At 70.5% G+C, this 114,435-nt stretch carries 103 protein-coding genes and 2 riboswitches (2 of these 105 cut by a window edge); of the genes, 33 read left to right on the top strand and 70 right to left on the bottom strand.

All coding sequences use genetic code 11. The annotated features are described in order from the left end of the window. The 4 genes from ACGFWE_RS09730 to ACGFWE_RS09745 all read right to left on the bottom strand — a co-directional run. Positions 1–377, bottom strand: the 5' portion of a protein-coding gene (locus ACGFWE_RS09730) for an AAA family ATPase (RefSeq protein WP_393599147.1). It extends 301 nt beyond the left edge of the window; only the first 377 of its 678 coding nucleotides appear in the window; its start codon is at positions 375–377; its stop codon lies beyond the left edge, outside the window. A 34-nt stretch (positions 378–411) separates the two neighbouring features. After that, positions 412–1,236: an ABC transporter permease gene (locus tag ACGFWE_RS09735; protein WP_352382838.1), complete on the bottom strand. Its 825-nt coding sequence runs from the start codon at positions 1,234–1,236 to the stop codon at positions 412–414. A gap of 73 nt (positions 1,237–1,309) precedes the next feature. Beyond that, the gene (locus ACGFWE_RS09740; protein ID WP_393599149.1) at positions 1,310–2,284 is read right to left on the bottom strand and encodes an ABC transporter ATP-binding protein; all 975 of its coding nucleotides are present in this window, start codon (positions 2,282–2,284) and stop codon (positions 1,310–1,312) included. A 106-nt stretch (positions 2,285–2,390) separates the two neighbouring features. Further along, positions 2,391–3,608 carry an NYN domain-containing protein gene (locus ACGFWE_RS09745; RefSeq protein ID WP_393599151.1) on the bottom strand — a complete coding sequence of 406 codons (1,218 nt, stop codon included), beginning with the start codon at positions 3,606–3,608 and terminating at the stop codon, positions 2,391–2,393. 221 nt (positions 3,609–3,829) lie between these two features. On the opposite strand from ACGFWE_RS09745, the gene ACGFWE_RS09750 reads away from it, so the two are divergent. Then, the gene (locus tag ACGFWE_RS09750) at positions 3,830–3,994 is read left to right on the top strand and encodes a hypothetical protein (protein ID WP_393599153.1); all 165 of its coding nucleotides are present in this window, start codon (positions 3,830–3,832) and stop codon (positions 3,992–3,994) included. A gap of 91 nt (positions 3,995–4,085) precedes the next feature. Here ACGFWE_RS09750 and dnaE read toward each other — a convergent pair whose 3' ends face one another. Next, positions 4,086–7,625, bottom strand: coding sequence for a DNA polymerase III subunit alpha (gene dnaE, locus ACGFWE_RS09755; protein WP_393599155.1), 3,540 nt, complete (start codon positions 7,623–7,625; stop codon positions 4,086–4,088). Between the two features lie 204 nt (positions 7,626–7,829). Between dnaE and ACGFWE_RS09760 the strand changes: the two genes are divergently transcribed. The 4 genes from ACGFWE_RS09760 to ACGFWE_RS09775 all read left to right on the top strand — a co-directional run bounded on the left by ACGFWE_RS09760 (position 7,830) and on the right by ACGFWE_RS09775 (position 12,581). After that, positions 7,830–9,155, top strand: a complete 1,326-nt coding sequence (locus tag ACGFWE_RS09760) for a DUF2252 domain-containing protein (RefSeq protein WP_352382846.1) — start codon at positions 7,830–7,832, stop codon at positions 9,153–9,155. Positions 9,156–9,245: 90 nt separating this feature from the next. Beyond that, positions 9,246–9,938: a hypothetical protein gene (locus ACGFWE_RS09765; protein WP_352382848.1), complete on the top strand. Its 693-nt coding sequence runs from the start codon at positions 9,246–9,248 to the stop codon at positions 9,936–9,938. A gap of 87 nt (positions 9,939–10,025) precedes the next feature. After that, on the top strand, positions 10,026–10,838 hold the full coding sequence (locus ACGFWE_RS09770) for a thioredoxin domain-containing protein (protein WP_352382850.1): 813 nt from the start codon (positions 10,026–10,028) through the stop codon (positions 10,836–10,838). An 81-nt stretch (positions 10,839–10,919) separates the two neighbouring features. Then, positions 10,920–12,581, top strand: coding sequence for an alkaline phosphatase D family protein (locus tag ACGFWE_RS09775; protein WP_352382852.1), 1,662 nt, complete (start codon positions 10,920–10,922; stop codon positions 12,579–12,581). Between the two features lie 37 nt (positions 12,582–12,618). On the opposite strand, the gene ACGFWE_RS09780 is transcribed toward ACGFWE_RS09775, so the two are convergent. Continuing rightward, positions 12,619–13,188, bottom strand: coding sequence for a dienelactone hydrolase family protein (locus ACGFWE_RS09780; protein WP_393599158.1), 570 nt, complete (start codon positions 13,186–13,188; stop codon positions 12,619–12,621). 117 nt (positions 13,189–13,305) lie between these two features. Between ACGFWE_RS09780 and ACGFWE_RS09785 the strand changes: the two genes are divergently transcribed. After that, positions 13,306–14,427, top strand: a complete 1,122-nt coding sequence (locus tag ACGFWE_RS09785; RefSeq protein ID WP_352382856.1) for a mechanosensitive ion channel domain-containing protein — start codon at positions 13,306–13,308, stop codon at positions 14,425–14,427. A 30-nt stretch (positions 14,428–14,457) separates the two neighbouring features. Here the strand turns inward: ACGFWE_RS09785 and ACGFWE_RS09790 are convergent, their stop codons facing one another. From ACGFWE_RS09790 to ACGFWE_RS09815, 6 genes are all read right to left on the bottom strand, one after another. Further along, positions 14,458–15,198, bottom strand: coding sequence for an SDR family oxidoreductase (locus tag ACGFWE_RS09790; protein ID WP_352382858.1), 741 nt, complete (start codon positions 15,196–15,198; stop codon positions 14,458–14,460). A 53-nt stretch (positions 15,199–15,251) separates the two neighbouring features. Continuing rightward, positions 15,252–16,826, bottom strand: coding sequence for a Na+/H+ antiporter (locus tag ACGFWE_RS09795; RefSeq protein WP_352382860.1), 1,575 nt, complete (start codon positions 16,824–16,826; stop codon positions 15,252–15,254). Positions 16,827–16,918: 92 nt separating this feature from the next. Continuing rightward, positions 16,919–17,389 (bottom strand): GNAT family N-acetyltransferase, encoded by a 471-nt coding sequence (locus ACGFWE_RS09800; RefSeq protein WP_352382861.1) that lies wholly within the window; start codon positions 17,387–17,389, stop codon positions 16,919–16,921. Then, positions 17,386–18,330, bottom strand: a complete 945-nt coding sequence (locus ACGFWE_RS09805) for an RluA family pseudouridine synthase (RefSeq protein WP_352382863.1) — start codon at positions 18,328–18,330, stop codon at positions 17,386–17,388. Before ACGFWE_RS09805 ends, ACGFWE_RS09800 begins: the two co-directional genes overlap by 4 nt. 43 nt (positions 18,331–18,373) lie before the next feature. Continuing rightward, entirely contained in the window at positions 18,374–18,949 is a 576-nt protein-coding gene (gene lspA, locus ACGFWE_RS09810; protein ID WP_352382865.1) for a signal peptidase II, read from the bottom strand. Between the two features lie 61 nt (positions 18,950–19,010). Beyond that, on the bottom strand, positions 19,011–21,050 hold the full coding sequence (locus ACGFWE_RS09815; protein ID WP_393599162.1) for a TraR/DksA C4-type zinc finger protein: 2,040 nt from the start codon (positions 21,048–21,050) through the stop codon (positions 19,011–19,013). 588 nt (positions 21,051–21,638) lie between these two features. Here ACGFWE_RS09815 and ileS point away from each other — a divergent pair. Beyond that, positions 21,639–24,776: an isoleucine--tRNA ligase gene (ileS, locus tag ACGFWE_RS09820; RefSeq protein ID WP_393599164.1), complete on the top strand. Its 3,138-nt coding sequence runs from the start codon at positions 21,639–21,641 to the stop codon at positions 24,774–24,776. A 152-nt stretch (positions 24,777–24,928) separates the two neighbouring features. Here the strand turns inward: ileS and ACGFWE_RS09825 are convergent, their stop codons facing one another. From ACGFWE_RS09825 to rsmH, 16 genes are all read right to left on the bottom strand, one after another. Further along, positions 24,929–26,158 carry a DivIVA domain-containing protein gene (locus ACGFWE_RS09825; protein ID WP_352382871.1) on the bottom strand — a complete coding sequence of 410 codons (1,230 nt, stop codon included), beginning with the start codon at positions 26,156–26,158 and terminating at the stop codon, positions 24,929–24,931. 52 nt (positions 26,159–26,210) lie between these two features. Continuing rightward, positions 26,211–26,501, bottom strand: coding sequence for a YggT family protein (locus tag ACGFWE_RS09830; protein WP_057618503.1), 291 nt, complete (start codon positions 26,499–26,501; stop codon positions 26,211–26,213). A 50-nt stretch (positions 26,502–26,551) separates the two neighbouring features. Next, positions 26,552–27,193: a cell division protein SepF gene (locus ACGFWE_RS09835; RefSeq protein ID WP_280852025.1), complete on the bottom strand. Its 642-nt coding sequence runs from the start codon at positions 27,191–27,193 to the stop codon at positions 26,552–26,554. A gap of 128 nt (positions 27,194–27,321) precedes the next feature. Continuing rightward, a complete protein-coding gene (locus ACGFWE_RS09840; RefSeq protein ID WP_393599167.1) occupies positions 27,322–28,041 on the bottom strand; it encodes a YggS family pyridoxal phosphate-dependent enzyme in 720 nt (239 codons plus the stop codon). Positions 28,042–28,047: 6 nt separating this feature from the next. Then, positions 28,048–28,776, bottom strand: coding sequence for a peptidoglycan editing factor PgeF (gene pgeF, locus ACGFWE_RS09845; protein WP_393599169.1), 729 nt, complete (start codon positions 28,774–28,776; stop codon positions 28,048–28,050). Further along, a complete protein-coding gene (ftsZ, locus tag ACGFWE_RS09850) occupies positions 28,773–29,969 on the bottom strand; it encodes a cell division protein FtsZ (protein WP_352382878.1) in 1,197 nt (398 codons plus the stop codon). Before ftsZ ends, pgeF begins: the two co-directional genes overlap by 4 nt. Positions 29,970–30,256: 287 nt before the next feature. Further along, positions 30,257–31,051, bottom strand: a complete 795-nt coding sequence (locus tag ACGFWE_RS09855) for a cell division protein FtsQ/DivIB (protein ID WP_393599171.1) — start codon at positions 31,049–31,051, stop codon at positions 30,257–30,259. Between the two features lie 19 nt (positions 31,052–31,070). Continuing rightward, positions 31,071–32,165 carry an undecaprenyldiphospho-muramoylpentapeptide beta-N-acetylglucosaminyltransferase gene (gene murG, locus ACGFWE_RS09860; protein WP_352382882.1) on the bottom strand — a complete coding sequence of 365 codons (1,095 nt, stop codon included), beginning with the start codon at positions 32,163–32,165 and terminating at the stop codon, positions 31,071–31,073. A gap of 6 nt (positions 32,166–32,171) precedes the next feature. Then, positions 32,172–33,533 carry a putative lipid II flippase FtsW gene (gene ftsW / locus ACGFWE_RS09865; RefSeq protein WP_352382884.1) on the bottom strand — a complete coding sequence of 454 codons (1,362 nt, stop codon included), beginning with the start codon at positions 33,531–33,533 and terminating at the stop codon, positions 32,172–32,174. A 20-nt stretch (positions 33,534–33,553) separates the two neighbouring features. Next, the gene (murD, locus tag ACGFWE_RS09870) at positions 33,554–34,987 is read right to left on the bottom strand and encodes a UDP-N-acetylmuramoyl-L-alanine--D-glutamate ligase (RefSeq protein ID WP_393599174.1); all 1,434 of its coding nucleotides are present in this window, start codon (positions 34,985–34,987) and stop codon (positions 33,554–33,556) included. Continuing rightward, a complete protein-coding gene (mraY, locus tag ACGFWE_RS09875) occupies positions 34,969–36,042 on the bottom strand; it encodes a phospho-N-acetylmuramoyl-pentapeptide-transferase (RefSeq protein ID WP_352382888.1) in 1,074 nt (357 codons plus the stop codon). The genes murD and mraY overlap by 19 nt, the downstream gene beginning before the upstream one ends. Next, positions 36,039–37,448 carry a UDP-N-acetylmuramoyl-tripeptide--D-alanyl-D-alanine ligase gene (murF, locus tag ACGFWE_RS09880; protein WP_352382890.1) on the bottom strand — a complete coding sequence of 470 codons (1,410 nt, stop codon included), beginning with the start codon at positions 37,446–37,448 and terminating at the stop codon, positions 36,039–36,041. The genes mraY and murF overlap by 4 nt, the downstream gene beginning before the upstream one ends. Positions 37,449–37,452: 4 nt before the next feature. Continuing rightward, a complete protein-coding gene (locus ACGFWE_RS09885; protein WP_393600185.1) occupies positions 37,453–38,973 on the bottom strand; it encodes a UDP-N-acetylmuramoyl-L-alanyl-D-glutamate--2,6-diaminopimelate ligase in 1,521 nt (506 codons plus the stop codon). Between the two features lie 190 nt (positions 38,974–39,163). Beyond that, a complete protein-coding gene (locus ACGFWE_RS09890) occupies positions 39,164–41,140 on the bottom strand; it encodes a penicillin-binding transpeptidase domain-containing protein (protein WP_393599175.1) in 1,977 nt (658 codons plus the stop codon). A gap of 5 nt (positions 41,141–41,145) precedes the next feature. Beyond that, positions 41,146–41,709: a hypothetical protein gene (locus ACGFWE_RS09895; RefSeq protein WP_352382893.1), complete on the bottom strand. Its 564-nt coding sequence runs from the start codon at positions 41,707–41,709 to the stop codon at positions 41,146–41,148. A 58-nt stretch (positions 41,710–41,767) separates the two neighbouring features. Beyond that, positions 41,768–42,724, bottom strand: coding sequence for a 16S rRNA (cytosine(1402)-N(4))-methyltransferase RsmH (gene rsmH / locus ACGFWE_RS09900; RefSeq protein WP_352382894.1), 957 nt, complete (start codon positions 42,722–42,724; stop codon positions 41,768–41,770). 353 nt (positions 42,725–43,077) lie between these two features. On the opposite strand from rsmH, the gene ACGFWE_RS09905 reads away from it, so the two are divergent. The 4 genes from ACGFWE_RS09905 (at position 43,078) to ACGFWE_RS09920 (ending at position 48,742) form a co-directional block, all read left to right on the top strand. Next, complete coding sequence (locus ACGFWE_RS09905; RefSeq protein WP_393599178.1) at positions 43,078–43,683, top strand: beta-class carbonic anhydrase; 606 nt, start codon at positions 43,078–43,080, stop codon at positions 43,681–43,683. Positions 43,684–43,932: 249 nt separating this feature from the next. Further along, positions 43,933–44,967 (top strand): AAA family ATPase, encoded by a 1,035-nt coding sequence (locus tag ACGFWE_RS09910; protein ID WP_393599180.1) that lies wholly within the window; start codon positions 43,933–43,935, stop codon positions 44,965–44,967. Further along, the gene (locus ACGFWE_RS09915) at positions 44,967–46,334 is read left to right on the top strand and encodes a DUF58 domain-containing protein (RefSeq protein ID WP_393599182.1); all 1,368 of its coding nucleotides are present in this window, start codon (positions 44,967–44,969) and stop codon (positions 46,332–46,334) included. Before ACGFWE_RS09910 ends, ACGFWE_RS09915 begins: the two co-directional genes overlap by 1 nt. After that, positions 46,334–48,742, top strand: coding sequence for a DUF3488 and DUF4129 domain-containing transglutaminase family protein (locus tag ACGFWE_RS09920; protein ID WP_393599184.1), 2,409 nt, complete (start codon positions 46,334–46,336; stop codon positions 48,740–48,742). The genes ACGFWE_RS09915 and ACGFWE_RS09920 overlap by 1 nt, the downstream gene beginning before the upstream one ends. A gap of 224 nt (positions 48,743–48,966) precedes the next feature. Here the strand turns inward: ACGFWE_RS09920 and ACGFWE_RS09925 are convergent, their stop codons facing one another. The 3 genes from ACGFWE_RS09925 to ACGFWE_RS09935 all read right to left on the bottom strand — a co-directional run bounded on the left by ACGFWE_RS09925 (position 48,967) and on the right by ACGFWE_RS09935 (position 51,135). Continuing rightward, positions 48,967–49,362, bottom strand: coding sequence for a DUF3040 domain-containing protein (locus ACGFWE_RS09925; protein WP_057618523.1), 396 nt, complete (start codon positions 49,360–49,362; stop codon positions 48,967–48,969). A 277-nt stretch (positions 49,363–49,639) separates the two neighbouring features. Next, a complete protein-coding gene (locus ACGFWE_RS09930) occupies positions 49,640–50,410 on the bottom strand; it encodes a methyltransferase (RefSeq protein WP_393599186.1) in 771 nt (256 codons plus the stop codon). Positions 50,411–50,565: 155 nt separating this feature from the next. Beyond that, positions 50,566–51,135, bottom strand: a complete 570-nt coding sequence (locus tag ACGFWE_RS09935) for an SAV_6107 family HEPN domain-containing protein (RefSeq protein ID WP_352382905.1) — start codon at positions 51,133–51,135, stop codon at positions 50,566–50,568. Between the two features lie 180 nt (positions 51,136–51,315). On the opposite strand from ACGFWE_RS09935, the gene ACGFWE_RS09940 reads away from it, so the two are divergent. From ACGFWE_RS09940 to ACGFWE_RS09960, 5 genes are all read left to right on the top strand, one after another. Then, positions 51,316–52,071 carry an ATP-binding cassette domain-containing protein gene (locus ACGFWE_RS09940; protein WP_352382907.1) on the top strand — a complete coding sequence of 252 codons (756 nt, stop codon included), beginning with the start codon at positions 51,316–51,318 and terminating at the stop codon, positions 52,069–52,071. Continuing rightward, a complete protein-coding gene (locus ACGFWE_RS09945) occupies positions 52,043–54,127 on the top strand; it encodes a YhgE/Pip family protein (RefSeq protein ID WP_393599189.1) in 2,085 nt (694 codons plus the stop codon). Before ACGFWE_RS09940 ends, ACGFWE_RS09945 begins: the two co-directional genes overlap by 29 nt. A 47-nt stretch (positions 54,128–54,174) precedes the next feature. Continuing rightward, entirely contained in the window at positions 54,175–54,807 is a 633-nt protein-coding gene (locus tag ACGFWE_RS09950; RefSeq protein ID WP_352382911.1) for a helix-turn-helix domain-containing protein, read from the top strand. 391 nt (positions 54,808–55,198) lie between these two features. Continuing rightward, the gene (locus ACGFWE_RS09955) at positions 55,199–55,813 is read left to right on the top strand and encodes a DUF4126 domain-containing protein (protein ID WP_393599191.1); all 615 of its coding nucleotides are present in this window, start codon (positions 55,199–55,201) and stop codon (positions 55,811–55,813) included. Positions 55,814–56,221: 408 nt separating this feature from the next. Further along, a complete protein-coding gene (locus ACGFWE_RS09960) occupies positions 56,222–57,724 on the top strand; it encodes a phytoene desaturase family protein (protein ID WP_393599193.1) in 1,503 nt (500 codons plus the stop codon). Between the two features lie 16 nt (positions 57,725–57,740). Here ACGFWE_RS09960 and ACGFWE_RS09965 read toward each other — a convergent pair whose 3' ends face one another. The 7 genes from ACGFWE_RS09965 to ACGFWE_RS09995 all read right to left on the bottom strand — a co-directional run bounded on the left by ACGFWE_RS09965 (position 57,741) and on the right by ACGFWE_RS09995 (position 63,200). Further along, on the bottom strand, positions 57,741–58,721 hold the full coding sequence (locus ACGFWE_RS09965) for a hypothetical protein (RefSeq protein ID WP_352382917.1): 981 nt from the start codon (positions 58,719–58,721) through the stop codon (positions 57,741–57,743). Positions 58,722–58,777: 56 nt separating this feature from the next. Further along, positions 58,778–59,701, bottom strand: coding sequence for a methylenetetrahydrofolate reductase [NAD(P)H] (gene metF, locus ACGFWE_RS09970; RefSeq protein WP_352382919.1), 924 nt, complete (start codon positions 59,699–59,701; stop codon positions 58,778–58,780). 132 nt (positions 59,702–59,833) lie between these two features. Beyond that, on the bottom strand, positions 59,834–60,484 hold the full coding sequence (gene thiE, locus ACGFWE_RS09975; protein ID WP_393599195.1) for a thiamine phosphate synthase: 651 nt from the start codon (positions 60,482–60,484) through the stop codon (positions 59,834–59,836). A gap of 94 nt (positions 60,485–60,578) precedes the next feature. Continuing rightward, positions 60,579–60,950, bottom strand: coding sequence for an Rv2175c family DNA-binding protein (locus ACGFWE_RS09980; RefSeq protein ID WP_352382923.1), 372 nt, complete (start codon positions 60,948–60,950; stop codon positions 60,579–60,581). Between the two features lie 386 nt (positions 60,951–61,336). After that, positions 61,337–61,504, bottom strand: coding sequence for a hypothetical protein (locus tag ACGFWE_RS09985; protein WP_352382925.1), 168 nt, complete (start codon positions 61,502–61,504; stop codon positions 61,337–61,339). Between the two features lie 92 nt (positions 61,505–61,596). Beyond that, positions 61,597–62,817 carry an FAD-dependent oxidoreductase gene (locus tag ACGFWE_RS09990; protein WP_352382927.1) on the bottom strand — a complete coding sequence of 407 codons (1,221 nt, stop codon included), beginning with the start codon at positions 62,815–62,817 and terminating at the stop codon, positions 61,597–61,599. 32 nt (positions 62,818–62,849) lie between these two features. Next, positions 62,850–63,200, bottom strand: coding sequence for a hypothetical protein (locus ACGFWE_RS09995; protein WP_352382929.1), 351 nt, complete (start codon positions 63,198–63,200; stop codon positions 62,850–62,852). A gap of 52 nt (positions 63,201–63,252) precedes the next feature. After that, positions 63,253–63,364: riboswitch (TPP riboswitch) on the top strand. On the opposite strand from ACGFWE_RS09995, the gene thiO reads away from it, so the two are divergent. The 6 genes from thiO (at position 63,362) to ACGFWE_RS10025 (ending at position 69,198) form a co-directional block, all read left to right on the top strand. Further along, on the top strand, positions 63,362–64,525 hold the full coding sequence (thiO, locus tag ACGFWE_RS10000; protein ID WP_352382930.1) for a glycine oxidase ThiO: 1,164 nt from the start codon (positions 63,362–63,364) through the stop codon (positions 64,523–64,525). Its footprint overlaps the riboswitch before it by 3 nt. Continuing rightward, the gene (thiS, locus tag ACGFWE_RS10005) at positions 64,522–64,722 is read left to right on the top strand and encodes a sulfur carrier protein ThiS (RefSeq protein ID WP_352382932.1); all 201 of its coding nucleotides are present in this window, start codon (positions 64,522–64,524) and stop codon (positions 64,720–64,722) included. The genes thiO and thiS overlap by 4 nt, the downstream gene beginning before the upstream one ends. A gap of 3 nt (positions 64,723–64,725) precedes the next feature. Next, entirely contained in the window at positions 64,726–65,523 is a 798-nt protein-coding gene (locus ACGFWE_RS10010; RefSeq protein WP_352382934.1) for a thiazole synthase, read from the top strand. A 148-nt stretch (positions 65,524–65,671) separates the two neighbouring features. Next, positions 65,672–67,609 carry a Stk1 family PASTA domain-containing Ser/Thr kinase gene (gene pknB / locus ACGFWE_RS10015; RefSeq protein ID WP_393599199.1) on the top strand — a complete coding sequence of 646 codons (1,938 nt, stop codon included), beginning with the start codon at positions 65,672–65,674 and terminating at the stop codon, positions 67,607–67,609. Positions 67,610–67,796: 187 nt separating this feature from the next. Beyond that, positions 67,797–68,732 carry a deoxyribonuclease IV gene (locus ACGFWE_RS10020; protein ID WP_352382937.1) on the top strand — a complete coding sequence of 312 codons (936 nt, stop codon included), beginning with the start codon at positions 67,797–67,799 and terminating at the stop codon, positions 68,730–68,732. A gap of 13 nt (positions 68,733–68,745) precedes the next feature. Beyond that, positions 68,746–69,198: a DUF4396 domain-containing protein gene (locus ACGFWE_RS10025; RefSeq protein ID WP_352382939.1), complete on the top strand. Its 453-nt coding sequence runs from the start codon at positions 68,746–68,748 to the stop codon at positions 69,196–69,198. 28 nt (positions 69,199–69,226) lie between these two features. Here the strand turns inward: ACGFWE_RS10025 and ACGFWE_RS10030 are convergent, their stop codons facing one another. Next, entirely contained in the window at positions 69,227–69,859 is a 633-nt protein-coding gene (locus tag ACGFWE_RS10030) for a sulfite oxidase-like oxidoreductase (RefSeq protein WP_393599202.1), read from the bottom strand. Between the two features lie 177 nt (positions 69,860–70,036). On the opposite strand from ACGFWE_RS10030, the gene bfr reads away from it, so the two are divergent. Continuing rightward, complete coding sequence (bfr, locus tag ACGFWE_RS10035) at positions 70,037–70,516, top strand: bacterioferritin (RefSeq protein ID WP_007381448.1); 480 nt, start codon at positions 70,037–70,039, stop codon at positions 70,514–70,516. Between the two features lie 35 nt (positions 70,517–70,551). Here the strand turns inward: bfr and ACGFWE_RS10040 are convergent, their stop codons facing one another. Together ACGFWE_RS10040 and ACGFWE_RS10045 are read right to left on the bottom strand one after the other, a co-directional pair. Next, positions 70,552–70,785: a (2Fe-2S)-binding protein gene (locus ACGFWE_RS10040; RefSeq protein ID WP_352382943.1), complete on the bottom strand. Its 234-nt coding sequence runs from the start codon at positions 70,783–70,785 to the stop codon at positions 70,552–70,554. Positions 70,786–70,919: 134 nt separating this feature from the next. Continuing rightward, the gene (locus ACGFWE_RS10045) at positions 70,920–72,272 is read right to left on the bottom strand and encodes a class II 3-deoxy-7-phosphoheptulonate synthase (protein ID WP_352382945.1); all 1,353 of its coding nucleotides are present in this window, start codon (positions 72,270–72,272) and stop codon (positions 70,920–70,922) included. A 96-nt stretch (positions 72,273–72,368) separates the two neighbouring features. Here ACGFWE_RS10045 and ACGFWE_RS10050 point away from each other — a divergent pair, with 96 nt between their 5' ends. Continuing rightward, positions 72,369–72,425 carry a trp operon leader peptide gene (locus ACGFWE_RS10050; protein WP_071528813.1) on the top strand — a complete coding sequence of 19 codons (57 nt, stop codon included), beginning with the start codon at positions 72,369–72,371 and terminating at the stop codon, positions 72,423–72,425. Positions 72,426–72,526: 101 nt separating this feature from the next. Beyond that, positions 72,527–74,395, top strand: a complete 1,869-nt coding sequence (locus ACGFWE_RS10055; protein WP_352382947.1) for an anthranilate synthase family protein — start codon at positions 72,527–72,529, stop codon at positions 74,393–74,395. A gap of 11 nt (positions 74,396–74,406) precedes the next feature. On the opposite strand, the gene ACGFWE_RS10060 is transcribed toward ACGFWE_RS10055, so the two are convergent. The 4 genes from ACGFWE_RS10060 to ACGFWE_RS10075 are packed head-to-tail and all read right to left on the bottom strand — an operon-like array spanning position 74,407 to position 78,162. After that, the gene (locus ACGFWE_RS10060) at positions 74,407–75,435 is read right to left on the bottom strand and encodes a 6-phosphofructokinase (RefSeq protein WP_352382948.1); all 1,029 of its coding nucleotides are present in this window, start codon (positions 75,433–75,435) and stop codon (positions 74,407–74,409) included. 53 nt (positions 75,436–75,488) lie between these two features. Then, complete coding sequence (locus ACGFWE_RS10065) at positions 75,489–76,163, bottom strand: response regulator transcription factor (RefSeq protein ID WP_352382949.1); 675 nt, start codon at positions 76,161–76,163, stop codon at positions 75,489–75,491. Continuing rightward, positions 76,160–77,389 (bottom strand): MacS family sensor histidine kinase, encoded by a 1,230-nt coding sequence (macS, locus tag ACGFWE_RS10070; protein ID WP_352382951.1) that lies wholly within the window; start codon positions 77,387–77,389, stop codon positions 76,160–76,162. Before macS ends, ACGFWE_RS10065 begins: the two co-directional genes overlap by 4 nt. Positions 77,390–77,427: 38 nt before the next feature. After that, complete coding sequence (locus tag ACGFWE_RS10075; protein ID WP_352382953.1) at positions 77,428–78,162, bottom strand: lysophospholipid acyltransferase family protein; 735 nt, start codon at positions 78,160–78,162, stop codon at positions 77,428–77,430. Positions 78,163–78,306: 144 nt separating this feature from the next. Between ACGFWE_RS10075 and ACGFWE_RS10080 the strand changes: the two genes are divergently transcribed. Then, complete coding sequence (locus tag ACGFWE_RS10080; protein WP_352382955.1) at positions 78,307–79,086, top strand: alpha/beta fold hydrolase; 780 nt, start codon at positions 78,307–78,309, stop codon at positions 79,084–79,086. Further along, entirely contained in the window at positions 79,079–79,708 is a 630-nt protein-coding gene (locus tag ACGFWE_RS10085; protein WP_352382956.1) for a hypothetical protein, read from the top strand. The genes ACGFWE_RS10080 and ACGFWE_RS10085 overlap by 8 nt, the downstream gene beginning before the upstream one ends. 15 nt (positions 79,709–79,723) lie before the next feature. Here ACGFWE_RS10085 and ACGFWE_RS10090 read toward each other — a convergent pair whose 3' ends face one another. The 6 genes from ACGFWE_RS10090 to ACGFWE_RS10115 form a co-directional block, all read right to left on the bottom strand. Continuing rightward, on the bottom strand, positions 79,724–80,431 hold the full coding sequence (locus ACGFWE_RS10090; protein WP_352382958.1) for an endonuclease/exonuclease/phosphatase family protein: 708 nt from the start codon (positions 80,429–80,431) through the stop codon (positions 79,724–79,726). Positions 80,432–80,518: 87 nt separating this feature from the next. Further along, positions 80,519–81,472 (bottom strand): ROK family glucokinase, encoded by a 954-nt coding sequence (locus ACGFWE_RS10095; RefSeq protein WP_352382960.1) that lies wholly within the window; start codon positions 81,470–81,472, stop codon positions 80,519–80,521. Between the two features lie 67 nt (positions 81,473–81,539). Then, the gene (locus ACGFWE_RS10100) at positions 81,540–82,016 is read right to left on the bottom strand and encodes a DUF5304 domain-containing protein (RefSeq protein WP_352382962.1); all 477 of its coding nucleotides are present in this window, start codon (positions 82,014–82,016) and stop codon (positions 81,540–81,542) included. Between the two features lie 57 nt (positions 82,017–82,073). Next, positions 82,074–83,231, bottom strand: coding sequence for an ArsA family ATPase (locus ACGFWE_RS10105; protein ID WP_393599207.1), 1,158 nt, complete (start codon positions 83,229–83,231; stop codon positions 82,074–82,076). 192 nt (positions 83,232–83,423) lie between these two features. After that, entirely contained in the window at positions 83,424–83,864 is a 441-nt protein-coding gene (locus ACGFWE_RS10110) for an SRPBCC family protein (protein ID WP_352382966.1), read from the bottom strand. Positions 83,865–83,947: 83 nt separating this feature from the next. Beyond that, positions 83,948–84,745, bottom strand: a complete 798-nt coding sequence (locus tag ACGFWE_RS10115) for a metallophosphoesterase (RefSeq protein WP_393599209.1) — start codon at positions 84,743–84,745, stop codon at positions 83,948–83,950. 295 nt (positions 84,746–85,040) lie between these two features. Between ACGFWE_RS10115 and ACGFWE_RS10120 the strand changes: the two genes are divergently transcribed. After that, positions 85,041–86,837, top strand: coding sequence for an AMP-dependent synthetase/ligase (locus ACGFWE_RS10120; RefSeq protein WP_352382970.1), 1,797 nt, complete (start codon positions 85,041–85,043; stop codon positions 86,835–86,837). A gap of 19 nt (positions 86,838–86,856) precedes the next feature. On the opposite strand, the gene ACGFWE_RS10125 is transcribed toward ACGFWE_RS10120, so the two are convergent. Continuing rightward, positions 86,857–88,437, bottom strand: a complete 1,581-nt coding sequence (locus ACGFWE_RS10125) for a GMC oxidoreductase (protein WP_393599211.1) — start codon at positions 88,435–88,437, stop codon at positions 86,857–86,859. Between the two features lie 83 nt (positions 88,438–88,520). Continuing rightward, the gene (locus ACGFWE_RS10130; protein ID WP_393599213.1) at positions 88,521–89,663 is read right to left on the bottom strand and encodes a glycosyltransferase family 4 protein; all 1,143 of its coding nucleotides are present in this window, start codon (positions 89,661–89,663) and stop codon (positions 88,521–88,523) included. A gap of 120 nt (positions 89,664–89,783) precedes the next feature. Here ACGFWE_RS10130 and ACGFWE_RS10135 point away from each other — a divergent pair, with 120 nt between their 5' ends. Further along, positions 89,784–91,025: a glycosyltransferase 87 family protein gene (locus ACGFWE_RS10135; protein ID WP_393599215.1), complete on the top strand. Its 1,242-nt coding sequence runs from the start codon at positions 89,784–89,786 to the stop codon at positions 91,023–91,025. A gap of 29 nt (positions 91,026–91,054) precedes the next feature. Here ACGFWE_RS10135 and ACGFWE_RS10140 read toward each other — a convergent pair whose 3' ends face one another. The 5 genes from ACGFWE_RS10140 to ACGFWE_RS10160 all read right to left on the bottom strand — a co-directional run bounded on the left by ACGFWE_RS10140 (position 91,055) and on the right by ACGFWE_RS10160 (position 96,388). Then, entirely contained in the window at positions 91,055–92,248 is a 1,194-nt protein-coding gene (locus tag ACGFWE_RS10140) for a hypothetical protein (RefSeq protein ID WP_352382976.1), read from the bottom strand. Positions 92,249–92,281: 33 nt separating this feature from the next. Beyond that, positions 92,282–93,298: an NlpC/P60 family protein gene (locus ACGFWE_RS10145; protein WP_352382978.1), complete on the bottom strand. Its 1,017-nt coding sequence runs from the start codon at positions 93,296–93,298 to the stop codon at positions 92,282–92,284. A gap of 224 nt (positions 93,299–93,522) precedes the next feature. Next, positions 93,523–94,557 carry an NlpC/P60 family protein gene (locus tag ACGFWE_RS10150; protein WP_352382980.1) on the bottom strand — a complete coding sequence of 345 codons (1,035 nt, stop codon included), beginning with the start codon at positions 94,555–94,557 and terminating at the stop codon, positions 93,523–93,525. A 209-nt stretch (positions 94,558–94,766) separates the two neighbouring features. After that, positions 94,767–96,113: an NYN domain-containing protein gene (locus ACGFWE_RS10155; protein ID WP_393599218.1), complete on the bottom strand. Its 1,347-nt coding sequence runs from the start codon at positions 96,111–96,113 to the stop codon at positions 94,767–94,769. Positions 96,114–96,148: 35 nt separating this feature from the next. Then, entirely contained in the window at positions 96,149–96,388 is a 240-nt protein-coding gene (locus ACGFWE_RS10160) for a hypothetical protein (protein WP_037719539.1), read from the bottom strand. Between the two features lie 171 nt (positions 96,389–96,559). Between ACGFWE_RS10160 and ACGFWE_RS10165 the strand changes: the two genes are divergently transcribed. Continuing rightward, positions 96,560–97,318: a rhomboid family intramembrane serine protease gene (locus ACGFWE_RS10165; protein ID WP_393599220.1), complete on the top strand. Its 759-nt coding sequence runs from the start codon at positions 96,560–96,562 to the stop codon at positions 97,316–97,318. Between the two features lie 42 nt (positions 97,319–97,360). Continuing rightward, the gene (locus ACGFWE_RS10170) at positions 97,361–97,642 is read left to right on the top strand and encodes an Lrp/AsnC family transcriptional regulator (protein ID WP_007381475.1); all 282 of its coding nucleotides are present in this window, start codon (positions 97,361–97,363) and stop codon (positions 97,640–97,642) included. Between the two features lie 13 nt (positions 97,643–97,655). On the opposite strand, the gene ACGFWE_RS10175 is transcribed toward ACGFWE_RS10170, so the two are convergent. From ACGFWE_RS10175 to ACGFWE_RS10205, 7 genes are all read right to left on the bottom strand, one after another. Beyond that, on the bottom strand, positions 97,656–99,788 hold the full coding sequence (locus tag ACGFWE_RS10175) for a PQQ-binding-like beta-propeller repeat protein (protein WP_393599222.1): 2,133 nt from the start codon (positions 99,786–99,788) through the stop codon (positions 97,656–97,658). Between the two features lie 67 nt (positions 99,789–99,855). Further along, positions 99,856–101,217, bottom strand: a complete 1,362-nt coding sequence (locus ACGFWE_RS10180; protein ID WP_393599224.1) for an aminotransferase class V-fold PLP-dependent enzyme — start codon at positions 101,215–101,217, stop codon at positions 99,856–99,858. A gap of 119 nt (positions 101,218–101,336) precedes the next feature. Then, positions 101,337–101,453: riboswitch (SAM riboswitch) on the bottom strand. A gap of 75 nt (positions 101,454–101,528) precedes the next feature. Next, positions 101,529–102,593 carry an anthranilate phosphoribosyltransferase gene (gene trpD / locus ACGFWE_RS10185; RefSeq protein ID WP_352382989.1) on the bottom strand — a complete coding sequence of 355 codons (1,065 nt, stop codon included), beginning with the start codon at positions 102,591–102,593 and terminating at the stop codon, positions 101,529–101,531. A gap of 281 nt (positions 102,594–102,874) precedes the next feature. Continuing rightward, positions 102,875–104,512 carry a cytochrome bc complex cytochrome b subunit gene (locus ACGFWE_RS10190; protein ID WP_352382991.1) on the bottom strand — a complete coding sequence of 546 codons (1,638 nt, stop codon included), beginning with the start codon at positions 104,510–104,512 and terminating at the stop codon, positions 102,875–102,877. Beyond that, positions 104,509–105,564 (bottom strand): Rieske 2Fe-2S domain-containing protein, encoded by a 1,056-nt coding sequence (locus tag ACGFWE_RS10195; RefSeq protein ID WP_352382993.1) that lies wholly within the window; start codon positions 105,562–105,564, stop codon positions 104,509–104,511. The genes ACGFWE_RS10190 and ACGFWE_RS10195 overlap by 4 nt, the downstream gene beginning before the upstream one ends. Beyond that, complete coding sequence (locus ACGFWE_RS10200) at positions 105,561–106,370, bottom strand: c-type cytochrome (protein ID WP_352382995.1); 810 nt, start codon at positions 106,368–106,370, stop codon at positions 105,561–105,563. Before ACGFWE_RS10200 ends, ACGFWE_RS10195 begins: the two co-directional genes overlap by 4 nt. 60 nt (positions 106,371–106,430) lie before the next feature. Beyond that, positions 106,431–107,051: a heme-copper oxidase subunit III gene (locus ACGFWE_RS10205; RefSeq protein ID WP_393599227.1), complete on the bottom strand. Its 621-nt coding sequence runs from the start codon at positions 107,049–107,051 to the stop codon at positions 106,431–106,433. A 145-nt stretch (positions 107,052–107,196) separates the two neighbouring features. Here ACGFWE_RS10205 and ACGFWE_RS10210 point away from each other — a divergent pair, with 145 nt between their 5' ends. After that, positions 107,197–107,598, top strand: coding sequence for a hypothetical protein (locus ACGFWE_RS10210; protein WP_393599229.1), 402 nt, complete (start codon positions 107,197–107,199; stop codon positions 107,596–107,598). Positions 107,599–107,647: 49 nt separating this feature from the next. On the opposite strand, the gene ACGFWE_RS10215 is transcribed toward ACGFWE_RS10210, so the two are convergent. From ACGFWE_RS10215 to coxB, 4 genes are all read right to left on the bottom strand, one after another. After that, a complete protein-coding gene (locus ACGFWE_RS10215; RefSeq protein ID WP_393599231.1) occupies positions 107,648–108,910 on the bottom strand; it encodes an Ig-like domain-containing protein in 1,263 nt (420 codons plus the stop codon). Positions 108,911–109,040: 130 nt separating this feature from the next. Then, positions 109,041–109,439 carry a cytochrome c oxidase subunit 4 gene (locus ACGFWE_RS10220; RefSeq protein WP_007381486.1) on the bottom strand — a complete coding sequence of 133 codons (399 nt, stop codon included), beginning with the start codon at positions 109,437–109,439 and terminating at the stop codon, positions 109,041–109,043. After that, complete coding sequence (gene ctaD / locus ACGFWE_RS10225) at positions 109,436–111,178, bottom strand: cytochrome c oxidase subunit I (RefSeq protein ID WP_352383001.1); 1,743 nt, start codon at positions 111,176–111,178, stop codon at positions 109,436–109,438. Before ctaD ends, ACGFWE_RS10220 begins: the two co-directional genes overlap by 4 nt. Further along, on the bottom strand, positions 111,175–112,134 hold the full coding sequence (coxB, locus tag ACGFWE_RS10230; RefSeq protein WP_352383003.1) for a cytochrome c oxidase subunit II: 960 nt from the start codon (positions 112,132–112,134) through the stop codon (positions 111,175–111,177). The genes ctaD and coxB overlap by 4 nt, the downstream gene beginning before the upstream one ends. Before the next feature lie 270 nt (positions 112,135–112,404). Between coxB and ACGFWE_RS10235 the strand changes: the two genes are divergently transcribed. Then, the gene (locus ACGFWE_RS10235; RefSeq protein ID WP_352383005.1) at positions 112,405–113,766 is read left to right on the top strand and encodes an aminotransferase class V-fold PLP-dependent enzyme; all 1,362 of its coding nucleotides are present in this window, start codon (positions 112,405–112,407) and stop codon (positions 113,764–113,766) included. Positions 113,767–113,798: 32 nt separating this feature from the next. On the opposite strand, the gene ACGFWE_RS10240 is transcribed toward ACGFWE_RS10235, so the two are convergent. Then, positions 113,799–114,435, bottom strand: the 3' portion of a protein-coding gene (locus ACGFWE_RS10240; RefSeq protein WP_352383007.1) for a carbohydrate kinase family protein. The gene runs 338 nt beyond the window's last position; the window shows 637 of its 975 coding nt (coding positions 339–975); the start codon falls outside the window, past its right edge — the gene reads right to left on this strand; the stop codon is at positions 113,799–113,801.

Consider the following 114,435-nt stretch of genomic DNA (forward strand, 5'->3'; position numbering starts at 1 on the left):
CGGCGCCGCCACAGGAACACCACGAGCGCGCTGACGAAACCGAAGGCCAGGGCCAGCAGAGTGAGCGTCCCGTCCACGCCCACCGCCTGCTCGCCCTCGGTGTCCTTGAGATAGACGACCCAGTTCCCCTGTCCGTCCACATCCCCGACCAGCGGCACATGCGGCGCCAGCCACCACCACAGGACCCCGAGCAGCGCCCCGCCGAGCGTGACGGCGACCATGATCACCAAGCCCTCCAGCAGCTCGGTCTTCATCCCGGGCCCGCCCTGCCCGTACCGGACTTCGGCAGGGGCCGCGTAGGCGGCATCAGGGGTCTGCCACGCATCGTGCGGGGACGGTTCGTGCGGCGGCGGGGGAGGCGTCAACGGAGCGGTCACCCTGACATCGTGCCAGGCCCGCCTGTGCGGCGCGTCACCGGACGGCCGCCCGGCGATAGGCCCAGGTGGCGACGGCCAGCGAGACCACTCCCACGCACGCGCACACGGCGAGGTCACCGAGCACGAAGGCCCAGTCGGGATGCGGCCCGAAGGTCCGGGCGAACGCCTCGACGCCGTAGGTGGAGGGCAGCAGATCCCGGGCGAACCGCACCGCCTCGGGCATCCGGTCGGCGGGCAGCACCCCCAGCAGCAGCGCGGCCGACATGCCGAGCTGTCCCAGCAGGGTGGCCAGTTCCGGCCGGGGCGCGAGCAGCCCGAGGGCCGCGCCGAGCCCCGCCAGAGCGGCTCCCGCCAGCGGAATCACCGCCACCAGCACCCACAGGTGCGCCAGCGGCAGCCCGAACAGCACGCACCCGAAGACCGCGGTCACCACGGTCCCGGGCACGGTGAAGGAGGCGTACGCCCCCGCGGCGCCCAGCACCACGGCGGCCGGCGGCACGGGCAGGGTGGCGTAGTGGTCGAGTCCGCCGCTCGCCCGCAGCTGCCCGAAGTACTGCGCGAGCAGGTTGAGCGCGACGAAGGCCACGACCAGCACGGACGCCCCGGCGACCACGGACTGCGCCTCGTCCCCGCCGTCCACGACCCCCCGCATCAGGACCATGATCCCGATCGACTGGAAGGTGGCGACGAACAGCAGCGGGATGCGCGCGACCCGCGCGCGGGACAGCTGCGCCCGGTAGACGGCCGCCAGCGACGGCCACAGCCGCGCGCGCGGCCCGAGCTCGGCGGCCGCGTCCCGGTCCGTCTCCTCGACGGCCAGGGCACCGCCCGGCAGAGCCCCGGCGGGTACGACACTCACGTGGCTCTGCTCCTCTTCGCTCCGGCGGTCGCCCTGTGACGTACGGACAGGGCCGCCCGGGTACTCAACGTGCTCACGCCTTCACCAGCCCCTGCTGCGCGGCCCCGCCCAGCGCGAGGTACACGTCCTCCAGGCTGGGGGTGGCGAGCGTGAAGTCGTCCAGCGCGGCGAACGCGGCCCCGCCGGTGACGGTGGCGACGACCGCGCGGGCCTCCTCGGGGGCGAGCCGCAGCGTCCAGCGGCGCCCGGCGGCCACGGCCCGGTCCTGGAGCGCGGCGACCTCTGGGACGTGCAGCGGGGCCGCCTCGCGCCACACGAGGTCGACGCGGACCTCGCCCGCCACCTGTTCCTTGAGGCCGGACGGCGTGTCGCAGGCGATCACCCGGCCCCGGTCGAGGACGGCGACCCGGTCCAGAACCGTCTCCGCCTCGATGACGTTGTGGGTGACGAGCAGCACGGTCGTACCGCGTTCGGCCCGCCGCCGGTCCACGGCGGACCACACCGCGCGCCGCGCCACGGGGTCCATCGCGGTGGTCGGTTCGTCGAGCACCAGCAGCGGCCGCTCCCCCACGAGCGCCGACGCCAGGCACGCGAGCCGCCGCTGCCCGCCGGACAGTTTCTTCAGCGGCCGCCCGGCGATCGGCGTGAGCCCCAGCTCGTCGAGTACGGCGTCCCGCTCGGCCCGCGCCTTCCTGGCCTCCAGGCCGCGCAGCCGGCCGGTGGTCTCGGCGGCGAGGGAGACGGTGAGGTCGTCGAGGGCGGTGGACTCCTGGCCGAGGTAGGCGAGGATCCGCGAGGCCCGGTCCGGGTGGCGCACGATGTCGTGCCCGAGGATCTCGACGCTGCCGCGGTCGGGCCGCATCAGCCCGGTGAGCTGCCGTACGAGTGTGGTCTTCCCGGCGCCGTTCGGCCCGAGCAGCCCGAAGATCTCACCGCGCCGGATGTCCAGCCGCACGTCGTCGGTGGCCCGCACCTCGGGCGTGGCCGGAGTCCCGCGCCGCCCACGCACCGCGGGGTAGGTCTTGGTCAGCCCGCGCACCGCACACACGACATCCCCACGGTGTCGAAGTGCCGGTGCAGCGCGCGTACTCACAAGGTACGAGCCTACGGGGTCGGGGAGCTCTGCTCGCCCCTGGGGCGGCGTATGCGCCCTCTCACTCCCCGGCGGGGGCGGGCTCCGCCGCCGTCCGCACATCGATCTCCCGCCAGAACCCGGCCCGGATCGCATAACGGTCGTGCTCGTCGATCTGGTCGTCCTTGTGCGCGAGCAGCCCGAACCGGGCCGCGTACCTGAGCAGTTCCCCGTCGATCCGGTGCGGCACCCGCGGGTACATCCCGGCCAGCCGCTGCAGATGCGCCTGGTCCCCCAGCCGCTCCATCCACCGCCGCGCGAAGACCTGCCCCACCTCGAAGGGGTCCCCGCCGACGGTGGTGATGTCCTCCTCCCGGTCGGCCCACCGCTGCTCGGCGGTGGTCAGCTGGGCGAGCGTCGGCATGGAGGCGACCTCGGGCGGCTCGGTGGCACCACTGGGCCGGTCGACCCAGCCCTTGTCGGAGGACCACCGCAGGGTCGCGCTCGCGGGGGGCTGGGCAGCCTGCGCACCGGGGGCCCGCAGTGCGGCGAGGTCCTTGGGCGTGGGCACTCCCTTCGGCGCCGGCACCCGCTCCTGCGTGCCGTTCTCCGAGGCGGCCGCCGGGGCGTGCTCGCTGTCCTCGGCGCTCCGCTCGGGGGCCTGGGAGGGCGCGGACTCGGGCAGCGGCGCCGAGAGGATCGCGGCGATCTCGGGCCGCGGTACGGGCGGCGGCGCGCAGACCCCGCCGAGCTCCTTCGCGCGGACGGCCTTGGTGATCCACGCGCGGTCCAGCACCCGCCGCTCGTCCGCCTCGGCGACCAGGTCCTCGGACTGGTTGTAGTCCCCGTCGGCGGCCTGCACGGCCCACAGGTGTACGGCGACCCCGTGCTCCTTGGCGGCCATCATGCCCGGCAGCAGATCCCCGTCGCCGGTGACGAGCACGACGTCGGAGCAGGCGCGGTTGCGGGCCAGTTCGGTGAGCTCGGCGTGCATGGCGGCGTCCACGCCCTTCTGGGCCCAGCGTCCGTCGCTGCGGGTCAGGGCGCCGAGCCGGACGGTGACCCGGGGCATCACCCGCAGTCTGCGGTGCTCGGGCTGCGGGACGCGATCGGGGGCGCCGTCGAACCAGTAGATGCGCAGCAGGGGCCGTTCGGTGTCGGACTCGGCCCGGTCGCGCAATCCCTGGACGAGGGCGGCGTGGTCGACGGTGATACGGGAACGGGAGGGCTCCCCGGCAAGGAGACTGGCGGCGGCCCCCAGCAGATACCCGGCGTCCACCAGGACGATGCAGCGGTCCACGCGATCCACCCTCTTTCCGGGAGGTTTGCTTCGGGCTTCCTTCGAGTCTGCCCGACCACGAGAGGGTTAACGGCCCGAACTCGATCTTCGGCGTGGCGTTTCGGGGCATTGCCCGGCGACATTCCCTGTCACACACGGTAATTATCCGAAATGCGCCTGCTGTCAGCCTATGTGAATCTGGTCCCGGCCCTGGCCCCTAGATCCCCACAGGAGGCACCACCATGGCCAAGAACAAGAAGCAGAACCGTAAGCCGTCGCAGACCGAGCGTGCCGGGCAGGAGCCCCAGCCCTCCTCGATGGAGCCGCAGACCGAGCAGCATGCTCCGCAGGTGACACCCGGCGACGTCGCCCGCAAGGGGCGGCAGAAAACCTTCGGCCACAACTGACATAGCCACCAAGGGTTGTTGAGACCCAGGCACACAGAGGGGCGCACCCCGTCCGGAGTGCGCCCCTCTGCATGGTCAGAACCCTGGTGGGTCAGCCCGCCAGGCAGGACGGTCCGAGCAGCACCTTCAGGTCCCCGAAGAGCGCCGGGTCCGGCTTCACGCGGTGCCGGTCCAGCCGCAGGACGGTGGTCTTGCTGGGGCCCTGGAGCCTGATGCGGACCTCGCTCTCCCCCTTGTGGTGACTGAGGATCTCGCCGAGCCTGCTGACCATCGGCGGGGTGACCTTCAGCGCCGGGATGGTGAGGATCACGGGCGCGTTGGTGCCCGCGTTGGACAGGTCGGGGACCTGGAGCTCCATCGCGACCAGCCGGGGCACGTCCTCGCGCTTGTCGAGGCGGCCCTTGACGAACACCACGGCGTCCTCGACGAGTTGGGTCGACACCAGCTGGTAGGTCGCCGGAAAGAACATGCACTCGATGGAACCGGCGAGGTCCTCGACGGTGGCGATCGCCCAGGCGTTGCCCTGCTTGGTCATCTTGCGCTGCAGGCCCGAGATGATGCCGCCGATGGTCACGACCGCGCCGTCGGAGTGCTCGCCGCCGGTGAGCTGGGCGATGCCAGCGTCGGCCTTGTCGGACAGCACGTGCTCCAGGCCGAAGAGCGGGTGGTCGGAGACGTACAGACCGAGCATCTCCCGCTCCTGGGCGAGCAGATAGGTCTTGTCCCACTCCTCGGTGGTGAACTCCACGTCCAGGCCGAAGCCGGGCTCGCTGGTGTCCTCATCGCCCATCCCGCCGAAGAGGTCGAACTGGCCCTCGGCCTCCTTGCGCTTGACCGCGACCACGTTGTCGATCATCGTGTCGAAGTGCGCGGTGAGGCCCTTGCGGGTGTGCCCCATCGTGTCGAACGCGCCCGCCTTGATCAGCGACTCCGTGGTGCGCTTGTTGCAGGCGACGGCCTCGACCTTGTCGAGGTAGTCGGGGAAGGAGGCGTACTTCCCCTTGGCCTTGCGGCTGCGGATGATCGACTCGACCACGTTGGTACCGACGTTGCGCACGGCTTCGAGCCCGAAGAGGATGACGTCGTCGCCCTGGGCGGCGAAGTTGTGCTCCGACTCGTTGACGTTCGGCGGGAGCACCTTGATGCGCATGCGACGGCACTCGTTGAGGTAGACCGCCGACTTGTCCTTGTCGTCCTTCACCGAGGTGAGCAGCGCGGCCATGTACTCGGCCGGGTAGTTGGCCTTGAGGTACGCGGTCCAGTAGGAGACCAGTCCGTAGGCGGCGGAGTGCGCCTTGTTGAACGCGTAGCCGGCGAAGGGGACCAGGACGTCCCACAGGGCCTGGATCGCCTCGTCGCTGTAGCCGTTCTTCTTGGCGCCGGCCTGGAAGATGGTGAAGTTCTTCGCCAGTTCGTCGGGCTTCTTCTTGCCCATCACGCGGCGCAGGATGTCGGCCTCACCGAGCGAGTAGCCGGCGATGATCTGGGCGGCCTTCTGCACCTGCTCCTGGTAGACGATCAGGCCGTAGGTGACCGCGAGGACCTCCTGGAGCGGCTCCTCCAGCTCCTTGTGGATCGGCGTGATCTCCTGGCGGCCGTTCTTGCGCTCGGCGTAGTTGATGTGGGAGTTCATGCCCATCGGGCCCGGCCGGTAGAGGGCCGAGACGGCGGAGATGTCCTCGAAGTTGTCGGGCTGCATCTGGCGGAGCAGCGAACGCATCGGGCCGCCGTCGAACTGGAAGACACCGAGGGTGTCACCGCGGCAGAGCAGTTCGAAGGTCTTGGGGTCGTCCAGCGGCAGGGCGAGCATCTCCAGGTCGATGCCCTTGTTGGCCTTCACCATCTTGATGGCGTCGTCCATGATCGTGAGGTTGCGCAGGCCCAGGAAGTCCATCTTCAGCAGGCCGAGCGACTCGCACTGCGGGTAGTCCCACTGGGTGATGGTCACGCCGTCGGTGTGGCGCACCCAGATCGGGGCGTGGTCGACGATGGGCTCGCTGGACATGATCACGCCGGCCGCGTGCACACCCATCTGCCGGACCAGGCCCTCGACACCCTTGGCGGTGTCGATGACCTTCTTCACGTCCGGTTCGTTCTCGTACATCGACCTGATCTCGCCGGCCTCGCTGTAGCGCGGGTGGGAGGGGTCGGTGATGCCGTTGAGGTCGATGCCCTTGCCGAGGACGTCGGCGGGCATCGCCTTGGTGAGCCGGTCGCCCATCGCGTACGGGTAGCCCAGCACGCGCGCGGAGTCCTTGATGGCGTTCTTCGCCTTGATCTTGCCGTACGTGCCGATCATGGCGACCTTGTCGGCGCCGTACTTCTCGGTCACGTACCGGATCACCTCGACGCGCCTGCGCTCGTCGAAGTCGATGTCGACATCGGGCATGGAGACGCGCTCGGGGTTGAGGAACCGCTCGAAGATCAGACCGTGCGGGATCGGGTCGAGGTCGGTGATGCCCATGGCGTAGGCGACGATCGAGCCGGCCGCGGAGCCTCGGCCGGGGCCGACCGCGATGCCGTTGTTCTTGGCCCACATGATGAAGTCGGCGACCACGAGGAAGTAGCCCGGGAACCCCATCTGGATGATGACGTCCATCTCGTACTCGGCCTGCCTCTGGCGGTCCTCGGGGATGCCGCCCGGGAAGCGGCGCTCCATGCCGCGGCGGACCTCCTCCTTGAACCAGGTGACCTCGGTGTAGCCCTCGGGGATGTCGAACTTCGGCATGAGGTTCTTGGCCTCGAACATGCCCTCGGTGTCGACCTGTTCGGCCACCAGGAGGGTGTTGCGGCAGCCTTCCTGCCAGGCGTCCGAGGAGTCGATGGCGTACATCTCGTCCGTGGACTTCAGGTAGTAGCCGGTGCCGTCGAACTTGAAGCGGTCCGGGTCGGAGAGGTTCTTGCCGGTCTGGATGCACAGCAGGGCGTCGTGGGCGGTCGCCTCGTGCGCGTACGTGTAGTGCGAGTCGTTGGTGACCAGCGGGGGGATGCCGAGCTTCTTGCCGATCTCCAGGAGGCCGTCGCGGACCCGGTGCTCGATCTCGATGCCGTGGTCCATCAGCTCCAGGAAGTAGCGGTCCTTGCCGAAGATGTCCTGGTAGTCGGCGGCCGCCTTCAGTGCCTCGTCGTACTGGCCGAGGCGCAGCCGGGTCTGGAGTTCACCGGAGGGGCAGCCGGTGGAGGCGACGATCCCCTCGGACCACCGGGAGATCGTCTCCTTGTCCATCCGGGGCCACTTCTGGAGCCAGCCCTCGGCGTAGGCGTCCGAGGAGAGCCGGAAGAGGTTGTGCAGGCCGGTCGAGTTCACGGCCCACATCGTCTTGTGGGTGTAACCACCCGAACCGGAGACGTCGTCCCGCTTCTGGTGCGGCTGGCCCCACTGGATCTTGCGTTTGTTGCGCCGGGACTCGGGCGCGACATACGCCTCGATCCCGATGATCGGGGTGACCCCGGCCTTCTTCGCCGAGTGGAAGAAGTCGTACGCCCCGTGCAGGTTGCCGTGGTCCGACATGGCGATATGGGTCATGCCCATCTCGTTGCACGCGTCGAACATGTCCTTGAGCCGCGCGGCACCGTCCAGCAGGGAGTACTGGGTGTGGACGTGCAGGTGCGTGAACGGCGGCTTTGACACGGCGTGGCCTCCATGGAAAACACTCGACGACAGGCGGACGGACGGTGTGGGGGTCAGCGCCGAAGTCTATGCCTCGGCACTGACACTCAGGGGGCCGCCCCGCGTACCTTCACAACGAGGGCCGCGGGCACTTTCACCGGGGCCCGCCCGTTGGAGATGACGACAGAAACGCTGTCGTACAGATGTACCAGGAGGCACCCCGCGATGTCGGTTCCGCAGCTCAACGACGAGCACCGCGGCGAGGAGATTCTCGCTGTCTTCGACACCGCCTTCGGCGAGCTCCTGGCCGCCGATCCGGCAGCGTTCCGCGTGAAGTTCCGGAAGATGGCGGCGTCCGCGTTCGCGTTCTACCGGGGTACGGCGTGCCTCTTCTACCACGACCTCGACGCGGAGAAGCGGGGCGGCCCGTACCTGGACGAGCGCACCTCGCGCGTGTGGATCCACGGCGACCTGCACGCGGAGAACTTCGGCACGTACCTGGACGCCAACGGCCGGCTGATCTTCAACGTCAACGACTTCGACGAGGCCTACGTCGGCCCCTTCACCTGGGACCTCAAGCGCTTCGCCGCCTCCGTCGCGCTGATCGGGTACGCCAAGGCGCTCGGCGACGAGCAGATCACCGAGCTGGTGGAGGTCTACGCGGGCGCGTACCGGGAGCGGATCCACGCCCTGGCCACCGGCGCCAAGAGCGACGAGGTGCCCCCCTTCACCCTGGACACCGCCCAGGGCCCCCTCCTGGACGCGCTGCGCGACGCCCGCTCCCTGACCCGCTTCGGCCTCCTGGAGTCGATGACGGAGATCCGCGACTTCGAGCGCCGCTTCGCGCCGGGCGGCGGCTCCATCGAGCTGGACGCGGCCACCCGCTACAAGGTGCTCGCGGCCTTCGACGGCTATCTGGAGACCCTCCCGGAGGCCTCCCTGGACCGCCCGGACTCCTACCGCGTCAAGGACGTCGTCGGCCGCCGCGGCATCGGCATCGGCTCGGCCGGGCTGCCGTCGTACAACATCCTGCTCGAGGGGCACACCGACGCCCTGGAGAACGACGTCGTGATCTACATCAAGCAGGCCCAGACCCCGGCCGTCTCCCGCCACATCACCGACCCGGCGATCCGCGACTACTTCCAGCACGAGGGCCACCGCACGGTCATCTCCCAACGCGCCCTCCAGCAGCACGCCGACCCGTGGCTGGGCTGGACCGAGCTGGGCGGCGCGGGTCAGCTGGTCGCCGAGATCTCGCCGTACGCCGTCGACCTGGACTGGGGTGACATCGACGACCCGGAGGAGATCGCGGGGGTCGTCGCCGACCTCGGCCGGGCCACGGCCACCATGCACGCGGCGGCGGACGACACCTCGGGCGAGTCCCTGGTGCCCTTCTCCACCGAGCGGGCCATCGACGCGGCGATCGCGGCCGACGAGGACGGTTTCGCGGGGCTCCTGGTCGACTTCGCGCACAGCTACGGCGCACGCGCCCGTGCCGACCACCAGACCTTCGTGGACCTGTTCCGCAACGGCCGGATCCCGGGTCTGTGACCGGCCCCTGCCACCCCTCATAACGATAGGGCCGCTCACAGGAATCCTTTAGGGGTCCCTTACCGGCCCACGTGACACACTCTCCACGCTATGGACATATCCGGGACCCAGCTACGAGCGCTCCGCGCGGCGCTGTTCACGGCACTCGTCGTGACGCTCAGCACCGCGTCGCACGTGCTGCTGTCCCGGGCTCCCCTGCCGCTCAACACGGTGGCGGTGGTCGCCGTCGCCGTGTTCGCGCTCACCTTCGCGCTGGCCGGCCGGGAGCGCGGCTTCGGACGGATCGCCGCCGTGCTGATCCCGCTGGAGCTCGCCGCCGACACCGTCTTCACCACCGGACAGCACGTCTGCTACGGCGCCGCGGGCGGCCCGGTGGCGGGCCCGCTGCGCTCGGTCGGCTGGGACGTGTTCTGCGGTGACGGCACCAGCGTCGGCTCGCCGCTGGCCCGGATGACGGGCACCGACCCCGGCCGGCTCGGCGGCCTGCTCGCCCACGCCGACCCGCGGACCGCCTGGCTGCTGCTGGGCGCCCATGTCTGCGTGGGCCTGCTCGCGGCCGCCTGGCTGCGCCGCGGCGAGCGGGCCCTTGCCCAGCTGCTGCGGGCCGTGGCCGCCACGACCTTCCGGCCGCTGCTCGTCGCGGCCGCCGCGCTGACCGTACGGTCGGCGCCGGAACCGGCCCCTCCGGCGCGCCCCGGCCGCCGTACGGCCGCCGTGTTCGACGAGATCCTCGTGCACTCCCTGGGACGGCGTGGACCGCCGTGCTCGACCGCTGTCGCCTGAGCCCGGACAGCACCTGAGCACCACCAGTCCCGACCTACGTATCCCCGCACACCACGTGTGCGCGTCCCCGTGATGGAGAACACCACCATGAGCAAGCGGAACAGCCAGGCCTCGAAGAACGCCGCCCGTGAGCGGCTGCGGCAGGAGCGCGAGCGCCAGGCCAAGCGTGACAAGGTCAAGCGGCAGGTCATCGTGGCCTGCTCCGTCGTCGGCGTCCTGGCGATAGCCGGCGGCATCGGCTACGCGGTCGTCCAGAGCAACAAGCCCAGCTACTGGGAAGAGGCCAAGAACGACAAGCTCGTCAAGCCGGCCAACAGCACGGGCACCAACGGCACGACGGTCGTCATCGGCAAGAGCACCGCCAAGAAGACCCTGGTCATGTACGAGGACCCGCGCTGCCCCGTCTGCGCCCAGTTCGAGCAGACCGTCGGCTCGACCGTCGACAAGGACGTCGAGGACGGCAAGTTCAAGCTCCAGTACGTCGGCGCCACCTTCCTCGACGGCAACCTCGGCGGCGAGGGCTCCAAGAACGGCCTCAGCGCCCTCGGCGCGGCACTGAACGTCAGCCCCGAGGCGTTCCTGAAGTACAAGACCGCGATGTACACCACGAAGTGGCACCCCGCCGAGGACACCGACAAGTTCAAGGACGACTCCTACCTCATCAAGATCGCGCAGACCGTCCCGGAGCTGAAGGACAACAAGACCTTCCAGAACGCCGTGAAGAACGGCACCTACGACAAGTGGGCTCTGGACATGTCCGACAAGTTCAACAAGGACGGCGTGACCGGCACCCCGACCCTGAAGATGGACGGCAAGACGCTGACGGGTTCCGACGGCAAGAGCGCGCCGATGACGGTCGCCGACTTCAACACGGCGCTGGAGGCGGCCCTGAAGGGCTGATCCCGACCTTCGGGCAAAGAGCGGGCGAACTTTTGCGAGTTCGCCCGCTCACGTTCATACCGATCAGTAACCTGATCGGCCGTGACCAGTCGATACAGAGCATCCGAGCACTCCAACTCCCTGTCACCGCGCCGCCGTACGGTCGTCAAGGCCGCGGCGGCCGGCGCCGTCCTGGCCGGACCGCTCGCCGCCGCCCTGCCGGCGCGGGCCGCCGACGAGACCCCCGCGTTCCTGCACGGCGTGGCCTCCGGCGACCCGCTCCCGGACGGCATCCTGCTGTGGACCCGGGTGACCCCGACCGCCGAGGCCGTACCCGGTTCCGGGCTCGGTCCGGACACCGAGGTCGGCTGGGTCGTCGCCCGCGACAAGGCCTTCACGACCGTCGTCGCCAAGGGTTCCGTGACCGCGACCGCCGCCTCCGACCACACCGTCAAGGCGGACGTGCGCGGTCTCGCGCCGGCGACCGACTACTGGTTCCGCTTCTCGGCCGGCGGCACCGACTCCCCGGCGGCGCGCACCCGCACCGCGCCGGCGGCGGACGCGGCCGTCACCAACCTCCGCTTCGGCGTGGTCTCCTGCGCCAACTGGGAGGCCGGCTACTTCTCGTCGTACCGCCACCTCGCGGCGCGCGGCGACCTGGACGCCTGGCTGCACCTGGGCGACTACATCTACGAGTACGGCACCGGCGACTACGGCACGCGCGACACCGTCGTACGGCAGCACGCGCCGACCCACGAGATAGTCACCCTCGCCGACTACCGGATCCGGCACGGCAAGTACAAGACGGACCCGGACCTCCAGGCCCTGCACGCGGTCGCCCCGGTCGTCGCGATCTGGGACGACCACGAGTTCGCCAACGACGCCTGGTCGGGCGGTGCCGAGAACCACACCGAGGGCGCGGAGGGCGCCTGGTCGGCCCGTCAGTCCGCCGCCAAGCGGGCCTACTTCGAGTGGATGCCGGTCCGCCCGGCGATCGCGGGCACCACCTACCGCCGACTGCGCTTCGGCAAGCTCGCCGACCTCTCGCTGCTCGACCTGCGGTCCTTCCGCTCGCAGCAGGTCGCCGTGGGCAACGGCTCGGTCGACGACCCGGACCGCACGATCACCGGCCGCGCCCAGCTGGACTGGCTCAAGGCGGGGCTGAAGTCCTCCGACACGACCTGGCGGCTGGTCGGCAACTCCGTGATGATCTCGCCGTTCGCGATCGGCTCGCTCTCCGCCGACCTGCTGAGGCCGCTCGCGGAGCTGCTGGGCCTGCCGAAGGAGGGCCTCGCCCTCAACCCCGACCAGTGGGACGGCTACACGGACGACCGCCGCGAACTCCTCGCCCACCTGCGCGCGAACGCGATCCGCAACACCGTCTTCCTGACCGGCGACATCCACATGGCGTGGGCCAACGACGTGCCGGTGGACGCCGGTACCTACCCGCTGTCGGCCTCCGCCGCCACGGAGTTCGTCGTCACCTCGGTGACCTCCGACAACCTCGACGACCTCCTGAAGGTCCCCGAAGGCACGGTCACCGCGCTCGCGGCACCGGTCATCCAGGTCGCCAACCGGCACGTCCACTGGGTCGACACCGACCGCCACGGCTACGGCGTCCTGGACATCACCGCCGACCGGGCGCAGATGGACTACTACGTGCTGTCCGACAAGACGAAGCAGAACGCGACCTCCAAGTGGGCGCGTTCGTACCGCACGCGGACCGGCACGCAGAAGGTCGAGCGGACGTACACGCCGGTATAGAGCCGCTCTGGAGGCTGCCGTTCTAGAGGCTGTCGTTCTAGAGGCTGTCGAGGAAGCCGAGGGCCACCCGCCAGGTGGCCTCGGCGGCCTCCTCGTCGTGGTCCGGCAGGCCGGGGTCGGTGTAGAGGTGACCGGCCCCGGCGTACCGGTAGATCTCGACGTCGGCGCCGGTGCGGCCCATCTGGAGATACCAGGCGCTCAGCCAGTCGTCGGTCTCGAAGGGGTCGGGCTCGGCCACGTGCAGCTGGACCGGCAGTTCGTCCGCGGCGACGTTCGGCGCGATGTCCGACGTGCCGTGCAGGAGCAGCAGTCCGCGGGCCTTCTCGTCGCCGAGGGCGAGGGTCTGCGCGACCGAGGCGCCCAGCGAGAAGCCGGCGTAGACGAGGCCGCGCTCGGAGTAGGGGGCGGCGGCCAGGACGGCCCGCTTGAGCAACTCGTCCTTGCCGATCTCCTCGTTGAAGGCCATGCCCTCCTCGACCGTCTCGAACGTGCGCCCCTCGAAGAGGTCCGGCGTCCACACCTCGTGCCCGGCCCCCCGCAGCCGGTCGGCGGCCTGACGGACTGCGGGCCTCAGGCCGTAGGTCGAGTGAAAGAGCATGATGTTCATGAGGCCATGGTGCCAGCCCGCTCCGACAGTGCCGTTCCACACATGGCGGCGGCCGTACCCAGTTCGCGGCAGAAGTCACATGTTCATGCCCCACCCGGGCCGGTTAGGTTCGGGGTCATGGAAGACGTACTCCGCCCACTGATCGTGGTCGGCGGCTCGGTGCTGCTCACCCTGCTCATCGGGTGGGCCACCGACCGTCTGCTGCGCAAGGCCGACGACCGCCACAGCGAGACCCCGCTGTGGGGTCTGCTGCGCCGTGGCCGCATCCCCTACATGCTCGTGCTGTGCGCGGCCATGCTGAGAGGGGCCTACGACGAGGCGCGGCTGGCGCAGCGGCACAGCGCCTCCATCGGGCAGATGCTGACGCTGATCCTCATCGGGGCGACCGCCTGGCTGGTGATCCGGATCGCCGCCGCCATCGTGGAGACGACGTACACCCGCTATGCGCGCGCCCACCACGACGCCGCCCGGGTCCGCCGAGTGCGCACCCAGGTGACGCTGATCACACGGGTGGTCGCCGCGGTTGTCGGCGTGATGGCGGTGGCCGCGATGCTGCTGACGTTCCCGGCGATGCGCGCGGCCGGTGCCTCGCTGCTGGCCTCGGCCGGAATCCTCGGCATCGTCGCCGGTGTGGCCGCCCAGTCGACGCTCAGCAACATGTTCGCCGGGCTGCAGATCGCCTTCGGCGACATGGTGCGCATAGGCGACACCGTGGTGGTGGACGGCGAGTGGGGCACCATCGAGGAGATCACCCTGACCTTCCTGACGGTACGGACCTGGGACGAACGCCGGATCACCATGCCGGTGTCGTACTTCACCTCGAAGCCGTTCGAGAACTGGTCGCGCGGCACCCCGCAGATGACCGGCATCGTCTACTGGCACGTCGATCACACGGCCCCGGTGGACCTGATGCGCGAGCGGCTGCGGGACATCCTGCGCGAGTGCCCCGCCTGGGACGGCCGCGACTACGGCCTCGCCGTCACCGACACCACCCCGAACACCATGCAGGTGCGTGCCCTGGTGACCGCCAAGGACGCCGACGACATCTGGACAGTACGGGTCACGGTCCGCGAACAGATGCTCCGCTGGCTCACCGACAACCACCCGTACGCCCTGCCCCGGGTCAACACGGCGGACGCGACACTGGCCCCGGGATTCCGGTCGAGGAACGGCCACCGGCCCGAGAGCAGCAACTCCGACGGCGCGGAAGCCCCGCGCATCGGCACCGGCCGAGGGTAGGTCCGTCGCGGCCGCCACCAGGGCTTCCCGTCACCTGCCGCGCTCGGCCCCACCGTTGACCTGCACGATCTGCGACGTCACGTGTCCGGCGCCCGGGGAGGCCAGCCAGTGCAAGGTGGCCGCGACGTCCCCGGGCGTCCCCGCCCGCCCCGTCGACGTGTCATTGATGAGCCGCTCCCGCCGCGCGGCGTCCATCGCGGCGCCGAAGAACTCCGTGTCCTCGACATACCCCGGCGCGACCACGTTCGCGGTGATCCCGCGCGGTCCCAACTCCCGCGCCAGATCATGGGCGTAGGGATGCAGCCCCGCCTTCGCCGCCCCGTACGCCCCGCTGCCGGACCCCCGGTAGGCGGCGATGGAGCTGACGAACAGTACTCGCCCGCCCGGTGAGGCGAGCCGGTCCTTCAGGCCCTCGGTGAGGAGCGCGGCGGTCAGCAGGTTGAGCCGGAAGTTCACGGTCCAGTCGTGCGCGACGGCGTCGAGCCGATCGGCGCCGGCGGCGGGCGGTTCGAGCTGCCCGGTGCCCCCGGCGCTGTGGATCAGCACGTCCACGGTCCCCAGTTCACGCTCCACGAAAGCGACGACCCCGCGCACCTGGTCGACGTCACCGAGATCGGCGGCATACGTCAGCGCCCCGGGCACCCCGGCCTTCTCCAGCACCTCGGCGCGCCGCCCCAGCAGCAGCACCCGGTCCCCTTCCGCGGCGAACACCTGTGCCGCCGCGCGTCCGATTCCCGTACCGCCACCGCTGATCACTACGTTGCGAGCCATAACAGCAGCCTACAAAGGCGCACTTGGGGAGGTCATCCCCGTTTCCGTGAACTTCACCGCAGACTGCGGACGTCCAGATGCCGCAGCACCCGGTCCACGACCTCGGGGTCGGCCCCCGGTTCACTCCGCGCCGCCAGCACCTCGTGCCGCGCCGCGCTCAGCAGCTCGCCCTGGATCCGCCGCATCCGCTTGAGCCGCCGCCGGGCCTCGCGTCGCTCCTCGTCCCCCATCTCGGGATGGATCCGCACGCCGATCTCGAACGCCCGCCGCAGCATCTGCTCGGACAGGTCCTCCGGCAGCTCCTCCACGGTCTCGATCTCCCGCAGCCGCCGCTTGGCCGCCTTGGCCGCCCGGACGGCGAGGGCCTTCTCGAACTCCTTCTCCCGCTCGGTGTCGGCCCGCACCCCCAGCCGCTTCACCAGCCACGGCAGGGTCAGCCCCTGGAGCACCAGCGTGGCCATGATCACCCCGAACGCGATGAAGACGATCTCGTCCCGGTCGGGAAAGCCCGCCCCCGAGTCGGTCTCCAGCGGGATGGCCAGCGCCAGCGCCACCGACGCCACGCCCCGCATCCCGGACCACCACATGATGACGGTCTCCCGCCAACTGGTCGGGATCTCCTCGTCGTAGTCGCGCTTCGCGTGCATCCGCTTGGTGAGCCAGGTGGCCGGCATCAGCCAGGCCAGCCGTACGAGGACGACCACGGCCACGATCGCCGCGGCCCAGCCGAGCATCTCGCCCCAGCGCCCGGACGCGGTCCGGATCGCGTTGTGCAGTTCGAGCCCGATCAGCCCGAACGCCACACCGGTGACGAGCGTGTCGACGATGTCCCAGAAGGTGTGCCCGGCCAGCCGGGTCATCACGTCGTCGGCGTCGGAGCCGTACTCGGCGAGGAACAGGGCGGTGGTCAGCACGGCGAGCACACCGGAGCCGTGGAGCTCCTCGGCGAGCACATAGGAGGCGTACGGCACCAGCACCGTCAGCCCGATCTGGAGGGTGGCGTCACCCAGCAGATCCATCAGCTTGTTGGCGCCCCAGCCCAGCACGAGCCCCACGGCGACGGCGACCACGGCGGAGAGCACCAGCTCGAAGACGGCCTCGCCGGCCTTGAACGACCCGCTCACAGCGGCGGCGACGGCCACGTGGTAGAGCACGATCGCGGTCACGTCGTTGAAGAGTCCCTCGCCCTCCAGGATGGACACCAGCCTGCGGGGCAGACCCAACTGGCCCGCGACGGCGGTCGCGGCGACCGGGTCGGGCGGGGCGACCAGCGCGCCGAGCGCGACGGCGGCGGCGATCGGCAGCCCCGGCACGATCGCGTGGGCGACGACGGCGACGCACAGGGTCGTCACGAACACGAGCGCGACGGCGAGCAGGAAGATCGGCCGCTTGTTGGCCGCGAACTGGCGCCAGGACGTGCGCCGCACCGCCGCGTAGAGCAGGGGCGGCAACAGGATGGGCAGGATCAGCTCGGGCGGGATCTCGACATTCGGTACGAAGTCCAGCACCGCGAGCACTATGCCGAGCAGGGTCATCAGCACCGGCGCCGGCAACCCGAACCGGTCCCCCACCGGGACACTGATCAGAGCCCCCAGCAACAACACGAACAACAGGGCCAACTGATCCACGGTCAGAGCTCCGGGCAGATCGACGAACCAACGTTCACTTCAGTCTGCCCGCAAAACGCCCGAACCCTCCCGACCGCCGCTCCCGCCGAGCGTCAGAGAACGCGCCGCATGGCCCGGTGCGGTATCCCCGCGTCCGGGAACTCCGGCCCGTACGCCACGTACCCGAGCCGCTCGTAGAACCCCAGCGCATGCGTCTGGGCATGCAGGTCCACGGCCGCCAGCCCACGCGCACGTGCCGCCTCCTCGACGGCCCGTACGAGCGCGGCCCCCACCCCGAGCCCGCGCGCCTCCCGGGTCACGGCGAGTCGCCCCAGCGACCCCACCGACGCGTCACCGCCGGTCTTCCCGGCCGCCGCCTCGCCGAACAGCAGCCGCCCGGTCCCGAGCGGCACACCGTCCTCGCGCACGGCCAGCACGTGCACCGCTACGGCGTCGTAGGCGTCGTACTCGATGTCCTCGGGCACGCCCTGCTCGCCGACGAAGACCTCCTTGCGCACCGCGAAGCAGGCCTCCCGGTCCGCGGGGTCCTCGGCGACCCGCACCGCGTACGCGTGCGTGCTCACCCGTAGGTCTCCTCGCGCACCAGGTCCAGGGCCTGCTGGAGGTCCTCCGGATACTCGCTGGCGAACTCCACCCACTCGCCGTCCCCGGGGTGCTCGAAGCCGAGCCGCACCGCGTGCAGCCACTGCCGGGTCAGCCGCAGCCGCTTGGCGAGCGTCGGGTCGGCGCCGTACGTCAGGTCGCCGACGCAGGGGTGGCGGTGGGCCGCCATGTGGACGCGGATCTGGTGGGTGCGCCCGGTCTCCAGCTTCACATCCAGCAGGGAGGCCGCGCGGAACGCCTCGATGAGGTCGTAGTGCGTGACGGACGGCTTGCCCTCGGCGGTGACGGCCCACTTGTAGTCGTGCTGGGGGTGGCGGCCGATGGGCGCGTCGATGGTGCCGCTGGTCGGGTCCGGGTGGCCCTGGACGAGCGTGTGGTACCGCTTGTCGACCGTGCGCTCCTTGAACTGCCGCTTGAGGGAGGTGTAGGCCCGCTCCGACTTGGCCACGACCATCAGCCCCGAGGTGCCCACGTCGAGCCGGTGCACGATGCCCTGGCGCTCGGCGGCACCGGAGGTCGAGATGCGGTATCCGGCGGCGGCGAGCCCACCGATCACGGTCGTCCCGGTCCAGCCCGGCGACGGGTGGGCGGCCACTCCGACCGGCTTGACGATCACGACGATGTCGTCGTCGTCATGGACGATCTCCATGCCCTCGACCGGTTCGGCGACGAGCTGCACCGGCGCGGGCGCCTGCGGCATCTCGACCTCCATCCAGGCCCCGCCGTGCACCCGCTCGGACTTCCCGACCACCGACCCGTCGACCGTGACCTTCCCCGAGGCGGCGAGCTCGGCCGCCTTGGTACGGGAGAAGCCGAACATGCGGGAGATGGCGGCGTCGACGCGCTCGCCCTCCAGGCCGTCGGGCACGGGCAGGGTGCGGATCTCGGGAATGGTGCTCACCCGTCGAGTATGCCGGACGGGTGAGACAGCCCCGACCGCGCGCTCAGTCCTTGTGGACGGTCCCGTCCGGGTCGAGGCCCTTGAAGGACAGCAGCACGATCAGGATGCCGCCGCACACGATCGCCGAGTCGGCGAGGTTGAAGACCGCGAAGTGCTTGGGCGCGATGAAGTCGACGACCGCGCCCTCGAAGACGCCGGGCGAGCGGAAGAGGCGGTCGGTGAGGTTGCCGAGCGCGCCGCCGAGCAGCAGCCCGAGCGCGATCGCCCAGGGCAGGCTGTAGAGCTTGCGGGCGAGCCGGGCGATGACCACGATCACGGCCGCCGCGATCACCGTGAAGATCACGGTGAACGCCTCGCCGAAGCCGAAGGCCGCGCCCGCGTTGCGGATCGCCTCGAACTTCAGCCAGTCACCGATGATCTCGACCGGCTCGTGGTGCTCCAGCCTGGCGACCACGAGCATCTTGCTGACCAGGTCGAGGGCGTACGCGAAGGCGGCCACCGTGAACAGCACGGCGATACGGCGCCTGCCCCCGGGCCGCGCCGTCTGGTGCTGCTCCGGCTCGGCCCCCGCCGCCTCCGGGGTGTCCGGCGTACCGATGATGCGCTCCGCCTCTGCCACGTGAGTCCCTCGACCTAGATACCTGACTGAGGACGAGGGTACGACACGCCTCCAAGGACCCTCAGTACCGGCGTTCCTGCTTCTGCTTGCACTCCACGCACAGGGTTGCCCGTGGGAAGGCCTGCATGCGTGCCTTGCCGATGGGATTGCCGCAGTTCTCGCACAGGCCGTAGGTGCCGGCGTCGAGGCGTCCCAGGGCGCGCTCGGTCTGGAGGAGCATCTCGCGCGCGTTGGCCGCGAGGGCCATCTCGCTCTCGCGCGTGATGTTCTTCGTCCCGGTGTCGGCCTGGTCGTCGCCGGCGCCGTCCCCGGAGTCCCGCATGAGCCCCACCAGGGACTCCTCGGACGCGGAGATCTCGGTGCGCAGCCGGTGAGCCTCGGCCGTCAGCTCCGCGCGGGCCTCCTCGACCTCTTGGGGCGTCCACGGATCCTCACCGGGGCGCACCGCCAGTTCGCCGGGCTCCACCGCGGCGACACGCGCGTTGGGTAGGGCTGTCTTCGCCGCTGTGGCCGTGCCAGGGGTCTTCTTCGCAACCACTGTCGTGGCTCCCGTCTGCTTCGCGGCCTCCGCCGCGCCCGCCTTGTGGGCCGTGCTCTTCCCGGCCGCCCTCTTCGTGGGGGTCTTCTTCCCGGAGGTGCCCTGCCCGGCGTCCCCCTGCGGGACACCGGCCTCCGTAGCGACCCCCTCCTCGACCGCGGCGTCCTTCCCGACGGTCTTCTTCCCCACGGCCTCGCCCACAGCCGTGTCCTCGGACGCGCTCTTCGTCACGCCCGCGCTCTTGGCCGCACCCGCGCTTTTCACCGTGCCCTTCGCCCCGCCCGCGCTCTCGGAGCCGACCTCGGTCACAGCCGCGCCTTCCATGCCACCCGCACTCTTGCCCGCGGCCGTGCTCTTGGCCGCAGCCTTCGTCCCGCCCGCGCTCTTGCCGACGGCCGTGCTTTTGACCCCGCTCTTCGTCACGCCCGTGTCCTTGGCCGCACCCGCGCTTTTCACCGTGCCCTTCGCCCCGCCCGCGCTCTCGAAGCCGACCTCGGTCACAGCCGCGCTCTTCGTCACGCTCGTGTTCTCGGAGGCGGTCGCAGCCGCGCTCTTCTTGGCACCCGCGCTCTTGGCCGCGGCCCTGTTCTCAGCGGCGGTCTTCGCCGCTCCCGTGCCCTTGACCGCGCCCTTCGTCACAGCCGTGTTCTTGGCCGCGGCCGTGCTCTTGACCCTGCCCTTCGTCGCGGCCGAGCGCTCGGAACCGGCCTTGGTCACAGCCGTGCCCTTCGTGACACCCGCGCTCTTGGCCGCGGCCCTGTTCTCGGCGGCGGCCTTCGCCACGCCCATGCCTTTGACCGCGCCCTTCGTCGCGGCCGTGCTCTTGACCGCGCTCTTCTTCGCGACCGCCTTCTTCTTCGTGGCCGAGGCCTTCTTGGCGACCGCGGACTTCTCCGCGACCGCCCCTTCGGCAACCGCGGCGTCCTTGTCGACAGCTTCCTCGTCGACCGCCTTCTCCGCGACCGCAGCCGTGCGACCGACCGCCTTCTTGCCGACCCCCTTTCCGGTGACCGCAGCCTTTCGACCAACCGCCTTCTCCGCGACCCCAGCCTTCTCGCCGACCGCCTTCTTCGAGGCCGCAGGCTTTTTCGTAGCCGCAGCCCTCTTCGTAGCCGCAGCCTTCTTCGTCACCCCGGTCTTCTTCCTGACCGCAGCCTTCTTCGTGACCGAAGCCTTGCCGACGCCCCTGGTGGTCTCCGTCGTCCCGCCGACGGGCGGCTCGGTCGCCGGTCTCCCGGCCGACGCCTCCTCCTGCGCGTCCCCCCGCCCGCCGGCGGCAGCCGTGGCCTTCCTGGCGCCGCTCGCCTTCCGGGGCGGCGTCTTCTTCGCCACAGCCACGGCCTTCTCCGCACCCGCGCGCGTGCTCTTGACGGCGGCGTTCTCAGCGACTTTCTTCGCCGCCGCTCCGACCGCCTTCACGGCCTTCGCCGCCGCTCCCCTGCCGGACGGCACTCCGCGCGCACTCTTCTTCCCGCCCGCGTCCTTGGCCTCGCCGCCGGAGGCACGCGCATGGGTGGACCGGCCCGACGCCGACTGCTGTACGGCGGTCTTTTTCGCCACCATGCCGCGGCCCCTTCACATATTGTGATCTTGCTCGCGAATCGTGCTGGGACGATAAATCGACTCGAGTCCCGCGGCAACGGGGCACGCCGCCCGATTCGCCCGCCCCACGGGCGCGGGGCGGGAAGCATGCATGCGTTGTGCCCAGCTCCCCGCCGGGTAATCCGCCGGACCGTCCGTCCCGGATTCCGAACAGTCGTGCCGCTCCATTCGGGTCACCCCACGCCCTGCGGCGACCCCCGCGCCCGGCCCGGGAAAAGCGGTCGGCCGCTGTCCCCGGGGCGCCGTACACTGGGCGCAGCGAAAAGCGTGGATGGGGACGAGTAGCGGCGTACGCAGCCCAGAGCGACCCGGGGACGGTGGAAGCCCGGGGGCGAGCGCGACGCGAAGATCACCCCGGAGCCGCCGGAAGAAAGCCCAGCAGTTCCTGCCAGGGCCAGTAGACCCGGCATCGCGACCCCAATGAGGGGGCTCACCGACGCACACGTGTCGGCGGGCCAAGGAGGGTGGTACCGCGGGAGCGCGTCGAAACCGGCGCACGGACTCTCGTCCCTCCGGACGGAAGGCAGCACATCCGCCGGAGGAAGACTGATGACGCAGTACCGCCAGGTGCCCGCCCAGGTCGACCTGCCCGCGCTCGAGCACGCTGTGCTCGACTTCTGGCGCGAGCAGAAGATCTTCGCCAAGACCCTGGAGCAGTCCGAGGGCCGCCCCGAGTGGGTGTTCTACGAGGGCCCGCCCACCGCCAACGGCATGCCGGGCGCCCACCACATCGAGGCGCGCGTCTTCAAGGACGTCTTCCCCCGCTTCCGCACCATGCGCGGCTACCACGTGGCCCGCAAGGCCGGCTGGGACTGTCACGGCCTCCCGGTGGAGCTGGCGGTCGAGAAGGAGCTCGGCTTCACCGGCAAGAAGGACATCGAGGCGTACGGCATCGCCGAGTTCAACGCCAAGTGCCGCGAGTCCGTGACCCGCCACACCGACGCCTTCGAGGCGCTCACGACCCGCATGGGCTACTGGACCGACCTCCAGGACCCCTACCGCACGATGGACCCGGAGTACATCGAGTCCGTCTGGTGGTCGCTGAAGGAGATCTTCAACAAGGGCCTGCTGGTCCAGGACTACCGCGTGGCCCCCTGGTGCCCCCGCGACGAGACCGGCCTGTCGGACCACGAGCTGGCACAGGGCTACGAGACGATCGTCGACCCTTCCGTGTACGTCCGTTTCCCGCTCGCCTCCGGTCCGCTCGCCGGCCGGGCCGCGCTCCTGGTCTGGACGACGACTCCCTGGACGCTGGTCTCCAACACGGCGGTCGCCGCGCACCCGGAGGTCACCTACGTCGTCGCGACCGACGGCGAGGAGCAGCTCGTCGTCGCCGAGCCGCTGCTCGCCAAGGCGCTCGGCGAGGGCTGGGAGACCACCGGCCAGTCCTTCACCGGCGCCGAGATGGAGCGCTGGACCTATCAACGACCGTTCGAGCTCGTGGAGTTCCCGGAGCCGGCCCACTACGTGGTCAACGCCGAGTACGTCACAACCGAGGACGGTACGGGCCTGGTCCACCAGTCCCCCGCCTTCGGTGAGGACGACCTCAAGGTCTGCCGCGCCTACGGCCTGCCCGTCGTGAACCCGATCCGCCGGGACGGCACGTTCGAGGAGGACGTCCCCCTGGTCGGCGGCGTCTTCTTCAAGAAGGCGGACGAGAAGCTCACCGAGGACCTCCAGCAGCGCGGCCTCCTCTTCAAGCACATCCCGTACGAGCACAGCTACCCGCACTGCTGGCGCTGCCACACCGCGCTCCTCTACTACGCGCAGCCGTCCTGGTACATCCGCACCACCGCCGTCAAGGACCGCCTCCTCCAGGAGAACGAGAACACCAACTGGTTCCCGGAGACGGTGAAGCACGGCCGCTTCGGCGACTGGCTCCAGAACAACATCGACTGGGCGCTGTCCCGCAACCGTTACTGGGGCACTCCGCTGCCGATCTGGCGCTGCGAGGACGACCACCTCACCGTCGTGGGCTCCCGCGCGGAGCTCACCGAGCTGACCGGCACGGACCAGTCGGGCCTGGACCCGCACCGCCCGTACATCGACGAGGTCACCTTCGCCTGCCGCCACGACGGCTGCCAGAAGACGGCCACGCGCGTGCCGGAGGTCATCGACGCCTGGTACGACTCGGGTTCGATGCCGTTCGCGCAGTGGGGCTACCCGTACAAGAACAAGGAACTGTTCGAGTCCCGCTACCCGGCGCAGTTCATCTCCGAGGCCATCGACCAGACGCGCGGCTGGTTCTACACGCTGATGGCCGTCGGCACCCTGGTCTTCGACAAGTCGTCGTACGAGAACGTCGTCTGCCTCGGTCACATCCTCGCCGAGGACGGCCGCAAGATGTCCAAGCACCTGGGCAACACCCTGGAGCCGATCCCGCTGATGGACCGGCACGGCGCGGACGCGGTGCGCTGGTTCATGGCGGCCGGCGGCTCCCCGTGGGCGGCCCGCCGTGTCGGCCACGGCACGATCCAGGAGGTGGTGAGGAAGACCCTCCTCACCTACTGGAACACGGTCGCCTTCCAGGCCCTGTACGCCCGCACGTCCGGCTGGGCGCCCAGCGAGGCGGACCCGGCCCCGGCCGACCGCCCCGTCCTGGACCGCTGGCTGCTGTCCGAACTGCACGCGCTGACCGACCAGGTGACCCAGTCCCTGGAGTCGTACGACACCCAGCGCGCCGGCAAGCTCCTGTCGGCGTTCGTCGACGACCTGTCCAACTGGTACGTACGCCGGTCCCGGCGCCGCTTCTGGCAGGGCGACAAGGCCGCGCTGCGCACGCTGCACGAGGTCGTCGAGACGGTCACCCAGCTGATGGCCCCGCTGACCCCGTTCATCACCGAGCGGGTCTGGCAGGACCTGGTCGTGCCGGTCTCCCCGGGCGCCCCGGAGTCGGTGCACCTGGCCTCCTGGCCGGAGGCGGACCTCTCCGCCATCGACCCGGAGCTGTCGAAGCAGATGGTCCTGGTGCGCCGGCTCGTCGAGCTGGGCCGTGCCACGCGCGCGGAGTCGGGCGTGAAGACCCGTCAGCCGCTGTCCCGGGCGCTCATCGCCGCGACCGGCTTCGACTCCCTCGACCGCGAACTGCACGCGCAGATCACCGACGAGCTGAACGTGAGCGCGCTGGCCTCCCTCAGCGACGTCGGCGGCAGCCTGGTCGACACCACGGCGAAGGCCAACTTCCGCGCTCTGGGCAAGCGTTTCGGCAAGCGCGTCCAGGACGTGGCCAAGGCCGTCGCGAACGCCGACGCGGCCGCGCTCTCCCTGGCCCTGCGCGAGGGCACGGCCTCGGTGGAGGTCGACGGTGAGACGATCACGCTCGCCCCCGACGAGGTGATCATCACGGAGACCCCGCGCGAGGGCTGGTCGGTGGCGTCCGACTCCGGGGCGACGGTGGCCCTGGACCTGGAGATCACGGAGGAGCTCCGTCGAGCGGGCCTCGCCCGTGACGCGATCCGCCTGATCCAGGAGGCCCGCAAGAACAGCGGCCTCGATGTGGCCGACCGCATCGCGCTGCGCTGGACGGCCACGGACCCGGCCGTGATCGCGGCTCTGTCCGAGCACACGCCCCTGATCGCCGACGAGGTCCTGGCCACGGACTTCGCCCAGGCCGAGGCGGACGACACCTACGGCACCCCGTTCACCGACGAGGGCCTGTCGCTGACGTTCCGCCTGCGCAAGGCGTAGGACCGAGAAAAGAAGGCCCGGCCCCCACGAGGGGGCCGGGCCTTCTTCGTGCCAACACAACGTGGTCAACCCGCGTAAAAGGGCGGGGCCCCGGATCGAAATCCGGGGCCCCGCCCTGAACGCTGCCGACGCCTAAGGCGTACTAGAGGCCGTCAGTTGTCGTCCTCGTCGATGAGGAAGCCACGCATGGGCGAGGGAGCCTGTCCCATCGGACCGGGACCCTGCGGCCGCACGGGCGCCATCGGCTGGGTCATCGCGGGCGACATCTGCTGCTGGCCGCCGTACGACGGGCCGGCCGGCGAAGGACCGCCGCCCATGCCCTGGTTGCCACCGTACGACGGCGCGCTCGCACCGGCCGGAGCCATGGAAGGCGCCGGGGACGGCGGCAGCGACGCGGCGGCCGGGGTACGCGGCGGAGCCAGCGAGTCGTCGGCCTGGGTCTCCAGCTGGCGCAGCTGCGACTCGAGGTACGACTTCAGACGCGTGCGGTACTCGCGCTCGAAGCCGCGCAGGTCCTCGACCTTGCGCTCCAGCGTGGCGCGGGCGGACTCCAGGGAGCCCATCGCGACGCGGTGCTTCTCCTGCGCGTCCCGCTCCAGGGCGTCCGCCTTGGCACGGGCGTCACGCTCGAGACCCTCGGCACGTGAACGCGCCTCGCCCACGATCTTGTTGGCCTCGGAACGCGCCTCGGCGATCGCCTGGTCGGCGGTCTGCTGGGCCAGCGAGAGGACACGGGCGGCGCTGTCGCCACCGGGGCCCTGACCGGGGCCGCCCATCGGACCGCCCATGGGGCCGCCCATCGGGCCACCCATCTGCTGCTGCATGGGCGGCTGGCCGCCCATGGTGCCCTGGCCCATCTGGCCCTGGCCCATCTGGCCTTGACCCAACTGGCCCTGGCCCATCTGGCCCTGACCCATCGGACCCTGGCCCATCTGGCCCTGACCCATCGGACCCTGGCCCATCTGGCCCTGACCCTGCGGGCCGCCCTGGCCGGCGGGCAGCTGCGGCGCACCGCTCGGCAGCTGGGGCGGGCCACCCATGGGGCCGCCCATCTGCTGCTGCGGCGGACCGGATATGCCGGCCGGTACGGGGGCGCCGGGACCGGGCCCACGCATACCCTGCTGCGGCATTCCCTGTCCGGGCATGCCACCTTGCTGCTGGTCCTGCTGCTCCGGGGGCTTGCGCATGTTCTGCTGGTTCTGGGCAGCAGCACGCGTCGCCGCGGCCAGCTTGGCGCGCAGGTCCTCGTTCTCGCGCAGCAGGCGGGTCAGTTCGGCTTCGACCTCGTCGAGGAAGGCATCGACCTCGTCCTCGTCATAGCCTTCTCGGAGGCGGACGGTCGTGAACTGCTTGTTCCGCACGTCCTCGGGGGTCAACGGCATCTCTTCACCTCAACGTAGTCATCGGCAGTCGGCAAGACCGTATCGTCCACAGTCACCTCGCCAGGTTTCCCGTGATGGAGATGAGGATGTAGACGATGATCATCAGCACGAAGAAGGACAGGTCGAGCGCCACGCCCCCGAGACGCAGCGGCGGGATGAACCGCCGCAGAAGCTTCAACGGTGGATCGGTGACAGTGTAGGTGGCCTCCAGAACGACCACCATCGCCTTGCCGGGTTGCCACGAGCGGGCGAACTGGAAGACGTAGTCCATGACCAACCGGAAGATGAGCACGATGAGGAACACCATCAGCGCGATGTAGATCACCTGCGCGAACACGCTCATGGTCTGTCTTTCCCTCTCCCCTGTTCGTACTTCGTTCCGGTTGCTGCTTCTCAGCTCTGGTTGAAGAATCCGCCCTCTGCGATGCGGGCCTTGTCCTCCGCCGTGACATCGACGTTAGCAGGCGACAACAGGAACACCTTCTGCGTCACCCGCTCGATGCTGCCGTGAAGACCAAACACCAAACCGGCCGCAAAGTCGACAAGTCGCTTGGCGTCTGTGTCATCCATCTCAGTCAGATTCATGATCACCGGGGTGCCCTCACGGAAGTGTTCCCCGATGGTACGGGCCTCGTTGTAGGTCCGGGGGTGAAGTGTGGTGATCCGGTAAGGCTCTCGTTCCGACACGACCTTGGGCATGATCACCGGTGCGTTCTTCTCCAGGCTTGCGCGCTCTTGTGTGATGGATGCCACGGGCGCGATGCGCGCCGGACGCACCGATTCCGCGGCGAGCGAAGAGGATCGGGGCACCGGGTCGCGCGGCGCCGAGGACTGCACAACTCTGACCGATTCGTCCCTTTCAGGCTGAAGTGCCTGATGTGACTGGTGAGACGGCTCATGCCGTCGACGGTCTCGCTCGGGCTCCGGATCGAGTTCCGGTTCGAAGTCGTCATCGGGGTCGAAACCGCGGCCGTCGTACCCATCGTCCTCCACGAGGCCGAGGTAGACCGCCATCTTGCGCATCGCGCCGGCCATTCTCTGAGTCCTCCGCTCTGTGGTGGATCGGCTGACGACTGCCAAGTGCCCGCGATCCACGAGGTCGTTATGACCGCCTTTGGCGGTAATGACCATATTTTCTGCTGTGGTCCGACTTCCTGGCGACGTTACCCGAGCCTGGGGCGGACTCCGAGTACCGCGGTGCCGACGCGCACATGTGTCGCTCCTGCTGCCACGGCCTGTTCGAGGTCCGCACTCATCCCTGCGGAGACCATGTTGGCAGCCGGATGGGCTCTGCGCAGGTCGGTCGACAAATCCATCAACCGCTCGAACGCCGCCTGTTCGCGTCCCGCGTACTCCCCGGTGAGCGGGGCGACCGTCATCAACCCGTCGAGCCGCAACCCCGGCGCCCCGACCACGAGACCGGCCAACTCCTCGATTCCGCCCGGCGCCACACCACCCCGCTCCCCTCGCTCGCTCGAACCGGCGTCGAGGGCGACCTGGATCAGGCAGCCCACCTCGCGCTCGGCCTTCACGACCTCCCTGGAGAGAGCCGTCACCAACTTCGAACGATCGACGGACTGCACGAGATCCGCGTAACCCACCACAGATCGCACTTTGTTGGTCTGCAACTGGCCAACAAAGTGCCAAGTAAGGGGCAGATCCGAGCATTCGGCGGCCTTGGGTGCCGCGTCCTGGTCCTTGTTCTCGGCGACGTGGCGCACACCGAGCTCGGAGAGGATCCGCACATCGCTCGCGGGGTAGGTCTTGGTGACCACGATGAGGGTCACCTCTTCCCGCCTGCGCCCGGCGGCCGCACACGCGGCGGCGATGCGCGCCTCCACCTTCGCCAGATTCGCGGCGAGTTCGTCCTTACGGTCCGTCATGCCCCATCAGTCCAGCCAGACATATCCCGCGAGTCGCCCCGTGGTGCGATCGCGACGATACGAGAAGTGGTCGCCCGACTCCAGCGTGCACACCGGCGACTGCTGCCGGTCGCGCACCCCGAGCCGGTCGAGTTGCGCGTGCACTCCGGCGGTCACGTCGACCGCGGGAGTGCCCCAACTCGTTTCGGAGTGCACCGCGGGTTCGACGGCGGCGACGTCGGCGCGCATCTCCTCGGGCACTTCGTAGCACCTGCCGCAGACGGCGGGTCCGGTGCGGGCGACGATCCGGGCGGGATCGGCGCCGAGTTCGGTCATCGCGCGTAGCGCGGCCGGGACGACTCCGGCGATCATGCCGGGCCGGCCGGCGTGGGCCGCCGCGGCGATCCCGGCGACCGGGTCGGCAAGCAGCACCGGGGTGCAGTCGGCGGTGAGGACGGCGAGGGCGAGACCGCGTTCGGCGGTGACGACCGCGTCGACCCGGGGCACCGGCTTCTCGCCCCACGGCTCCGAGACCACCACGACGTCCGCCCCGTGCACCTGGTTCATCCAGACCACCCGGGCCGGATCGAGACCGAGCGACTTGGCGGCCAGTTCGCGGTTGGTCCCCACGGCTTCGGGGTCGTCGCCGACCGCCCCGCCGAGGTTGAGCTCCTCATACGGAGCGGCGCTCACCCCGCCCCACCGGTCGGTGAAGGCGAAGTGCGCGCCGCTCACGCTCTCGCGCTGTCCTATCACTTCAGGAAGTCCGGCACGTCCAGCTCCTCGGCCGCGCTGTCCGAGTAGCTCCGGGACGGCGGGACGGGCGGCGCGACCGGGAGGTCGGCGGCCGGCTCGGGCGCGGGCTCCGGGTCCTCCTTCGGCGTGACGCTGCCGAGCGAGCCGAAGGACGGACGGCTCTCGGTCTGCCGTACCGGAGTGGGCTCCTCGCGGCGGGACGGGGCCGAGGAGGAACCCATGACCGTCTCGCGGCGGGCGGGCGGCTGGCCCCCGTCGAAACCTGCGGCGATCACGGTGACGCGGACCTCGTCGCCGAGGGCGTCGTCGATGACCGCGCCGAAAATGATGTTCGCCTCGGGGTGGGCGGCCTCGCTGACCAGCTGGGCCGCTTCGTTGATCTCGAACAGGCCGAGGTCGCTGCCGCCGGAGATGGAGAGCAGCACGCCCCGGGCGCCGTCGATGGACGCCTCGAGCAGTGGCGAGGAGATCGCCATCTCGGCGGCGGCCACCGCGCGGTCGTCGCCGCGGGCCGAGCCGATGCCCATGAGCGCCGAACCGGCCTCGGACATGACCGACTTGACGTCGGCGAAGTCGAGGTTGATCAGGCCGGGCGTGGTGATGAGGTCGGTGATGCCCTGGACACCGGAGAGCAGGACCTGGTCGGCCGACTTGAAGGCGTCGAGGACCGAGACCTGGCGGTCCGAGATGGACAGCAGCCGGTCGTTGGGGATGACGATGAGGGTGTCGACCTCTTCGCGGAGTTCCGCGATGCCGTCCTCGGCCTGGTTGGCGCGGCGCCGGCCCTCGAAGGTGAAGGGGCGGGTGACCACGCCGATGGTGAGGGCGCCCAGAGTGCGGGCGATGTTCGCCACGACGGGCGCGCCGCCGGTGCCGGTGCCGCCGCCTTCACCGGCCGTCACGAAGACCATGTCGGCCCCCTTGAGGACCTCCTCGATCTCCTCGCGGTGGTCCTCGGCGGCCTTGCGGCCCACGGCCGGGTTGGCTCCGGCGCCGAGTCCGCGGGTGAGTTCGCGGCCGACGTCGAGTTTGACGTCGGCGTCGCTCATCAACAGCGCCTGCGCGTCGGTGTTGATGGCGATGAACTCGACGCCCTTGAGACCGACCTCGATCATCCGGTTGATGGCATTGACACCACCGCCGCCGACACCGATGACTTTGATGACTGCGAGGTAGTTCTGCGGTGCTGCCACGTCGAAGGCCTCTCGCCTCGAGTTACGTGTCGCCGAACCGACGAAGCACTGCTGCCTCGCGATCCGTCGACTGATGCCGAATGGGACGGTCCGTAGCGCCGACCCGAACCCTAACGCTGAAGTTTAGGGTTACCAGTGTGTCTGTTCCCTGGAGTCTTCTGAACAGGACACTAAGTCGACAAGTGGCGCACGTTCAACGAACACGCCGAACCTCCCGTTTTTCTTTTCACCCTATGTGATCAGCCGTAGCAGTGCCCAACCAGGGTGCTGGCCTGCGCTGATGTGCGTCAACTCCCCGATGACGCAGGGGCCGTGGGAACGCTGACGTCGAAGTGCCGGGCATCCGGGGCGGCTTTCATGAGAGCGCTGAGCGTACGGGCCTTCGCGGCACCCTTCTCGCCGCTTCCCCAGGCGACGGTACGACCGCCCCTCAACTCCAGCGAGATGTCGTCATACGAACGCACCTTGACGGAACGGGTCGCGCGCGCGACGTCGACCGGAATGTCACCCGCCACGCGCACCGCTTCCCGTACCAGTCGGCCCTCCCCGAAGCGACGCAGGCTCGCGGCACGGGAGTCCGGCCGGGAGAGCGCCAATTCCAGTGCGGGGACGCCTTTCGGGGCTACGGAAACCGTGGCGAATCGGACACCTTCATCGTCCACTTCGACAAAGTTTCCGCCCTTTTGGACAAGCAGAACCGGAGTACGCTCAGTCACTTTCAGCCCGATTCCGTGGGGCCAGGAGCGAGCGACATCAACTGAGTCAATTCGGGGCAATTTCCGGCGCAGTCGCGCCTCAATCGCATCGGTGTCGACGGAAATCAGCGGCGAGCCGAGCGGAACGTCGGCGGCCTCACGGACCTGTTCCGGAGTCAGCACCAGGGTTCCCGTGACCGACACACGTTCGACACGGAGCCACTGGGATCCGTACAACAGCCAGACGGCGCCCGCGGAGAGAAGCGCGAGCGCCACGGCGAGGATGATGATCGTACGAAGCCGACGCACCCTCAACCGCCGGGCGGGAGGCGGGCCGGACGACTCCTGCTGGCGTTCACCGCGCTCGGCGGTCGTCGATCCGGCCACGCGCACTCCCTCTTCCTGGCTACTGGCGTCGGTGTGAGGCGATCGCCTCGTACACCATGGCGACGAGCAGCTCGTCGGCGTCCCGACGGCCGAACTCGGCGGCGGCGCGGGACATCTCGTACAACCGGTGCGGGTCGGCGAGCACGGGCAGGACGTTGCCCCGCACCCAGTCGGGCGTCAGTTCCGCGTCGTCGACCAGCAGTCCGCCGCCGGCCTTGACCACCGGCTGGGCGTTCAGCCGCTGTTCGCCGTTGCCGATGGGCAGCGGGACGTAGGCGGCCGGGAGCCCGACGGCGGAGAGTTCGGCGACGGTCATCGCGCCCGCGCGGCACAGCATCATGTCGGCCGCGGCGTACGCGAGGTCCATCCGGTCCAGGTAACTTACCGGGATGTAGGGGGGCATTCCCGGCATCTGCTGTACATGCGGCAGTTCGTTCTTCGGACCGACCGCGTGCAAGATCTGGATTCCGGCCTGCTGGAGCCAGGGCGCGACCTGCTGGACGACCTCGTTGAGGCGCCGGGCGCCCTGCGAGCCGCCGGAGACCAGCAGCGTCGGCAGGTTCGGGTCGAGGCCGAACATGTGCCGGGCCTCGGGGCGGACGGCGGCCCGGTCCAGGGTGGCGATGGTGTGGCGCAGCGGGATGCCGATGTAGCGGGAGTTGCGCAGCTTGCTGTCCGGCGTGGCCACGGCGACCTGGGCGGCGTACCGGGAGCCGATCTTGTTGGCGAGGCCGGGGCGGGCGTTGGCCTCGTGGACCACGATCGGGACGCCGAGCCGCTTGGCGGCGAGATAGCCGGGCAGCGCCACATAGCCGCCGAAGCCGACGACGGCGTCGGCCTTGGTGCGCTCCAGGATCTGCTCGGTGGCCTTGATCGTGCCGCGCAGCCGGCCCGGCACGGTGATCAGCTCCGGGGTCGGCTTACGGGGCAGCGGGACGGCCGGGATGAGCGCGAGCTCGTAGCCGCGCTGTGGGACGAGCTTGGTCTCCAGGCCCCGTTCCGTGCCCAGGGCCGTGATCCCCACGGTCGGGTCCTGCCTGCGCAGGGCGTCCGCGAGGGCGAGCGCGGGCTCGATGTGGCCGGCGGTCCCCCCACCGGCGAGTACGACATGCACCGAAATTCACCGCTCTCCGGACGAACGCGCCGAGGAGGCGCGCCGTCGCATCGTGTTCCATCTCCGAGGACCCCGTGCCGGCACGGCGCCTCCCGCCCGCTTTCTACCAAAGCGGGGTTGCCGCATCGAAAGCGCCATCCGCGCAGCGGGATCGTCACGCGCGAACGCGATCAGCAGCCCGATGGCGAACATGGTCGGAAGCAGGGCGGACCCTCCGTAGGAGAACAGCGGGAGCGGGACGCCGGCGATCGGCAGCAGACCGAGCACCGCACCGATGTTGATCACCGCCTGAGCGGTGATCCAGGTGGTCACACCTCCCGCGGCATACCTCACGAAGGGGTCCTCCGTGCGTCCGGCCACGCGGATACCCGCATAGCCTAGAGCCGCGAAGAGAGCGAGTACCGACAGCGTCCCCGCGAGGCCCAGTTCCTCACCGGTGACGGCGAAGATGAAGTCGGTGTGGGCTTCGGGGAGTTGGCCCCATTTTTCCACACTCGCACCGAGCCCGGAGCCAAAGATTCCGCCAGAGGCGAGAGCGTAGATGCCGTGCACGGCCTGCCAGCAGTCGGCGGCTCCCGACTTGGGCTCGGTGGCGCCGATGCAGGCGAGCCGGGCCATGCGGTTGGGGCTGGTCTTGATGAGGATCATGCCGATCAGCCCGGCGATCGACAGCACCCCGACGAACAGCCGGGTCGGGGCCCCCGCGAGCCACAGCAGGCCGAACAGGATCGCGGTCAGGATGATCGCCGTACCCATGTCGCCACCGAGCATGATCAGCCCGAGCAGCAGGAAGGCGACCGGGACGAGCGGCACCAGCATGTGCTTCCACTGGGTCAGCAGTTTCTTGTCCTGCTTGCGGGCGAGCAGGTCGGACGCCCACAGCACGAGGGCGAGCTTGCCGAACTCGCTGGGCTGGATCTGGAAGGAGCCGCCGAGCGAGATCCAGTTCTGGTTGCCGTTGACCGACATCCCTATCCCCGGCACCTGTACCAGGGCCATCAGGAAGACCGCGCCCGCCAGGATCGGATAGGCCAGCGCCCGGTGCAGCCTGACCGGCATCCGGGAGGCGATCAGCAGGAGTACGGTGCCGATGACGGCGGCCAGGAACTGCTTGCGGAAGAAGAAGGAGCCCGGCAACGACATCTGCAGGGCGGTGATCTGGGAGGCCGAGTACACCATCACCAGACCGAGCACGGTGATCAGCAGGCTGCCACCGAGGATCAGGTAGTAGGCGGTCAGCGGCCGGTCCCAGGCCTTTCGCGCACGCGTGTAGAGCTGTTGTACGGGGTTCTCGCGCGCCTGCCGGGGGACGGCGGGGCGCCGGGACGCCCGCTGCACGGGGGGCCTGCCGGTCCGGCTACTGGGCATCAACGCCTCCGCTACGTCGGTCAGGCGCCGAGTTCGCGAACCGCCTCCGCGAACGCGTCACCGCGCTTGTTGTAGTTGGCGAACATGTCCATCGAGGCGCAGGCCGGAGCCAGCAGCACCGTGTCACCTGCGACGGCGAGGCGGGAGGCCTCCTGGACAGCCGCGAGCATCGCCCCAGTGTCGGTCCGGTCGAGGTCCACCACGGGTACCTCCGGGGCGTGTCGCGCGAGGGCTTCACGGATCAGGGCGCGGTCCCGGCCGATGAGCACGACACCGCGAAGTCGCTGTGCCGACTTGGCGACCAGCTCGTCGAAGGTCGCGCCCTTGGCGAGCCCGCCCGCGATCCACACGATCGACTCATAGGCCGCCAACGAGGCTTGTGCCGCGTGGGTGTTGGTGGCCTTGGAGTCGTCGACGTAGCCGACCCCGTCCACATCGGCCACGTGGGAGATGCGGTGGGCGTCCGGGGTGAAGGCCCGCAGCCCGTCCCGTACGGCCCGTGCGGGCACCCCGAATGCGCGTGCGAGGGCCGCCGCCGCAAGGGCGTTGGCGATGTTGTGCGGGGCCGGCGGGTTGACGTCGGAGACCTCGGCGAGCTCCTGGGCGTTCTTGTGCCGGTCCTCGACGAAGGCCCGGTCGACCAGGATGCCTTCGACGACACCGAGTTGGGAGGGGCCGGGAGAGCCGAGGGTGAAGCCGATGGCCCGGCAGCCCTCCTCGACATCCGCCTCGCGCACCAGGTCCTCGGTGGCCTTGTCGGCCACGTTGTAGACGCAGGCGACCCGATTGCCCTCGTAGATACGGCCCTTGTCGGCGGCGTACGCCTCCATGGAGCCGTGCCAGTCCAGGTGGTCCGGCGCCAGGTTCAGCACGGCGGCGGAGTGGGCGCGCAGCGAGGGCGCCCAGTGCAGCTGATAGCTCGACAACTCCACGGCCAGGACGTCGTACTGCTCGTCGCCGAGCACGGCGTCCAGCAGGGAGACGCCGATGTTGCCGACGGCGGCGGTGCGCAGCCCCGCGGACTTCAGGATCGACGCCAGCATCTGGGTGGTGGTCGTCTTGCCGTTGGTACCGGTGACCGCGAGCCAGGGGGCCGCGTCGGGGCCGCGCAGCCGCCAGGCGAGCTCCACGTCGCCCCAGATCTCCAGGCCGGCCTCACGGGCCGCGGTGAAGAGCGGCTTGTCCGGCTTCCAGCCGGGCGCGGTGACGACGAGGTCGGTGCCCTCGGGCAGGGTGGCGCCGTCACCGAGACGCACGGTGATGCCGAGCGCCTCCAACTCCGCGGCCTGCTCACGCGCGCGTGCGTCGTCGCCGTCGTTGACGACCGTGACGTGTGCCCCGCGCGCGTGCAGCGCCTTGGCCGCCGGGATGCCGGAGACACCGAGTCCGGCGACGGTGACGTGCTTTCCCTGCCAGTCGAGGTGCTCCGAGGAGGTCACTTTTCTGCTGCCCATCCCGCGTAGAAGAGACCCAGGCCGACGATCACACAGATGCCCTGGATGATCCAGAAACGGACCACCACGAGGACTTCGGACCAGCCCTTGAGTTCGAAGTGGTGCTGGAGCGGGGCCATGCGGAAGACGCGCTTGCCGGTGAGCTTGAAGGAGCCGACCTGGATGACCACCGACATGGTGATGAGGACGAACAGGCCGCCCATGATGGCCACCAGGAGCTCCGTGCGGGACAGGATCGCGAGGCCGGTCAGGACACCGCCGAGCGCGAGCGAACCCGTGTCACCCATGAAGATCTTGGCCGGCGAGGTGTTCCACCACAGGAAGCCGAGGCAGGCACCCATCAGCGCCGAGGCGATGACCGCGAGGTCGAGGGGATCCCGTACCTCGTAGCAGGCACCCGGGTTGGTCAGGGTGCCCGCGTTGGCGCAGGACTCCTGGAACTGCCAGACGCCGATGAACGTGTAGGCGCCGAAGACGAGGACGGAGGCGCCGGTGGCGAGGCCGTCCAGACCGTCGGTGAGGTTCACGCCGTTCGACATCGCGAGGATCATGAACAGCGCCCAGACCACGAACAGGATCGGGCCGATCTTCCAGCCGAAGTCGGTGATGAACGACAGCTTGGTGGAGGCCGGGGTGTTGCCGCGGGCGTCCGGGAACATCAGCGCGAGCACCGCGAAGCTGATGCCGACGATCAGCTGGCCGGCCATCTTCGCCTTGGCCCGCAGGCCCAGCGAACGCCGCTTGACGATCTTGATGTAGTCGTCGAGGAAGCCGACCAGGCCCATGCCGCACATCAGGCCGAGCACCAGCAGGCCCGAATAGGTGGGCGGGAAGCCGGTGATGACCTTGGACAGGAAGTAGGCGACGACCGTCGCCAGGATGAAGGCGATACCGCCCATCGTCGGCGTACCGCGCTTGCTGGCGTGCTCGCGCGGGCCGTCGTCCCGGATGTATTGGCCGTAACCCTTGCGCGCGAGCAGCTTGATCAGCAGCGGGGTGCCGACCAGGGTCAGAAAGAGACCGATGACTCCTGAGAACAGGATCTGCTTCATCATCGGGCGGCAACCTCACCCTCGGCGTCGAGCAGCGCCTGGGCGACGCTCTCCAGGCCGACCGAACGGGACGCCTTCACGAGGACGACGTCTCCCGGGCGCAATTCACTGCGCAGCAGGTCGACCGCCGCCTGTGCGTCGGACACGTGCACCGACTCCTCACCCCACGAACCCTCGTTATATGCGCCCAGTTGCAGCCAGGACGCTTCCCTGCCCCCGACCGCGACGAGCTTGCCGACATTGAGCCGGACGGCGAGCCGTCCGACCGCGTCGTGCTCGGCGAGCGCCTCGTCCCCGAGCTCGGCCATCTTGCCGAGCACCGCCCAGGTCCGCCGCCCCTTGCCCATCGCCGCGAGCGCGCGCAAGGCCGCTCGCATGGACTCGGGGTTCGCGTTGTAGGCGTCGTTGACGATGGTCACGCCGTCCGGGCGCTCGGTGACCTCCATACGCCAGCGGGAGAGGGAGCCCGCCTCGGAGAGCGCGGTGGCGATCTCACTTGCGGACATGCCCAGCTCATGGGCGACGGCGGCCGCGGCGAGCGCGTTCGACACGTGGTGCTCACCGTACAGGCGCATGGTCACTTCGCTTGCACCGGAGGGTGTGCGAAGGCTGAAGGCGGGCTGTCCGCTGTCCGTGAGTCGCACGTTCTCGGCGCGAACGTCCGCTTCGCCGGACTCTCCGAAAAGGATCACCTTCGCCTTCGTACGGGAGGCCATGGCCCGTACGAGAGGATCGTCGGCGTTGAGAATCGCGGCGCCGCCGTCCTGTGCCGACGGCAGGGCTTCCACGAGCTCGCCCTTGGCCTGCGCGATCTGCTCGCGGCCGCCGAACTCGCCGATGTGGGCGGAGCCGACGTTCAGGACCAGGCCGATCTTCGGGGGCGTCAGATCCGTGAGGTAGCTGATGTGGCCGATACCGCGGGCGCCCATCTCCAGGACGAGGAACTTCGTCTCCTCGGTGGCGGTGAGCGCGGTGAGCGGCAGCCCGATCTCGTTGTTGAGCGAGCCCGGCGTGAACACCGTCGGCGCCTTGCGCCGCAGCACCTGCGCGATCAGGTCCTTGGTGCTGGTCTTGCCGGCCGAGCCGGTGAGGGCGACGAGGGTCGCGCCGAGCCGTCGTACGACGTGACGCGCGAGGGCGCCGAGGGCCGTCTGGACGTCCTCGACGACGATCGCGGGCACGCCGACGGGGCGTTGGGCCAGCACGGCCACCGCGCCCGCCCTGACGGCCTGGTCGGCGTAGTCGTGGCCGTCGACGCGCTCCCCCACGAAGGCGGCGAACAGAGCGCCGTCCTTCACCTGCCGGGAGTCGATGACGACGGGCCCGTGCACCTGCGCCGACGGATCCGGTATGTCGTAAGTCTGCCCGCCGACGACTGAGGCGATCTCGGCGAGAGAGAGGGCGATCACAAGTTCATCCCTGGGTCTGCTGGATGGCTTCTCGAAGCACCTGGCGGTCGTCGAAGGGACGGACCACCCCGGCGATGTCCTGGCCCTGCTCGTGGCCCTTGCCCGCGACGAGCACGGTGTCACCGGGCTGCGCGCGGGCGACGGCTGCGGCGATCGCGGCGGCCCGGTCCTCGAAGACCTGGACCTCGCCGCGCTCGTGTGCCGGTACGGACGCCGCGCCCTCGAGCATGGTTGCGAGGATCGCGAGCGGGTCCTCGGAGCGGGGGTTGTCCGAGGTCAGTACGGCGGTGTCGGCGAGGCGGGCCGCGGCCGCGCCCATGGGCCCGCGCTTGGTCCTGTCGCGGTCGCCCCCGCAGCCGAGCACGACGTGCACCTTGCCCTCGGTGACCTTGCGGAGCGCCTTGAGCACCGACTCGACGGCGTCGGTCTTGTGGGCGTAGTCCACGACCGCGAGGTAGGGCTGCCCGGCGTCCACGCGCTCCAGACGGCCCGGCACCCCCGGTACGGCGGCGACGCCGTCGGCGGCGGTCTGCGGGTCGAGGCCGGCCGCGGCCAGGGCGACGATCGCGGCGAGGCTGTTGGCCACGTTGAAGGGGCCCGCGAGCGGCGACCTGGCGGCGATCCGCTCGCCCTTGGGGCCGATCACGGTGAACGTCGAGTCCATGGGCCCGACTTCGACGTCCTCGGCGCGCCAGTCGGCGTCGGGGTGGCCCTCGGCGGAGAAGGTGACGACCGGGACCGTGGCTTCCTTGACGAGCCTGCGGCCGTACTCGTCGTCGAGGTTGACGACGCCGAGACGGCTGCGTTTCGGCGTGAAGAGCTGCGCCTTGGCCCGGAAGTAGTCCTCCATGTCGGAGTGGAACTCCATGTGTTCCGGGCTGAGGTTGGTGAAGACGCCGATGTCGAAGACACAGCCGTCGACCCTGCCGAGGACCAGCGCGTGGCTGGAGACCTCCATGGCGACCGCCTCGACACCGCGCTCGCGCATGACCGCGAACAGGGCCTGGAGGTCGGTGGCCTCGGGCGTGGTGCGCTCGGACTTGATGCGCTCGTCACCGATGCGCATCTCGACGGTACCGATCAGACCGGTGGACCTGACCCCCTTCAGGCCGCCCTCGACGAGGTACGCCGTGGTGGTCTTGCCGGAGGTGCCGGTGATCCCGATCTGGAGCAGGTCCCGGCCGGGGTGGCCGTAGATCGTGGTGGCCAGTTCGCCCATGCGTGCGCGTGGGTCGTCGACGACGAGCACCGGGAGCCCGGTCGCGGCGGCGCGCTCGGCGCCCGTCGGGTCGGTCAGCACCGCGACCGCGCCGAGGCCGGCGGCCTGGGTGACGAAGTCGGCGCCGTGCAGACGGGCTCCGGGGAGGGCGGCGTACAGGTCGCCGGGGCGGACGGCACGTGAGTCATGGGTGATACCCGTGACCTGCGCGGTCTTCTCCGGCTGTTCGATACCCAGCTGATCGGCGAGCTCCGCGAGGGGTGTGGCGGAGACCCGGACCGGCCGGGGCGGTCCCGGATAGGTCACGGGTGCGCCCTTCTGGGTGGTTTGGGACTGATCAGCGTGTGGCACGGCGGTGAGCGTACCGGGCGCACCCGCCTCGGAGCGAAGTGAGGGGCGGGGGGTGCCTTGGTTCCCGGAATCGGAGGTGATCGTCGTCACGAGGTGGTTCCTGGTGGCCTTTCCGAGCGCTGATGAGGTGCTGAGGTGGTGCTGATCAGGGCGTGTAGGAGACGGGCAGCTTCGCGGCCTTCGCCCCCGTGGGCGGGACCTGCAGGGTCTTCAGGGCGAACTCCATGACCTTCTTGTAGACGGGTCCGCAGATCTGGCCGCCGAAGTAGCTGCCGCTGGTGGCGTTCTGGATGGCGCAGTAGACGGTGATCCGGGGCTGGTCGGCGGGCGCGAAGCCGGCGAACGAGGAGGTGTAGCCCTTGTACTTGCCGGTGGCCGGATCCACGCGGTTGGCCGTGCCCGTCTTGCCCGCGACCCGGTAGCCGGGGATGCGCGCCTTGGTGCCGGTGCCCTCCTGGTCGTCCACGACCGACTCCAGCATCCGGGCCAGCGTCTTGGCCGTCCTGGCGCTGACGACCCTTGTCTCCTTGGGCTTCGCGGCGGGTGTGAAGCGTCCGTCGGGCCCCTTCGTGCCGCGCACGAGGGTGGGTTCGACGCGGACTCCGCCGTTGGCGATCGTCGAGTAGACGGACGCGGCCTGCATGGCGTTGAGGGAGACCCCCTGGCCGAAAGGAATCGTGTACTGCTGCGAGGTCGACCAGTCCGCGGGCTTGGCCAGGATGCCCGGGGTCTCGCCGGGGAAGTCGAGCCCGCTGTAGCGGCCGAGGCCGAACTTGCGCAGGTAGGAGTAGAGGACCTGGTTGGCCTGCGCCTGGCTCTTGCCGAGCTGGCCGGTCGCCAGGATGGTGCCGATGTTGCTGGACTTGGCGAGCACGCCGTTGAGCGTGAGGTACCAGGTCTCGTGGTCGATGTCGTCCTTGAAGAGCCGGTCACCGCGGTGCAGCCGGTTGGGCACGATCACATGCGTGAGCGGGGTGGCGACGCCCTGTTCCAGTACGGCGGCCATCGACATCACCTTGGCGGTGGAGCCGGGCTCGTAGGCGTCCTGGAGAGCCGCGTTGCCCATGTTCACCGAACGCGCCTTGGACAGGTCGTTCGGGTCGAAGCCGGGCGAGTTGGCCATGGCCAGGACCTCGCCGGTCCGGGTGTCCTGCACTATCACGTAGCCGCGGTCCGCCTTGGACTCCTTCACCTGGTCGGTGATGGCCTGCTGGGCGGCCCACTGGATGTCGCGGTCGATGGTGAGCTCGACGTCGCTGCCGGGCACCGCGGGGGTCTCGGTGGAGCCCACGGTGGGCACCTGACGGCCACCGGACTGGGCGTAGCGGACCTTGCCGTCCTTGCCGGCCAGCAGGGAGTTCAGCTGCTGCTCGACACCGCCGCCGCCCTTGCCGTCGGCGTTGACCCAGCCCAGTATCCCGGCGGCGAGATCGCCGTTCGGGTACACGCGCTTGGTCGTCGGCACGGACAGGACGCCCCCGAGGACGTTGGCCGTGCCCGGGTCGGTCGCGCTCTTGGTGGCGAGCGCGGACTTCAGGTCCTTGATCTGCTTCCAGACCTGCGGGGTCTGCCGGTGGGCGAGCAGGACGTAGCGGAGCTTCTTGTCCTTGGGCCGCAGCTTGTCGAGGATCGTCTCCTGGTCCTGCCCGAGGATCGGGGCGAGCAGGGCGGCGGCCTGCTCGGGACCGTCGTCGATCTTCAGCTGCTTGCGGGTGAACAGCGTGGGGTCGGCCGTGATGTCGTACGCGTCCTCGCTGGTCGCGAGGGCCACGCCGGAGCGGTCGGTGATCCCGCCGCGCTCGGCGGCGAGCGTGTAGCCGACGTACCGGTTCTGCTCGGCCTTGGCGGCATAGGTGCTCGCGTCGACGGCCTGCACCTGGAGCAGTCGTACGACGAAGGCCGCCAGCACCAGCGTCAGCGCGAGGCCGACCAGGCGCAGCCGCGGGCGGGGGCTGCCCAGGCGGATGGTCTTGGGGGCCGCCGCACGGGGCGCCGACGGGCGGCGGGCCGGGCGGGCGCCGGGACCCGGTCGCGATCGCCCGACGGGGCGGGCGGAGCGCTCGGGGCGTGCGGGTCCGGGCACGCGGCGGCGCGGCGGTTGCCTGCCGAAGTCGTCGGACACTTCCGTCACCTGCCGGGGGTCGTGGTCGTGGGGAGCGGGACGTCCGAGGGGACGGTCTCGGGTGTCGGTACGACGTCCTCGGGAGCCGGTACGACGGTCTCCGTCGGGGTGGGGCTGGCCGTCGGCGTCGGGACGGCCGTGCTGTCGATCACCTCGGGGGCGAGGACGAGCGGCATGTGGTAGGTGACCGGGTCGGCGTCGGGGGCGGCGGACGGGACGCCCTTGACGGTGCCGTCGGGGTCGAGGAAGGCCGGGTCGCCGCCGGGCACCATGCCGAGTTCACGGGCGCGGCGCACCAGGGCGTCGGGCGCGGAGTAGGCGTCGATGTCCCGCTGCAGGGCCTGTTGCTCGTCGGTGAGGCTCTTGGTGTCCTTCTGGAGGTCGGTGAGCTTGAACGAGCCTTCGCTGAGCGCGGAGTTCAGCACCAGCAGCCCGATGAGGCCGCCGCCGAGAAGGAGGACCACGAGGAGCACGAAGGGGGCGCGGGCCGCCTGACCGGGGCTCGCCGTGCCGGGGAGGAGACGCGCGAGACGAGCCGCCCTCCCCCTCAGTTCGGGTTTCCTGCTCACGCACCCTCCAGTGAGTCCGGTTTCCCAACCCACCGACGCGGCTCACGCGCCTCACGCATCATTCGATGGACTCCCTGATTCGCTCGGCGCCTCTGCACCGCGCCGGTGCGGCTCGCCGGTTCTCGGCGATCTCTTCCTCGGTGGGAAGTTCGGCACCGCGCGTGAGCAGCTTGAGCCGGGGCTGGTACTGCTCGGGGACGACGGGCAGCCCGGGCGGGGCGGTGGTGGCGGCGCCGGCCGCGAAGACCTGCTTGACCAGCCGGTCCTCCAGCGAGTGGTACGACAGCACGACGATCCGGCCGCCCACCGCGAGCGCCTTCACCGCGGCCGGGATCGCCCGCTCCAGGACGGAGAGTTCGCCGTTGACCTCGATGCGCAGGGCCTGGAAGGTGCGCTTGGCAGGGTTCCCGCCGGTGCGCTTGGCGGCCTGGGGCAGGGAGTCCCGGATCAGCTCCACGAGCCGCGCGCTGTTCGTGAAGGGCTCCTTGTCGCGCTCGCGCACGATCGCGGACACGATCCGCTTGGCCTGCTTCTCCTCGCCGTAGGCCCTGAGGATCCGGACGAGTTCGCCCGGCGGGTAGGTGTTGAGGACCTCGGCGGCGCTCATGCCGGTCGTCTGGTCCATGCGCATGTCGAGCGGGGCGTCCTGGGCGTAGGCGAAGCCGCGGTCGGCCTCGTCGAGCTGCATGGAGGAGACGCCGAGGTCGAAGAGGACGCCCTGCACGCGCGCGATGCCGAGCCGGTCGAGGACGTCCGGGAGTTCGTCGTAGACCGCGTGGACGAGGGTGGCGCGCTCACCGAAGGGTGCGAGCCGCTCGCCGGACAGGCGCAGGGCCTCCTTGTCGCGGTCGAGGGCGACGAGCCGGGCCTCGGGGAACCGCTGGAGCAGGGCCTCGCTGTGGCCGCCGAGACCGAGCGTGCAGTCGACGACCACCGACCCGGGCCGCTCGAGCGCCGGGGCCAACAGGTCCAGGCACCGCTGGAGCATGACCGGGACGTGTCGACTCTGGCTCAAGGGGCCCTCTCAGGTCCGGCGCGGCCCGTACGCACCGCCGGGTCCCCGCCCGCTCATGAAGGGGAGGCCTGCCGGCGCCGGAAGCGTCAACCGACCGGGAGCGGGAGGAGGCCGAGCCGTACGTACGCGCCGCGCACGTGGGGAGACCGTCCGTGCGCTAGCCGGGGCCTCCGGAAAGTGTCAGCAGGGAGGCCTCGCCTCCCGCTTCGCGTCACTTTAGTCCACGGTGTCTCGCGGTCAATCAACCGGCCTGCGCGTCGCGCACCGGCGCGGATCCGACGCTCCGAAAGGACCGAAAACACCCGTTCGGGTGCACCCGCTCCTCATGTGGGGTACCTCACACCCAAGACGTGATGACGCTCTTTTTCCCTTCTCACGGCAGGACCGCGACGGCGGTGACCAGTACCGTCATGGTTATGACGACTTCCGCATCCGTTCCCACCGAAGGCGCCATATCCGACGGCGGCCGTGTGACCGATCGCCTGGTGAAGGCCAACGAGCAGTACGCCGCCGCGTTCACCGACCCCGGGATGGACGCCCGCCCGGTCCTGCATGTCGCCGTCGTGGCATGCATGGACGCCCGCCTGGACCTGCACGCCGCGCTCGGCCTGGAGCTCGGCGACTGCCACACCATCCGCAATGCGGGCGGCGTGGTCACCGACGACGTGATCCGCTCGCTCACCATCAGCCAGCGCAAGCTCGGCACCCGCAGTGTCGTGCTCATCCACCACACGGGCTGCGGCCTGGAGGCGATCACCGAGGACTTCCGCACCGAACTGGAGATGGAGGTCGGCCAGCGTCCCGCGTGGGCCGTGGAGGCCTTCCGGGACGTCGACCAGGACGTACGGCAGTCCATGCAGCGGGTGCGCACCTCGCCGTTCCTGCTGCACACCGACGACGTGCGCGGCTTCGTGTTCGACGTGAAGACGGGCCTGCTGCGCGAGATCGACCCCGCCTGAACGGCCCCGACCAGGCCCGCCGTAGCTGTCGTTTCGCTGTTGATTTCGACCCTCGGAGTGCCCAAACCACCGCAAGACCCGACATAGTGCGGCCAGTTGTCCACAGTCGAGTGACACGAATCGGTAACGGCAGCAAGAATGCGGGTGTGGCGTCATGCGGAACTTTTCACGCGTGGTGTCCGTGATTCGGGGTGGGCCGGTTGCGCATCATGAGCGTCGGCCCGGAACGTACGGGCCGAGGAGGGCCGGGTGACCACCTATGACGATCGATCGAGCCTCACTGATCTGACCGCCGTCGTGGAGCGGGTACGCAGTTCGGTGGAGGGCGTGATCGAGGGGAAGCCCGAGGTCGTACGGCTTTCACTGACCGTGCTGCTCGCCGAGGGACATCTTCTGATCGAGGATGTCCCCGGCGTCGGCAAGACCATGCTGGCCAAGGCGCTGGCGCGGTCCATCGACTGCTCGGTGCGCCGCATCCAGTTCACGCCCGACCTGCTGCCCTCGGACATCACGGGCGTGTCCATCTGGGACCAGCAGCGCCGGGACTTCGAGTTCAAACCGGGCGCGATCTTCGCCCAGATCGTGATCGGCGACGAGATCAACCGCGCCTCGCCGAAGACCCAGTCCGCGCTCCTGGAGTCGATGGAGGAGCGCCAGGTCACCATCGACGGGCAGACCTATGAGCTGCCCAGTCCCTTCATGGTGGTCGCCACGCAGAACCCGGTCGAGATGGAGGGCACCTACCCGCTGCCCGAGGCGCAGCGCGACCGCTTCATGGCCCGGGTCTCGGTGGGCTACCCCAGCGTGGAGGCCGAGCTGAAGATGCTCGACATCCACGGCGGGGTGAGCCCTCTGGAGGACCTCCAGCCGGTGGCCCACGCGCACGACATCGTGAAGCTCATCGAGGCCGTCCGCGGCGTCCACGTCGCCGAAACGGTCCGGCGGTACGCCGTCGACCTGGTCTCCGCCACGCGCACCCACCCCGACCTCAGACTCGGGGCCTCCCCGCGCGCGACGCTGCACCTGCTGCGCGCCGCCAAGGCCTCCGCCGCCCTCAGCGGCCGCGAGTTCGCGCTGCCGGACGACGTCCAGGCGCTCGCCGTGGCCGTCCTCGCCCACCGTCTGCTGCCCACTGCCCAGGCCCAGCTGAACCGGCGCACCTCGGAGCAGGTCGTGCAGGAGATCCTCCAGCGCACCCCGGTCCCCGCCGCTCCCCAGCAGGGCGGTCTCGGGATCGGCCGTGGGGTGCCCGCGTATCCGCAGCAGCCGCCGCGGAGCCTGTGATGTCCACCGGGGTGCCCTCGGCCGGCGGCCCCGAGGCCGACCGGGGCGACCAGGGCGGGGTCCGCACGGCACTGACAGGGCTGACCACCCGGGGCCGCTCCTTCTTCGCCGCCGGTATCGCCGCGGCCATCTGCGCCTATGTCCTCGGCCAGAGCGATCTGCTGCGGGTCGGCCTGCTGCTGGCCGTACTGCCGCTGGTCTGCGCCACCGTGCTCTACCGCACCCGCTACCGCGTCGCGGGCAGCCGCAGGCTCTCCCCCGCGCGCGTGCCCGCCGGCAGCGAGGCCCGCGTCCATCTGCGGATGGACAACGTCTCGCGCCTGCCCACCGGCCTGCTGATGCTCCAGGACCGGGTCCCCTACGTCCTCGGTCCGCGCCCCCGCTTCGTGCTCGACCGCGTCGAGCCGGGCGGCCGCCGCGAGGTCTCCTACCGGGTCCGCTCCGACCTGCGCGGCCGCTACCCGCTGGGCCCGCTCCAGCTGCGCCTGACCGACCCGTTCGGTATGTGCGAGCTGACCCGCTCCTTCTCGACGTACGACACCCTGACCGTGATCCCGCGCGTGGAGCCGCTGCCGCCGGTGCGGCTGAGCGGTGAGGCCAAGGGGTACGGCGACGGACGGCAGCGTTCGCTCGCCCTGGCCGGCGAGGACGACGTGATCCCGCGCGGCTACCGCTACGGCGACGACCTGCGCCGGGTGCACTGGCGCTCCACCGCCCGCTACGGCGAGCTCATGGTCCGCCGCGAGGAGCAGCCCCAGCGCGCCCGCTGCACGGTGCTCCTGGACACCCGGGGCCTCGCCTTCGCGGGCGCGGGCCCCGACTCGGCCTTCGAGTGGGCCGTCTCGGGCGCCGCCTCCGTCCTGGTCCACATGCTCGAGCGGGGCTTTTCGGTACGGCTGCTCACGGACACCGGCAACTCCGTGCCCGGCGAGGGCGCCGACGGCTTCGCGGGCGCGAGCCAGGGGACCGCGGACGCGGCCGGGCTGATGATGGACACCCTCGCCGTGATCGACCACTCCGACGACACCGGTCTGTCGCGCGCCTACGAGGTGCTGCGGCGCGGGAACGAAGGACTGCTGGTGGCCTTCTTCGGCGACCTCGACGAGGAGCAGGCCACGGTGGTCGCCAAGATGCGGCAGCGCAGCGGGGGCGCGCTCGCGTTCGTGCTCGACAGCGAGGGCTGGGTGCGGGAACCCACCGATGTGTCCGGGCCGTTGGACGAGCGCGAGGCGCGGCTGCGGATGCTGCGCGAGGCGGGCTGGACTGCGGTGGGCGTGCCGCGGGGCGCCTCGCTGGAGGAGCTGTGGCGGCTCGCGGACCGTGAGCGCACGGGCGTCGGTACGGCCGGGGCCGGGGAGGCATCGTGATGAGCGGGCGGGCACGACTGGCGCTGTGCGCGTGGGCGGCCACGCTGATGGCCGCGTGCGCCCTGCTGCCGCTGGTCGAGCCGGTCACCTGGATCGTGCAGGCCGCCTTCCTGCTCGGGGTGCAGACGATCGTGGGCGCGGTGGCCCGGCGCATCCCGCTGGCCCGTCCGCTGACGGTGGCGGCCCAGGCGCTCGCCACACTGTTCATGCTGACCCTGATCTTCGCCCGCGACCGGGCCGTTTTGGGGCTGATCCCCGGCCCGGGCGCCTTCCTGCACTTCGGGGACCTGCTGCAGCAGGGCGGCGACGACATCGCGCGGTACGCGATCCCGGCGCCGCTGGCGTCCGAGGGCATCAAGCTGATGGTCTTCGGCGGTGTCCTGATCGTCGGGCTCGTGGTGGACACCCTCGCGGTGACCTTCCGCAGTGCGGCACCGGCGGGCCTGCCGCTGCTCGCGCTGTACTCCGTCGCCGCGGGGCTGTCCGAAGGCCACGGCGACTGGTTCTGGTTCCTCGTCGCGGCGATCGGCTATCTGCTGCTGCTCCTGGCCGAGGGGCGCGAGCGGCTCTCGCAGTGGGGCCGTGTCTTCGGCGGGGCGACACGCGCCCCGGGCGCCGACTCCGGGCCGGTCGCGCCGGTGCGCACCGGCCGGCGGATCGGCGTGGCGAGCCTCGGCATCGCCCTCGTGGTGTCGGCCACCCTGCCCTCGATGAACGGCGGCCTCCTGGACGCCACCGGGGCGGGCGTGGGCGCCGGAAACGGCAGCGGGGGCACGATCTCCGCGGTGAACCCCCTGCTCTCACTGCGCGACAGCCTGAACGTGGACGAGGACCGCCAGGTGCTCTCCGTGCGGACCCAGAGCAACGACACCTCCGACCTGTATCTGCGGATCGTCTCCCTGGACGACTTCGACGGCCGGACCTGGAAGCCGTCCAAGCGGTCCATCGGCGCCGTACCGAAGGACTTCCCCCTCCCGATCGGCCTCGGCTCAGACGTCAGGCGCACGGAGATCAAGACGAGCATCTCGGCGGCGAACTGGTACGAGCAGAGCTATCTGCCCATGCCCTACCCGCCCAGTGGCGTCCAGGTCCGCGGCAACTGGCGCTACGAACCGGAGGGCATGGCGCTCGTCGGCGACCACGGGCAGAACACGCGCGGGCTGACGTACGAGGTGAAGAGCCTGGACGTCCAGCCGACGGCCGAGCAGCTCGCCGCGGCACCGGCGGCTCCCCCGGTCATCGAGCGTGAGTACACCGACCTGCCCGACTCGGTGCCGGCGGTGGTGGGCAGGACCGCCCGCGAGGTCACCTCGGGCGCGAAGAACCCCTATGAGCAGGCGGTCGACCTCCAGGACTACTTCGCGGTGACCGGGGGCTTCGAGTACGACACCCAGGTGGAGGTCGGCGACGGGCCCAACGCGATCGCCAACTTCCTGCGGGACAAGCAGGGCTTCTGCGTCCACTTCTCCTTCGCCATGGCGGCGATGGCCCGCTCCCTGGGCATTCCGGCCCGGGTCGCGGTGGGCTTCGCGCCCGGCACCCCGCAGGCGGACGGCTCGGTGTCGGTGGGGCTCAAGGACGCCCACGCCTGGCCCGAGCTGTACTTCGAGGGCGTGGGATGGACCCGCTTCGAGCCCACCCCGACCCGGGGCACGGTGCCGTCGTACACCATCCCGGACGCCACCGGCAGCGTGGACCCCGGCGTGGCGCGGCCGTCCGCCGGGTCGTCCACGGCACCGTCGGCCTCGCCCTCGGCGAGCGAGAGCTGCTCGGCCCAGCTGCGGAAGCTGGAGGCGTGCGACAGCGCCTCCCCGGCGGCAGCGGCGGCCACGGACGGCGGCGGCCCCTGGTGGGCCGTACAGGGCCCGTGGTGGTATCTGAAGCTGCTGTTCTGGGTGCTCGTCGGGCTGGGCGTGCTGTTGATCCCCCTGGCGCCCATGCTGTGGCGGCTGCGTACCCGTTCGGTGCGTCTGGGCGGGCACGGCCGCAGTGACGAGGGCGCCGCCGCGCACACCCTGGCGGCCTGGCAGGAGCTGACCGACACGGCGTGGGACCACGGGATCCCGCCGGACGACTCGCAGACGCCACGCAAGGCGGCCGCACGGATCGTCCGGCTGGGGCATCTCGATCCGACGGCCGCGGCCTCGGTGCACCGGGTGGCGGACGCCGTGGAGCAGGTGCTCTACGCCCCGCATCCCCGGCTGACGGCCGGCCTAGCGCAGGATGTCCACCGGGTGATCGGTGGACTGCGCGGCTCGGTCGGCCGGGGCACGCGGGCGCGTGCGCTGATTGCCCCGCGTTCCACCGCGAGGGTGGTGTGGGCGGTCTCGGAGTGGTGGGCAAGGGTCAGGACACGCGCGGCGGCGGCCCGGCCGACCCTGCGCAAACCGTCCGGTCAGCAAGGCTGAGTCAGGAAGGCTGGAAGCGCCGCCCCGCAGGGCGGCGGACGACGGTGGCCCCGGCCTCTCTAAGGCCCGGGCCACTGTGCTGCCAGGGATGAGCGCCTGCACGGGCGGGGATGGGTGGCGGACAGCTCGGAGACATGCGGGAGGGGGTGAGCACCCGGCTGGGTGCTCACCCCCTCAGAACGTCTGTGAGAGCGGCTCGTGGCGACCGCGGTGTGCGGGGCCGGCTACTGGCCGCCCTGTTCGTCGCGGCGGCGCTGCCAGCGCTGCTCGATCCGGTCCATCATCGAGCGCTTCTGGCGTCCCTGACGACGGGCGTGCGGGGCACCGGCAGCGGGCTGCTCGCCCGGCTTGGGGGCCTTGCGCCAGCCGGTCACCGCGAGCACCGCGCACCCCAGCATGACGAGGAACCCCACCACGCTGAGCCACACCTGCTTGGCGACCATACCGGCCATGAGGAGCGCGATACCCACGAGGAAGCCGGCGACCGCCTGGTAGACCCGCCGCCGGGTGTACGTACGCAGCCCGCTTCCCTCGAGCGCCGACGCGAACTTGGGATCTTCGGCGTACAGCGCTCGCTCCATCTGCTCGAGCATGCGCTGCTCGTGCTCCGAGAGCGGCACGGAGTCCTCCTCATCGTGCAGTCGCCGGGGCGACTCGGGGGGTCCCTTCAGGATAGGCAGGGAATCGCCCCCGTGAAACCCGCCCCTCTGCGCCAATTGGCCAACCGGATTCCGCCATGAACGCTCCGGCTGCTGAATCTTGTCATTCCCCAGCGGCCGTCCCGTCATGCCGGGCGGTCTCCCTCGATCATACGGCGCTGCGGGCGCGATCGGGGGGCCTGTGGCGTACTCCATGCACCAGCAAGTACCTGATCAGCACTCCGGCACAGGGGGCGGCTCAGGCCTCGGCGGCCTCCCGCGTCTCACCGAGCACATGGAGCTGGGTGGCCACGGAGTGGAAGGCGGGGAGTTCGGCCGCCGCCGCCTCCAGCTTCAGCAGGGCTTCCAGGGCACCGGGTTCGGTGTCCACCAGCACGCCGGGGACGAGGTCGGCGAAGACCCGCACACCGTGCACGGCGCCCACGGTGAGGCCGACGCCCTCGACGAGCTCGGTGAGCTGGTCGGCGGTGAAGCGGCGCGGCACGGGGTCGCCGTCGCCCCAGCGGCCGTTCGGGTCGTCGAGCGCCTGCCGGGCCTCCTTGAAGTGGCCGGCGAGGGCCCGCGCCAGCACGGCGCCGCCGAGTCCGGCGGCGAGCAGGCTGAGGACGCCCTCGGGGCGCAGGGCGGCCACCACGTTGCGCACGCCCTCGGCCGGGTCGTCCACGTGCTCCAGGACGCCGTGGCACAGCACCACGTCGTAGCCACCGCGCTCGGCCACGTCGAAGAGGCCGTGGGCGTCGCCCTGGACGCCCCGCACCCGGTCGGCGACACCGGCCTCGGCGGCGCGGCGCTCCAGGGCGAACAGCGCGTTGGGGCTGGGGTCGACGACGGTGACCTGGTGGCCGAGGCGGGCGACGGGCACCGCGAAGTTGCCGCTGCCGCCTCCGGTGTCGAGGACGTCCAGCGCCTGGCGACCCGTGGCCTTGACCCGGCGGTCGAGGGCGTCCTGGAGGACCTCCCAGACCACGGCGGTACGGAGGGAGGCGCGGGGTCGCAGCGGGTCCGACACGGCAGTTGACTCCTCGGCGCGGATGTGAAGGCTTCAGGCGCCTTCCACCCTATTGCCTCCGGTGCCCCGCCTGGTCACTCCGGTGCCGTGCCCGGCTGCTCGTCTCGTACGGCGGACCCTGGTGGGCCCCGGTGGTCCGTGCCACCGCGCGCCGGTCACCCGGCGTCCGGAAAGTCACGGTCGGTGCCGTGGCCGCTCTCCTGTGGCCCCTCGGCGTCCTGGCGTGGCTGCGGCAGGACCGGCTGGAGCACCAGCATCCGCTCGACGAGGCGCAGGAACATCGCCACGTCGCGGATGAGGTCGTCCGCGTCCCGGCGGCTGGCCGCGCCCTGGATGCCCGCCTCGGCCCGGGCACGGCGCCGGGCCCCGGAGGCGAACAGCGCGCTCCACTCGGCGAGCTCGGGCGCTATCTCGGGGAGCACTTCCCAGGCGCTCCGTATCTTGGCGCGGCGTCGGGGCGTCGGTTCCGGACGCCCCCGGGCGGCGAGCACGGCGGCCGCGGTGCGCAGGGCGGCGAGGTGGGCCGTCGCATAGCGCTCGTTCGGCGTCTCCAGTGCCGAAGCCTCGTCGAGGCCCGCGCGGGCCTGGGCGAGCAGGTCGAGGGCGGCGGGCGGGGCCGTCGCCCGGCGCAGCACGGGGTGTACGTCGCTCGCCGGGCCGGTCAGTGAGGGGGCAGGGCCGGTGGCGCGGCGCCGACGGGCGGCGGCTGCGTGGTAGCTGGCCATGACGATCCTCCTGTCGTCTGGTTGCCGGCATCTCGCGCTACGGAGTGCCGTATGTGCCCATCGTGAGGTATGCCACTGACAATCCGTTCTGACCTGGGCTTTTGCTTCGATCGAAGGTTCGGGTTACTTTTTGCACTGACCAGTCAGTTCAAAAAGTTCTCGATTCAAGAAGATCAGGGGGTGGCCGTGGACGGAGTCGCTGTCACGGCCGAGGGTCTCGGTCTGAAGGGACCTCGCGGCTGGGTGTTCCGCGGGGTCGACCTCGCCGCGGAGCCCGGCGCGTTGGTCGCCGTGGAAGGGCCCTCGGGGTCCGGTCGTACGAGCCTGCTGCTGGCGCTCACCGGGCGGATGAAGGCCACCGAGGGCACGGCGACCGTGGGCGGGGCACGGCTGCCGAAGCAGCTCGCGGCGGTGCGCCGGTTCAGTGCGCCGGCGAACGTCGCCGGGGTCACCGACCTCGACCCGGCCCTGACCGTCGGGGAGCACCTGCGTGAACGGACGCTGCTGCAGCGCCGGTTCGGCGACTCGGTGCGCGCCCTGCTGCGACCCCGCGCGGAGCGTACGGCCGAGGCGAGGCTGCGGATCGACACCGCGCCGGCGGCCGCCGGGCTCGACCTCCAAGCGCTGCCGAAGGGCGCGCGGACCGCCGTACGCGATCTGGAACGTCTGGAAGCCCTGCGGCTGTCGATCGCCCTGGCGCTGATCGGCCGTCCGCGGCTGCTCGCCGTCGACGACCTGGACCTGAAGCTGTCGGACGCCGAACGCGCCGAGGCCTGGGCGCTGCTCAGGTCCCTCGCCGCGGCCGGGACGACGGTCGTGGCGGTGTGCAGCGAGGCCCCTGAGGACGCCCTGACGGTGTCCACACGGCCGGAAGCCGTGAGGGACGAGACCAGTGAGGAGATGACCGATGCGCTCGCCGAGACTGGCCACGCTTGAGCTGCGCCGCTTCGGCAGGGGGAAGCTGCCGCGCGCCGCCCTGGTGGCCCTGCTGGTGCTGCCCCTGCTGTACGGCGCCCTGTACCTGTGGTCCTTCTGGGACCCCTACGGCCGCCTGGACCGCATCCCCGTCGCCCTCGTGAACGACGACAAGGGCGCCACCGCCGACGGGAAGAAGCTGACCGCGGGCGACGACCTCACCCAGGGACTGCGCGAGAGCGACACCTTCGACTGGCACGAGGTCGGAGCCGCCGAGGCGCGAAAGGGCGTCGAGAACGGCACCTATTACCTGTCGCTCACCATGCCGGCCGACCTCAGTCGGCGGATCGCCTCCAGTGCGGGCGACTCCCCCGAGACCGGCGCCCTCCAGGTCCGTACGAACGACTCCAACAACTACATCGTCGGGCAGATCTCGCGGACGGTCTTCGCCGAGGTGCGCCAGGCCGCGTCCACCAAGGCGTCGCGGTCCTTCCTGGACCGGATCTTCATCTCCTTCTCCGACATCCACGGCGCCACCGTGAAGGCCGCCAACGGGGCCGACGACCTGGAGGGCGGCATCGGAAAGGCGGAGAAGGGCTCCCAGGACCTCGCCTCGGGCCTGCAGGAGGCCAAGGCCGGCAGCGGCAATCTCTCCGACGGGCTGGCGAAGCTCGACACGGGCTCGGGCGACCTCGCGGACGGCGCCCGGCAGGTCGCCGCCGGCACCCAGAGCCTCGCCGACAAGGTCAACGGGGTCGCGGACAAGGCGGGCCCCTTCCTCGAGGGCAACGAGAAGGCCATCGGCGACACCGCCCGGCTCGTTGCCGACTCGGCCGGAGCCGTCCGCCGCAACCTCGGCACCCTGGTGAGGACCGCCCCGGCCGCCGCCAAGGGAGCGCATACGGCAGCCGACAGCCTGAACGCCGTCTACAAGGCGCGCTGCACGGACCCGGTCCTGCCGGACCCGGCCTGTGCCGACCTGAAGAAGGCCAGGCAGGCCGCCGCGGACGTGGCGAAGGTCGCCGACGACGTCAACGTCCTCGTCGCCGACCAGAACGGCGACCTGAAGAAGCTCGACGGGCAACTCGCCACCCTCCAGCAGCAGGCCCGGACCCTCGCCGACCGGGCGCCCGGCCTCTCCGAGGACCTGGACGACGCCGTGGCGAAGATCAACCAGCTGAACCGGGGCGCGGGCAAGGTCGCCGCCGGCGCCAGGACGCTCCACTCGGGTCTCGGCACCGCGCGGACCGGCGCGCAGGACCTGGACGAGGGCGTCGGCAGGCTCAAGACCGGGGCCGACACCCTCAGCGGCGGCATGTACAAGCTCGCCGACGGTTCCGGGAAGCTCTCCGACGGGCTGCACGACGGTGCCTCGCAGATCCCCGACTACGACAAGAAGGACCGCGACCGGCGCACCGGCGTGATGGCCGACCCGGTCCAGTTGGTCTCCAAGGACCTGCACAAGGCGCCGAACTACGGCACCGGGTTCGCCCCGTACTTCATCCCGCTGTCCCTGTGGGTGGGCGCGATGGTGGCGTACATGCTCATCACGCCGATGAACCGGCGTGCCCTCGCCGCCGGTGCCGCGGCCTGGCGGATCGCGCTGGCGGGATGGCTGCCCGTGGTGGCGATCGGGGTGCTCCAGGTCGTGGCCCTGATGTCGGTGCTGCACTGGGCGATCGGCCTCCAGATGGCGCGGGCGACCGGGACGGTGGGCTTCCTGTTCCTGGTGACGGCCTGCTTCGCGGCGATCGTCCAATGGCTGAACGCCCGCTTCGGTGCGGCGGGCCGGATCCTGGTCCTCGCCCTCCTGATGCTCCAGCTGACGTCCGCGGGCGGCACCTACCCCGTCCAGACCAGCCCGGGCTTCTTCAACGCGATCCACCCCTTCCTGCCGATGAGCTATGTCGTCGAGGCCCTCAGGAGGCTCATCACGGGCGGCGGTCTCACTCCGGTGTGGCACGCGTGCGTGGTGCTTCTCGCCTTCACCGCGGGCGCCCTCGCGCTGACCGCCGTCTCGGCGCGCCGCCGGCAGGTGTGGACGCTGGACCGACTGCACCCGGAGCTGACCCTGTGAGCCCTTCCGCGACCTCAGGTGCCCCCTCACCTGTGAGAATCAGGACCATGGAAAGCAGCAGCGCCACGGCGGGCGTCAGCACACGCCGCGAGGCCACCCGGCAGAAGCTCTACGAGGCGGCCGTCACGCTCATAGCCGAGCAGGGCTTCTCCGCCACCACGGTCGACGAGATCGCCGAGCGCGCCGGGGTCGCGAAGGGCACGGTCTACTACAACTTCGCGAGCAAGTCCGTCCTCTTCGAGGAGCTGCTGCGGCACGGTGTGGGCCTGCTCACCGCCTCTTTGCGGGAGGCTGCGGAAGCGACGGCACGCGCGGGGGGCGGCAAGGTGGACGCCCTCGACGCGATGATCCGCGCGGGCCTCGTCTTCATCGACCGCTACCCGGCCTTCACCCAGCTGTACGTGGCCGAGCTGTGGCGCACCAACCGGACCTGGCAGTCCACGCTCATGGTGGTCCGTCAGCAGGCCGTGGCGGTCGTGGAGGACGTGCTGCGCGAGGGCGTGGAGAACGGCGAGTTCAGCGACGAGATCGATGTCTCGCTGACCGCCTCCGCCCTGGTCGGCATGGTCCTGGTGGCCGCCCTGGACTGGCAGTCCTTCCAGCCCGAGCGCTCCCTGGACGACGTGCACGCGGCGCTGTCGCGGCTGTTGCAGGGGCGGGTGAGCGGGCGCAGGGGATGACACCGGGCTGACATGCGAAAGCGCCGGTCCGCTGTGGCCGCGTCCCCCGCGGGCCACCTCGAACCGGCGCCTTCCCTTGCTCCCCCGTACTCCCCCGATCCCCCGTCCCCCCGTTGGGCCCCCGTTCGGTCGTTCCCCCGCTTTCCGGGTTCCCCCGTGCCTCGCTCCCGCCGACCTCGGCCGACGGAAGGAGCGGGTCCGGGGCGGCTCCGTTCCGGCGCCCCGTGTCGCCGGTGCCGGAGCCGTTCCCCTTCGCCGTGCCTCCACTCTGTCGTTCACACAGGTCGAGGCCCATCCGCGCGCGTACTCATCTCCGCCCCTAGGTACGGATACTCAGTCCTGGGCGCTCAACCCCAGGACGGCTCGTGGCCCACTGGTTACGATCGCGTCCGTGTCCGTACTCCCCTTGGTGTTCACCAGCGGCTGGGCCAGCGGCGTCAACGCGTACGCGGTGGTGCTGCTGCTCGGCGTGTTCGGCGCGACGGGGCTGAGCGACGACGTCCCCGAGACCCTTCAGCGCCCCGAAGTCCTCGTCGTGGCCGGCGTGTTGTTCCTGTGCGAGGCGGTGGCGGACAAGATCCCGTACGTCGACTCGGCGTGGGACTCCGTGCACACCGTGGTCCGGCCGGTCGCCGGCGCCTGGGTCGGGGCGTTGCTCGCGGGGCAGAGCGGTTCGCTCAACGACGTGGTCGCGGGCCTGGTGGGCGGTTCGACAGCACTGGCGAGCCACACGGTCAAGGCGGGCACCCGCATGGCGGTGAACACCTCCCCGGAGCCCTTCAGCAACATCGTCCTGAGTCTGGCGGAGGACCTCGGCGTCGGCGGCATCGTCGCCTTCGCGATGTTCCACCCGGAGGCGGCGGCGATCATCGCGGGCGTCCTGCTCACGACCGGACTGGTGGTGCTGTTCTTCCTGATCTCCCGCATCCGGAGATTCCGCCGCCGCAGGGCCCAACGACGGGAGGAGAGACGCCTCGCGACCCAGCAGGACCGCCCACCGGCCTGACGCCGTCGCCGCCTGGAACGACCCGACTTCCGCCTGCCGCGAGTACCACCGCTGTGCCGACCCCCCACGCGACACAAGGGACACCGGAGACCTCCCCGCAGCAACCTGTGCCCCGGGAGAAGCCTTCTGGCGCCAGCCTTGGCCCACGGGGAAGGGGTGCGCCGACAGGGTGCACCACGCGCAGAGCGGCTCCGGCCGACGGGAATGCGCCGCGACCGGGCCTCCCCGACCCCCGGCCGCACCACCCGCAGAACCGTGCCTCCCCCGCCCCGACCCGGGTCCTGGTCGGTCGCCCGCTCGGGCGTGGCCCGCGGAACGGCCGACTGGCGCGTGACGAGGCGGTCCGACCTGCCTGTAACCGCGGCCCGCGGCCGTGGAGTGTCAGTGGTGGCCGATAAAGTCGCAGGCATGGCACGGATTGCGGTGATCGGCGCCGGGATGGGCGCGATGGCGGCCGCTGCCCGGCTGGCCGTCGCGGGCCACCGGGTGGCGGTGTACGAGCGTACGGAGACGTACGGCGGGGCGGTGCGCCGGTTCGAGCGGGACGGGTTCGGGTTCGACACCGGGCCGGGGCTGCTCACCCTTCCCGCTGTCTACCGCGATCTGTTCATCAAGACCGGCAAGGAGCCGCTGGAGTCGGTCGTCGAGCTGGTCCAGGTCGACCCGTCGTCACGGCACGTCTTCACGGACGGCACCGAGGTGTCCCTGCCCAACGCCTCGCGCGCGGGAGTGGTCACCGCACTGGACGAGGCCCTCGGCGAGGGCGCGGGCGCACGCTGGGGCGACTTCCTCATCCGGGCCCGCGAGGCCTGGGACCGCACCCGCAGGCCGCTCCTGGAGGAGCCCCTGTGGCCCAACTGGCAGGTGCTGCAGCGCGAGCCCTACCCCGCGGTGCCGCACAAGCGGCTGCTGCGCACCCGAAGGGCCTGCACCCTGGCCCAGATCGGCGCCTGGGAGCTCCGGGATCCCCGCCTCGCGGCCCTGCTGTACGGCCACGCGCTCGCGTACGGCGTCGATCCCGGTACCGCTCCGGCGAGCGCGGCCGTCCTGCCGTACATGGAGCACGCCTTCGGGACCTGGTATGTCCGGGGCGGCGTGAGGGAGTTGGCGCGTGCGGTGTACGAGCGGTGCGTGGAGCGCAAGGTCGAGTTCCGCTTCGGCGCCGAGGTGACGGGCGTCCTGGAGAAGGACGGTCGTGCGGTCGGGGTGGAGTTCGCCGACGGGACGGTCGAGGAGGCGGACACCGTCGTCGGCACCGGACCCTGGCGGCTGCGCGCGCTCGTACCGGGTCGCGCGCTCTACGGCGGCGAGGGCGTCCTTCCCGGCGCCGAGGAGCTGCACCCGGGCCGGTTCGTGGTGTGTCTGGCTCTGCGCGGCGCGCGCGAACCGGACGCCGCGCACCGCACGGTGGTGTACGGCCCCGATCCGGAGGGCGAGCTGTACCTGTTCGCGCACGGGGAGATGCCCGGCCCCACGGTCCGGATCGACCGGTCGGACGATGCCGCGCTGCGCCCCGACGCGGACCACGAGTCCGTAGTGCTGACGGCGACCGTGCCCTGCGGCCGGGGATACGACTGGGTCACACCGGGGGTCGTCGAGACCTTCGCGGACCGGATGGTCGCCGCCGCCGAGCGGGCGATTCCGGGCCTGCGCGAGCGGATCCTGTGGCGCGAGGTGCGGACGCCGGTGCACACCGAGCGGGAGACAGGGGCCGAGGGCGGCGCCGTCCCCCCGCCCTCGCTGGCCGGCGGCGACGGCATCCTGCATCCGTCCAACAGCACGGCGATACCTGGCCTGTTCACGGCCGGCGGCTGGTCGCATCCCGGCGGCGGCCTCGCCCACGCCGGGATGTCGGGTGCGCTGGTGGCCGGACTGATCGTGGAGGGGCCGGAGTTCCGCGGCTCCCAGTGACGCGGGCAGCCCCGCGTCAGAAGCGGTACTGCTCGTCGAACCCCTGGCCCTGGTTGTGCTGCCCCTGGCCGCTGTCGTCCTGGTAGTACCCCTGCTCCTGCGGGAGTTCACCGCCGTAGGACTCGTCGGTGCGCTGCTGCGGCACCCACACCCCGCCGGCCGGGGTCTCGCCGCCGTACGTCCCGCCGTACTGGTCGTAGCCCTGCTGGACGAACTGCTGCTGGCCGCCGTAGGAGGTGTCGTACGAGCCGGCGCCATAGGTCTGGGTGCCGATGTACGGGTCGGAGTAGGCGGCGTACTGCTGCTGTCCGGCCGGGTCGTAGCCGTACTGCTGCTGGTCGTAGCCGGTGTAGCCGTCGTAGCCGTAGCTCTGGTCGGCGGCGGCCGTCGCGTACTGGTCCTGGGTCTGGCCCGTGGACGCGTAGGACTGGTCACCGGCGTAGGCGGAGTCGTTGTACACACCGTAGGAGCCGGTGTCGTCGGGCAGCGGCTGCGGCTCGTAGACCGAGGTGGTCTCGGCGGCCGTGGGCGCGGCGGAGCGTGCGGGCGTGAAGACGTCGTCGCGGTCGTAGTCCTCGTCCTGGCCGAAGCCGGCGGTGTTGTCCGGCCGGCCCTGGTCGTACCCGGTCTCATCGAGATAGGCCGCGCCACCCGACGCCAGGTCGGAGGCATCCGGGTCGGACTCCTCGCGGCCGCGCTCCCGGCGGCTCTTCTTGCCACCGGTCAGACCGCCCAGCGCGGCCGGGGGGTTGACCGCCCAGCCCTGCTCGAAGCCGCGACGGAAGGACAGGGTGACGTAGGTCTGGCCGACCGCGAACGCGATCGCGCCCAGGCCGATGACGATCACCGACGGGATCAGCACGCCGAGGACCACACCGAGGAAGCCGACGAAGGCGAGCAGCCGCCAGCGCAGTCGCGCCTTGTACTGCAGCAGCACCTCGCCGAGCAGCCACAGCGCGACGAATCCGAACGCGATGTAGAGGACCGTCCAGCCCATGTACGCCCCTCTCCCAGTGACCGCTACGCAGTGTGTCGTATGTCCGTGCGGCCGGTCTAGGCCTGCGGTGGATGGTGCAGACCCAGGTTTTCGTAGATTTCCAGCGAGGCCGTGGAGTTGTTGAGCGTGATGAAGTGCAGTCCGGGCACTCCCTCGGACAGCAGCCGCGCGCAGAACTCCGTGGCGAACTCGATTCCGATTGAGCGTACAGCGGCCGGATCGTCCTTTGCTGTGAGGATCCGCTCTTTCAGGACGGAGGGGATGATCGCGTTACTGAGCTGTGGTAGCCGCTCCAGCATCCGGACGCTGGTCACGGGCATGATCTCCGGGATGACGGGGGTCGCGCAGCCCGCCGCGTCGACTCGGTCACGCAGCCGCAGATAGGACTCCGGCTGGAAGAACATCTGGGTGATGGCGTAGTCGGCGCCGGCACGGCACTTGTCCACGAAGCGCGCGACGTCGGTGTCCCAGTCGGCGGAGCGCGGGTGCATCTCCGGGAAGGCGGCGACACCGACACAGAAGTCGCCCGACTCCTTGATGAGCCGGACGAGTTCGGCGGCGTAGGTCAGGCCCTGGGGATGCGCCACCCACTCGGCCATCGGGTCGCCGGGCGGGTCGCCGCGCACGGCCAGCATGTTGCGGATCCCGGCGTCGGCGTACTGGCCGATGATGTTGCGCAGTTCCGCGATGGAGTGGTTGACCGCGGTGAGGTGGGCGACCGGGGTCAGGGTGGTGTCCGCGACGATCTGCTGGGTCTCCTTGACGGTGCCCGCGCGGGTGGAGCCGCCGGCGCCGTAGGTGACGGAGACGAAGTCCGGGGCGACCGCCTCGACCCTCCTGAGCGCGCTCCACAGGTTCCGCTCGCCTTTGGGGGTCTTCGGCGCCGAGAACTCGAAGGAGTACGTCGTCTTTCCCGCGGCGAGCATGTCGCGCACGGTGCGTGCGCGGTCAGTCCTGGTGGATGCGGTTCCTAGGGCCATACCGGCAGGTTAGCCAGGGGGCAGCGGTCACCCAACCAGATCAGGGAAATTTGCCCGTTTTGTCGACTTGTTGTCCATCCTTCGGACACCGGGCCGATCATGCGACCGGCCTCCCCGGTCGGCACCGGCCCGTCACCGCGTGTCACGCAACCGCTTCGCGAACTCCGCGGCGGCCGCGCCCGGATCGTCGGCCTCGGTGATCGCCCGGACGACCACGACCCGGCGGGCACCGGCCTCCAGGACCTCGTCGAGGTTGCCGAGGTCGATGCCCCCGATGGCGAACCAGGGGCGGTCGGTGCCGAGGGCCGCGGTGTACCGGACCAGGTCGAGACCGGGGGCGTGCCGGCCCGGCTTGGTGGGGGTCGGCCAGCAGGGGCCGGTGCAGAAGTAGTCCACGCCGTCCTGCACGGCGGCCGCGGCGGCCTCCGACTCGGCGTGGGTGGAGCGGCCTATGAGGATGTCGTCGCCAAGGATCGCGCGGGCGGCGGGCACGGGCAGGTCGCCCTGGCCCAGATGCAGTACGTCGGCACCGGCCGCGTGGGCGACGTCGGCCCGGTCGTTGACCGCGAGAAGCTTGCCGTGCCGCGCGCAGGCGTCGGCGAACACCCGCAGATGCTCAAGTTCCTCGGCCGCCTCCATGCCCTTGTCCCGCAGCTGAACGATGTCGACACCGCCGGCCAGGACCGCGTCCAGGAACTCGGCGAGGTCGCCCTGGCGCCTGCGGGCGTCCGTGCACAGGTACACGCGGGCGTCGGCGAGCTGGGTGCGGGCGGTGTCGGGCATGCGTGTGTCTCCCCCGGGTTCGGTGGCGTACGGGCCGTGCCGGACCGTGGCCGTGGCCTCGGTGGTCACGGCCCGTACGCCGGTGTGGTTCGGATCAGACGGCGAGCGCCTGGGCCCGGCGCTTCACCTCCGTGCCGCGATTCTCGCTCAGGGCCTGCGCGGGGGTGCCGGGCAGGCTGTCGTCGGGCGTGAAGAGCCACTCCAGCATCTCTTCGTCGGTGAAGCCGTCGTCCCTCAGGAGCGTCAGGGTCCCGGTCAGGCCCTTGACGACCTTCTGCTCGGCCACGTCGATGAAGGCGGCGGGCACGTGCAGCGCGCGGTTCTCACCACGGCGTACGGCGATGAGCTGGCCCTCCTTGACCAGCTGCCGCACACGCGTCACCTCGACATCGAGCATCTCTGCGATGTCGGGGAGGGTGAGCCAGGCGGGGACGAGAGCATCGATCTTTGCGTCAATCTCGGTCACGGGATTAAGCGTGCCATCCCGCACTGACAGTCGGAAGCCGGGGCACCTCCGACGGGGCGACGGAATGGCTGATCGCCGGGTGCGGTCAGGGTGGCCCAGGGGCCGAAAGAGAGGCCGGCAGCAGGTCAGGGGCATCGAGCAGTACCGGGTCGCGCCACCGGACCAAGCCGCCGGCCGACGCGCCATTGTGATCGCCGGTGGCGTCCGATTGCGCGGCGCCTCGCCCGGAAAGCCCAAGCGTGGCGCCGGCAGGTCAGGGGCATCAGGCACCCCCAGGCCGCGCCGCCGAGCGACCCGGCACCGCAATTCGCCGACCGCGACCCGTCGCCGACACCCTGCCCAGACGGCCGAAAGCGTGACCGCCGGCAGGTCAGGCGCGTCAAGCATCACCCGACTGCGCCGCCGCGACGGAAGGGCCTTGCCCGGGTCACGACACGGTGGTCCGCCTCCGCCGTGGTCGCCGGCGGCGGCATACGGGGTCCGGTCGCCTCGTCGTCCATGTCGGAGGCGACGGAGAAGGCGACGGACTCGTCGCCCTTGCCGGAGGCCTTCACCGGGGCGACCTTGCCGGTGCCATCGCCGACCTCCGTGGCCGGACCGGGCCGCCCACGCCCTCGCCGCTCCGGAATCGCCGGGCCCGGGCCGCCTACGCCGTCGCCGCCTTGAGCGGTCTCGCCGGGTCTGCCAGGAGTTCCGGGTCCATCTCCGTGCCCGCCTCGATCAGGCGGCGGCCCTGGGCCAGGTCGCGGGGCCGGCCCACCGCCAGGAGGGCCACCAGGCGGTTCTCGCGCAGCCAGCACACCGTCCAGGCGGGACCGGACGGCTCGCCGCGCCACAGGGTCGTGTCGGCGGACGCGTGGTGGCCGGCGTACTGGACGAAGCGGCCGAACTGCTCGGACCAGAAGTACGGGACCGGGTCGTAGACCGTGGGGGTCTCGCCCAGGATGTCGGCGGCCACCGTGCGGGGGCCCTGGAGGGCGTTGTCCCAGTGGTGGACCAGCAGGCGCTCGCCGTACCTCGCCGAGGGGAAGGAGGCGCAGTCGCCGACCGCGTAGACGTCCGGCGCGGAGGTGCGCAGCCGGTCGTCGGCGAGGACCTCGCGGTGGGCGCCCAGCTCGATGCCGGAACGGGCGAGCCAGGCCGTGGCGGGCCGGGCGCCGATACCGACCACCACAGCGCCCGCGGCCACCCGGGAACCGTCGTCCAGGACGACCGCGCCCGGCTCGACGCGCTCCACGCGCGCGTTCGTCCGCAGATCGGCCCCGGCGTCGGCGTACCAGGAGGCCATCGGCGCGGCCACCTCGGCGGGCAGCGCGCCCGCGAGGGGCCGGTCGGCGGCTTCCACGACCGTCACCGCGCAGCCCGACTCACGCGCGGCGGTGGCGAACTCGGCGCCGATCCAGCCCGCGCCGACGACCACGATGTCGTGCTGCCGGGCGAGCACGGGGCGCAGCCGCTCGGCGTCGTCGAGGGTGCGCAGCAGATGCACGCCGGGCACGCCCTCCGTGCCGGGCAGCCGGATCGGCTCGGCGCCGGTGGCGATGACCAGGACGTCGTACGGGCAGGGCCCGGCCTCGGTGTCCAGCTCGTGCGCGTCGGGGCGCACGCCCAGTGCCTCGCGGCCGAGCTGCAGTTCGATGCCGAGGGCCTCGAAGTCAAGGTCGAAGGCGGATCCCTCGGCCTTGCCCAGCAGCACGGCCTTGGAGAGCGGCGGACGGTCGTACGGCTGATGGGGCTCCGCGCCGATCAGCGTGACGGTTCCCGTGAAGCCCTGTTCACGCAGGGCGACCGCGGTCTGCACCCCGGCCATGCCCGCGCCGACCACGACCACCCGCCGCTGCGCCTGCGCCTGCATCTGCTCGCTCATTTGATCACCATAGTCACCTGACAATCAGTCAGTCAGGAGTCGTGCTCCGTGACCTGCTCCACAACGCTCGTCCCGCTGCCCGGCTGCGACTCCCACTCCCACGTCTCCTCCAGCCGCACCCGGCCGTCGGGAAGCTCCACGACCGTCGAGACACAGTGCCCGGAGGATGTCGTCCCGTCGGGCTTGAGCTGGACGTACCGGAAGTCGAGACGGTCCCCCGCGCGCGTGCCGACGAGATGGCCGCGTACGACGTCGCCGCCCGCGTACTCGGCCCAGATCTCCCCGTCCTTCTCGTGGTAGGTGAACCGGGTCCGCGTCCCCACCTGACCCGGTGCCTGATCGGCCACCGGGGCGAGGACGAGACCGTCGAGCGAGCGGGACATGGCGCGAGGCTCCCTTACAGCGGCACACGGGCACGGGCTAGGGTGGCCAACGTAGAGCACTCGCGGGAGCCCGGACGCACCGGGCTGAGAGGGAGGCTGGCGGCCTCCGACCGTACGAACCTGATCCGGGTCATGCCGGCGAAGGGAGGGGCTGGACGCCCATGTCCTCACGTACGTCAGACGTCCTCGTCGTCGGGGGCGGCATCATCGGCCTGGTCACGGCCTGGCGGGCCGCGCAGCGCGGTCTCACCACGGCCGTCGTGGACCCCGAGCCGGGCGGCGGGGCCGCCCAGGTGGCCGCCGGGATGCTGGCCGCGGTCACCGAACTGCACTACGGCGAGCAGACCCTGCTGGGCCTGAACCTCGCCTCCGCCCAGCGCTATCCCGCCTTCGTGGCCGAGCTCACCGAACTGACCGGACAGGATCTCGGTTACCGCCGGTGCGGCACGCTCGCCGTCGCCCTGGACGCCGACGACCGCGCCCACCTGCGCGAACTGCACGCGCTCCAGCGGCAGTCGGGGCTGGAGTCGGAGTGGCTGTCCGGCCGGGAGTGCCGTCGGCTGGAGCCGATGCTCGCGCCCGGGGTGCGGGGCGGGCTGCGGGTGGACGGCGACCACCAGATCGATCCGCGCCGCCTCACGCGCGCGTTGCTGGCCGCGTGCGAGCAGGCGGGTGTCGTCTTCCACCGCGCGTGGGCCAAGGGCCTCCGTGTCGCGGGGGACCGGGCCGCGGGGGTCACCACGACTGACGGCGACGAGCTGGGCGGGGGCCAGGTGGTGCTCGCCGCCGGAAGCCTCAGCGGCCGCCTCGAAGGGATCCCCGCGGACGTCCTGCCCCCGGTACGGCCCGTCAAGGGCCAGGTGCTCCGGCTGACCGTTCCTCCGCGCTACGCGCCCTTCCTGAGCCGCACGGTGCGGGCCGTGGTCCGCGGCAGCCAGGTCTATCTGGTGCCGCGGGAGAACGGCGAGCTGGTGATCGGCGCGACCAGCGAGGAGCTGGGGTGGGACACGACGGTGACCGCGGGCGGGGTGTACGAGCTGCTGCGGGACGCCCACGAACTCGTCCCCGGCATCACCGAACTGCCGCTCACAGAGACCCGCGCGGGACTGCGCCCGGGCTCCCCGGACAACGCCCCGCTGCTCGGACCCACGGAACTGGCCGGGCTGGTGCTCGCGACCGGCCACTATCGCAATGGCGTGCTGCTCACGCCGATCACCGGGGACGCCATGGCGCACGTCCTGACGACCGGTGAGCTCCCCGACGTGGCACGCCCGTTCACCCCGAGGCGCTTCGCCGCCACGGAGCTCCTGGAGCAGCCGGTATGAACATCTCCGTCAACGGAGAGCCGAGGGAGTTCGCTCCCGGCACGGCTCTCGACATCGTCGTACGGGCGCTGACGCCGGCGCCCTCCGGGGTGGCCGCCGCGCTCAACGAGACCGTCGTCCCGCGCACGCAGTGGCCCTCGACGCCCCTCGCCGAGGGAGACCGCGTGGAAGTCCTCACCGCCGTCCAAGGAGGCTGACCCATGGCCGACGATCCCTTTGCCATCGGCGGTACGTCCTTCTCGTCCCGGCTGATCATGGGCACGGGCGGCGCGCCCAGCCCGGAGGTGCTGGAGCGGGCGCTGGTCGCCTCCGGCACGGAGCTGACGACGGTCGCGATGCGGCGGGTGAACCCTTCGGTGCACGGCTCGGTGCTGTCCGTGCTGGAGAAGCTCGGCATCCGGGTGCTCCCGAACACGGCGGGCTGTTTCACCGCCGGGGAGGCGGTCCTGACGGCCCGCCTCGCGCGCGAGGCGCTCGGCACGGACCTGGTCAAACTGGAGGTCATCGCCGACGAGCGCACCCTGCTGCCGGACCCCATAGAGCTGCTGGACGCGGCGGAGACGCTGGTCGACGACGGCTTCACGGTGCTGCCGTACACGAACGACGACCCCGTGCTCGCCCGCAAGCTGGAGGACGTGGGCTGCGCGGCGATCATGCCGCTGGGCTCGCCGATCGGCTCCGGCCTCGGCATCCGCAACCCGCACAACTTCCAGCTGATCGTCGAGCACGCGCGCGTGCCGGTGATCCTGGACGCGGGGGCGGGCACGGCGTCGGACGCGGCCCTGGCGATGGAACTGGGGTGCGCGGGTGTGATGCTCGCCTCGGCGGTGACGCGGGCGCAGGAGCCCGAGCTGATGGCGCACGCGATGCGGCACGCGGTGGAGGCGGGGCGGCTGGCGCGGCGGGCAGGGCGGATTCCCCGGCGGCACTTCGCGCAGGCGTCGTCTCCTGCGGAGGGCCTGGCGGCGTTGGATCCGGAGCGGCCGGCTTTTCAGTGAGTCGCACCCAGGGCTGAATGCGTCCGGTGCACCTGCCTCGAGAGGCGCGCGTCCCCCACGTGCGATCCTCGTCACAGCTCGGCTGCAGTACCGCCCCGATCGGGTCGAACCGAATCGACTGTCAGCGGCGGCTCGTACACTCGCCTGCGTGGATACGACCCTTCAGGACCCGCTGGTCGGGCAGGTGCTCGACGGCCGCTACCGCGTGGACGCGCGGATCGCGGTCGGCGGGATGGCCACGGTCTACCGGGCCCTGGACACCCGCCTGGACCGCGTGCTCGCGCTCAAGGTGATGCACCCCGCGCTCGCGGCGGACGGGACCTTCGTCGAGCGGTTCATCCGGGAGGCCAAGTCCGTCGCCCGGCTCGCCCACCCCAACGTGGTGCAGGTCTTCGACCAGGGCACCGACGGGTCGTACGTCTATCTCGCCATGGAGTACGTCGCCGGCTGCACCCTGCGTGACGTGCTGCGCGAGCGCGGGGCCCTGCAGCCGCGCGCCGCCCTGGACATCCTGGAACCGGTGCTCGCCGCGCTCGGCGCCGCGCACCGCGCCGGTTTCGTGCACCGGGACATGAAGCCGGAGAACGTCCTGATAGGGGACGACGGCCGGGTCAAGGTCGCCGACTTCGGTCTCGTGCGGTCGGTCAACACGGTGACGAGCAGCACCGGAGCCGTCCTCGGCACCGTGTCCTATCTCTCACCCGAGCAGATCGAGCAGCCGGGCGCCGCGGACGCCCGCGTCGACGTGTACGCGTGCGGTGTCGTCCTGTACGAGATGCTGACCGGCAGCCAGCCGCACGACGGCGACTCCCCCGCCATAGTCCTCTACAAGCACCTCCACGAGGATGTCCCACCTCCCTCGGCCGTGGTCCCGGGGCTGCCGTACGAACTGGACGAACTGGTCGCGTCGGCCACCGCCCGCACCCCGGATCTGCGTCCGTACGACGCCGTGGCACTGCTCGCGCAGACCCGCGAGGCGTATGGCCGGCTGAGCGCCGACCAGCTGGACGCGGTGCCGCCGCAGGCGCTGTCGGTGGAGTACGCCGGCGCCGAGAACAGCACGAGCGTGATCCCGCGCGCCCTGACGGTGCCGCGTCTGCTGCCGGTCAACGAGGACGAACCCGAGCCGGTGTACCACCGCACCAGCGTCCTGGAGAGTCCCCCGCTCCCGCCGTCCCGGCGTGGCCGCTCCTCGGGCGGTTCCCGACGCGGCCCGCTCCTGATCGTCGCCGCGGTCCTGCTGGCCCTCGGGCTCGGAGCGGGCGTCTGGTACATCAACTCCGGCCAGTTCACGCAGGTCCCGGCCCTCCTGGCGAAGACCGAGGCACAGGCCCGGGACCGGCTGGACGAGGCCGGCCTGGAGACCGGCAAGGTCACCTACGCCTACAGCGACACCGTCAAGCGCGGCACCGTCATCAGCACGGACCCGGAGATCGGCACCCGGATACGGAACCACGACTCCGTTTCGATCACCCTCTCCAAGGGCCCGCAGACGGTGAAGGTGCCCGACGTGGACGGGTACGAACTCGGCAGGGCGAGAACCCGGCTGAAGACGGAAGGGCTCCAACCGGGCATGGTGACCCGGGAGTTCAGCGACGATGTCCCCAAGGGGTTCGTGATCGGCACCGACCCCGAGGGCGGCACCACGCTGCACGCGGGCTCGGCGATCGCGCTCACCGTCAGCAAGGGCGCCCCGGTCGACGTCCCGGACGTCACCGGCGAGGACCTGGCGGACGCCAAGGCCGATCTGGCCGAGGCCGGCCTGAAGGTCAAGGTCGCCACCGCGCGGGTCAACTCCGACGACGACGCGGGCCAGGTCGCCCGGCAGACCCCGGACGCCGGCAGTCAAGCGGCCGACGGCGACACCGTCACGCTGACGATCTCCAAGGGCCCTGAGATGGTCGAGGTCCCGGATGTCACGGGCGACAGCGTGGACGACGCCAAGTCGGAACTGGAGGAGGCGGGCTTCCAGGTCGAGGAGGACCGCGGCCTGCTCGGCCTCTTCGGCGACACGGTGAAAAAGCAGTCGGTGGACGGCGGGGTCACGGCTCCCAAGGGTTCGACGATCACGATCACCATCCGCTGACGAACGCTCCGCGCGGGTGCCGCTCCTTGCCCTCACACGGCCACGGGCGCGGCCGCCTGCGCCACACCCACCCACGGGCGCGGGGAACTGCGCGCCCAGCCCCCACGGACCCGCAGCCACCCGAGGCAAGAGGCACCCCACCCCACCCCACCGGCCCGAGCGCCGCAGGCAATGGCACCCTGGATCGGTGACAACACAGCGCAACCCCGTCGGCGGCCACGTCCCCGTGGCCGGTGGCCTTCACTCAGTGGGCCTGTCGTACGCCCAGGACCTCGATGCCGAGACCGTGCAGGTCTTCGTCGCCAATCCGCGCGGCTGGGCCACCCCCGTCGGGAACCCGCGCCAGGACGAGGCGTTCCGTGAGGTCTGCGCGGAAAGGGCGATACCGGCGTACGTCCACGCCCCGTACCTGATCAACTTCGGCTCGCACACCGAGGCGACCGTGGAGAGGTCGGTCGACTCGCTCCGGCACTCCCTCCGACGCGGACGGGAGATCGGCGCGCGAGGAGTCGTCGTGCACACCGGGAGCGCGACCGGCGGCCGCGACCGTTCCGTGGCCCTGAAGCAGGTGCGCGAGTACCTGCTGCCGCTCCTGGACGAGCTGACCCACGACGACGACCCGTATCTGCTCCTGGAGTCGACGGCCGGCCAGGGCTCCTCGCTCTGTTCCCGGACCTGGGACTTCGGGCCGTACTTCGAGGCCCTGGACGCCCATCCGAAACTCGGCGTCTGCCTGGACACCTGCCACATCTTCGCCGCCGGCCACGACCTCACCGGCCCGTTCGGCATGCACCAGACGCTCGACCTCCTGGTGGACACGGTCGGCGAGGGCCGCCTGAAGCTGATCCACGCCAACGACTCCAAGGACGTGGTCGGCGCTCACAAGGACCGCCACGAGAACATCGGCTCCGGCCACATCGGCGAGGACCCGTTCCGCGCCCTGATGACCCACCCCGCCACCGAGGGCGTCCCCCTGATCATCGAGACACCCGGCGGCAAGGAGGGCCACGCGGCGGACGTGGAGCGGCTGAAGAAACTCCGGGACGGACAACCGGCAGGGAGTACGGAATACCCCCCGGGGGTACACGGTTCCCATCTGCTGCACGCAGGAACCGTCACCTGACATGGGGGGACTCATGCAACACCAAACACAGGGATGGGCCGTCGCCGTCCAGGCCACCCTCCACTGCCTCACCGGCTGCGCCATCGGTGAGGTGCTCGGCATGGTCGTCGGGACCGCGCTGGGCTGGGGCAACCTGGCGACCACCGTCCTGGCGATCGTCCTGGCCTTCTTCTTCGGCTACTCGCTCACCCTGCGCGGGGTCCTGAAGGCCGGCATGGGCTTCAGGGCCGCGCTTCGAGTCGCACTGGCCGCCGACACCCTGTCCATCGCCGTGATGGAGCTGATCGACAACGGCGTGATCGCCCTGTGGCCGGACGCCATGGACGCGGAACTCGCCGATCTGCTGTTCTGGGTGTCGCTGGCGATCTCGCTGGCCATCGCGTTCGTCGTCACCGTGCCGGTCAACAAGTGGATGATCGGCCTCGGCAAGGGGCATGCCGTGGTCCACCAGCACCACGGCCACTGAGCCTCAGAGCATGACGGGCCTCAGAGCATCACAGCTCGGGGCCGTCCCCCGGCTCCTCCTGGTAGGAGTACCGCTGTTCCCGCCAGGGGTCGCCGACGTTGTGGTAGCCGCGCTCCTCCCAGAAGCCGCGCCGGTCGGCGGTCATGTACTCCACGCCACGGACCCATTTGGGCCCCTTCCAGGCGTACAGATGGGGGACGACCAGGCGGAGCGGGAACCCGTGCTCCGCGGTCAGCAGCTCCCCGTCCTTGTGGGTGGCGAAGATCGCGCGGTCGGACGCGAAGTCCGCGAGCCGCAGGTTGGAGCTGAAGCCGTACTCGGCCCACACCATCACATGGGTGACCGTCGGCGCGGGCGGGGCGATCTCCAGGATGGTGCGGGCGGGAATGCCGCCCCACTCGGCGCCGAGCATGCTGAACTTCGTCACACAGTGCAGATCGCCCACGACGGTGGTATGCGCCAGAGCCGTGAACTCCTCGTGGTTCCAGCAGTGCTTCTCGTCGTCCGCGGTGGCGCCGAAGACCCGGAACTCCCAGCGCTCGGGCCGGAACTTGGGGACCGGGCCGTAGTGCGTGACGGGCCAGCCGCGCTGCAGTCGCTGCCCCGGCGGAAGCTCGGAGTGCGCCGCTTCTCCACTCTCCCGCTCCACCGGCTGACCCATGCCTTCCATCCTGACAGACCCGAGGCGATGCACCCGACCAACCCCCACTCAACACATCCCAAATCAGACTAAGCATGCACTTACTTACTAAGTGAAGACTTACTGGACGATCTTCTTCGCCGGTGCGAGGATGCGGCGCAGCCTGCCAGTTCCCCACGGTTGGAAGGAGCCTCTGCGATGCAGGGCGACCCCGAGGTCATCGAATTCCTCAACGAGCAGCTCACGGGCGAGCTCACCGCGATCAACCAGTACTTCCTGCACGCGAAGATGCAGGAGAACTTCGGCTGGACGAAGCTCGCGAAGTACACGCGGCACGAGTCGTTCGACGAGATGAAGCACGCCGAGGTCCTCACCGACCGCATCCTCTTCCTGGAGGGGCTGCCGAACTACCAGCGGCTGTTCCATGTGCGCGTGGGCCAGACCGTCAAGGAGATGTTCGAGGCCGACCGGCAGGTCGAGGTCGAGGCGATCGACCGGCTCAAGCGCGGAATCGAGGTGATGCGCGCCAAGGGGGACATCACCTCGGCAAACATCTTCGAGTCGATCCTCGCGGACGAGGAGCACCACATCGACTATCTCGACACGCAGCTGGAGCTGCTGGAGAAGCTCGGTGAGGCGCTGTACATCGCCCAGCTGATCGAGCAGCCCGAGAGCTAGTCCGGGGAGCTGGGCCGGAGAGCTGGGCCGGAGAGCTAGGCCGCCTCTTCCAGTTCCTCGACTCCGGCCAGGACCTGCTTGCCCGGGTCGGCCGGCTCACGGCGGGGGAACGCGCCACGGCCGAGGATCGCCTGGATCCGACGTACACAGGATCCGCAGTCCGTCCCGGCTTTGCAGGCGGAGGCGATCTGTCGGGGTGTACAGGCGCCGCTGTCCGCGTGCTGCTGGACCTGCGCTTCGGTCACGCCGAAGCAGTTGCAGACGTACACGCGGACTCACCTCCTGCCGAGATCGATAAGGCTAACCTAACCTTACCCGGCGCTCAGGAACCGCAAAAGTGGAGCGGGGCGCGGATCGTATGTGATCCGCGCCCCACTTCATGTCCTGGTAGCAGGCGAACCCGTCACTGGTCCCTGTACATCTCCGCGACGAGGAAGGCCAGGTCGAGCGACTGGCTGCGGTTGAGCCGCGGGTCGCAGGCCGTCTCGTAGCGCTGGTGCAGATCGTCGACGAAGATCTCGTCGCCGCCGCCCACGCACTCGGTGACGTCGTCGCCGGTGAGCTCGACATGGATGCCGCCCGGGTGGGTGCCGAGGCCCTTGTGGACCTCGAAGAAGCCCTTGACCTCGTCGAGCACGTCGTCGAAGCGGCGGGTCTTGTGGCCGGAGGCCGCCTCGTAGGTGTTGCCGTGCATCGGGTCGGTGATCCAGGCGACGGTCGCGCCGGAGGCGGTGACCTTCTCGACCAGCTCGGGCAGCTTGTCGCGGACCTTGTCGGCGCCCATGCGGACGATGAAGGTCAGCCGGCCGGGCTCGCGGTCGGGGTCCAGGCGCTCGATGTACTGCAGCGCCTCCTCGGCCGTGGTCGTCGGGCCGAGCTTGATGCCGATCGGGTTGCGGATCTGCGAGGCGAACTCGATGTGCGCGCCGTCCAGCTGCCGGGTGCGCTCACCGATCCACACCATGTGCGCGGAGACGTCGTACAGCCGCCCGGTGCGCGAGTCCACGCGGGTGAGCGCCGACTCGTAGTCCAGCAGCAGCGCCTCGTGCGAGGAGTAGAACTCGACGGTCTTGAACTCCTCCGGGTCGGTCCCGCAGGCCCGCATGAAGTTCAGCGCCTGGTCGATCTCCCGGGCCAGCTGCTCGTAGCGCTGGCCGGAGGGGGACGACTTCACGAAGTCCTGGTTCCAGGCGTGCACCTGGCGCAGGTCGGCGTAGCCGCCGGTGGTGAAGGCGCGCACCAGATTGAGCGTGGAGGCGGACGCGTTGTACATCCGCTTCAGGCGCTCGGGGTCCGGGATGCGGGCCTTCTCGTTGAACTCGAAGCCGTTGACGGAGTCGCCCCGGTAGGTCGGCAGCGTCACGCCGTCGCGGGTCTCGGTGCCCTTGGAGCGCGGCTTGGAGTACTGGCCGGCGATACGGCCGACCTTCACGACCGGCACCGAGGCGGCGTACGTCAGCACGGCGCCCATCTGGAGCAGCGTCTTGAGCTTGTTGCGGATGTGGTCCGCGGACACGGCGTCGAAGGCCTCGGCGCAGTCGCCGCCCTGGAGGAGGAACGCCTCTCCCTTGGCGACGGCCGCCAACCGGGCGCGCAGCTGGTCGCACTCGCCCGCGAAGACGAGCGGCGGATACGACGCGAGGTCCGCGATCACTGCGCGCAGAGCCTCGGTGTCGGGGTACTCGGGCTGCTGCGCCGCGGGCAGGTCTCGCCAGGTGTTGCCGGCGCTGGCGCCGGTCTTAGCGTTCACGGTCACGACCTCAACATTACGGGGTCGTGTCATGGCTCCCGAGCCGTGCCCAGGAAATGAGACACGGGGTACGAGGGTCGGACATGGGATAGGGTGCCTCGCATGTTCGCGCACTCGACCCAGAACTGGTGGTGGACCGCTCATCCGGCGGCCCACTGACTGCGCGTACGCAAGACTTCGCGAAGGCCGCCCGAGGGGCGGCCTTCGGCGTTTCCGGGGTCGTTCCTCACCGACATCGAGTCATCGAGAGTTGAGGAACCATGGACCTGACACACCTCCTGGACGACGACCGCCCCTTCGCCCTGCTCCGCCGCCGCACCCCCGGCCACGACGAGAGCACGGTGGAACTGCTCCTCGGCCCCGTCAGCACCTACGACCGTCTCGCCGACCTCCCCGACGAGGGGCTCGCGCTCATCCCGTTCCGCCAGATCCGGGAGCGCGGCTTCGACGTCAGGGACGACGGCACACCGCTGGCGGTGCTGACCCCCGAGGAGACGTACGAGCTCTCTCTCGCCGAAGTGCTGGAACAGCTGCCCACGCATCACGTCCGGGTCGAGAACGGCGGCTTCGACGTCGCCGACGAGGAATACGCCGAGATCGTCGGGCGGGTCCTGCACGAGGAGATCGGGCGCGGCGAGGGCGCCAACTTCGTGATCCGGCGGACGTACGAGGGCGAGATCCCGGGATTCTCCCGCGCGGACGCCCTCGCGCTGTTCCGGCGGCTACTGGTGGGCGAGCGGGGCGCGTACTGGACCTTCGTCGTCCACACCGGCGAGCGCACCCTGGTCGGCGCGAGCCCCGAGGTGCACGTCCGGATGAGCGGCGGGACCGTCGTCATGAACCCGATCAGCGGGACGTACCGCTATCCCGCCGAGGGCCCCACTCCCGAGCACCTGCTCGGCTTCCTCGCCGACGGCAAGGAGATCGAGGAGCTGTCGATGGTCGTCGACGAGGAGCTCAAGATGATGTGCACGGTCGGTGACATGGGCGGGGTCGTCATCGGGCCCCGGCTGAAGGAGATGGCCCACCTCGCGCACACCGAGTACGAACTGCGCGGGAAGTCCTCGCTGGACGTGCGGGAGGTCCTGAAGGAGACCATGTTCGCGGCCACCGTCACCGGTTCCCCGGTGCAGAACGCCTGCCGGGTCATCGAGCGGCACGAGGTCGGCGGGCGCGGCTACTACGCCGGGGCGCTGGCCCTGCTCGGCCGGTACGGGCGGGAAGGATCTGCCGGAGCGCAGACCCTGGACTCCCCCATCCTCATCCGCACCGCGGACATCTCCGCCGACGGCCGCCTCAGGGTCCCCGTCGGCGCGACCCTCGTGCGCGGTTCGGACCCGGCGAGCGAGGTGGCGGAGACCCACGCGAAGGCGGCGGGGGTGCTGGCGGCTCTCGGCGTACGACCGTCCCGGCCCCGCGCGGAGCACGCGCGCGTGAGTCTCGCCGACGACCCACGCGTGCGTGCCGCGCTCGACGGGCGGCGCACCTCGCTGGCGCCGTTCTGGCTGCGGATGCAGGAGCCCCTCGACGAGCTCACCGGACACGCCCTGGTCGTCGACGCCGAGGACACCTTCACGGCGATGCTCGCGCACGTCCTGCGGTCGAGCGGGCTGGACGTCACCGTCCGCCGGTACGACGAGGAAGGGCTCCGGGAGGCGGTGCTCGCGCACGAGGGACCGGTCGTGCTCGGCCCCGGTCCCGGTGACCCCTGCGACCTGGACGACCCGAAGATGCGGTTCCTGCGGGGCCTGACCACCGAGGTGATCAGGCAGCACCGGCACGGCGTCCTCGGCGTCTGCCTCGGACACGAGCTGATCGCGGCCGAGCTGGGCCTGGAGATCGTACGGAAGGAAGTGCCGTACCAGGGCGCGCAGACGACGGTCGATCTGTTCGGGCGGCCCGAGACCGTGGGCTTCTACAACAGCTTCGTGGCGCACTGCGACGACGAGACGGCGGCCGAACTGGCCGCGCACGAGGTAGAGATCAGCCGGGCGGACAACGGAGAGGTGCACGCCCTGCGCGGTCCCGGCTTCGCGGGCGTCCAGTTCCACCCGGAGTCGGTCCTGACCCTGAACGGCGCCGTCGTCGTACGGGAGTTGGTGAGGCAGCTGCGCCGCACGACCGTGTGAGCCGGCCGGCGTCAGCCGAAGAACACCCCCACCTCCTCGTACAGCTTCGGGTCGACCGTCTTCAGCTTCGCCGTCGCCTCCGCGATCGGCACGCGCACGATGTCCGTTCCGCGCAGGGCGACCATCTTGCCGAAGTCGCCCTCGCGGACGGCGTCGATGGCGTGCAGACCGAAGCGGGTGGCGAGCCAGCGGTCGAAGGCGCTGGGGGTGCCGCCGCGCTGGATGTGCCCGAGGACGGTCGTGCGGGCTTCCTTGCCGGTGCGCTTCTCGATCTGCTTGGCCAGCCACTCGCCGACCCCGGACAGCCGCACGTGTCCGAAGGAGTCGAGCGACTCGTCCTTGAGGACCGCGTCGCCGTCCTTCGGCACGGCACCCTCGGCGACGACCACGATCGGGGCGTACGACGCCCTGAAGCGGGAGGTGATCCAGGCGCACACCTGGTCGATGTCGAAGCGCTGCTCGGGGATGAGGATGACGTTGGCGCCGCCCGCGAGGCCGGAGTGCAGGGCTATCCAGCCGGCGTGGCGGCCCATCACCTCGCAGACCAGGACGCGCATATGGGACTCGGCGGTGGTGTGCAGCCGGTCGATGGCCTCGGTGGCGATGCCGACCGCGGTGTCGAAGCCGAAGGTGTAGTCGGTGGCGGAGAGGTCGTTGTCGATGGTCTTCGGTACGCCGACGCAGGGCACTCCGTGGTGGTCGGAGAGCTGTGCGGCCACGCCCAGGGTGTCCTCGCCGCCGATGGCGATGAGCGCCTCGATCTCCCGCGCGGCCAGGTTCTCCTGGATCCGGCGGATGCCGTCCTCCCGCTTCAGCGGGTTGGTGCGGGAGGAGCCGAGGATGGTGCCGCCGCGGGGCAGGATGCCGCGCACGGCCGGGATGTCGAGACGCACGGTGGCGTCCTCCAGTGGACCCCGCCAGCCGTCCCGGAAGCCGGTGAAGTCATAGCCGTACTCCTGTACGCCCTTGCGGACTATGGCCCGGATGACGGCGTTGAGGCCGGGGCAGTCGCCGCCTCCGGTCAGTACTCCGACGCGCATGGACAGATCCCTTCGCCGCAGGTGCCTGACGAAGGGTCAGTGTGACGCCCGTCTCACTCGTCGTCGAGGCCTCGTTCAATGGCGTATCGGACGAGCTCGACCCTGTTGTGGAGTTGCAGCTTGCCGAGGGTGTTCTGGACGTGGTTCTGGACCGTGCGGTGGGAGATGACCAGACGTTCGGCGATCTGCTTGTAGCTCAGGCCCTTGGCGACCAGCCTGAGCACCTCGGTCTCGCGCTCGGTGAGTTGCGGGGCCCTGGGCTGGTCGGGGTCGGTGGTGGGCGCGGGGTCGGTGGCCAGGCGCCGGTACTCGCCGAGGACAAGGCCCGCGAGGCCGGGCGTGAAGACGGGGTCGCCGACGGCCGTGCGGCGGACCGCGTCCAGGAGTTCCTCGGTCGAGGCCGACTTCAGCAGATAGCCGGTCGCGCCCGACTTCACGGCCTCCAGGACATCCGCGTGCTCGCCGCTCGCCGACAGCACGAGGACGCGCAGGGCCGGGTTGTGGCCGACGAGCTCCTTGCAGACCTGGACGCCGGGCTTCACCGGCAGGTTCAGGTCGAGCACCAGCACGTCGGGGTCCACCGCCCTGGCGCGGCGTACGGCCTGGTCGCCGTCGCCCGCGGTGGCGACCACGTCGAAGCCGGACTCGGCCAGGTCCCGGGCGACCGCGTCGCGCCACATGGGGTGGTCGTCGACCACCATGACCCTGATCGGACCCTTGTCGCTCATCGCTGTCCTGCCTTCCCCCGTGAGACCTTCGGTACCTTCAGCTCGACCTCCGTGCCCTGCCCCGGAGGCGAGATCAGCTCGGCGCTGCCGCCGAGTTCGCGCAGCCTGCCCCGGATCGACAGGGCCACCCCGAGCCGCCCCTCCCCCTCGGCCTGGGCGAGCCGTCCTTCGGGGATGCCGGGTCCGTCGTCCCGTACGGTCACGATCACCTCGTCGGGTTCGTCCTCGACGAGGATCCACGCGCGCGCGTGGTCACCGGCGTGCCGGTGCACGTTGTCCAGGGCGGCCCCGACGGCCGCGGCCAGCTCGCGCGCGGCGGGCGGGGGCAGCGGGACGGGGGCGCCGGGCTCGACGAGGGAGACCTTCGCCGAGGCGTACGGGGCGAGCAGCGCGCGCAGGTCGAGCGGACCGTCGTCCGGTCCGTCGTCGGCCCGCTCGTCGTCGACGACGTGGACGACCGCCCCCTGGGCCGCGTCCCGCGACACCCGGGAGACGGACGTCAGCCCGCCGGAGACCAGGGTGCGCAGCGCCACCTCCTGCTCGCCGGCCATCCGGCCCAGCTCGGCCGCCTCACCGCCCATGACCGCGCCCCGGCGCTGCACCATGGCGAGCACCTGCAGGACGCTGTCGTGGATGTCCCGGGCCAGCCGCTCACGCTCCCGGGTCGCCGCCTCGATCTCCAGGGCGCGGGCGAGGGTGCGCTCGGAGGCGCGGGCGACCTCGACGACGTAGCCGATGGCGATGGAGGCGACCCAGACGAGGATCACGTTGTGGACGGTGTCGCGGGCCGGCTGGCCGCGCTCGACGAGGTTGGCGGCGGCGACCGGCGTGGAGGCGAGCGCGGCCCAGCGCCAGCCGCCCTTGATGGCGAAGGCGAGGACGGAACCGGCGGTCCATATCGACGGCAGGGTGGGCCCGCCGCTGTCGATGTGGTGGTCGTTGACGACCAGCGGGGTCAGCACGATCCCGGTGAGCGCGATCGCGAGGTCGACGGCGAGGAAACGCTTGGTGCAGGCGGCCGCGTTCTGGACGCGGGGCAGCGTGGCGAGCGTCCAGACGCACAGGACGACGTAGTAGGTGATGGCGATGCCGGGCCGGTCGTACTCGTCGTACTGCGTGGCGAAGAGGCCGACCGCGTACAGCATGGTGAGCACCCGGTACCCGGTCAGCGCACGCCACAGCGGCTGCTCGACCGACATGCGCATGACGCGTACTTGTTTGGCCATCTCCCCCACCCCCGGCCCGGACTGCGTGTCCCAGGATCCTAGGGCTTGTCCTTGTCGGCCTTCGCGACAGCCGCCTTGGCGGCCTTCGCCGCGTCCGAGATCCGGCGCTTGGCGGCGGTCGCGTAGATGTCGACGTACTCCTGGCCGGAGAGCTTCATGATCTCGTACATGACCTCGTCGGTCACCGCGCGGAGCACGAAACGGTCGTGCTCCATGCCCTGGTAGCGGCTGAAGTCCAGCGGCTCGCCGATGCGGATGCCCGGCCGCATCAGCTTGGGCATGACCTTGCCGGGCGGCTGGATCTTCTCGGTGTCGATCATGGCGACCGGGATGACCGGGGCGCCGGAGGCGAGCGCCACGCGCGCGAGGCCGCCGGGCTTGCCCCGGTACAGGCGCCCGTCGGGCGAGCGGGTGCCCTCGGGATAGATGCCGAACAGCTCACCGCGCTCCAGCACGTCGAGGCCGCTCTTGATGGCCGCCTCGCCCGCGCCGCGCGCGCCGGAGCGGTCCACCGGCAGCTGGCCGACGCCCTTGAAGAAGGCGGCCGTGAGGCGGCCCTTCACTCCGGGCGTGGTGAAGTACTCGGCCTTCGCGATGAAGGTGACCTTGCGGTCGAGGACCGCGGGCAGGAAGAACGAGTCGGAGAACGACAGGTGGTTGCTCGCCAGGATGGCCGGGCCCTCGGCGGGAATGTTCTCCAGGCCCTCCACCCAGGGCCTGAAGGCAACCTTCAGCGGCCCACCGATGGCGACCTTCATCGTGCCGTACAACAACCGAGTGCCTCCTGTGTTCGTCGTTCAGACCTTAACCCGGAGGCCTGTCAAACAGACCGACGGCCCTGGTCGGTGTCAGTGCGGTCGCGTACGGTGAACCTCACCTGGACTTGCTCACGCTTCTTTCATGAACAGGAGACCTAGGTGCCGGTCCTCCCCGGAGCCGAGCCGTTCCGCCATGAGGGCGGGGAGGCCGGTGTCCTTCTCTGCCACGGCTTCACCGGTTCCCCCCAGTCGCTGCGGCCCTGGGCCCAGCACCTCGCCGACCGCGGTCTGACGGTCTCCCTGCCGCTGCTGCCCGGTCACGGCACCCGCTGGCAGGACATGGCGCTCACCGGCTGGCAGGACTGGTACGCCGAGGTGGACCGCGAGCTGCGTGCCCTGACCGAGCGCTGCGCCTCCGTGTTCGTGGCCGGTCTGTCCATGGGCGGCACCCTGGCCCTCAGGCTGGCCGCCAAGCACGGGGATGCGGTGAGCGGCGTCATCGTCGTCAACCCGGCGAACCGCATGCACGGCCTCGCGCCCTACGCCCTTCCGGTGGCCCGGCATTTCGTGCGCACGGCGCCCGGGATCGCCAGCGACATCAAGAAGGAGGGCAGCGTCGAGCTGGGGTACGACAAGGTGCCGCTGCACGCTGCCCACTCCCTGCGGACCTTCTTCCGCCAGGTCGACGGCGAGCTGCCGCAGGTCACCCAGCCGCTGCTGGTGCTGCGCAGCGCCCAGGACCATGTGGTGCCGGCGGCCGACTCGGCGCGGGTGCTGAGCCGGGTGTCGTCGACGGACGTAACAGAGATCGTGCTGGAACAGAGCTACCACGTGGCGACGTTGGACCATGACGCGGAGCGGATTTTCGACGAGAGCCTCGCGTTCATCGGCCGGCACACCACCGGCATCGGCAGTGAAGGGACGGCCGCCCGTGGCTGAGCACGACTCCGATCGCGAGGACCGCGAGGGCCCCGAGCCCGAGGAGCAGGGCGTCCCGTTCGACGAGGAGGCCGCGTGGGCGGCCATCGTCGCCGGGTACGGCGAGGAGCCCAAGGACCCGCCGGGCACGAAGCCGTTCAAGTCGGTCGAGGATCTCGCGCTGCTCGAGACCGAGACGAACGACGAGCCGGCGGCCACGCGGACCCAGCCGGAGAAGGACGCGCCGAAGGCGGACTCACCCAAGAAGGACTCACCGAAGCAGGACGAGAAGCCGGCGAAGCCGCTGGGCGGTTCCGTCTCCTTCGCGCCCGGCGTCGGGCCGCGTGACTACAGCGCGCCGGAGCCGTCCGAGGACGACTTCGAGGACGACGACGAGGGGCACTTCGTGCCGCCGGAGCCGCCGCCGCTGCCCGCCGCCGACACCACCGCCAAGTTCGCCTGGCTCGGAGTGCTCGGCGGGCCGCTTCTGCTGCTGGTCGCGGTGCTGCTCGGCTGGGAGATGACGTGGTGGCTGGCCACGGTGGGGATCGGCGGTTTCCTGGGCGGCTTCGCCACACTGGTGACGCGGATGCGGGCGGACGACGAGGACGACGAGAACCCCGGCCGGGGTGCCGTCGTCTAGGTCGGCTCGGCTCAGTCAGCTCACGGGGATGTTGAGGGTGGCCAGGACCGGAAGATGGTCGGTGGCCGCCCTCAGGTCTGTCTCCGTGATGCCGGGCAGGTCCACGGGGACTCCGCAGCCGACCACCTCGACGCCCTTGGTGGCGAAGATCGCGTCGATGCGCCGCTGGGGTTCGGTGCGGGTCCAGGTGTGTTCGGCGCCGGTGGGACTGCTCGCCCAGCAGTCCTGGAGGCTGTCCGCGATGCGGGTGAAGGCGGGGCCGGTGGGGCGTTCGTTGAGGTCGCCGCCCGCGACGGCGTGCTCCACGCCCATGCCGGCGAGGCGGTCGAGGAGCATGCCCGCCTGGTCGTAGCGCTCGTCCTTCTGCAGTGACAGGTGACAGCTCAGCACGCCGAGCCGGGCGCCGCCGATTCGCACGACGGCGGTGGCGAAGCCTCGTCGGTGCTCACCGGGGGTGAGCGGGAGGAGGACGTCTTCCGTCCGTTCGACCGTCGCCCGCAGGTTGCAGAGGATCGCGGGGCCCGCCGCCGTGCCGCCGCCGGTGAGGACGACCAGTCCCGTGGCTGACGCCAGCCTTGCCAGCTTCTTGCGCCAGCGGAAGAAGCGGGGGGCTTCCTGGATCAGGACGAGATCTGGTTCGCAGGCCTGGATGACCCGGGCCAGCGCGTCTGTGTCGTCTCGCATCGAGCGGATGTTGTAGCTCAGGACCTTGACCAGAACCATGTGGATCAATTTACGCCCAAGGAGAAGGGGCGTGGGGATCGCGCCCCACGCCCCTGAAGAGAAGCCCCTGAAGAGGAGAAGTCACCCCTACATGACCGGGTCGGGCTCTCTCGCCAGGTCCGCCGCACCCACCAGGCCCGCCTTGTTGCCCAGTTGGGCGGCAATGACGTCCGCCACCGGGCGCCAGTTGCCGCCCACCAGCCAGCGCTTGTAGGACTTGCGGATCGGGTCCAGGACCAGTTCGCCCTCGTCGGAGAGGCCGCCGCCGACGATGAAGGCGGACGGGTCGAAGAGGGAGGCCAGGTCCGCGAGGCCCGCGCCGGCCCAGCGGGCGAGCTCGCGGTAGGAGTCGACGGCGACCGGGTCGCCCTGACGGGCGGCCATGGAGATGTGCTTGCCCTCGATGCCGTCGGGGCTGCCGTCGCCGAGGCCCAGGAGGATCTCGGCGTTCTCCGGGGTGGCGTTGGCGCGCTGCTTGGCGTACCTCACCAGCGCCCGCCCCGACGCGTACTGCTCCCAGCAGCCCTGCGAGCCGCAGCCGCACAGCAGACCGTCCGGGACCATGCGGATGTGGCCGAACTCGGCCGCCACGCCGAAGTGACCGCGGCGCAGCTTGTTGCCGATGATGATGCCGCCGCCGAGGCCGGTGCCGAGCGTGATGCAGATGACGTTGCGGTGGCCCTTGCCGGCACCGAACTTGTACTCGCCCCAGGCGGCCGCGTTGGCGTCGTTCTCCACGACCACCGGGAGGCCCACGCGGGCCTCGACCTTCTCCTTCAGCGGTTCCTGACGCCAGTCGATGTTCGGTGCGAAGTAGACCGTGGAGCGCTGCCGGTTGACGTATCCGGCGGCCCCGATGCCCACGCCGACGATCTCGTGACCGGCGTGCGCGCCCTCCACCGCCGAGGCGATGGCGTCCACGATGCCCTCCGGCGTGCCCGGGGTCGGCACCGTGTGCGTCGAGAGGATGTTGCCTTCCTCGTCGACCACACCGGCCGCGATCTTCGTGCCGCCGATATCGACGCCGATGGTGAGTCCCATGAATCCCTCAGTTTCGGTCGAGCCCCGCTACGGCCAACCGTACCCGAGGCCCTGCCGTCAGGGGGTTTCAGTCCAAATCGATGCGCTCGCCGGGGCCCGGTTCCTCGCCCCGGTCGCGCAGGGTCTCGTCGCGGCGGCTCCAGCGCTGCTCCTGGGCCTGGACCGCGGAGCGGTAGGCGGCGAGGAGTTCGCCACCGGCGGCCGCGAGGTGGTCGAAGACGTCCGGGTTGCGCTCGATGACCGGCTCGACCGCGGCCTTGGCCTGCTGGACGACCTGCTTGACCACCTGCTGGGCGGCCGGCCCGGCGATGCCCCCGAGGAGCGGGGACTGGAGGCCGGACAGCTTCTCGGCGACGTTGTCGACGAGTTTGCGCAGCTCTTCGGCGGCCGAGCCCGGGGGCGGGCCGTACTGGGTGCGGCGGCGGGTCTTCTCCGCCGCGAGATCCTCCGCGACCGCCGTCGCCCATGCGTCGGCGTCGGTCGCCCGTACCTCGTCCACGGCCTCGTTCTCGTCGGCACCGGACGGGGGGAGTTCTTCGCTCATGACGGACTCCTGACTACGGTTCGTCCCTACGACGTTACCCGAATGGGCGTACGCGGTTCACGGGGTGCGGGGCCACAGATCCGGGTCCGGCGCGAACCGGATCCGCAGCTCGCCCTCGCGCAGGGCGGCGCCGGCGACGGTGCAGCGGCGCAGGGCCGAGGGCAGCGGGACGATCCGGCGGAACTGCCCCGCCCTGATGAGGAGTTCGTCACCGCGCCGGATCAGGTCCAGCTCGTCGCGCAGGGCGCCGGGCAGCGGGAGGTGCCACACCAGCACGCCGTCCTCGGCGAGGTGGTCGGCGACGGGCCACTCGACCGTGGAGGTCGTGTCGTTGACCACGGGGACGCCGAGGGCGGTGAGGTCGTCGTCGCCGCGGGGGTCGTGGCCCAGATGCGGGACGACCTGGACGTCGTACGACTCCTGCCACTCCTCCAGGGCCTTGCGCTGCTGGGCGACGAGTCCCGGGGACCAGTCCTCCGGTACGACGCGGTTGGCGACCAGGGTGTCGGGGCGCAGGCCGCGCAGGGCGAGGGCGAGGCTCGCGGCGCGGACCGCGTCGGTGCCGGCGGGGCCGGGTTCGGCGACGAGCCGCACCACGGCCCGCCGGTCGGCGAGGACGGCCTCGACCGCGCCGAGTTCCGTGTCCCAGCGGGCGGCGGTCTCGTACAGCCACTCCGAGGGCATGGGGATGCCGGCGAGCCGTCCGAGGACGGGCCGCAGGCCGGCGGCCGCCTGGCGCTCGGCGGGGAGGAGCCGGCGCAGGTACCGGCGCAGTTCCTCGGGGAGGGAGAGGAGGGCGAGGGCCTGCGGAGTGGGCGGCAGGTCCACGACGAGCAGGTCGTGCCGCTCGGACAGGGCCGCGTCGCGCAGGGCGCGCAGCAGGGTGAGCTCCTCGGCGCCGGGCAGCGGGGTGACCTCCTCGGGGTCGAGGCGGGAAGCGCCGAGCAGGTCGAGCACGTGCGAGGCACGGTCCTGGAAGGCGGCGAGATCGTCCCGGAACCCGGCGGTGGCGTCGGGGCGCCACGCGGTGAGGGTGGGGGTGACCTGGGCCGGGGTCGGGCCGGTGGGCACGCCGAGGATCGCGCCGAGGGTGTCGGTGCGGTCGGCACTCAGCACCAGGGTGCGGGTGCCGTCGCCTGCGGCGCGCAGGGCGGTGGCGGCGGCGACCGTCGTACGACCGCTGCCGCCGGGGCCGGTGATCAGGATGGTGCGCATAGGGGTGAACCGTAACGGACGCGACGGTTCAGTCCGGCGGGGCAGTCTTGCGGCTGCGGCCCGGTGGGGGCTGGTCGCGCCCACGCGGCGGAGCCGCACATCGACAGAGCCCCCGCGCCCCTGAGCGGGCGCAGTGATCGCCTACCCAGCTGTACCCGCCCACCCGCAGTCGACCGCGAACCGGCGAACCCCCTACCGCTCGGACTCCACCCGCTTCTTCAGCCCCGCCAGCGCCCGGTCGATGATGACCTTCTCCGCCTTGCGCTTGATCATGCCGAGCATCGGGATCTTGACGTCGACCGTCAGCAGGTAGGTGACCTCCGTCGAACCCGCGCCCGCCGGCTTCAGCACGTACGAACCGTCCAGCTGCCGCAGCATCTGGGACTTGACCAGCGTCCAGGAGACCTCGTTCTCGCCGGTCCACGTGTAGCCGAGGACCTGGTCGTCCTTGATGGCGCCCGCGTCCATGACCAGCCGGACCTGCTCGGCGCGGCCGGACGCGTCCGTCGACAGGACCTCCGCCTGCTTCACCTCACCCGTCCAGTCCGGGTAGCGGGCGAAGTCCGCGATCACCGCCATGACGTCGGCAGGCGCAGCTTCGATCGTGATGCTCGAACTGGTGTGTTCCGCCATCGCCGTGGCTCCTCCAGATAAGGTCCGGTGAGGAAGGGTGGTACGCACGTCTGTGCAGCGTGAAGGCTACCGCGCGGACGGGCTCACCATTCCAGCGCCCACGGCTTCCCGCTCCCCGCGAAGTGCCCCACGTTCACACACTCGGTCGCCCCGATCCGCATCCGCCGGACCAGGGGCTGGTGGACGTGACCGAACAGCGAGTACCGGGGGCGGGTGCGGCGGATCGCGGCGAGCAGTGCCCGGCTGCCCCGCTCGAACCGCCGCGCGACGGTGTCGTAGACCAGCTCCGGCACCTCCGGCGGGATGTGCGTGCACAGCACGTCCACCTCGCCGACCGCCTCGATCTTCGCCGCATACTCCTCGTCGCTGATCTCGTACGGCGTCCCCATCGGGGTCCTGAGGCCGCCGCCCACGAAGCCGAACGTCCAGCCGCCGATCTCCACCCGCTCGCCGTCGAGCACGGTCGTACCGGGCCCCGCGAACTCCCGCCACAAAGGCGGCATGTCGACATTGCCGTAGGTCGCGTACGTCGGTGTCGGGAACGCGGCGAACATCTCGGCGTACTGCTTGCGCACCGCCTTCTCGATCACCGTGCCCCGGTCGGCACCGACCCCGCCCCACAGCCGGGCCCCGAGTTCGCGTGCCTCCTCGAAACGGCGGGCGGTGCGCAGTTCCACGATGCGGTCCGCGTTCTCCACGCCGAACAGGTCGGGGAAGATGCCGCGCGAGTGGTCGGCGTAGTCCAGGAACAGCACCAGGTCACCGAGACAGATCAGGGCGTCGGCGCCCTCGCCGGCTCTGGCCAGGTCACGGGCGTTGCCGTGCACATCACTGACCACATGGACGCGTGTCTTCCGGCTTCCGGCCGGTGTGGGTGCCATGACGATCAAGGGTAAGCCTGTGCGGCATACGTGAACAGTGGCGTCCGACCCTGCGGTTACTGGCCAGTCGGTAAGTAGGTGGACTACTGTGCGCGAAAGAACCCCCAATCCGTGTGACGCAGCGAACATCTCGCCGGGACCCCCTGTCGAAGAAGCCATACCGGCGGGTAACGTCCGGGCAGTCCAGTCGTGCTCAGCATTCAACTACCGAATCCCTGAGCACCTGCCCGAGCCTTGGACCGACCGTCGCATCACACAACGTCGTGGCGCCGGCGCCCTATGAGGAGCAGCAGTCTTGCGCGAGTTCAGCCTTCCGGCTTTGTACGAGGTCCCTGCGGACGGCAATCTCACCGACATCGTCCGGAGAAACGCCGCGCAGCATCCCGACGTAGCCGTCATCGCCCGCAAGGTGGGCGGTCAGTGGCAGGACGTGACGGCCACGGCCTTCCTGGCCGAGGTGCACGCCACCGCCAAGGGGCTCATCGCCTCCGGCGTCCAGCCGGGCGACCGGGTCGCCCTGATGTCCCGCACCCGCTACGAGTGGACGCTGCTGGACTTCGCCATCTGGAGTGCGGGCGCGATCACCGTGCCGGTGTACGAGACCAGTTCGCCGGAGCAGATCCAGTGGATCCTCGGCGACTCGGGCGCGACCGCCTGCGTCGTGGAGCTGGACGGTCACAGCGCGGCCGTCGAGTCGGTGCGCGACTCGCTGCCCGCCCTCAAGCACGTCTGGCAGATCGAGGGCGGCGGGATCGAGGAGCTGGCCCGCGCCGGCAAGGACATCAGCGACGCGGCCGTCGAGGAGCGCAGTTCGCTGGCGAAGGCCGACGACCCGGCGACCATCGTCTACACCTCCGGCACCACGGGGCGCCCCAAGGGCTGCGTGCTCACCCACCGCAGCTTCTTCGCGGAGTGCGGCAACATCGTGGAGCGGCTGCGCCCGCTGTTCCGCACCGGTGAGTGCTCGGTCCTGCTCTTCCTGCCACTCGCGCACGTCTTCGGCCGGCTCGTGCAGATCGCGCCGATGATGGCGCCGATCAAGCTGGGCATGGTCCCGGACATCAAGCAGCTCACCGACGAACTGGCGTCCTTCCGGCCGACGCTGATCCTCGGCGTCCCGCGCGTCTTCGAGAAGGTCTACAACTCGGCGCGCGCCAAGGCGCAGGCGGACGGCAAGGGCAAGATCTTCGACAAGGCCGCCGACACGGCGATCGCCTACAGCAAGGCCCTGGACACCCCGTCGGGCCCGTCGCTCGGTCTGAAGATCAAGTACAAGACGTTCGACAAACTCGTCTACAGCAAGCTGCGGGCCGTGCTGGGCGGTCGCGGCGAGTACGCGATCTCCGGCGGTGCCCCGCTGGGCGAGCGCCTGGGGCACTTCTTCCGCGGTATCGGCTTCACGGTCCTGGAGGGCTACGGCCTGACCGAGTCCTGTGCCGCGACCGCGTTCAACCCCTGGGACCGCACGAAGATCGGCACCGTCGGGCAGCCGCTGCCGGGCTCGGTGATCCGGATCGCGGACGACGGCGAGGTGCTGCTGCACGGCGAGCACCTGTTCAAGGGCTACTGGAACAACGAGGCCGCCACGGCCGAGGCGCTGACCGACGGCTGGTTCCACACCGGTGACATCGGCACCCTCGACGAGGACGGTTATCTCAGGATCACCGGCCGCAAGAAGGAGATCATCGTCACCGCGGGCGGCAAGAACGTCGCCCCGGCCGTGATCGAGGACCGTATCCGGGCGCATGCGCTGGTCGCGGAGTGCATGGTGGTGGGCGACGGGCGGCCGTTCGTGGGCGCGCTGGTCACCATCGACGAGGAGTTCCTGGGCCGTTGGGCCGAGGAGCACGGCAAGCCGGCGGGTTCCACCGCGGCGTCGCTGGCCGGGGACGCGGACCTGAACGCGGCGATCCAGGCCGCGATCGACGACGGCAACGCCGCGGTGTCGAAGGCGGAATCGGTGCGGAAGTTCCGCATTCTGTCCTCCCAGTTCACGGAGGAGACGGGCCACCTCACGCCCTCGCTGAAGCTCAAGCGGAACGTGGTGGCGAAGGACTTCGCGACCGAGATCGAGGCGATCTACGCGAAGTAGTACGCCTTCTGACGAAGCGTCATGGCGCGGTGTCCTCCACGAGGACCCGCGCCATCGTGCGTTCGGCGAGGGCGGTGATGGTGACGAACGGGTTGACCCCGATGTTGCCGGGGATCAGCGAGCCGTCGGTGACGTACAGCTTCGAATAGCCCTTCACCCGGCCGTAGTTGTCGGTCGCTCTGCCCAGCACGCAGCCGCCCAACGGGTGGTAGGTGAAGTCGTCGGCGAAGACCCTGCTGGGGGAGCCGAAGAGGTCGTACCGGTAGATGGTCGAGTTGGCGGAGTTGATCCGGTCGAAGAGTTTCTTGGCCATGCCGGAGGAGACCGAGCTCTGCGCGCTGCTCCAGTCGAGGCCCAGTCCCCCGCTGCCGTACGAGAACCTGGCGCGCTGCGGGTTCTTGGTGATCGCCAGATAGAGGCTGACCCAGTGCTCGAGTCCCGTGGGCAAAGGCGCGATCTCGGCGAAGACGGGGTTGTCGGTGTTGGCCCAGTCGTCGATGCCCATGACCGGCATGGTCGACTGGTTGGCGCCGACGGTGTCCCACAGGTGGTTGGCCCGTCCGAGCATCGTGTTGCCGTTGGGCCCCCAGCCGGCCCCGACGCTCGCGTCCAGCGCCGGGAGGGTCCCCGACTGCCGTGACCGGAGCAGGAGTTCACTCGTGCCGAGGCTGCCGCCGCCGAGGAACAGATAGGTGCAGCCGTACTGCTTGGTCTCGACGACCGCGCCGGTGTAGTCGATCCGGTCGGCGGTCAGTACCCAACTGCCGTCACCCGCCCGGCTGATGCCGGTGACCTTCTCCATGGTGTGGATGGTGACGTTGCCGGTGCCGAGCGCGGACGCCAGATACGTCTTGTCGAGGCTCTTCTTGCCGTGGTTGTTGCCGTAGATGACCTCCTGGCCGAGGGCGGATTTGGTGGCGGTGCCGGCGGCCTCGCGCTGCATGTAGCCGAAGTCGTAGACGCTGGGCACGAAGGTGGTCTTCAGGCCGGTGTTGCCGGCGTGCTTCCGGGAGACCCGGCTGAACCGGTACCACTCGGTCGCCTCGAACCAGGCCGGGTCGATCGTGTTGACGCCGAGCATGGCGCGGGCGCGCGGGAAGTACGTGCCGTACATCTCGGCGGTGTCGACGGTCGGGAACTGCTCGGCGAAGTAGGACTGGAGCGGGGTGACCGCCATCGAGCCGTTGACCAGGGAGCCGCCGCCGACCCCGCGGCCCACGAAGACGGACATGTTGGGGAAGTGCACCCGGTCCAGGACGCCGGGGTAGGGGTTGACGTCCTTGTTGACGACGTCCAGCCACAGGAAGGTGGCCAGCGGCGCCTCGGTGCGGCTGCGGAACCACATGGAGCGCTGGTCGGGGCTGGCGGTGTTGCAGAAGACGTTGCCGTCGGGGCCGGCGGTGTTCCAGAGCCGGCCCATCTCGAGGACGAGGGTGCGGATGCCGGCCTGGCCGAGGCGCAGGGCGGCGACGGAGGCGCCGTAGCCGGAGCCGACGACGATGGCGGGCGCGGACTCGACCGCGGCGGGCTCGTCCGCGCGGGCCGACTGGAGCCCGACTCGGGTGAAGCCGAGAGTGGCCGCCGTCTGGAGGGCGGCCATACCAAGGATCTGACGTCTAGTCAGCTGACGCTGCATCAGTTTTACTGTCATGCGCGCAGCATCGGCGGATTATCGGCCTCCGGCTATACCAACGTCTTCAACTTTTCCGCCAACAAATCCCACCGCCACTTCTCCTCGACCCACTCCCGTCCCCGCTCCCCCATGCGGCTCCGCAGTTCCGCGTCGCCGAGGAGGACGACGATCCGCTCGGCGGTCTCCTCGGCCGACCCGCCCCGCACGACCCACCCGGTCTCGCCGTCGAGCACGGCGTCCGGGGCGCCGCCCGAGTCCCCGGCGACGACGGGCAGGCCGGTCGCGGAGGCCTCCAGGTAGACGATCCCGAGCCCCTCGACGTCGAGTCCGCCCCGGCGGGTCCTGCACGGCATCGCGAAGACGTCCCCGGCGCCGTAGTGCGCGGGAAGCTCGGCCCAGGGCACGGCTCCGGTGAAGCGGACGGAGGCGGCGACCCCCGTCTCGTGTGCGAGCCTGCGCAGGTCCTTCTCGTACGGCCCGCCGCCGACGATCAGCAGCACGGCGTCGGGCTCCTTCGCGAGAATCCGCGGCATGGCGAGGATCAGCGTGTCCTGCCCCTTGCGCGGCACGAGCCGGGACACGCACACCACCACCGGCCGGTCCGTCAGCCCCAGCCGGGCCCGCACGGCGTCGCCGCCCGACCCGGGGTGGAAGGTCTTCTCGTCGACGCCCGGCGGCAGCTGCACCATCCGTGCGGCGGCCGCCGGGGTCAGCGCGGCGGCGATCCTGGACCGCGTGTACTCGCCGAGGTAGGTGATCGTGTCGGTCGACTCCCCGATACGGCCGAGCAGCTGCCGCGCGGCGGGCAGTTGGGCCCAGCCGGCCTCGTGCCCGTGGGTCGTGGCCACCAGCCGCCGGGCCCCCGCCCTCCTGAGCGCCGGCGCCATCAGCCCGAGCGGCGCGGCCGCCCCGAACCACACCGACGTACAGCCGTGCTCACGCAGCAGCCCGACCGCCCTCCGGGTCGCCCCGGGCGTCGGCAGCAGCATGGTCGTGGCATCACGTACGACGGTGAAGGGCTGCTCCGCGTCGAAGGCGGCGGTCGCCTCGAGGCCCTCCCGGCTCCGCTTCCAGGTGGAGGCGTAGACGACCAGCCGCTCGGGGTCGAGGCGCAGCGCCATGTTGTGCAGGAACGCCTGGATGCCACCGGGGCGGGGCGGGAAGTCGTTCGTCACGATCAGGGTCTTGTGCATCGCGGCCGAGACTACCGAACCGGCTGCTCACAGCCGGGCGCGGCCACGTTTATGGCACCCTCACAGGAGAGCGGGACATCATGTTCCCCTCAAGAGTGCGAGCGAACGGCAGGGGATCACGTGGAGACGAAGGCCGGACGGCGGTCCCTGACGTGGCTGCTGCTGACCTGGGGCGTGACCAGGCTGCTGCTCCTGCTGTGGGTCTTCAAGGTGTACGTCTTCCCGGGCCCGGACGTCACCAGTGACGTGTCGGTCATCTACCAGGGCTGGTACGACGTCCTGCGCACCGGAACGTTCCCGCAGTCCGACGTGACCTGGCAGTATCCGCCGGCCGCGGCCCTCGCGATCCTCTCCCCCGCGCTGCTGCCCTTCCTGGAGTACACCCAGGCCTTCTTCGTCCTCGCCTTCGTCGCCGACCTGGCCGCCCTCCTCCTGCTGCTGTACGCGGGCCGGCGTCCCGGGCGGCGGCTGCGCGGAGCCTGGGTGTGGGTGGCGGGCGTACCTCTGCTCGGCCCGACCGTCTACTCCCGCTACGACGTGATGGTGACCGCGGTGGCCATCGCGGCGGTCCTCGCGGCCGCCCGGCATCCGAAGGTGGCGGGGGCCCTGGTGGGCTTCGGGGCGCTGCTGAAGGTGTGGCCGGCGCTGATCCTCGTCGGCATCCGCAGGCGCAGTGTCTGGGCCTCGGCGGTGGCGACGGTGGTCGTGGTGGCCGGGCTGTTCGCCGTGGCGATGCCCGGGGCCTTCGCCTTCCTGACCTTCCAGCGGGAGCGCGGCACCGAGGTGGAGTCGCTGGGCTCCCTGGTCTTCCACATCGCCCGCCGGCACGGCTGGGACGGCTCGGTCCTGCTCAACTACGGCTCGGTCGAGTTCCTCGGCCCCTGGGTGACCGCCGTCAGCACGGCCGCGCTCGCGCTGACCGGCATGGCCTTCGGACTGCTGCTGCTGTGGCGGCTGACGGCCACCCGGTTCGAGGCGCACACGGCGGCCGACGCGGCGCTGGTGGCGGTGCTGATGTTCACCACCACGAGCCGGGTGATCAGCCCGCAGTACATGGTGTGGCTGGTCGGCCTCGCGGCGGCCTGCCTGTGCTTCCGGGCGAGCCGGATGGGCCTGCCGGCCGTCCTGGTGCTGGCGGCGTGCTTCGTGACGGTCCTGGAGTTCCCGATCTGGTTCGCGGACGTCGTGGGAAGCACCCCGCGCGGCATCATCCTCCTGCTCGTGCGCAACGGCCTGCTGGTCCTCGCCACCGTCATCGGAATGCGCGAGCTGTGGCGCTCGACGGCCCCGAAACAGACCCCGCCGCCCCCGGTACCGGATCAGCCCACGACTCCGGCCCGAGAGACCTCGACCTCATCCTGAAGGCCGGCTGAGGCCGTCCAGTGGTGGGGTCAGTCGAGCTGATCCCGCAGGTACTCCTGCCACGCCGCGGTGAAGGTCTTCAGGTCGGTGTCGAGCACCTTGTCCATGGCCTCCTCCACCGCCCCCGGCCGCTTCTCGTGCGTGCCCACGGCCCGGTAGAACTCGCCCAGCTTCGCCTCGCCCCACCGGTCCGCGATCATCCGGCAGGCCATCCAGCCGCCCTCGTAGGACATCGCGAGCCCGGACGCGCTGCCGCTGAAGCCGAAGTCCGCGTCGGAGGGGAGGTTCGCGGGCACCCGGCCCGCGGACACGGCCTCCTCCAGCTCCGGCGCGGCCTCGGCCGGGGTGCGCCCGGTGCCCCGGTAGCCGACCCAGTCGGCATACCCCTCCGACAGCCACAGCGGTGTCGCGGCGGTGGTGTCGGCGCGGGTGGCGACATGGGTGGTCTCGTGGGTGAGCACGACCTGCCTGCCCAGGGTGCCCAGCAGGCCGTACGCGTCGGGGTTGACGATGATCCGGTCCGCGGGCGCCTGCGCCGGGGCGCCCGTCTCACCGGTGGTGACCGCCGCGATCCCGCGGTAGGAGGAGGCCGGCGAGCCGAGCAGCCCCGCCATCCCCTGCAGGGACCGCGGTACGAGCACGACGACGTGCCGGGACCACGTGGTGCCCCAGGCGTCCGACACGGCGGGCACGGCGTGGTCGGCGAGGTCCGCGAAGGAGTGCAGTCTCTCGCCGGACTGGCCGACGCCGAGGACGATGCTGTGCCGTCCGCGGACGACGGTCACCTCGCCCTGGTCCCACAACTGCTGCGGAGCCTTCTTCGCCGGCTTCTCGTCCTTCACGTACCACTGGCCGGCCGCGTCCAGGGAGAGGTCCAGGGTGCGGGCGACGGTGACGGGGGCCTGGTCGTACCCCTGGACCCGGTAGCGGAGTTCGGCGTCGGCGGTGGCCGTGGCGCCGGTGCGGTGGACGCCGGTGACCTTGTAGGCCCAGGAGGCGAGGGGCACCGCGCTGACGTCCTCGAACCAACTCGCGGTACCCGTCTCGGCGATGCCCGCCCTGTCACGGTCCAGTACGGCCGCCGCCCGCCGGTCGAGGACGCGCTGCACGTCGGCCCTGGCGGTGTCGGTGGCCGTCGGCCGCCCGCCGCAGGCCACCAGCGAGGTGAGCAGCAGGCACAGCACCACCACACCGTGTTTCGGCACCCGCCTTCGACCAGCCATGTTTCCCGATCGTACGGGCACGGCGGCCGTCGGTCAGGGGCGCGTGACCGTCGCCCCCGGCATCATGCCCACCGGGTCGTAGCGCACCGGGGCGCCGGGGTACGGGGCGTGGACGACCTGGCCGTTGCCGACGTACATGCCGACATGGCTGGCATCGCCCCGGTAGGTGACCAGATCGCCGGGCCGCGCCTGGGAGAGCGGCACCTGGCGGCCGGCGTAGCGCTGGGCCTGCGAGGTGCGCGGGAGGGAGACGCCGGCCTGGGCGTACGACCACTGCATCAGGCCCGAACAGTCGAAGGCTCCCGGCCCGTTGGCGCCCCACACGTACGGCTTGCCGATCGCGGACTGCGCGGCGGCCACGGCCGCGGCCGCCCGGCCCGAGGGCGCGGCGGCACCCGAGAGGTCGGGCATCCCGGAGCGACCGGAGCGGGAGGCCCGGTCGTAGGCGGCGCGCTCGTCTGACGGCAGGGAGTTGAGGAGCGCACGCGCCCTGGCGAGCTTCCTCTCGACGGTCCGCTTGTGGGCGGCGACGGCCTTGCGGCTCTTCTCCAGTTCGCCGAGTTTGCGGGCCGCCTCGCCGCGCTCCTGGGCGAGTTCGCGCATGGCGTCCTGGAGGTCCTTGAGCTCGCCCGCCTGGCGCGCGTTGATCCGGTCGAGGACGGCCGCCTTGTCGAGGTAGTCGTCCGGGTCGTCGGAGAACAGCAGCGCGAGGGACGGGTCGAGGCCGCCGGAGCGGTACTGGGCGCCGGCCAGTGAACCGAGCGCCTCCCGCATGGAGTTGATGCGCTCCTGCTGGCGGGCGATCCCGTCCTGTGCGGTGCTGACCTCCTCGCGCAGCGAGTCGGCACGCTCGTCGGCCTTGTTGTAGGCCTCGGTTGCCTGCTCGGCCTGCTCGTAGAGGCGGTCCACCTCGGCCCGGGTGCCTTCGGAAGGAGTGGCGGCGGCCGGTACGGCGCCGAGCGCGGCGGCCGCCGCGGACAGCACACACAGAGCGGCACCGGCGCCCCGGTTGAACCCGGACGTCTGGACAAGGCGGCGATGGAACCCCACGGGAAGCCGCGCTCCTTCCACTGGCGGACACAGACGTTCCCCGGTGAGGGGAAGCGCGGCCGACAGTAGCCCCGCGGCAGGGGCGTATCCAACGACCTCCGCGGGCACACAACGTGACGCCCCGCCCAAGACGCAGGTCATGGGCGGGGCGCGGAGTCAGTTGTGGTGATCGTGATTCGCCCGAACGGGCGGCGAGTCGTCGTGATCTTGAGCAGGTACGGGGCTCAGATCCGCACGCCGAACTGGAACGGCATGTTGTTGATCGACTCGTAGCGCACGACCGTGCCGGTGCGCGGGGCGTGGATGACCTGGCCGTTGCCCGCGTACAGGGCGACGTGGTGCAGGTCGCCGTAGAAGATCACCAGGTCGCCGACCTTGAGGTCGCTCATGCTGTAGATGCGCGTACCGGCGTTCGCCTGGGCCTGCGAGGTGCGCGGGATGGTGATGCCGGCCTGCGCGTAGGCCCAGGAGGTCAGACCCGAGCAGTCGTAGGAGGCGGTGCCGGTGGCGCCGTAGACATACGGCTTGCCGAGCTGGGTCTGGGCGGCGTTGAAGGCGGCCTGGGCCCGGGCGGAGGAGGCGGGGGCGTCTCCGAGGTCCACGCGCTCGCTCGCGGAGCGGCTGGCGCGGGCGTCGGCGGCGGCGAGGGCGGCCTTCTCGGCGGCCGTCAGCGAGTTGAGGAGCTTCTGCGCCTCGGCGAGCTTGCCCTGAACGGACTTCTTCTGCTTGGCCAGTTCGGTGCGGGTGCTCGCGAGGTCCTTGAGCTTCTCGGAGGCCTCGGCGCGGTCCTGGGCCAGCTCGCGCTGCTTCTCCTGGATCTTCTTCAGCGCCTCGACCTGCTGGGAGCTGAGCTGGTCCGCGGTGGACGCCTTGTCCAGGTAGTCGTCCGGGTTCGACGACAGGAAGAGCTGGAGCGAGGAGTCGATGGTGCCGGTGCGGTACTGCGCGGCGGCCGCGAGGCCTATGGAGTCCCGCAGTTCGTTCAGGTCGCCCTGGCCGCGGGCCACGTTGTCCTGGATGGTGGAGATCTCCTTCTGGAGCTTCTCCTGCTTCTCCTTGGCGCCGTTGAGCTTCTCCGTGGCCTGCTCGGCCTGCTCGTACAGGGCGTCGACCTTCGCCTTGACCTCGTCCTTGCTCGGCTTCTCGCTCGGCGCGGCGTTGGCGGCATTGGCACTGAGGGCCACGGCGGCAGCGGCTGCGGTCGTGAGCACGGTCACGCGCGTACGGCTCGGCTGCTTGGGTCGACGGTGGGACGCCACGGAGGTGAACTCCTTCTTTTGAGTGATCACCCGCTCGGAGGTTCGAGAGCAGACCCTAGTGACCTTACTGTGATCAGTTCAAATCCTCAGGAGCAAAATCTCGTCACGCCATGCATTCTTTGCACATAACTCACATGCAGTGAGGCGGGCTTGACACTACGTTGCGTGACGATACGGCCAATTCGGTCATTCAGCCTGGACTTTGATGTTTAGGACAGCCGCTTCAGGAGCACCGCGGAAGCGACCGGCCGGGCCCCCGCCTTGGCGATGCCGTCGGCGACCTCGCGGTCGGTGGAGGCGACGATCACCGGCCGCCCGGGGGGCTCGGCGCGCACCAGCTGGCGGATCAACTCGTCGGCGGTGACTCCCGCCTTGGAGAACAGCACCCGCACCCCGCGCGGCGGCGCGAGCAGCACCGGCGCGGCGAGCTCGGCCCCGTCGAAGACACAGGTCACCTCCGCCCCGGTCTGCGCGGCGAGCTGCGAGAGCTGCCCCAGGAGCCTCAGGCGCTGCTTCTCCAGCGGCATCTGGGGATAGCCGGTCTTGGTGACGTTGTAGCCGTCGACCACCAAGTGCGCCTGGGGCAGGGCGAGAAGCTGGTCCAGGATCGCGGGGTCGTTCTCGGACAGCGCCCGCGCGGCGATGTCCTTGGGGGTCATGCGACCCGGTTCGACCGCGTCGACGGTCTCGGCGGGCCGGACGGAGACCGGCGGCAGGGCCAGTTCCCGGCGCAGTCCCTGGGCCGCGTCCAGAACGGTGTCCAGAAGCAGACGCACGCGCATGTCCTCGACACTGCGCCCCTCCCGTGCCGCTCTGCGCGTGGCCTCCAGAGCGGCCTCCGCCTCCCCCAGGCGTGCCTTCAGGCGCCGTGACTCGCTCTCGGCGGCGGACACCTGGGCCTGGCTCTCGGCGCGTACGGCGTCCATCTCGGCCTGCAGCTTGCGCAGGGCCGCCTCGCCGCGCTTGACGTCACTGAGTGCCGCGCGCAGCTTGCGGTGAAGCGATTCGGCTTCCTTCTTGGCGGACTCCAGCTCGGTGCGCAGCCGCTCGGTGTCGGCGCGCGTCTGGTCGCGGGCGGCCGTGAGCTGCTCACGCAGCCGCTCCAGTTCGGCGCGGCTCTCCTCGTCGGCCCGCTCGGCGTCCGCCCGCTGGGCCTCCTCGCCGGCCGCGGTGACCAGCTTGACCCAGCCGGTGGGACGCAGCACATAGGCCGCGGCCGCCACATCGAGCGGGTCCGCGGCCGGGGGCGGGGAACCGGAGTCGAGGGCGCCGGCCAGCTCCGGCTGGACCTCTCTGAACTTCTCCCCGATACGCTGGCGGAACAGCGGATCGGTCTCCAGCGCGGCCGCCATCGCGTTGCCCGCGAACTTGGCCCGCCGGTTCGGCGCGAAGCGCGCGTACTGCCTGAGCTGGGCGGGCAGTTCACCGACGGTCAGCCCGCCGAACCCCTCCGAGACGATGTGCACGACCCGGCGCCGCACACTGTCGGGCAGCGGACGGTCGAGGACCTCGGCGGCGGCGCCGTCGCCCGGCTCCCCGCCTTGTGTCTCCACCATCCGTCACACCCCATCACTGTGCGGGGCCGGCCCTGTCAGGAGCCGGCGCCCGGCCTGTCCACGAGTTCCACCTGGTCCACGGCGTTGCACCAGCGGCACCGCACCGACTCGATGGTCTCACTGACCACCTCGCGCTCCTCGACCTTCGGCTCTCCCGCCAGGTCGAGGTGGACGTACTCGACGACCTTCGACGAGCGGGTCACGTCGAAGCGCGTGAGGTTGCCGCAGAGGGTGCAGCGCCACCGCGTCGAGGCGGTCGGGAGGGGAACCGTCATCGTGACTGTGCTCTTTCCTACTAGCCATTGTCCGTGACACACCGGCGGCCCGGTGCGTGTGGCTCGTAACCCTAAGGCCTGGCGGGTACTCGCCGCTCGGGCGTCCACAGGACCTGTCCGGCGGCGAGGCGCTCTGTGCGGTTGCGTCCCGTTACGCCATGCTCTGTGTTCATGATCCGCAACTGGAGGGTGACGGTCGGTGCAGCGAACGGGCCGCTGTGGGGGCCGGCTCCGGTCACCTACGGCCTGATCGCCCTGTGCTGTCTGGTCTTCGTGATCGGCCCCGCCTCGGGCCTCGATCCGGCCTACGGCTCCGGGGACGCGGCCCTGGCCGCCCAGCGGGCCTACTTCCACCGCTGGGGCGTGGTGCCCGCCGAGCTCTTCGAGGGCTCGCCCGGCGCCGCCCTCACCCCGGCCACCGCGCTGTTCGTGCACGGCAGCTGGGTGCACCTGCTGGGCAACATGCTCTTCCTCTACGTCTTCGGGGTGATGACCGAGGAACGGATGGGCCGGGTGCAGTTCCTCCTCTTCTACGTCGGCAGCGGCTACCTCGCCCTGCTGGGCTACGCGGCCGCCAACGCCGACTCCGAGCAGTCCCTGGTCGGTGCCTCCGGGGCGATCTCGGCGGTCCTCGGCGCGCTGCTCTTCCTGTTCCCCGGGGCCCGGGTGACCAGTCTCCTGCCGTTCCTCTTCTTCCTGCCGCTGCGCTTCCCCGCCTGGGTCGTCCTCCCCTTCTGGGCGGCGCTGCAGTGGCTCGCCGCGGGCCGGGCCTCCGACGGCCCCGGGGTGGCCTACCTGGCCCACCTGGTGGGCTTCGGCCTGGGCCTGGTCTTCGCGTGGGTGCGTTTCGGCCGTACCACTGCTGTGTCTTCCCGGGGGACGACCCCCGGACCCCCGGCGGAAAAACCGGGCCGACTGGACCGCGAGTAGGGTGAGAGCCCTGCCACCGGCCCCCGAGGGAGAGAACCAGCCGTGATCACCGCGATCGTCCTCATCAAGACCAGCGTGGACCGGATCCCCGAGATCGCGGAGCGGATCGCCGCGCTGGAGTCCGTGAGCGAGGTCTTCTCGGTCACGGGCACGTACGACCTGATCGCCATGGTCCGGGTCAAGCGGCACGAGGACCTCGCCGAGGTCATCCCCGGCAGCATCAGCAAGATCCCGGGCGTCGAGGCGACCGACACCCACGTGGCCTTCCGCACCTACTCCCAGCACGACCTGGAGGCCGCGTTCGCGATCGGCCTCGACAGCTGAGCTCCCCCGACGGCTAGGAGCCGAGCGCGAGCACCGTGATGCCGTCGGCGGTCGCGGCGTACACGCGGCCGTCCCGGACGACCGGACTCTGCGTCCCGACGGACGTGCCGCCCTCGACGCGCCGGTGCCAGGTCTGCTTTCCCTTGCGGTTGATGCCGTAGAGCGTCGAGCCGTGGCGTACGTAGACGGTGTCGCCCTGGACGGTGGGGTCGCCGTACTGGCGTCCGTCGTCGGTGAACCGGAAGGACCACGCCGTCGATCCGTCGGCGGGATCCAGGGCGACCAGTTCGTAGTCGGACGCGGTGACGCCCACGTCGCCGAAGGGCACACAGGCGAAGTAGCGGCTGCCGTAGATCTTGTCGTTGGTGCAGTCCCACAGCGGTTTGCCGGTGCGGCTCAGGCCGTGCAGCATGTCCTCGCCGCCGGATCCGACCATGAGCGTGTCGCCGACCAGCGCGGGACGGCCGGGGTCGAGGCCCGCCTTCCTCGTCCAGAGCCGCTTGCCGCTGGTCGCGTCCAGGGCCTGGACCTGGTCCCCGAAGGTACCGACGTACACCACGCCGTCCGCCACCAGGGGCTCACCGGTGGGTGCCGGTCCGGTCGGCGTGGACCAGCGCACGCTGCCGTCGGGGGCGTAGGCCCGCACCCCGCCCGCGTCCGAGCCGTCGCCGTAGGACACCAGGACCAGTCGGCCGGCGGCGACCGGGAACTGACCGTTTCCGGCGAACCGCCTGGTCCAGCGGACCTTGCCGCCCCGGCCGAGCGCGCACAGCTTGGAGGAGCCCTCCTGGCCGTCCTCCAGCAGGCAGTACACGCCGTCGGCGGTGGCGAGCGGGGACATGGCCTCCGCGCCGAGCGAGGTCCGCCATACGGTCCGTCCGTCCAGGTCCAGCGCGTGCAGCGCGCGGTCCGTGCCGCCGACGTACACCCGCGTGCCGTCGGGCGAGACGGCCGCACAGGGGCCGCGCCGTCCGCCGAGGCCCTGGACCTTGTACTGCCAGCCCGTCGCCGGCGTGCCCGGGGCCCCCGCCTGCACGGATCCGTCCGGCGCGTCCCGCAGCCACAGCCACCCGCCCAGTCCGCCGGCCGCCACGACCCCGGCGCCGCCCGCCACGGCCCGCAACAGCCGGCGCCGCGACGGCGGGGCAGGGGCCGGTGTCACATCGGTGACCGCGGGGATGTCCGTGGCGGTCGGCGGCGCCACGTACTCGACGCGGCTCTCCCGCTCCCCCGAGTCGTGCCCGGGAACCCAGCGCGCCCCGCTCCGCACGGTCCGGGGCTCCTTCACGGCACCGGATCCGTACCACCCCGGCCGCAGGCTCTCGCGCAGCGAGACTGTGGTGTGCCCCGCGGCCGCGACCAGCTCCGCGGGGGTCGGCCGGGCGCCGGGGTCGTCCCGCAGACACGCCTCCACCAGTGGCAGCTGCTCCTCCGGTACGGCGGACAGGTCCACGTCACCGGTCAGGATCCGCAGCAGAACGACCGAATCCTGCCCCTCGCCGAAGGGTTCCTTGCCGCCGGACGCGTAGGCGAGGACCGCGCCCAGGGAGAAGACGTCACTGGCCGGCACCACCTGGGCGCCGTTGCGGATCTGCTCGGGCGAGAGATAGCCGACCGAGCCGACGACCACTCCGGTCCGGGTCAGGGCCGTGCCTTCCAGGGCCCGGACGATCCCGAAGTCGATGACCCGGGGGCCGTCCGGCGCGAGCAGGATGTTGGAGGGCTTGAGGTCCCGGTGCACCAGCCCCTTGGCGTGGATCGCGGCGAGCGCCTCGGCGAGCGCGGCCGCCAGCAGCCGTACCGCGTCCGCGGGCAGCGGTCCCCGGTCGAGCACGGCGTCCCGCAGGTTGGGTCCCGCCACGAACTCGGTCGCCATCCAGGGACGGGCCGCCTCGGTGTCGGCGTCCACGACCCGCGCGGTGTACGTGCCGGCCCCGCCGACGGTCTGCGCGGCCCGTACCTCGTGCCGGAACCGGGCACGGAAGGTGCGGTCCTCGGCGTGTTCGGCCCGTACGACCTTCACGGCCAGCCGCAGCCCGCCCCGGGCCTCGGCGAGATACACCTCGCCCATGCCGCCGGACCCGAGTCTGCCCAGGACCGCGTAGGGCCCGATGGCCGGCGGGTCCGTCTCGCGCAGCTCCTGCACCCCGTGCTCCCCCTGCTTTCCGGACGGTTGCTGAGGGGAGCGTATACGCGCGGTGGACTCCGGTCCGTCAGACGGCGGGGACGCAGCGGCCGTCCTCGGTGCGGTACGTCCACTTCGCACCGTCCGCGACCAGTTCCTTCACGGCCTGCACGAACCGCTCCACGTGCTCGTCCGGGGTGCCCGCGCCGAAGCTCACCCGGATCGCGTTGAGGGACTTCTCGCCGGGCGCGGCCTCGGGGGCGCCGCACTCGCCCTGGGACTGCGGGTCGCTGCCGAGGAGGGTGCGGACGAGGGGGTGGGCGCAGAAGAGGCCGTCGCGGACGCCGATGCCGTACTCGGCGGAGAGGGCGGCCGCGAAGTGGGAGCTGTTCCAGCCCTCGACGACGAAGGAGATCACGCCGACACGGGGGGCGTCGTCGCCGAAGAGGGACAGGACGCGGACCTCGGGGACCTCGGCGAGGCCGGCCTTCACCTTCTCGATCAGGTGCTGCTCGCGGGCGACCAGGGTGTCGAAGCCGGCCTCGGTCAGCGCCTTGCAGGCCGACGCGATGGAGTAGGCGCCGATGACGTTCGGGGAGCCGGCCTCGTGGCGGGCGGCGCTGTCGTGCCACTCCACGTCCACTCCGCCGTCCTCGCGCCGGGTGACCTTGCGGCTGGCGCCGCCGCCGGCGAGGTAGGGGTCGGCGGCCCGGAGCCAGTCGGCGCGGCCGGCCAGGACACCAGAGCCGAAGGGGGCGTAGAGCTTGTGGCCGGAGAAGGCGACCCAGTCGACGTCGAGGTCACGGACGCTCACCGGGTGGTGCGGGGCGAGCTGGGCCGCGTCGAGCACGATCCGGGCGCCGTGGGCGTGCGCGGCCGCCGCGAGTTCCCGTACGGGCCACAGCTCACCGGTGACGTTGGAGGCGCCGGTGACGCACACCAGGGCCGGGCCCTGGGGGTCCCGGTCGGCGAGGGCCTTCTCCAGGGTCTGGACGGCCTGGCGCGGGGTGCGCGGGGCGTCCAGGTAGCTGACCCGGGCGTCCTTCCAGGGCAGCAGGCTCGCGTGGTGCTCGGTCTCGAAGACGAAGACCTGACAGTCGGCGGGGAGCGCCGCGGCGAGGAGGTTGAGCGAGTCGGTGGTCGACCGGGTGAAGATCAGCTGGTCGTCGTCGCGGCAGTCGAGGAACTCGGTGACCGTCCTGCGGGCGTTCTCGAACAGGTCGGTCGACAGCTGGGAGAGGTAGCCGGCCCCGCGGTGCACGCTGCCGTAGTAGGGCGCGTACGCCGCCACGTCGTCCCAGACCCGCTGGAGGGCGGGTGCGCTGGCCGCGTAGTCGAGGGCGGCGTAGGTGACTTCGCCGCCGGTGACCAGCGGGACGGTGACATCTCGTCCCAGAACGGGCAGGGGCGCACAAATGGTCTGGACGGCGGCAGCGGTGGAGACAGACATGGGGGACTCCCGTGAAAGGTGAAAGGTGAGAGGGGTGTGCGGAGGGGGGCTCTGCGCCCTATCGCATTCGGTTGCTCACGGAAGACTCCTCGAACGACCAGGATCCCTGGTTCGTGAGGGATCCGCGCTTGCCGTAGACCTCGCTGCCTACGGCCTGGTCTTCACCCGGGGCACCCCGCCACGGACGGAGGGTTGCCGGACAGTCGGCCGGGGCCTCATGACTGTCACTCATGACCTGGTCAAAGAACGTACGTGAAATGATCGTCGTCCCGCAACCCGTGTCCGGATCGCGGGACGACACCTGGTGAACGCTATGCGTTGCTCGCGGCCACCCAGCGCTCCAGCGTCCGCTTCGCCGACCCCGAATCGATCGCCTCGGCGGCCTTGTCCATCCCGGCCCTCAGTTGCTCGGCCAGCGTGCCCGAACCCGGGTCCAGGGCCACCAGCGCGGCCGCCGAGTTCAGGAGTACGGCGTCCCGGACCGGGCCCTTCTCGCCGTCCAGCAGGCGGCGTGCGACCTCCGCGTTGTACGCCGGGTCACCGCCCCGCAGGGCCTCCACCGGCACCAGGTCGAGGCCGGCGTCCCGGGGGTCGAAGCTCTCCTCGGTGACCTTGCCGTCGCGGACGACCCAGACGCGGGAGGTCGACGTGGTCGTCAGCTCGTCGAGGCCGTCGTCACCGCGGAAGACGAGGGAGGAGTGACCGCGCTCGGCGAAGACGCCCGCGACGACCGGCGCCATGCGCGGATCCGCGACCCCGACCGCCTGGGACCGCACGCGGGCGGGGTTGGTCAGCGGGCCGAGGATGTTGAACACCGTGCGGATGCCCAACTGGCCGCGGGCGGCGCCCGCGTGACGCAGCGCCGGGTGGAACTTGATCGCGAAGCAGAACGTGATCCCGGCCTCTCCGGCCACCTCGGCGACCCGCTGCGGGGTCAGCTCCAGGTTGACGCCGAGCTGCTCCAGGACGTCCGAAGCACCGGACGCGGAGGAGGCGGCCCGGTTGCCGTGCTTGACGACCGTGGCGCCGGTGCCGGCCACGACGATCGCCGACATGGTGGAGATGTTTACGGTCTTGGCACCGTCGCCGCCGGTGCCGACGATGTCCACCGTCCGCCCCGGGACCTCGATCACGTTGGCGTGCGCGTACATCGTCCGGACGAGTCCGTTGATCTCCTCGACCGTCTCGCCCTTGGCCCGGAGGGCGACCACGAAGCCGGCGATCTGCGCGTCGGTCGCCTCGCCCTGCATGATCCGGTCCATCGCCCACGCCGTCGCGTCGGCACTCTGGTCACGGCCGTACAGCAGGGCGTTCAGTACCTCGGGCCAGGAACGGCCCGCCGCGGTGTCGCCTCCAGCGGGGGTCACAGCGCTCATGGGGCCGCTCCAGATGTCGTAGAAAAGTGTGCCCACACCCTATCCAGCGCGGAGCACGGCAAAGGGGCCCCGTCCGGTGTTCGGACGGAGCCCTCCAACGGTTCGTCCTGGCGCGGGGTGACCGCAACCGCCCAGGGGCGCGGGGCTGTATCGATGTGCGGCTCCGCCGCGCGGGCGCGCCCAGCCCCCACCGGCCCGCACCCGCCCCTCCTCGTGGCACGGCGAAGGGCCCGTCCGGGGTGTCGGACGGGCCCTTCCACCGCGCGTGGCGAGCGCAGCGATCAGTGGTGGCCGTGGCCGCTCGTGATCTCCTTGTACTCCTCGACGGTCGGCTTGGCGATCTGGGACTCGTCGCCGTAGTACGCCTCGCTCAGCTTGGCGCGCAGCTTCTCGGAGCCCTTGACCTTGCGCTCGACGCCGTTCTCGTCGACCGTGGGGCCGATCTCGGCCGGCTTGTACTGCTCGTGCGCCGTGAGCGTGTGCAGCTGCTCCTGGCTGAGCGGCTCGTGCACCTCGATGAACTCACCGTGCGGCAGGCGCTTGATGATGCCGGACTCTCGGCCGTGCAGCACCTTGTCCTTGTCGCGGCGCTGCAGGCCGAGGCAGATCCGCTTGGTGATGATGAACGCCACGACCGGGGCGACGAAGAACGCGACCCGGACGAACCAGGTGATCGAGTTGATCGACAGGTGGAAGTGCGTGGCGAACAGGTCGTTGCCACCACCGATCAGCAGCACCATGTACCAGGTGATCCACGCGACACCGAACGCGGTACGCGTCGGAGCGTTGCGCGGGCGGTCCAGGATGTGGTGCTCGCGCTTGTCGCCGGTGACCCAGGACTCGATGAACGGGTAGACCGCGATGGCGACCAGGACCAGCGGGAAGATGATCAGCGGGATGAACACGCCCAGGACGAGCGTGTGACCCCAGAAGTTGATCTCCCAGCCCGGCATGACACGGATCAGGCCCTCGGAGAAGCCCATGTACCAGTCCGGCTGGGCGCCCGTGGACACCTGGTCGGGACGGTAGGGGCCCATCGCCCAGATCGGGTTGATCGAGGCGATGGCCGCGATGGCCGCGATGGCACCGAAGACCAGGAAGAAGAAGCCTCCGGCCTTGGCCATGTAGACCGGCAGCAGCGGCATGCCGACGACGTTGTTGTTGGTCTTTCCGGGGCCCGCGAACTGTGTGTGCTTGTGGTAGAAGACCAGGATCAGGTGGCCGACGACCAGGCCGAGCATGATGCCCGGCAGCAGCAGCACGTGGATCGAGTAGAAGCGGGCCACGAAGTCGCCGCCCGGGAACTCGCCGCCGAACAGGAAGAACGACAGGTACGTGCCGACGATCGGCACGGACAGGATCGCGCCCTCCATGAAGCGGACACCGGTGCCGGAGAGCAGGTCGTCCGGGAGCGAGTAACCGGTGAAGCCGGTGAACATGCCCAGGACGAACAGCAGGAAGCCGAACAGCCAGTTGACCTCACGCGGCTTGCGGAACGCGCCCGTGAAGAACACACGCATCATGTGCACGAACATGCCGGCGAGGAAGATCAGCGCCGCCCAGTGGTGGATCTGCCGGATCAGCAGACCACCGCGCACATCGAAGGAGATGTGCATGGTCGAGTTGAACGCCTCGGACATCAGCTGGCCCTGCAGCGGGACGTAGCTGCCGTGGTACTCCACCTCGTTCATCGACGGGTGGAAGAACAGCGTCAGGTACACACCCGTGAGGATGATGATGATGAAGCTGTAGAGGCAGACCTCGCCCAGCATGAACGACCAGTGGTCGGGGAAGATCTTGCGCATGTTGGCCTTGGCCAGGGAGTAGATCCCCAGTCGGCCGTCGGCCCAGTCGGCGACGCGCTCGCCGGCCGGTGCCTTCCCGCGTGCGCGGGACTCGGAGGACTCTGTAGTACTCATCCGCGCTCCCAGAAAGCAGGACCGACGGGCTCCTCGAAGTCGCCGAGCGCTTGGAGGTAACCCTGGTCGTTCACGCCGATGCGCAGCTGCGGCAGGGCGTGACCGGCGGGGCCGAAGATCACCCGGGCACCGTCGGACAGGTCGAAGGTGGACTGGTGGCAGGGGCAGAGCACGTGGTGCGTCTGCTGCTCGTACAGGGAGATCGGGCAACCGACGTGGGTGCAGATCTTCGAGTACGCGACGATTCCCTCGTACGACCACTCGAGCTCGCGCTTGTCCTTGATGTTGTCCGGCTGGATGCGGACGATCATCAGGGCGGCCTTGGCGATCTCGGTCTGGAACTCCTCGTCGTGCTCCTCCAGGCCCTCGGGCTTGGCGAAGGTCAGCGAGCCGACCGCGACGTCGGAGGGGCGCAGCGGCTCGTTGGTGTTCATGTTGACGAGCTGGAGACCCTTGCGCCACATGGTGTGGCGGAGCTTGGTGCCGGGCAGCGGGCCCAGGTCGCGCAGCAGCATGACGCCGGACAGCGGGAACAGGGCCAGCGCGCCGAACATCGTGTTGCGGATCAGCTTGCGACGGCCGAGCGCCGACTCCTTGGCGCCCTGCTTGAAGTCCGCGTGGACCTTCGCGCGGACCTCGGGGGGCGCCTCGATCGCGTGACGCTCGTCGGCGATCTCCTCGTCGGACATCAGGGTGCGGGCCCAGTGGACCGCGCCCGCGCCGATCGAGAAGAGGGCGAGACCGAGGGTCAGACCCAGCGCGAAGTTCAGCGCGTTGATGTGCCCGATCGGGAAGACGTAGATCGACTCGTCGTGGGGGATGCCCACGTACGAGGCGATGAACCCGACGGTGGCCAGCATCGACACCGTGAACAGCATGGCCACCACGCGCTCGGACCGCCTGGCGGCCCGCTCGTCGATGTCCTGCACCCGGTGCTCGTGGGGCGGGAGGCCGGGGTCCGCGAAGGGGTGCTTCTCGTCCGCGACGCCTACCGCGCCGTGCGCGTCCTGCTCTGCGGGCAGGTTCTCTTCTGGAATGTCTTGGCTACTCATGACTTCTTGGCCTTTGCGGTCCGAGCGGCGACCCAGACGGCGACCGCGATCAGCGCGCCGAGGCCGAAGATCCAGGCGAACAGGCCTTCGGAGACCGGGCCGAGACCGCCCAGCTCAAGGCCGCCGGGGCTCACGGTGTCGTCGCCGTTGACCGCGTTCAGGTACGCGATGATGTCCTTCTTGTTCTGCTCCGACAGCGTGGTGTCGGGGAACGACGGCATGTTCTGCGGGCCGGTCTGCATGGCCTCGTAGATGTGCTTCGGGGAGACACCCTCGAGGTCCGGTGCGAACTTGCCGTGCGTCAGCGCGCCACCCTTGCCGGTGAAGTTGTGGCACTGCGCGCAGTTGGTGCGGAACAGCTCGCCGCCCTTGGCGATGTCGGCTCCGTCCGGGCCGTACTCCGTCTTCGTCGGGACGGACGGACCCGAACCCAGCGAGGCGACGTACGCGGCCAGCTGGTCGATCTGGGCCTGCGTGTAGATGACCTTCTTCTTCGGAACCTGCGGGCCCGGCTGCTGGGCCGGCATACGGCCGGTGCCGACCTGGAAGTCGACGGCCGCGGCGCCCACGCCCACCAGGCTCGGACCGTCGGAGGACCCCTGACCGCCGGTGCCGTGGCAGCTGGCGCAGCCTACGGCGAAGAGCTTCTTGCCCTCGTCGATGGCCAGGGACTGGGCGGTTTCATCTGCCTTCGCCTGGCCCGCGGGGGCGAACACGGCGTACAGCCCCCCGGTGCATGCCAGCGCGAGGAGTAGGACGACGAGCGCCGCCAGCGGGTGGCGTCGTCGTGCGGAGAGCTTTTTCACGGATTACCCCGGTGTCAGGATCTTCTGCGTCGATGCTTGCGATGTCGGGAGCGGGCCCGGCTACTTGATCATGTAGATCGTGGCGAAGAGGCCGATCCAGACGACGTCGACGAAGTGCCAGTAGTAGGACACGACGATGGCCGCGGTCGCCTGCTCGTGGGTGAACCTCTTGGCCGCGTAGGTACGCCCGAGAACGAACAGGAACGCGATGAGGCCGCCCGTCACGTGCATGCCGTGGAAGCCGGTGGTCAGGTAGAACACCGAGCCGTACGGATCGGAGGAGAGCGAGAGCCCGTCGTTCTTCACCAGCTCCGTGTACTCGTAGATCTGACCGCCGATGAAGATCGCGCCCATGATGAAGGTGATGATGAACCAGCCCCGGAGCTTCTTCACATCACCGCGCTCGGCTGCGAAGACGCCGAGCTGGCAGGTGAGGGAGGAGAGCACCAGGATCGTGGTGTTCGTCGCCGAGAACGGGAAGTTCAGGCTGGACGCCATTTCCTTCCAGTGGTCGGGACCCGTCACCGATCGCAGGGTGAAGTACATCGCGAAGAGGGCCGCGAAGAACATCAGCTCGGAACTCAGCCAGATGATGGTTCCGACGCTGGTGAGGTTCGGCCGGTTGACCGATGGGTGCGCGTGCCCGGTTGTCTCTGTCGTTGCTGTCGCCACGACCGACATTATGTCGGTCGCTTATCCCGCCCTCACCCCGGGGGGTGCCGTTCGGAGTGTCTTGCTCCTTCATACCGGTGTTGACGTGGTGTTCAAGGGAGTAGCATCCGGCCCAACGGACCTGTCCTTACGACGCTGACGTCACGGAGGAACAATGCAGCCGACCGCCACGGTGCTGGTCTACAGCGACGATTCCAACACCCGCGAGCAGGTACGGCTCGCCTCCGGCCGGCGACCGGCTCCGGACGTCCCGTTGGTGGAGTTCCTGGAGTGCGCCACGCCCGCGGCGGTGCTGAAGGAGCTGGACAAGGGCGGGATCGATGTCTGTGTGCTGGACGGGGAGGCCGTGCCGATGGGGGGCATGGGCCTGTGCCGGCAGATCAAGGACGAGGTGTTCAACTGCCCGCCGGTGCTGTTGCTGATCGGGCGGCCGCAGGACGCGTGGCTGGCGACGTGGAGCCGGGCGGAGGGTGCGGTGACGCATCCGGTGGATCCGGTGGAGTTCGCTTCCGCGCTGGCTTCTCTGCTGCGGGACCGGAAGGCGTTGAGCGCCTAGGAGCTCGGGGGCTGCCGCGCTTCTGGGCGTGCCGGCCCCTGAGGTGTCTCTAGACGCTCTGCGGCCTCAGCCTCGCCACCTGCTCCGCGCTCGGGGCGTCCGGGGTGCCGGCCACCAGGGCGCTGCCGTCGCGCCACTTCTTCCAGTCCACGTTCCAGTCACCGAAGCCGTTGCCGAAGGGCTCCATGGTGTTGCCGTCCGAGTTGACGACCTGCACCACGTCGCCCTCGTGGACCGTGTCGAAGAACCACTCGGCGTTGGACGTGCTCATGCCGGTGCAGCCGTGGCTGACGTTGGCGTAGCCCTGGGAGCCGACCGACCAGGGGGCGGCGTGGACGTACTCGCCGCTCCAGGTGAGGCGGGTGGCGTAGTAGACCGGCAGGTCGTACGACTCCGAGGAGCCCTCGGCGATGCCGATGCTGGTGCCGCGCATACGTACGAAGTACTCCTTGCCGAGTACGACCTTGACGCCGTTGCGGGTCTCGAAGCCGGGCTTGCCCGTGGTGACCGGAAGTTCCTTGATGACCTCCTCGTTCTTGTAGACCTTCATCGAGTGTGACGAGGCGTCCGTCACGGCGATGATGCGCTCCCCGGTGGTCAGCTTCAGGGCCTTGCCCTTGCCGCCCCAGAGCCGGTCGCCGATCTTGATGCCCTCCAGGTCGCTGCGGACCTGGATCGTGGCGTGCGTGGGCCAGTACTCCTTGGGCCGGTAGTGGAGTTCCTTGTCGTCCACCCAGTGCCAGGCGCCCGGTACGGCGGGTGTGGAGTCGACCCTGAGGGCGCGCTCGACGACGGCCCGCTGGGCCTTGTCCTTGACCGGCTTGTCCAGCTTGGCGGTGACGGGCTGGCCGACGCCGTACGTGCCCGACTTGGGGCCGAAGGTGACGTTCAGGCGCTTCTTGCCCACGGGCTTGCTGGTGTCGAAGTCGAGGACCTTGCGGCCGGGTGCCCCGTCGTCGTCCTCGGTGCTCACCCGGACGACGTAATGGGCGTTTGCGGCCAGCGGAGAGGTGCTGCGCCAGCGGGTGCCGTCGGCCGAGAGTTCGCCCGCCAGATAGCGGCCTGTGGCGTCCGTGGCCGTGACGTCGGTGATGCGGCCGTCGTCGTCCTCGGCGGTCACCTCGAGCGGCTTGTCCGGGTCGGCCTTCTTGCCGTCGCCCGTGGGCGCGTTGAAGGCGATCTGGTCCGCCGCGTCGTAGGGCGTGGCCGCCAGCGGGTTCCCGTCGGACCCACAGGCGGCGGCGCTCACGCCGAGGGCGATCACCAGCAGCGTGCAGCTCACGACGGTGCGGGTACGCGGTGCGTGGTTCATGACTTCACGCTAGGAAGCCCCGTCAAGAACGGCACGCCGGGTGACTCGTACGAGGGATACGGATTGCGGCAAAAGCAGGAGCCCGGACGCTCCTCGCGGAGTGTCCGGGCTCTGTCGAGCTCAGCTCGTGCTACTGCGTGCGGTTCTCACCGCGGTAGTACTCGAAGACCCAGCCGTACAGACCGATCATGATGACCGGCACCGAGAAGTACAGCAGCCACCAGCCGATCGCGACCGACAGGAAGGCGAGGGCACCGCCGAAGCCGAGGGCGAGCGGCTGCCAGCTGTGCGGGCTGAAGAACCCGACCTCGCCGGCGTCGTCCGCGACGTCGGCCTCCTTGTTGTCCTGCGCGCCGGCGTCCACCCGCTTGGCCGTGAAGCCCAGGTAGAAGCCGATCATGATGGACAGGCCGAAGGCCAGGAAGAGCGCGGTGGTACCGGCCGGCTCCTTCGACCACACGCCATAGACGATCGCCATGGCGAGGATGAAGATGCTCAGCCAGAAGAACATCCGTCCCTGGATCTTCACTTGCCGGCCTCCTTGCCGCCGTTGCCGGCCAGAGCCTTCTCACCGTGACCGGCGTTCTCGAGCTGGTCGAGAGCGGCGATCTCGGGGTGGTGCAGGTCGAACGCCGGGGATTCGCTGCGGATCCTCGGCAGGGTGAGGAAGTTGTGGCGCGGCGGCGGGCAGGAGGTCGCCCACTCGAGCGAGCGGCCGTAGCCCCACGGGTCGTCGACGCCGACCGGCTTGCCGTACTTGGCCGTCTTCCACACGTTGTAGAGGAACGGCAGGATCGACAGGCCGAGCACGAAGGAGCTGATCGTCGAGATCGTGTTCAGGGCGGTGAAGCCGTCGGCCGCCAGATAGTCGGCGTACCGGCGGGGCATGCCCTCGGCGCCCAGCCAGTGCTGGACCAGGAAGGTGCCGTGGAAGCCGATGAACAGCGTCCAGAACGTGATCTTGCCGAGGCGCTCGTCGAGCATCTTGCCGGTGAACTTCGGCCACCAGAAGTGGAAGCCGGAGAACATCGCGAAGACGACGGTGCCGAAGACGACGTAGTGGAAGTGCGCCACCACGAAGTACGAGTCCGAGACGTGGAAGTCCATCGGGGGCGAGGCGAGGATGACACCGGTCAGACCACCGAAGGTGAAGGTGATCAGGAAGCCGGTGGCCCAGAGCATCGGGGTCTCGAAACTCAGGGACCCCTTCCACATCGTTCCGATCCAGTTGAAGAACTTCACGCCGGTCGGTACGGCGATGAGGAACGTCATGAAGGAGAAGAACGGCAGGAGCACACCGCCGGTGACGTACATGTGGTGGGCCCACACCGTCACGGACAGACCCGCGATCGCGATGGTCGCCGCGATCAGACCCATGTAGCCGAACATCGGCTTGCGGGAGAAGACCGGGATGACCTCGGAAATGATGCCGAAGAACGGCAGGGCGATGATGTACACCTCTGGATGGCCGAAGAACCAGAAGAGGTGCTGCCAGAGCAACGCTCCGCCGTTCGCGGCGTCGAAGACGTGTGCCCCGAATTTCCGATCCGCCTCCAGCGCGAACAGCGCGGCGGCGAGAACGGGGAAGGCGAGCAGGACCAGCACCGCGGTCAGCAGCACGTTCCACACGAAGATCGGCATGCGGAACATGGTCATGCCGGGCGCGCGCATGCAGATGATCGTGGTGATGAAGTTGACCGCGCCGAGGATCGTGCCGAAGCCGGAGAAGGCCAGACCCATGATCCACAGGTCGGCGCCGATGCCCGGCGAGCGGACCGCGTCCGACAGCGGGGAGTAGGCGAACCAGCCGAAGTCGGCCGCGCCCTGCGGGGTCAGGAAGCCGCCCACCGCGATCGTCGAGCCGAACAGGTAGAGCCAGTAGGCGAACATGTTCAGTCGCGGGAACGCCACGTCGGGCGCGCCGATCTGCAGCGGCATGATCCAGTTGGTGAAGCCGGCGAACAGCGGCGTCGCGAACATCAGCAGCATGATCGTGCCGTGCATCGTGAACGCCTGGTTGAACTGCTCGTTCGACATGATCTGCAGACCCGGCCGGGCCAGCTCGGCGCGCATGAAGAGCGCCATCACGCCGCCGATGAGGAAGAACGCGAACGACGTGGCCAGGTACAGCGTGCCGATCGTCTTGTGGTCAGTGGTGGTGAGCCACTTGATGACCACGCTGCCGCGGTTCTGGCGCCGGACCGGCAGCTCGTCCGTGTAGTGGGACCCTGCCGCCGCGGCACCCTGGGGTTCGTTGAGGATGCTCACAGGTTCGTCGTCTCCCGGTCCTTCTCGTGGGCGGTCTGCTCGATGCCCGCGGGAACGTAACCGGTCTGCCCCTTCTTCGCGAGGTCCTTGAGGTGCTGCTCGTAGCGCTCGGGGGAAACGACCTTCACGTTGAACAGCATCCGGGAGTGGTCGACGCCGCAGAGCTCGGCGCACTTGCCCATGAAGGTGCCCTCCTTGTTCGGAGTCACCTCGAAGGCGTTGGTGTGACCCGGGATGACGTCCTGCTTCATCAGGAACGGCACCACCCAGAAGGAGTGGATGACGTCACGCGAGGTGAGGACGAAGCGGACCGTCTTGCCCTTGGGGAGCCAGAGGGTCGGGCCCGGGTTGCCGGTCTGCGGGTTCCGTGTGGCGGGCGTCCCGAAGTCGTAGACACCGCCGGCGTTCGCCGGGAAGTCGTCCTTGAACCGGGTCGGAATCGCGTCCAGGTTCTTGTCCGTCTTCGCGTCACCCGTGGAGCCCGCGACGGGCGTGACGTAGTTGAAGGCCCAGCTCCACTGGTAGCCGACGACGTTGATGGTGACGTCGGGCTCCTTCTTGAGGCTGAGGAGCTTCGACTCGTCACGGGCCGTGAAGTAGAAAAGGACCGAGACGATCACGAGCGGAACCACGGTGTACAGCGCCTCGATGGGCATGTTGTACCGGGTCTGCGGAGGAACCTCGACCTTGGTGCGGCTGCGCCGGTGGAAGATGGCGCTCCAGATGATCAGACCCCACACCAGCACGCCAACGGCGAGCGCGGCAGCCCAGGAGCCCTGCCACAGGGAGAGGATCCGCGGAGCCTCTTCCGTGGTCGGGGTGGGCATACCAAGGCGGGGGAAGTCCTTGTATGTGCAACCGGTGGCGGTCGCAAGGACCAGGCCCGCGGTCATTGCCTGCAGCAGCTTCCGCCGCATCGGGCGCCGCGGCGAGCGGTCGGAGCCGTTGGGACTCACGTAGCGCCTTCCCGAGAGTCTCGCCCGCGCGGAGTGGCTGCGGCCTGGCCTTACTCGGTGGTCGGTCGCCGGCCTGCGTCGGGCAGGGGTTTGGATGTTTATGCGGACCAAACCCTAGCCGACGCGGTTCGGGGGGTCGCGAGGAGGGGTGCCTACTGGGTAGGGGGTTCGCTGGATTGGCGGCTGCGGGCCCTCGGTGGCTGGTCGCGCCCCGCGGCGGAGCCGCAGTCGGATACAACCCCGCGCCCCTGGCGGTACTAGCGTTGACCTGTGTCCTACTTCGATGCCGCTTCCGCTGCTCCGCTCCATCCCGTCGCTCGTCAGGCGCTGTTGGCGGCGCTTGATGAAGGGTGGGCTGATCCCTCTCGTCTCTACCGGGAGGGGCGGCGGGCTCGGTTGTTGCTGGATGCTGCTCGGGAGGCCGCTGCCGAGGCTGTGGGGTCTCGGCCCGATGAGCTGACGTTCACCTCTTCGGGGACGCGAGCCGTGCACGACGGGATCGCGGGGGCGTTGGCCGGGCGGCGGCGGATCGGACGTCACCTGATCGTGTCAGCTGTCGAACACTCCTCGGTGCTCCATTCGGCGGAGCCGTTCGACGTGACCGAGGTGCCGGTGGACCGTACGGGAGCCGTGAGTCCGCGGTCGTACGCCGATGCCCTGCGCCCGGACACCGCGCTGGCCTGTCTTCAGTCGGCCAACCACGAGGTGGGGACCGTGCAGCCGGTGGCCGAGGTGGCCGACGTGTGCCGGGAGGCCGGGGTGCCGTTGCTGGTGGACGCGGCGCAGTCGCTCGGGTGGGAGCCGGTGGACGGTGCCTGGTCCCTGTTGACGGCCAGCGCGCACAAGTGGGGCGGCCCGTCGGGGGTGGGCCTGCTCGCCGTACGGAAAGGTGTCCGGTTCTCGCCCCGGGGACCGGCCGACGAGCGGGAGTCGGGGCGGGCGCCCGGGTTCGAGAACCTGCCGGCGATCGTCGCGGCGGCGGCCTCGCTGCGGGCGGTGCGGGCCGAGGCGGCCCAGGAGGCCGTACGGCTGCGGGAGCTGACGGCGCGGATCCGTGCGCGGGTGCCGCTGCTGGTGCCGGATGTGGACGTGGTGGGCGATGCCGGGCGGCGGCTGCCCGGGATCGTCACCTTCTCCTGTCTCTATGTCGATGGAGAGACCCTGCTGCACGAGCTGGACCGGGCGGGTTTCTCCGTTTCCTCCGGATCGTCCTGCACCAGCAGCACGCTGACGCCCAGCCACGTACTGAAGGCGATGGGGGTGCTGAGTGAGGGAAACGTGCGGGTTTCGTTGCCGCCGGGGACGACGTCCGAGGAGGTCGACCGCTTTCTGGAGGTTTTGCCGGGGGCGGTGACCGCGGTCCGGGAGAAGCTGGGGGCGCCGACGCCTTCGGCTGTCGTCCGTGCGGACGCCCTGGTCGTGGACGCCCTGGGCAAGCGGTGCCCGATCCCGGTCATCGAACTGGCGAAGGTGATCGGGGACGTGCCGGTGGGCGGGACGGTCCGGGTCCTGTCGGACGACGAGGCGGCGCGGCTGGACATCCCGGCGTGGTGCGAGATGCGGGAACAGGCGTACGTGGGGGAAGAACCGGCGGACCAGGGTTCGGTGTACGTGGTCCGCCGGATCTCCTAGCCGGTCATCCGAGGTGGGACAGCCGAGGTGGGTCAGCCGAGGTGGGTGCGGACCTCGTCGGCCGCCTCGTCGCCGTACGCCTTGGTGAAGCGCTCCATGAAGTTGCCCCGTCGCAGGCGGTACTCCTGCGTGCCCACCGTCTCGATGACGAGCGTGGCCAGCATGCAGCCCACCTGGGCCGCGCGCTCCAGGGAGACGCCCCAGGCGAGCCCCGACAGGAATCCGGCGCGGAACGCGTCGCCGACGCCCGTCGGGTCGGCCTTGCGCTCCTCCTCCGCGCAGCCGACGACGATCGGCTCCGCGCCGGCCCGGTCGATCCGCACCCCCTGCGCGCCGAGCGTCGTGACCCGGTGGCCGACCTTCGCGAGGATCTCCTCGTCGGACCAGCCCGTCTTGGACTCGATGAGCCCCTTCTCGTACTCGTTGGAGAAGAGGTACGTGGCGCCTTCCAGCAGGATCCGGATCTCGTCGCCGTTCATCCGGGCGATCTGCTGGGAGAAGTCCGCGGCGAACGGGATGCCGCGGGAGCGGCACTCCTCGGTGTGGCGGAGCATCGCCTCGGGGTCGTCGGCGCCGATGAGGACGAGGTCGAGGCCGTCCACGCGGTCGGCGACCGTCTTGAGCTCGATCTGGCGGGCCTCGCTCATCGCGCCCGTGTAGAAGGAGCCG

Origin of the sequence: Streptomyces sp. NPDC048523 (assembly GCF_043199815.1) — a bacterium.
Classification (GTDB): Bacteria; Actinomycetota; Actinomycetes; order Streptomycetales; family Streptomycetaceae; genus Streptomyces.

What these genes read in the sequence shown, in the direction of transcription:
- ACGFWE_RS10125 (WP_393599211.1), bottom strand. Translation starts at nt 88,437, where the DNA reads ATGGCCGCCCTCCAGACGGCGGCCACTCTCGGCTTCACCCGAGTCGGG.
- ACGFWE_RS10155 (WP_393599218.1), bottom strand. Translation starts at nt 96,113, where the DNA reads ATGGTGGAGACACAAGGCGGGGAGCCGGGCGACGGCGCCGCCGCCGAG.
- ACGFWE_RS09905 (WP_393599178.1), top strand. Translation starts at nt 43,078, where the DNA reads ATGACGCTCTTTTTCCCTTCTCACGGCAGGACCGCGACGGCGGTGACC.
- ACGFWE_RS10205 (WP_393599227.1), bottom strand. Translation starts at nt 107,051, where the DNA reads ATGTCGGTCGTGGCGACAGCAACGACAGAGACAACCGGGCACGCGCAC.
- ACGFWE_RS10140 (WP_352382976.1), bottom strand. Translation starts at nt 92,248, where the DNA reads ATGGCTGGTCGAAGGCGGGTGCCGAAACACGGTGTGGTGGTGCTGTGC.
- ACGFWE_RS09995 (WP_352382929.1), bottom strand. Translation starts at nt 63,200, where the DNA reads ATGTCCCGCTCGCTCGACGGTCTCGTCCTCGCCCCGGTGGCCGATCAG.
- murD (WP_393599174.1), bottom strand. Translation starts at nt 34,987, where the DNA reads ATGGGCAGCAGAAAAGTGACCTCCTCGGAGCACCTCGACTGGCAGGGA.
- ACGFWE_RS10100 (WP_352382962.1), bottom strand. Translation starts at nt 82,016, where the DNA reads ATGAGCGAAGAACTCCCCCCGTCCGGTGCCGACGAGAACGAGGCCGTG.
- ACGFWE_RS10190 (WP_352382991.1), bottom strand. Translation starts at nt 104,512, where the DNA reads ATGAGTACTACAGAGTCCTCCGAGTCCCGCGCACGCGGGAAGGCACCG.
- ftsW (WP_352382884.1), bottom strand. Translation starts at nt 33,533, where the DNA reads ATGCCCAGTAGCCGGACCGGCAGGCCCCCCGTGCAGCGGGCGTCCCGG.
- ACGFWE_RS09915 (WP_393599182.1), top strand. Translation starts at nt 44,967, where the DNA reads ATGTCCACCGGGGTGCCCTCGGCCGGCGGCCCCGAGGCCGACCGGGGC.
- ACGFWE_RS09935 (WP_352382905.1), bottom strand. Translation starts at nt 51,135, where the DNA reads ATGGCCAGCTACCACGCAGCCGCCGCCCGTCGGCGCCGCGCCACCGGC.
- ACGFWE_RS10025 (WP_352382939.1), top strand. Translation starts at nt 68,746, where the DNA reads ATGCAACACCAAACACAGGGATGGGCCGTCGCCGTCCAGGCCACCCTC.
- ACGFWE_RS09965 (WP_352382917.1), bottom strand. Translation starts at nt 58,721, where the DNA reads ATGGGCTGGACGGTCCTCTACATCGCGTTCGGATTCGTCGCGCTGTGG.
- macS (WP_352382951.1), bottom strand. Translation starts at nt 77,389, where the DNA reads ATGGCCAAACAAGTACGCGTCATGCGCATGTCGGTCGAGCAGCCGCTG.
- ACGFWE_RS10165 (WP_393599220.1), top strand. Translation starts at nt 96,560, where the DNA reads ATGATCCGCAACTGGAGGGTGACGGTCGGTGCAGCGAACGGGCCGCTG.
- ACGFWE_RS09760 (WP_352382846.1), top strand. Translation starts at nt 7,830, where the DNA reads ATGTCGGTTCCGCAGCTCAACGACGAGCACCGCGGCGAGGAGATTCTC.
- ACGFWE_RS10095 (WP_352382960.1), bottom strand. Translation starts at nt 81,472, where the DNA reads ATGGGACTCACCATCGGCGTCGATATCGGCGGCACGAAGATCGCGGCC.
- ACGFWE_RS09920 (WP_393599184.1), top strand. Translation starts at nt 46,334, where the DNA reads ATGAGCGGGCGGGCACGACTGGCGCTGTGCGCGTGGGCGGCCACGCTG.
- mraY (WP_352382888.1), bottom strand. Translation starts at nt 36,042, where the DNA reads ATGATGAAGCAGATCCTGTTCTCAGGAGTCATCGGTCTCTTTCTGACC.
- trpD (WP_352382989.1), bottom strand. Translation starts at nt 102,593, where the DNA reads ATGAGCGCTGTGACCCCCGCTGGAGGCGACACCGCGGCGGGCCGTTCC.
- ACGFWE_RS10090 (WP_352382958.1), bottom strand. Translation starts at nt 80,431, where the DNA reads ATGGTTCTGGTCAAGGTCCTGAGCTACAACATCCGCTCGATGCGAGAC.
- ACGFWE_RS09945 (WP_393599189.1), top strand. Translation starts at nt 52,043, where the DNA reads ATGCGCTCGCCGAGACTGGCCACGCTTGAGCTGCGCCGCTTCGGCAGG.
- ACGFWE_RS09785 (WP_352382856.1), top strand. Translation starts at nt 13,306, where the DNA reads ATGGAAGACGTACTCCGCCCACTGATCGTGGTCGGCGGCTCGGTGCTG.
- ACGFWE_RS10105 (WP_393599207.1), bottom strand. Translation starts at nt 83,231, where the DNA reads ATGCGCACCATCCTGATCACCGGCCCCGGCGGCAGCGGTCGTACGACG.
- ACGFWE_RS10115 (WP_393599209.1), bottom strand. Translation starts at nt 84,745, where the DNA reads ATGGCACCCACACCGGCCGGAAGCCGGAAGACACGCGTCCATGTGGTC.
- ACGFWE_RS10210 (WP_393599229.1), top strand. Translation starts at nt 107,197, where the DNA reads ATGCAGCCGACCGCCACGGTGCTGGTCTACAGCGACGATTCCAACACC.
- ACGFWE_RS10065 (WP_352382949.1), bottom strand. Translation starts at nt 76,163, where the DNA reads ATGAGCGACAAGGGTCCGATCAGGGTCATGGTGGTCGACGACCACCCC.
- ACGFWE_RS10130 (WP_393599213.1), bottom strand. Translation starts at nt 89,663, where the DNA reads ATGCACAAGACCCTGATCGTGACGAACGACTTCCCGCCCCGCCCCGGT.
- thiO (WP_352382930.1), top strand. Translation starts at nt 63,362, where the DNA reads ATGTCCTCACGTACGTCAGACGTCCTCGTCGTCGGGGGCGGCATCATC.
- ACGFWE_RS09780 (WP_393599158.1), bottom strand. Translation starts at nt 13,188, where the DNA reads ATGAACATCATGCTCTTTCACTCGACCTACGGCCTGAGGCCCGCAGTC.
- ACGFWE_RS09950 (WP_352382911.1), top strand. Translation starts at nt 54,175, where the DNA reads ATGGAAAGCAGCAGCGCCACGGCGGGCGTCAGCACACGCCGCGAGGCC.
- ACGFWE_RS09835 (WP_280852025.1), bottom strand. Translation starts at nt 27,193, where the DNA reads ATGGCCGGCGCGATGCGCAAGATGGCGGTCTACCTCGGCCTCGTGGAG.
- ACGFWE_RS09770 (WP_352382850.1), top strand. Translation starts at nt 10,026, where the DNA reads ATGAGCAAGCGGAACAGCCAGGCCTCGAAGAACGCCGCCCGTGAGCGG.
- thiE (WP_393599195.1), bottom strand. Translation starts at nt 60,484, where the DNA reads ATGCCCGACACCGCCCGCACCCAGCTCGCCGACGCCCGCGTGTACCTG.
- ACGFWE_RS10180 (WP_393599224.1), bottom strand. Translation starts at nt 101,217, where the DNA reads ATGTCTGTCTCCACCGCTGCCGCCGTCCAGACCATTTGTGCGCCCCTG.
- ACGFWE_RS09825 (WP_352382871.1), bottom strand. Translation starts at nt 26,158, where the DNA reads ATGCCGTTGACCCCCGAGGACGTGCGGAACAAGCAGTTCACGACCGTC.
- ACGFWE_RS09815 (WP_393599162.1), bottom strand. Translation starts at nt 21,050, where the DNA reads ATGGTGGCGAAAAAGACCGCCGTACAGCAGTCGGCGTCGGGCCGGTCC.
- ACGFWE_RS09750 (WP_393599153.1), top strand. Translation starts at nt 3,830, where the DNA reads ATGGCCAAGAACAAGAAGCAGAACCGTAAGCCGTCGCAGACCGAGCGT.
- ACGFWE_RS10055 (WP_352382947.1), top strand. Translation starts at nt 72,527, where the DNA reads ATGGACCTGACACACCTCCTGGACGACGACCGCCCCTTCGCCCTGCTC.
- ileS (WP_393599164.1), top strand. Translation starts at nt 21,639, where the DNA reads ATGACGCAGTACCGCCAGGTGCCCGCCCAGGTCGACCTGCCCGCGCTC.
- ACGFWE_RS09960 (WP_393599193.1), top strand. Translation starts at nt 56,222, where the DNA reads ATGGCACGGATTGCGGTGATCGGCGCCGGGATGGGCGCGATGGCGGCC.
- thiS (WP_352382932.1), top strand. Translation starts at nt 64,522, where the DNA reads ATGAACATCTCCGTCAACGGAGAGCCGAGGGAGTTCGCTCCCGGCACG.
- ACGFWE_RS09840 (WP_393599167.1), bottom strand. Translation starts at nt 28,041, where the DNA reads ATGACGGACCGTAAGGACGAACTCGCCGCGAATCTGGCGAAGGTGGAG.
- ACGFWE_RS10030 (WP_393599202.1), bottom strand. Translation starts at nt 69,859, where the DNA reads ATGGGTCAGCCGGTGGAGCGGGAGAGTGGAGAAGCGGCGCACTCCGAG.
- ACGFWE_RS09790 (WP_352382858.1), bottom strand. Translation starts at nt 15,198, where the DNA reads ATGGCTCGCAACGTAGTGATCAGCGGTGGCGGTACGGGAATCGGACGC.
- ACGFWE_RS10160 (WP_037719539.1), bottom strand. Translation starts at nt 96,388, where the DNA reads ATGACGGTTCCCCTCCCGACCGCCTCGACGCGGTGGCGCTGCACCCTC.
- ACGFWE_RS10060 (WP_352382948.1), bottom strand. Translation starts at nt 75,435, where the DNA reads ATGCGCGTCGGAGTACTGACCGGAGGCGGCGACTGCCCCGGCCTCAAC.
- ACGFWE_RS10110 (WP_352382966.1), bottom strand. Translation starts at nt 83,864, where the DNA reads ATGGCGGAACACACCAGTTCGAGCATCACGATCGAAGCTGCGCCTGCC.
- ACGFWE_RS10215 (WP_393599231.1), bottom strand. Translation starts at nt 108,910, where the DNA reads ATGAACCACGCACCGCGTACCCGCACCGTCGTGAGCTGCACGCTGCTG.
- ACGFWE_RS09990 (WP_352382927.1), bottom strand. Translation starts at nt 62,817, where the DNA reads ATGAGCGAGCAGATGCAGGCGCAGGCGCAGCGGCGGGTGGTCGTGGTC.
- ACGFWE_RS10010 (WP_352382934.1), top strand. Translation starts at nt 64,726, where the DNA reads ATGGCCGACGATCCCTTTGCCATCGGCGGTACGTCCTTCTCGTCCCGG.
- ACGFWE_RS09765 (WP_352382848.1), top strand. Translation starts at nt 9,246, where the DNA reads ATGGACATATCCGGGACCCAGCTACGAGCGCTCCGCGCGGCGCTGTTC.
- ACGFWE_RS10195 (WP_352382993.1), bottom strand. Translation starts at nt 105,564, where the DNA reads ATGAGTAGCCAAGACATTCCAGAAGAGAACCTGCCCGCAGAGCAGGAC.
- bfr (WP_007381448.1), top strand. Translation starts at nt 70,037, where the DNA reads ATGCAGGGCGACCCCGAGGTCATCGAATTCCTCAACGAGCAGCTCACG.
- ACGFWE_RS09830 (WP_057618503.1), bottom strand. Translation starts at nt 26,501, where the DNA reads ATGAGCGTGTTCGCGCAGGTGATCTACATCGCGCTGATGGTGTTCCTC.
- metF (WP_352382919.1), bottom strand. Translation starts at nt 59,701, where the DNA reads ATGGCCCTAGGAACCGCATCCACCAGGACTGACCGCGCACGCACCGTG.